At 72.2% G+C, this 115,343-nt stretch carries 68 protein-coding genes, 2 tRNA genes and 2 pseudogenes (1 of these 72 running past the window's edge); 41 read left to right on the forward strand and 31 right to left on the reverse strand.

Features of this window, described 5'->3' with window-relative positions; translation table 11 throughout:
• The 4 genes from BIV25_RS36115 to BIV25_RS36130 form a co-directional block, all read left to right on the forward strand.
• On the forward strand, positions 1-2,317 hold a 2,317-nt coding region (locus BIV25_RS36115), incomplete at its 5' end, for a thioesterase domain-containing protein (RefSeq protein WP_143076749.1).
• The gene (locus tag BIV25_RS36120; RefSeq protein WP_071376752.1) at positions 2,310-3,068 is read left to right on the forward strand and encodes a thioesterase II family protein; all 759 of its coding nucleotides are present in this window, start codon (positions 2,310-2,312) and stop codon (positions 3,066-3,068) included. The genes BIV25_RS36115 and BIV25_RS36120, both read left to right, overlap by 8 nt.
• Before the next feature lie 164 nt (positions 3,069-3,232).
• On the forward strand, positions 3,233-4,192 hold the full coding sequence (locus BIV25_RS36125; protein ID WP_071376753.1) for an ATP-binding cassette domain-containing protein: 960 nt from the start codon (positions 3,233-3,235) through the stop codon (positions 4,190-4,192).
• A complete protein-coding gene (locus BIV25_RS36130) occupies positions 4,189-4,950 on the forward strand; it encodes an ABC transporter permease (protein ID WP_071376754.1) in 762 nt (253 codons plus the stop codon). Before BIV25_RS36125 ends, BIV25_RS36130 begins: the two co-directional genes overlap by 4 nt.
• Before the next feature lie 756 nt (positions 4,951-5,706).
• On the opposite strand, the gene BIV25_RS36135 is transcribed toward BIV25_RS36130, so the two are convergent.
• Positions 5,707-7,053 carry a PLP-dependent aminotransferase family protein gene (locus tag BIV25_RS36135; RefSeq protein ID WP_071376755.1) on the reverse strand — a complete coding sequence of 449 codons (1,347 nt, stop codon included), beginning with the start codon at positions 7,051-7,053 and terminating at the stop codon, positions 5,707-5,709.
• Positions 7,054-7,487: 434 nt separating this feature from the next.
• On the opposite strand from BIV25_RS36135, the gene BIV25_RS36140 reads away from it, so the two are divergent.
• A complete protein-coding gene (locus BIV25_RS36140) occupies positions 7,488-8,420 on the forward strand; it encodes a phytanoyl-CoA dioxygenase family protein (protein ID WP_256256845.1) in 933 nt (310 codons plus the stop codon).
• A gap of 162 nt (positions 8,421-8,582) precedes the next feature.
• Here the strand turns inward: BIV25_RS36140 and BIV25_RS36145 are convergent, their stop codons facing one another.
• Positions 8,583-9,416 (reverse strand): putative nonproteinogenic amino acid hydroxylase, encoded by an 834-nt coding sequence (locus tag BIV25_RS36145; protein WP_071376756.1) that lies wholly within the window; start codon positions 9,414-9,416, stop codon positions 8,583-8,585.
• Positions 9,417-9,801: 385 nt separating this feature from the next.
• Here BIV25_RS36145 and BIV25_RS36150 point away from each other — a divergent pair, with 385 nt between their 5' ends.
• The 11 genes from BIV25_RS36150 to BIV25_RS36200 all read left to right on the forward strand — a co-directional run bounded on the left by BIV25_RS36150 (position 9,802) and on the right by BIV25_RS36200 (position 37,255).
• Positions 9,802-10,083 (forward strand): phosphopantetheine-binding protein, encoded by a 282-nt coding sequence (locus tag BIV25_RS36150; protein WP_071376757.1) that lies wholly within the window; start codon positions 9,802-9,804, stop codon positions 10,081-10,083.
• Positions 10,080-11,330 (forward strand): cytochrome P450, encoded by a 1,251-nt coding sequence (locus BIV25_RS36155; RefSeq protein WP_071376758.1) that lies wholly within the window; start codon positions 10,080-10,082, stop codon positions 11,328-11,330. Before BIV25_RS36150 ends, BIV25_RS36155 begins: the two co-directional genes overlap by 4 nt.
• The gene (locus BIV25_RS36160) at positions 11,327-12,064 is read left to right on the forward strand and encodes a thioesterase II family protein (RefSeq protein ID WP_071376759.1); all 738 of its coding nucleotides are present in this window, start codon (positions 11,327-11,329) and stop codon (positions 12,062-12,064) included. Before BIV25_RS36155 ends, BIV25_RS36160 begins: the two co-directional genes overlap by 4 nt.
• 55 nt (positions 12,065-12,119) lie before the next feature.
• Positions 12,120-15,209 (forward strand): type I polyketide synthase, encoded by a 3,090-nt coding sequence (locus BIV25_RS36165; protein WP_079177089.1) that lies wholly within the window; start codon positions 12,120-12,122, stop codon positions 15,207-15,209.
• A 58-nt stretch (positions 15,210-15,267) separates the two neighbouring features.
• A complete protein-coding gene (locus BIV25_RS36170) occupies positions 15,268-20,847 on the forward strand; it encodes a type I polyketide synthase (RefSeq protein ID WP_256256849.1) in 5,580 nt (1,859 codons plus the stop codon).
• 9 nt (positions 20,848-20,856) lie between these two features.
• Positions 20,857-27,438, forward strand: a complete 6,582-nt coding sequence (locus BIV25_RS36175) for a type I polyketide synthase (RefSeq protein WP_071376762.1) — start codon at positions 20,857-20,859, stop codon at positions 27,436-27,438.
• Between the two features lie 5 nt (positions 27,439-27,443).
• Positions 27,444-30,563 carry a type I polyketide synthase gene (locus BIV25_RS36180; RefSeq protein WP_071376763.1) on the forward strand — a complete coding sequence of 1,040 codons (3,120 nt, stop codon included), beginning with the start codon at positions 27,444-27,446 and terminating at the stop codon, positions 30,561-30,563.
• A gap of 171 nt (positions 30,564-30,734) precedes the next feature.
• Complete coding sequence (locus tag BIV25_RS36185) at positions 30,735-33,947, forward strand: amino acid adenylation domain-containing protein (RefSeq protein WP_305729339.1); 3,213 nt, start codon at positions 30,735-30,737, stop codon at positions 33,945-33,947.
• Between the two features lie 77 nt (positions 33,948-34,024).
• Positions 34,025-35,383 carry a crotonyl-CoA carboxylase/reductase gene (gene ccrA / locus BIV25_RS36190; protein WP_071376765.1) on the forward strand — a complete coding sequence of 453 codons (1,359 nt, stop codon included), beginning with the start codon at positions 34,025-34,027 and terminating at the stop codon, positions 35,381-35,383.
• Position 35,384: 1 nt separating this feature from the next.
• Positions 35,385-36,374, forward strand: a complete 990-nt coding sequence (locus BIV25_RS36195) for a 3-oxoacyl-ACP synthase III family protein (protein ID WP_071376766.1) — start codon at positions 35,385-35,387, stop codon at positions 36,372-36,374.
• On the forward strand, positions 36,371-37,255 hold the full coding sequence (locus BIV25_RS36200) for a 3-hydroxybutyryl-CoA dehydrogenase (protein ID WP_071376767.1): 885 nt from the start codon (positions 36,371-36,373) through the stop codon (positions 37,253-37,255). Before BIV25_RS36195 ends, BIV25_RS36200 begins: the two co-directional genes overlap by 4 nt.
• Before the next feature lie 64 nt (positions 37,256-37,319).
• Here the strand turns inward: BIV25_RS36200 and BIV25_RS36205 are convergent, their stop codons facing one another.
• The 3 genes from BIV25_RS36205 to BIV25_RS36215 all read right to left on the reverse strand — a co-directional run bounded on the left by BIV25_RS36205 (position 37,320) and on the right by BIV25_RS36215 (position 40,325).
• Positions 37,320-38,075, reverse strand: a complete 756-nt coding sequence (locus BIV25_RS36205; protein WP_071376768.1) for a thioesterase II family protein — start codon at positions 38,073-38,075, stop codon at positions 37,320-37,322.
• Positions 38,076-38,160: 85 nt separating this feature from the next.
• On the reverse strand, positions 38,161-39,672 hold the full coding sequence (locus BIV25_RS36210; RefSeq protein WP_256256862.1) for an FAD-dependent monooxygenase: 1,512 nt from the start codon (positions 39,670-39,672) through the stop codon (positions 38,161-38,163).
• 242 nt (positions 39,673-39,914) lie between these two features.
• Entirely contained in the window at positions 39,915-40,325 is a 411-nt protein-coding gene (locus BIV25_RS36215; RefSeq protein WP_071376770.1) for a hypothetical protein, read from the reverse strand.
• 413 nt (positions 40,326-40,738) lie between these two features.
• Between BIV25_RS36215 and BIV25_RS36220 the strand changes: the two genes are divergently transcribed.
• Complete coding sequence (locus tag BIV25_RS36220) at positions 40,739-42,316, forward strand: acyl-CoA carboxylase subunit beta (protein WP_071376771.1); 1,578 nt, start codon at positions 40,739-40,741, stop codon at positions 42,314-42,316.
• A gap of 89 nt (positions 42,317-42,405) precedes the next feature.
• Here BIV25_RS36220 and BIV25_RS36225 read toward each other — a convergent pair whose 3' ends face one another.
• From BIV25_RS36225 to BIV25_RS36235, 3 genes are all read right to left on the reverse strand, one after another.
• Positions 42,406-43,632: a cytochrome P450 gene (locus BIV25_RS36225; RefSeq protein ID WP_071376772.1), complete on the reverse strand. Its 1,227-nt coding sequence runs from the start codon at positions 43,630-43,632 to the stop codon at positions 42,406-42,408.
• A gap of 163 nt (positions 43,633-43,795) precedes the next feature.
• A complete protein-coding gene (locus tag BIV25_RS36230) occupies positions 43,796-44,641 on the reverse strand; it encodes a DUF4097 family beta strand repeat-containing protein (RefSeq protein WP_071376773.1) in 846 nt (281 codons plus the stop codon).
• Positions 44,642-44,724: 83 nt separating this feature from the next.
• The gene (locus BIV25_RS36235; RefSeq protein WP_071376774.1) at positions 44,725-45,243 is read right to left on the reverse strand and encodes a toxin-antitoxin system HicB family antitoxin; all 519 of its coding nucleotides are present in this window, start codon (positions 45,241-45,243) and stop codon (positions 44,725-44,727) included.
• A 185-nt stretch (positions 45,244-45,428) separates the two neighbouring features.
• On the opposite strand from BIV25_RS36235, the gene cimA reads away from it, so the two are divergent.
• On the forward strand, positions 45,429-47,063 hold the full coding sequence (gene cimA, locus BIV25_RS36240) for a citramalate synthase (protein WP_071376775.1): 1,635 nt from the start codon (positions 45,429-45,431) through the stop codon (positions 47,061-47,063).
• Between the two features lie 59 nt (positions 47,064-47,122).
• Here the strand turns inward: cimA and BIV25_RS36245 are convergent, their stop codons facing one another.
• Genes BIV25_RS36245 through BIV25_RS36290 form a run of 10 tightly spaced genes read right to left on the reverse strand, consistent with a single transcriptional unit; the run spans position 47,123 to position 62,054 of the window.
• Positions 47,123-48,559 (reverse strand): MFS transporter, encoded by a 1,437-nt coding sequence (locus tag BIV25_RS36245; RefSeq protein WP_079177091.1) that lies wholly within the window; start codon positions 48,557-48,559, stop codon positions 47,123-47,125.
• Between the two features lie 46 nt (positions 48,560-48,605).
• Positions 48,606-49,370: a TauD/TfdA family dioxygenase gene (locus tag BIV25_RS36250; RefSeq protein ID WP_071376776.1), complete on the reverse strand. Its 765-nt coding sequence runs from the start codon at positions 49,368-49,370 to the stop codon at positions 48,606-48,608.
• A gap of 44 nt (positions 49,371-49,414) precedes the next feature.
• Positions 49,415-50,548, reverse strand: a complete 1,134-nt coding sequence (locus tag BIV25_RS36255; protein WP_071376777.1) for a hypothetical protein — start codon at positions 50,546-50,548, stop codon at positions 49,415-49,417.
• Entirely contained in the window at positions 50,545-50,802 is a 258-nt protein-coding gene (locus BIV25_RS51565) for an acyl carrier protein (protein WP_177235532.1), read from the reverse strand. Before BIV25_RS51565 ends, BIV25_RS36255 begins: the two co-directional genes overlap by 4 nt.
• On the reverse strand, positions 50,799-54,593 hold the full coding sequence (locus BIV25_RS36265) for a non-ribosomal peptide synthetase (RefSeq protein ID WP_071376779.1): 3,795 nt from the start codon (positions 54,591-54,593) through the stop codon (positions 50,799-50,801). Before BIV25_RS36265 ends, BIV25_RS51565 begins: the two co-directional genes overlap by 4 nt.
• Positions 54,586-57,633 carry an AMP-binding protein gene (locus BIV25_RS36270; protein ID WP_071376780.1) on the reverse strand — a complete coding sequence of 1,016 codons (3,048 nt, stop codon included), beginning with the start codon at positions 57,631-57,633 and terminating at the stop codon, positions 54,586-54,588. The genes BIV25_RS36265 and BIV25_RS36270 overlap by 8 nt, the downstream gene beginning before the upstream one ends.
• A complete protein-coding gene (locus tag BIV25_RS36275; protein ID WP_071376781.1) occupies positions 57,630-59,117 on the reverse strand; it encodes a class I adenylate-forming enzyme family protein in 1,488 nt (495 codons plus the stop codon). Before BIV25_RS36275 ends, BIV25_RS36270 begins: the two co-directional genes overlap by 4 nt.
• Positions 59,114-59,896 (reverse strand): enoyl-CoA hydratase/isomerase family protein, encoded by a 783-nt coding sequence (locus BIV25_RS36280; RefSeq protein ID WP_079177092.1) that lies wholly within the window; start codon positions 59,894-59,896, stop codon positions 59,114-59,116. Before BIV25_RS36280 ends, BIV25_RS36275 begins: the two co-directional genes overlap by 4 nt.
• Before the next feature lie 15 nt (positions 59,897-59,911).
• Positions 59,912-61,273: an asparagine synthase C-terminal domain-containing protein gene (locus BIV25_RS36285; RefSeq protein WP_071376782.1), complete on the reverse strand. Its 1,362-nt coding sequence runs from the start codon at positions 61,271-61,273 to the stop codon at positions 59,912-59,914.
• A gap of 13 nt (positions 61,274-61,286) precedes the next feature.
• Positions 61,287-62,054 (reverse strand): TauD/TfdA family dioxygenase, encoded by a 768-nt coding sequence (locus BIV25_RS36290; protein ID WP_071376783.1) that lies wholly within the window; start codon positions 62,052-62,054, stop codon positions 61,287-61,289.
• Between the two features lie 318 nt (positions 62,055-62,372).
• On the opposite strand from BIV25_RS36290, the gene BIV25_RS36295 reads away from it, so the two are divergent.
• The 7 genes from BIV25_RS36295 (at position 62,373) to BIV25_RS36325 (ending at position 85,363) form a co-directional block, all read left to right on the forward strand.
• Complete coding sequence (locus tag BIV25_RS36295) at positions 62,373-63,578, forward strand: NAD(P)/FAD-dependent oxidoreductase (protein ID WP_071376784.1); 1,206 nt, start codon at positions 62,373-62,375, stop codon at positions 63,576-63,578.
• On the forward strand, positions 63,575-64,498 hold the full coding sequence (locus tag BIV25_RS36300) for an RNA polymerase sigma-70 factor (RefSeq protein ID WP_071376785.1): 924 nt from the start codon (positions 63,575-63,577) through the stop codon (positions 64,496-64,498). The genes BIV25_RS36295 and BIV25_RS36300 overlap by 4 nt, the downstream gene beginning before the upstream one ends.
• A gap of 430 nt (positions 64,499-64,928) precedes the next feature.
• Positions 64,929-66,191, forward strand: a complete 1,263-nt coding sequence (locus tag BIV25_RS36305; protein ID WP_071376786.1) for an FAD-dependent monooxygenase — start codon at positions 64,929-64,931, stop codon at positions 66,189-66,191.
• A gap of 81 nt (positions 66,192-66,272) precedes the next feature.
• A complete protein-coding gene (locus BIV25_RS36310) occupies positions 66,273-67,976 on the forward strand; it encodes a cytochrome bc complex cytochrome b subunit (RefSeq protein WP_079177095.1) in 1,704 nt (567 codons plus the stop codon).
• Between the two features lie 225 nt (positions 67,977-68,201).
• Positions 68,202-77,396, forward strand: coding sequence for a type I polyketide synthase (locus BIV25_RS36315; protein ID WP_071376787.1), 9,195 nt, complete (start codon positions 68,202-68,204; stop codon positions 77,394-77,396).
• Positions 77,397-77,421: 25 nt separating this feature from the next.
• Positions 77,422-84,186 (forward strand): hybrid non-ribosomal peptide synthetase/type I polyketide synthase, encoded by a 6,765-nt coding sequence (locus BIV25_RS36320; RefSeq protein ID WP_071376788.1) that lies wholly within the window; start codon positions 77,422-77,424, stop codon positions 84,184-84,186.
• 46 nt (positions 84,187-84,232) lie between these two features.
• Entirely contained in the window at positions 84,233-85,363 is a 1,131-nt protein-coding gene (locus tag BIV25_RS36325) for an acyl-CoA dehydrogenase family protein (RefSeq protein ID WP_071376789.1), read from the forward strand.
• Positions 85,364-85,391: 28 nt separating this feature from the next.
• On the opposite strand, the gene BIV25_RS36330 is transcribed toward BIV25_RS36325, so the two are convergent.
• Positions 85,392-86,015, reverse strand: a complete 624-nt coding sequence (locus tag BIV25_RS36330) for a TetR/AcrR family transcriptional regulator (protein ID WP_071376790.1) — start codon at positions 86,013-86,015, stop codon at positions 85,392-85,394.
• Between the two features lie 248 nt (positions 86,016-86,263).
• Positions 86,264-90,187, reverse strand: a complete 3,924-nt coding sequence (locus BIV25_RS36335) for a type I polyketide synthase (protein WP_071376791.1) — start codon at positions 90,185-90,187, stop codon at positions 86,264-86,266.
• 232 nt (positions 90,188-90,419) lie between these two features.
• Between BIV25_RS36335 and BIV25_RS36340 the strand changes: the two genes are divergently transcribed.
• Together BIV25_RS36340 and BIV25_RS36345 are read left to right on the forward strand one after the other, a co-directional pair.
• Positions 90,420-91,631, forward strand: coding sequence for an AMP-binding protein (locus BIV25_RS36340; protein WP_071376792.1), 1,212 nt, complete (start codon positions 90,420-90,422; stop codon positions 91,629-91,631).
• 56 nt (positions 91,632-91,687) lie between these two features.
• Positions 91,688-92,524 (forward strand): zinc-binding dehydrogenase, encoded by an 837-nt coding sequence (locus tag BIV25_RS36345; protein ID WP_071376793.1) that lies wholly within the window; start codon positions 91,688-91,690, stop codon positions 92,522-92,524.
• Between the two features lie 65 nt (positions 92,525-92,589).
• On the opposite strand, the gene BIV25_RS36350 is transcribed toward BIV25_RS36345, so the two are convergent.
• A complete protein-coding gene (locus BIV25_RS36350; protein WP_071376794.1) occupies positions 92,590-94,212 on the reverse strand; it encodes an FAD-dependent monooxygenase in 1,623 nt (540 codons plus the stop codon).
• 132 nt (positions 94,213-94,344) lie between these two features.
• Here BIV25_RS36350 and BIV25_RS36355 point away from each other — a divergent pair, with 132 nt between their 5' ends.
• From BIV25_RS36355 to BIV25_RS48165, 8 genes are all read left to right on the forward strand, one after another.
• Positions 94,345-95,898, forward strand: a complete 1,554-nt coding sequence (locus BIV25_RS36355) for an MFS transporter (RefSeq protein ID WP_079177097.1) — start codon at positions 94,345-94,347, stop codon at positions 95,896-95,898.
• Positions 95,899-96,051: 153 nt separating this feature from the next.
• On the forward strand, positions 96,052-97,119 hold the full coding sequence (locus tag BIV25_RS36360; RefSeq protein ID WP_071376795.1) for an aldo/keto reductase: 1,068 nt from the start codon (positions 96,052-96,054) through the stop codon (positions 97,117-97,119).
• Between the two features lie 121 nt (positions 97,120-97,240).
• A complete protein-coding gene (locus tag BIV25_RS36365; RefSeq protein ID WP_071376796.1) occupies positions 97,241-98,302 on the forward strand; it encodes a ScbA/BarX family gamma-butyrolactone biosynthesis protein in 1,062 nt (353 codons plus the stop codon).
• Entirely contained in the window at positions 98,299-98,985 is a 687-nt protein-coding gene (locus tag BIV25_RS36370; protein WP_071376797.1) for an HAD family phosphatase, read from the forward strand. The genes BIV25_RS36365 and BIV25_RS36370 overlap by 4 nt, the downstream gene beginning before the upstream one ends.
• A 157-nt stretch (positions 98,986-99,142) precedes the next feature.
• Positions 99,143-100,177: a 3-oxoacyl-ACP synthase III family protein gene (locus tag BIV25_RS36375; RefSeq protein WP_071376798.1), complete on the forward strand. Its 1,035-nt coding sequence runs from the start codon at positions 99,143-99,145 to the stop codon at positions 100,175-100,177.
• A complete protein-coding gene (locus tag BIV25_RS36380; protein WP_071376799.1) occupies positions 100,174-100,368 on the forward strand; it encodes a hypothetical protein in 195 nt (64 codons plus the stop codon). Before BIV25_RS36375 ends, BIV25_RS36380 begins: the two co-directional genes overlap by 4 nt.
• Before the next feature lie 273 nt (positions 100,369-100,641).
• Positions 100,642-100,929 carry a divalent metal cation transporter gene (locus tag BIV25_RS36385; protein ID WP_071376800.1) on the forward strand — a complete coding sequence of 96 codons (288 nt, stop codon included), beginning with the start codon at positions 100,642-100,644 and terminating at the stop codon, positions 100,927-100,929.
• Between the two features lie 59 nt (positions 100,930-100,988).
• Positions 100,989-101,399: an ankyrin repeat domain-containing protein gene (locus BIV25_RS48165; RefSeq protein ID WP_079177098.1), complete on the forward strand. Its 411-nt coding sequence runs from the start codon at positions 100,989-100,991 to the stop codon at positions 101,397-101,399.
• Here BIV25_RS48165 and BIV25_RS36395 read toward each other — a convergent pair.
• The 5 genes and pseudogenes from BIV25_RS36395 to BIV25_RS36415 all read right to left on the reverse strand — a co-directional run bounded on the left by BIV25_RS36395 (position 101,396) and on the right by BIV25_RS36415 (position 106,968).
• A pseudogene (locus BIV25_RS36395) lies at positions 101,396-102,604 on the reverse strand (IS110 family transposase). The gene BIV25_RS48165 and the pseudogene BIV25_RS36395 overlap by 4 nt on opposite strands.
• Positions 102,605-102,981: 377 nt before the next feature.
• Positions 102,982-103,287, reverse strand: coding sequence for a putative quinol monooxygenase (locus tag BIV25_RS36400; RefSeq protein ID WP_071376802.1), 306 nt, complete (start codon positions 103,285-103,287; stop codon positions 102,982-102,984).
• Between the two features lie 329 nt (positions 103,288-103,616).
• Positions 103,617-104,771: an NADP-dependent malic enzyme gene (locus BIV25_RS36405; RefSeq protein WP_256256896.1), complete on the reverse strand. Its 1,155-nt coding sequence runs from the start codon at positions 104,769-104,771 to the stop codon at positions 103,617-103,619.
• A gap of 144 nt (positions 104,772-104,915) precedes the next feature.
• Positions 104,916-105,887: a MarR family winged helix-turn-helix transcriptional regulator gene (locus BIV25_RS52120; RefSeq protein WP_218158499.1), complete on the reverse strand. Its 972-nt coding sequence runs from the start codon at positions 105,885-105,887 to the stop codon at positions 104,916-104,918.
• Positions 105,888-105,936: 49 nt separating this feature from the next.
• The gene (locus BIV25_RS36415) at positions 105,937-106,968 is read right to left on the reverse strand and encodes an aldo/keto reductase (protein ID WP_071376804.1); all 1,032 of its coding nucleotides are present in this window, start codon (positions 106,966-106,968) and stop codon (positions 105,937-105,939) included.
• Between the two features lie 212 nt (positions 106,969-107,180).
• Here BIV25_RS36415 and BIV25_RS36420 point away from each other — a divergent pair, with 212 nt between their 5' ends.
• Positions 107,181-108,089: a helix-turn-helix domain-containing protein gene (locus BIV25_RS36420; RefSeq protein ID WP_071376805.1), complete on the forward strand. Its 909-nt coding sequence runs from the start codon at positions 107,181-107,183 to the stop codon at positions 108,087-108,089.
• A gap of 5 nt (positions 108,090-108,094) precedes the next feature.
• On the opposite strand, the gene BIV25_RS36425 is transcribed toward BIV25_RS36420, so the two are convergent.
• Positions 108,095-108,277 (reverse strand): hypothetical protein, encoded by a 183-nt coding sequence (locus BIV25_RS36425; RefSeq protein WP_071376806.1) that lies wholly within the window; start codon positions 108,275-108,277, stop codon positions 108,095-108,097.
• 34 nt (positions 108,278-108,311) lie between these two features.
• Here BIV25_RS36425 and tpx point away from each other — a divergent pair, with 34 nt between their 5' ends.
• Entirely contained in the window at positions 108,312-108,812 is a 501-nt protein-coding gene (tpx, locus tag BIV25_RS36430; protein ID WP_071376807.1) for a thiol peroxidase, read from the forward strand.
• A 58-nt stretch (positions 108,813-108,870) separates the two neighbouring features.
• Here tpx and BIV25_RS51570 read toward each other — a convergent pair.
• Together BIV25_RS51570 and BIV25_RS36435 are read right to left on the reverse strand one after the other, a co-directional pair.
• A tRNA-OTHER gene (locus tag BIV25_RS51570) sits at positions 108,871-108,963 on the reverse strand.
• Between the two features lie 478 nt (positions 108,964-109,441).
• Positions 109,442-110,727 (reverse strand): annotated as a pseudogene (locus BIV25_RS36435) (MFS transporter).
• A 194-nt stretch (positions 110,728-110,921) separates the two neighbouring features.
• Between BIV25_RS36435 and BIV25_RS49775 the strand changes: the two are divergent.
• Complete coding sequence (locus BIV25_RS49775; RefSeq protein ID WP_143076752.1) at positions 110,922-111,191, forward strand: hypothetical protein; 270 nt, start codon at positions 110,922-110,924, stop codon at positions 111,189-111,191.
• Between the two features lie 102 nt (positions 111,192-111,293).
• Positions 111,294-112,028, forward strand: a complete 735-nt coding sequence (locus tag BIV25_RS36445; RefSeq protein ID WP_177235533.1) for a carbonic anhydrase — start codon at positions 111,294-111,296, stop codon at positions 112,026-112,028.
• A gap of 14 nt (positions 112,029-112,042) precedes the next feature.
• Here BIV25_RS36445 and BIV25_RS51575 read toward each other — a convergent pair.
• Both BIV25_RS51575 and BIV25_RS36450 read right to left on the reverse strand, forming a co-directional pair.
• A tRNA-Val gene (locus BIV25_RS51575) sits at positions 112,043-112,137 on the reverse strand.
• A 107-nt stretch (positions 112,138-112,244) separates the two neighbouring features.
• A complete protein-coding gene (locus BIV25_RS36450) occupies positions 112,245-113,054 on the reverse strand; it encodes a TetR/AcrR family transcriptional regulator C-terminal domain-containing protein (protein ID WP_071376809.1) in 810 nt (269 codons plus the stop codon).
• 233 nt (positions 113,055-113,287) lie between these two features.
• Between BIV25_RS36450 and BIV25_RS36455 the strand changes: the two genes are divergently transcribed.
• Complete coding sequence (locus BIV25_RS36455) at positions 113,288-115,000, forward strand: MFS transporter (protein WP_071376810.1); 1,713 nt, start codon at positions 113,288-113,290, stop codon at positions 114,998-115,000.
• An 80-nt stretch (positions 115,001-115,080) separates the two neighbouring features.
• A protein-coding gene (locus BIV25_RS36460) for a Type-2Aa cytolytic delta-endotoxin (protein ID WP_071376811.1) crosses the window boundary here: on the forward strand, positions 115,081-115,343 show its start. The gene runs 316 nt beyond the window's last position; only the first 263 of its 579 coding nucleotides appear in the window; the start codon lies at positions 115,081-115,083; its stop codon lies beyond the right edge, outside the window.

Genomic DNA, 115,343 nt, shown 5'->3' on the forward strand with positions numbered 1-115,343 from the left:
CGCCGCCCAGGTGGAGGAATGGCGCCAGGTCCACGACGACGACTACGCCGACTCCGCCGAGGAGGCATGGGGCGAGGGCTTCCAGCAGTGGAAGTCGGTGTACGACGGCGAGCCGGTCCCGCTGGAGCAGTTGCGGGAGTGGCAGGACGCGGCGGCGGCACAGGTGCTGCGGTTCGCACCGCGCCGGGTCCTGGAGATCGGTGTCGGTACCGGCCTGCTGCTCGCGAAGACCGTCGGCGAGGTCGACGAGTACTGGGGCACCGACATCTCCGCCACCGCGGTCGAGCGACTGCGGGCCCAGGCCGAACAGGCCGGCCACGGCGACCGCGTCCGGCTGAGCGTCCAGGCGGCCGACGACGTCACCGGGCTGCCCCAGGGCCACTTCGACACCGTCGTACTCAACTCGGTCGCGCAGTACTTCCCCGGCGTCGCATACCTGGACCAGGTGCTGGACCAGGCCATGGAACTCCTCGCGCCGGGCGGCCGGCTGATCGTCGGTGACGTCCGCAACGCCGCGACCCAGCGGATTCTGGCGACCGCGGAGCAGCGCGCGGCGCAGCCCTACGCCGCGCACGACGAGATCCGGGCGTCGGTCGAGCAGGCGCTGCTCGACCAGCGGGAACTGCTGGTCGCACCGGAGTGGTTCGCCCAGTGGGCGGCGGACCGGGCCGTCGGGGTCGACATCCGGCTGAAGGCGGGCCGCGCCCACAACGCGCTGACCCGGCACCGCTACGAGGTCGTTCTGCACAAGGAGCCGGCCGACGTCCTCGACCTGGCCGGTGTCCCCGCGGTCCCGTGGGGCGGCGAGACGTCCGACCTGGCCGGTCTCGGCGCCGTCGTGGACCGGGCGAACGGCCCGGTGCGATGCACCGGGATACCGAACGCACGGCTGGCGGAGGAGGCCGCCGCGGCGACCTTCGCCGGTGTGCTGAGCCTGGGCGCCCCCACCGGCAGGCCGGTCGATCCGGAGGACCTCGCCGCATGGGCGCGGCAGCGGGGCATGGAAGCGGTCCTCACCTGGTCGGGCGAGGCCGTCCACAGCTTCGACGCGGTGCTGCTGCCCGAACGGCGGACCGTGTCCGGGGGGTTCGTGCCCAGCGGCGTGGCCGGGCTGGTCCGGGCCAACACCCCGGCTCTGGCCAAGGCGATCGGCCCGCTGGTGGCCGAGCTGCCCGAGTACCTGCGCGGGCGTCTTCCGGACTACATGGTCCCGGCCGCGGTCGTGCCGCTGGCGCAGCTTCCGCTGAACCCGGCCGGCAAGATCGACCGGAACGCGCTGCCGTCGGAGCACACGAGCAGCGTGAGCAACGGAGCGCCGCGCAACTCGCACGAAGAGACGCTGTGCTCCTTCTTCGGCGAGCTGCTCAACCTGGAACGGGTCGGCATCGACGACGACTTCTTCGCGCTCGGCGGGCACTCGCTGCTGGCCACCCGGCTCAGCGCCCGCATCCGCAAGACGTTCGGCGTCGACATGCCCCTCAGGACGATCATCCAGTACCCCACGGTCGCCGAGCTGGCCGCGCTGCTGCTCATCGGCAGCATCCCCGGCGACCACGCCGACTCCTTCGGGGTCGTGCTGCCGCTGAACAGGGACCCCGGCACGGGCAAGGAGCCGGTGTGGTTCTTCCACGGCGGCGGCGGCCTCGGCTGGGCGTTCTTCACCTTCGCGCCGCACGTGCCGGACCGGCCGGCCTACGCCCTGCAGTCCCGCGGCTCCAACGGCGTGGACCCGATGGCGGGTTCGGTGGAGGAGATGGTCGAGGACTACATCGACCAGATCCTCAAGACCCAGCCGGAAGGGCCGTACTACCTCGTCGGCTGGTCCTTCGGCGGCCCGATCGCGCACGCCGCCGCGGAGGCGCTGGACCGGCGCGGGCACGAGATCGGCCTCGTGGCCGTCCTGGACTCCCAGCCGGCCAACTCCCGCCCGGAGAACGGGTTCCGGGAGGTGTCCGGCCGCACGAAGGAGCTCTACCGTGCGGATGTCGAGGAAGTCTTCGGCAAGTTCATGAACACCAACAACATGGACAGCTTCCTGGACACCATGTCCCAGGTGGGCGCCAACAACCTGCAGAAGATGGGCGTCTTCGAGTCGCCGGTCTACCGCGGTGATCTGCTGTACTTCAACGCGAAGCTGGACAAGGTCGACGGCGTGACGTCGTACGGCCCCGACTGGCGGCCGCACGTGCTCGGTTCCATCGAGGAGTACGACGTGGACGCCACGCACCACGACCTGCACATGCCGAGGCCCGCGGGCCAGATCATGCAGGTCATCGCCCGCAAGCTGGCCGAGGCCGGGGAGAAGACCCATGCATGACGAGAGGCCGGTCACGGAGACACGGCCCGGCGGATCCGAGGCGCACGGGGACCGGACCACGCTGCTGTGCGTGCCGTTCGCCGGAGCGGGACCTTCGTTCTTCCATCCGTGGCGGGACCTTGCCGCCGGCCGGTGGCACGTGGCCACCGTCGATCTGCCCGGCCGGGAGCGGCGGATCCTGGAGACGCCGTACCGGAACGTGGTGGAAGCGGCCAAGAACGAGATCGACGACGTCGCCCGGGAACTCGGCGCGGGAGCCCGGGTCGTGCTCTTCGGGCACAGCCTGGGCGCCGTGCTCGCGTACGAGCTCGTACACCTGCTGAGCACGCGCGACGTGCACGTCGAGCGGCTGATCGTCAGTGGTTCACCGGGGCCGTGGACCCAGCGCGAGCGGCGGGCGGCGGGCCTCCCGGACGAGGAGTTCCTCGCCAGGGTCGAGGAGTTCGCGGGGTTCCGGCACGAGGCCCTCGACCACCCGGAGATGCGGGAACTGATTCTCCCCGCGCTGCAGGCCGACTGCGAGATGCACGAGGCGTACGTCCCGAGCACCGACGAACCCGTGTCGGTGCCGATCTGCTCCCTGCGGGGCGACCACGACGGCCTGGTCACCCAGGAGGAGGCCCGGCAGTGGCGGGACGCGACCACGGCCGGGTTCAGCTATGCGGAGTTCCCGGGCGACCACATGTACCTGGTCGACCACGGCCGGGAGGTGCTGGACGTGATCGAGGCGGAGTCCGCCCGCGGTCGCTAGCGTGGTGACCGGGCCGTCCGGGCCGAGGTTCCGAGGAGGGCGTCCGCCGCGGCGGACGCCCTCCTCGCGTCGGTCGCGGGCACGCCGGGCCGCTCCAGAGAGACTCAAGGGCCGTGTCACGGGTGTGACAGGTCATTGTCAGACGGGGTGCGGACAGTGGGGGCATGAAGAGTTCCGCGATCGCAGTATCAGGGCTGCGCAAGGCATATGGCGACAAGGCCGTGCTCGACGGCATCGACTTCGAAGTCGCCGCGGGATCGGTCTTCTCCCTGCTCGGTCCGAACGGGGCGGGCAAGACGACTACGGTGAACGTCCTGACGACGCTGCTCACAGCCGACTCCGGGACGGTGCACGTCGCCGGGCACGACGTGATGACCGCGACCAAGAAGGTGCGCGCGGCCATCGGCGTGACCGGCCAGTTCGCCGCTGTGGACGATCTGCTGTCGGGCCGGGAGAACCTGCAGCTGGTGGCGGACCTGAAGCGCGTGCGCTCCGGCGACCAGGTGGTCACGCGGCTGCTGGAGCGGTTCGACCTGGTGGAGTCGGCGGACAAGATGGCGTCGACCTACTCGGGCGGCATGCGCCGAAAGCTCGACCTGGCCATGACGCTGGTCGGCAACCCGCAGATCATCTTCCTCGACGAGCCGACGACGGGTCTCGACCCGCGCAGCCGGCGCACGATGTGGGGGATCGTCCGCGAGCTGGTGGCCGACGGCACCACCATCTTCCTCACCACCCAGTACCTCGAAGAGGCCGACCAACTCGCCGACCAGATCGCGGTGCTGAACCAGGGCCACCTGGTCGCCCAGGGCACGGCGGACGAGCTCAAGCGCCAGATCCCCGGCACCCACGTGAGGCTCCGGTTCACCGACGCCTTCGAACTCGACTCGGCGGCGCGCATCTTCGCCGACTCCACGCAGGACGAGGAGGAGCTGACCCTGCGGGTGCCCAGCGACGGTGAGTCGAGGTCGCTGCGGGCCCTGCTGGACCGGCTCGACGAGCACATGCTCAACGCCAAGGAATTCTCCGTGCACACACCCGACCTGGACGACGTCTTCCTCGCCCTCACCGGCGACGCGACCGAGCACACGAGCGAGGAGAAGAAGGAGGCGATCGCGCGATGAGCAGCGTCTCGACGGCGTTTGCCGACTCGGGAATCATGTTGCGCCGCAACGTGAAGCACACCCTGCGGAACCCGACCACGGTGTTCAACGCGGTCCTGTTCCCGATCGTCATCATGCTGATGTTCGTCAAGGTGTTCGGCGGTGCCTTCAGCGTCGGCCAGCACTACATCGACTACGCGACCCCGGGCCTGCTCGTGATGGCCGTCAGCTACGGTCTCGGCGCCACCGCCACGGCCGTGAACGACGACATGACGAAGGGCATCATCAACCGGTTCAAGACCATGGACGTCTCCCGCGGCGCCATGCTCAGCGGACACGTCGTCGTCACCACCGTGCGCTGCCTGGTGGCCAGCGCGGCCATCGTCGGGGTGGCCTTCGCGATGGGCTTCGACCCGCACGCGAGCGCCCTCGACTGGCTCGGCGTGCTCGGCCTCTTCGTGCTGCTCGCCGTCGGGGCCAGCTGGCTCACCGTCGCCATGGGCCTGGCCGCGAAGACCACGGAGTCGGCGGGCCTGGCCACCGTGCCGCTGATCATGCTGCCGTTCCTGAGCAGCGCGTTCGTCCCCGCGGACTCGATGGGCGCCGGCGTGAAGCAGTTCGCGGAGTACCAGCCCTTCACCCCGATCATCGAGACGCTGCGCGGGCTGCTGGCGGGCCATGTGTCGAGCGGCCACGCGATCGCCGCCCTCGCCTGGTGCGTCGGGTTCGCCGTCGTGGGGTACGCCTGGGCGCTGTCCACCTTCAAGAAGCGAGCGTGACCCCGGCCGGCTCCGACCGGCTGCCCCCCTCCCCGAGCCGCCCCGGCGCACTTCGTGTCGCCGGGGCGGCGCTACGTTCCCTTGTTCTCGCTTGCCAACCCCCCATGGATGTTGATCAAGGAGACGGCGATCACGGCCGAGCCGATCGTCAGCCTGATGAACCCCCGGATCCACGGATGACCCCATCGGCGCCTACGGGCGCCTGCGGGAGCAGCCCCGGCTCGTCCGCATCGGGTTTCCCGGAGGGCCGCCGGTCTGGCTGATCACGCGGAACGAGGACGTCAAGGCCGCGTTGAGCGACCCGCGCCTCGTCGTGGACTACAGCAACGTGCCGGGCCGCCAAGGGCCCAGCGTGGCGGACCAGACGGTCGCGGCCCTCGATCTGCCGGACGAGTTCGTGCCCTACGTCGCGGCCAACATGATGCTCAAGGACGGCAAGGACCACGCCCGGCAGCGCCGCCTCGTGACGCCGGCGTTCACCGTCCGGCGCATGAAGGCACTGCGGCCCCGCATCGAGGAGATCTCCGCCGAGCTCATCGACGCCTTGGCCCAGAAGGGCTCGGGCGACCTCATCAAGGACTACTCCTCGCCGCTGACCGCCACCGTCATCTGCGAACTCATCGGCATCGACAAGGCCGATCAGCCGCAGGTACGGCAGTGGATGAACGAGTACACCGCGCCGGTGACCCATGAGGGCGGCCCCCGAACACATCGTGTTCGGGGGCCGCCCTCATGGCCGGTTCTCGCGGCCGTGCCTCAGGCCGCTGCCGCCGGCCTGTGTGCGCGCTGGTCCTGGACGAGTTTGCCCAGCCGCTCGACGCCCAGGGTGATCTGGTCGGGAGTGAGCACGCTGAAGGACAGCCGGGCCTGGTGGAATCCGGCAGTGCCCCCGTAGAAGTGATGCATGGGGGTCCACAGGACGCCGAACTTCGAGGCCGAGTATTCGAGCATGTCGTCGTCCGCCGGGAACGGCAGCGTGACGACGACGAACATCCCGCCCTGGGGCGTGTTCCACGAGACCTCTCGCGGCAGGCCCGGCATCGGTCCGAAGACCGCGTGCAGGCTGTCCAGCACGGTGGCCAGGTTCCGGCGGTAGACGTCGGCCTCGCGAGCGGTGGCGCGTCTGAGACTGCACCCGTTCTCGATGAGATACCCGCCGATGACCGCCTGGGCGACGGTCGAGGTGTTGAGCGTCACCATGCTCTTCAGCTTGGCGAGGTGGTCGGCGAGGAGCATGGGGTCCCCGGCGGAGGATCCGGCCGGCGTCACCGGCTGGTCCGCGATGATGTAGCCCACGCGGGCACCGGCGAAGGCGGACTTCGCGAAGGAGCCGAGGTGGATGACCTGATGCCGGTCGTCCAGCGCCTTGAGCATGGGCAGCGGGGAACCGCCGGCCCGGAAGAGGGAGTAGGGGTTGTCCTCGATGACGAGGATCCGCTCCCGCCTCGCCAGCTCCAGCAGGGCGATCCGGTCCGCCAGGGACATGCTCGCGCCGCTCGGGTTGGCGAAGTCCGGGACGACGTAACAGGCACGCGGCCGAAGCCCCTCGCGCCGTGCCGCCCGCACCTGCCGCTCCAGGTCCTCCAGATCGATGCCGCCGTCGTTCTCCCGGACGTCGCGCAGCGGGGCGCCGGCCACCCGGGCCGCGCCGATGAACCCGACGTAGTTGGGCGTCGCGGCCAGGACGACGTCGCGCTCGTCCCGGACGAGCGCACGCAGCAGGAGCACCATCGCCTCCTGGCAGCCGGTGGTCACCACGATGCTCTCCGGGTCGACGGTGACACCCTCGTCGACCTCGAGCTGGCGCGCTATGAGCTCGTGGATGAAGCCTTTTGTGCGGCCGTACTGGAAAAAGGTGCGCCGCACCTGCTCCTGGGGAAGGCCCTTCTCGTCCTCGAGATAGCCTCGGAACGTCGTGAGGTGACGTGACAGGTCCGCGACGTCGTAGAAGCCTTCGAACGGGCGGCCGGCCGAGAACGAGACCGCATCCGGGTACCGTCCCGCGAGCTCGTTGAGCAGCGTCATGGAAGTGAGTGCGGGATCGTCGACCGACGCGTGCAGGTCGGTGACGCTCAGCCGAATCGGCCCTGGTTCTATGGACATAGTCACGTCATCCTCATCCGCCGGACAACTCAGCCCTGAGCTGGTGTGGGTTATGTGGGCAATGCTCCGTGAGGGTCCTCAAGAACATATGTCCCCCGGCTCGAAGCCTGAAAGACCGTGGCTATAGGAGAAGTCGAGTCGCCGAATCTGTCCCGTCGGCGGGACGGCCACCCTCGCGGCCCTTCGGACATTGACACCCTCACGGCCGGCGGACAGAGTATTTGAGTGCTGGGGAACGCGATATACCCAGACGAGCCACTGGAATCGTGTGTGCCGGGCGAAGAACCGGGTCGCGGGCCGTCTGCCCGGCCAACAGCGGCTGCGTATCAGGGCGATGCCGCGTCGACACTCTGGTTCGACCACCTCTCCATATCCGGGGCTGAACTTCGTTCCGCGCGGCCAGCGGTATCTGACACCTGAGAAGGAGCTGACGCATGACCATGACCGCACTTCGCGATGGCGTGCTGGAGAAGGCTGCGGCGGAATACGCCGAGCAGGGCTACTCCATCATCCGCAACGTCGTGCCACGAGATCTCCTGGAGGAGGTGGCCGCCCACGTCGAGTGGCTCACCCGTAAGTACCCGGATCTGCGTCCCGAGCATTTCCACCACCCGCTGATCCGCAACGACGCCTTCTGGGCACGTGTGGTCTCGGACTCCCGTCTGGTGGACGTCGCGGAGTTCTTCCTCGGCCCGGATCTGGCGTGCTTCACCGCCCACTACATCTGCAAGCCCCCGTACGACGGACAGCCCGTGCTGTGGCACCAGGACGGCGCGTACTGGACGCTGAGCCCCATGGAGGCGCTGACGGTGTGGCTGGCCGTCGACGAGAGCACCACGGAGAACGGCTGCCTGCGGATGATCCCCGGCAGCCACGAACTGCCCCTGCACAAGCCGACGCGCCGCACCGACACGGACAACATGCTGTTCTCCGCGTCCGACGAGGACCTGGTGCAGGAGTGGGTGGACAAGCGCGGGGTCGTGGACATCGAACTCCAGCCGGGCGACGTCTCGATCCACCATCCCCACCTGCTGCACTACTCGGAGGGAAACAGCTCCGCCAAGCGGCGCTGCGGTCTCGACATCGGCTACATCGCGACGACCACCCGGATCCACAGTGAGGGGATCTACCTCGACCCGCTGCTCGTCCGCGGCACCGACGTCAACGGTCTCAACAGCTACCGGCCGTTCCCCGCGTACCAGGAGGGCGAGACGATTCCCTTCGCCGGGCAGGACGAGTGGGACGCGAAGGTGGCCACGGTCAACGCGGCGCTGCCGCAGCGTACCCGGGACCTTCCCGACGAGAGCCCGATCGAGACGACCCGCCACATGATCGACCGTCTGCGCGCCGGCACCGCCAAGCGCTGACCGCAGCCGACCGAGCCGACGGCCCGCCGCACACATGCGGCGGGCCGTCGGCGTGCGTCCACCCCACCCTGCCCGGCCCTCAACGCCCCGTCCGGACACGGGAGAAGAGAAGAAGCCGGCCGCGCACCAGGGCGCGACCGGCTCCGTGCGGGCCGAGCCTCCTCACCAGTCGAACACCTCGCCGTCGCCCCGCTTCTCGATGCAGTACGTGCGGTACGCCTGGGCCTTGGCGACGATGTCCTCGTCCCCGGTGCGCCGCGCGGCCTCGATGTACCAGTCGAACGCCTCGGTGGCGTGCGCACGCCGCTCGAAGTGGAGCTCGGCGAAGCGGCGGAAGCCCGACCGCATGGTCGCCGGGGTCAGGTTCGCGGAGCCGATGAGCTCTTCGAGTTCCGCCTCGGTCGCCTCGGGCCGCTGCACGACGCGGATCGGCTGGGTCGCGGAAACGGTGCCGCGGATCGCCAGGGGCCCCTCGGACTCCGTGAAGTCGAGGCAGAGGGAGAGCCGGGCGGCCTTGGACGTGCTGCGCGCGGAGTGCGGGTCGGTCGAGTGGATCTTCCACACCTCACCGCGGCGGATGCCGTAGACGATGTCGTTCTCGGAGTGCAGGGCCTCGTCGCTGGTGCGCAGGGGAACCTGCACCCGCAGGCCCGGCTTGGCCCATTCGAGGAAGTCGACGTGCGGGGCGATGATTCCGTCGCGCAGGCTGAAGATGCGCACCCACTGCAGCCGGTCCAGGGGAAAGTGCTCGGTCACCATGGACATGATGTTCGGCAGCTGCTTGCCGAGTTCGGTGAGGGCCGGACCGCCTTCGTGCGGGCGGAACGTGGTGTCGGAATCGGCTCCGCTGCCGTTGGCCAGCACGTGGGACGACCACGAACCGAAGGTGAAGGCATCGTATTTGCCGTCGTACTCGTGACTGTCCACGACGGACAGTTCGGATTCCAGGTCGTACGAATCGATGGGTAGCACCGCAAGCCGTTCCGACTTCAGCAAGGAAATCCCCTCCAGTACATGATTGTTTGACGCACGCGGAAGCTACTGGGCATTCCACCCGATCGTCACCATAATTCTCCGCAGATGCGGATGGCAATGACGCGACTGCGTATGCTCGGACGGGTGGCCGGTGCCGGAGCGGGCGGCGCCCGGCTGTCCCGTCGGCAGGACAACCGGTGCCCGGCAGAGCGTCCGGACGGCTCATCTCTTGCATGAGTGCCCGGCGGAGCAGCAGGCTGCCGTGGACGACCATGCACGTGCGGACGTTCTTTCCGGAACAGCACGATTCCGATGATCTGTCTCGCCGGCGGGACAGCGGAAAGGGCCCAGTGGCAAATGGCGTGGGCGGGCATTCCCGTTCGACAGAGGAAGGAAAAGGCTGACTATGGAATCGTCGCCGCAGGTGATCCAGGGACAGGCCGCACCTTCGGGTGCGCCGGCTTCGCTCGTACAGGAGGTTTCGGCGCTGTGGGCGGAACACTTCGGTTGCGAAGTCGGTGCGGGTGACGATTTCTTCGCACTCGGCGGAAATTCGATGGCCGGCATCAAAATCATCGAGCGGGTGGAGCAGGACTACGGCGTCAGGCTGTCCGTGCGCGACTTCTACCTGGCGCAGACTCCGACCCGGGTCGCCGAGCTGATCGAGCAGGGGAGGTCGGGGACGTGAGGCTGACGCCGGGTCCCGCGCGAGACATCGACCTCGCCGGCGTCGACCTGTTCGACCTGGACCTGTACACGTCGGGCGACCCGCACCCGATCTGGGACGTGATGCGGGAGAAGGCACCCGTGCACCACCAAGTCCTGCCGGACGGGCGGGAGTTCTGGTCGGTGACCCGGCACGAGGACGTCTGCCGGGTGCTCGGCGACCACCGGGAGTTCACCTCGGAGCGCGGCACGGTCCCCACCCACCTCGGGACGGACGACGCCGCGGCCGGCGTGCTGATGACGTCCACCGACCCGCCGCGGCACACCGAGGTCCGCCGGCCACTCGGCTCCAAGCTCACCGCGCGGGCGGTGAAGTCCTGGGAGGACAAGATCCGCGGCACGATCGTGCGCTTCCTGGAACCGGCGCTCGACGGCGAGACCTTCGACCTGGCCGAGCGGGCACTGCTCCTCCCGGCGCTGGTCACGGGCCCGCTCCTCGGCATCCCGGAGAAGGACTGGGCGGAACTCGTCCAGCTGACCGCGATGGTGACGGCTCCCTCGGACCCGCACTTCCTGGTGGGCAACGAGGCGGCGACCCTGGCCATCTCCCACCACGAACTGCTCGACTACGTCAGGCAATGGGCCAGGACGCGGCGGGCGGACGGAGCCGAGGACGACAGCCTGCTCCACCACCTCATGAGCGTCCGCCCGGGAGGCGTGCCGCTGACCGACGAGGAGATCGCCCTCGACGGCTACAGCATTCTCCTGGGCGCCAACGTGACGACACCACACACCGTCTCGGGTACGGTGCAGGCGCTCATCGAACGGCCCGAGCAGTTCGCCAAGGCGCAGGCCGACCCCTCGCTGATCCCGAACCTCGTTGAGGAAGGGCTGCGCTGGTCGTCGGCCGCGTGCAACTTCATGCGGTACGCGGTGGACGACGTCCGGATCGGCGGGAGCACCATCCCGGCCCGTGGGGCGGTCGTCGCGTGGATCGGATCGGCCAACCGGGACGCGTCCCGGTTCACGGATCCGCACACGTTCGACATCACGCGGAGCAACGCGAAGCGCCATGTCGCCTTCGGGTTCGGGCCGCACTTCTGCATCGGCGCACCGCTGGCCCGGCTGACCCTGCGCGTCTTCTTCGAGGAACTGCTCCAGCGATTCGGATCGATCGAACTCGCCGGCGAACCGCAGCACCTGCGGTCGTACTTCATCGCCGGGATGACCCACTTCCCCATCGTCGCCCAGAAACGAATGACGCCATGACAACCGGCTCCACCATCGCCATGTCGCCGTGGTTCGTCCGGCCGCCGTCCACCGACCATCCCGCCCGGATCTTCTGCTTCCCCTTCTCCGGGTCCGGGGCGTCGGCCTTCAGCGCCTGGCCGGCCGTGATCGACGACGTCGAGGTCTGCCCGGTGCAGTTCCCCGGCCGCGAGAACCGGCTCGGCCATCCGCACTACGGCACCTACGAGAACCTCGCCGTCGGCCTGGCCGAATCCCTGGAGCCGCTGCTCGACCGGCCGTTCGCGTTCTTCGCGCACTGCGCGGGCGCCGTGGCCGCGTACGAGACCGTGCTCAGGCTCGCCGAACTCGGCCTGCCCACACCGGACTGCCTGTTCGTGTCGGGCCAGCCGGCCCCGCACGACGCCGCGCGCGACCGGATGCTCGCCATGTCCGAGGACGAACTGCGCGCCGAGGTGGAGTCGTTCGTCCGCAGCCGGGGTATCGAGCCGCGGCCGGACATGGTCGACCTGGGCCTCATGGTGCTGCTGCGCGACACCGCGGCCGCGGCCGCGTACCGCCGCGAGGAACCGGTCGCGGTGGACTGCCCCGTCGTCGTACTGCACTGGCGGGACGACCCGGACGTGGGCCTCGCCGACCTCCAGGGGTGGCGCCGCTACACGGACTCGGTCGAGTTCCGGGTGGTCGACGGAGGCCACTACGACTTCATGGACGCGCCGGACGAGCTGCGCACGTTGCTGACCCGTTGGCTGTGAGAAGGGTGCGGCGGCCCGTGGGAGCCGTACGCCGAGGGAACCGGAAGGAACACGCATGAGTGGCGCAGCCACCGATATTGCCGTCATCGGGATGTCGTGCCGCTTTCCCGGAGTGCAGCACCCGGCCGAGTTCTGGCGGCTGCTGCTCGACGGGAGGTCGACCATCGGAACGTTCCCCGAGCAGCGGGCCGCCGACGCGAACACGACGCACATGTCCCACCCGGACGCCGCCACCCTGAACTCGGGTTCGTTCCTCGACTCCGTCGACGGGTTCGACGCCGGGTTCTTCGGTACGAGTCCGGCGGAGGCCGCCGCCATGGACCCCGTGCAGCGCCTCGGGCTGGAACTCGCCTGGGAGGCCGTGGAGGACGCCCGCATCCCGGCGGCCGCACTCGCCGGCCGAGAGGTCGACGTCGTGGTAGGCGCCGCGCCCTCCGGGTACGACCTGCTGCGCAGGCTGTCCGGCAGCGACCAGGACGACCACTACGCCGCGCTCGGCTCCAGCGGTGCCCTGATCGCGAACCGGATCTCCAGCCTGTTCGACGTCCGTGGCATGAGCTTCTGCGCGGACTCGGGCCAGTCCTCCTCCCTCGTGTCGCTGGCGCTGACGTGCGAGCGCATACGCGGCGGCGCGGTCGACATGGCGATCGCCGGCGGCGTGCATCTGATCGCCGATCCGGAAGCGGGCAGCGGCCTCGCGAACCTGGGCGCCCTGTCGCCCGACGGCCGCTGCTACCCCTTCGACGAACGGGCCAACGGCTTCATCCGGGCCGAGGGCGGGGCGTTCGTCCTGCTGAAGCGGCTCGACCTCGCCGTCGCCGACGGCGATCACATCTACGCGGTGGTGCGCGGCTGGGGCGTCGGCAGCGGCGGCGCGTCCTCCCGGATGCCGGACCCCAGTCCCACGGGGCAGGCGGCTGCCGTGCTGTCCGCCCTGCGGCGCGCCGGCGTCCCGTTCGACGGCGTCGACTACGTCGAGGCCCACGGCACCGGCACCCGGCTCGGCGATCCGGCCGAGATCGCCGGTCTGCGCGAGGTGTTCCGGGAGACCGGGCGCAGCCGCACCCTGACGATCGGCTCGGTGAAGGCGAACGTCGGGCACCTGGAGCCGGCCGCGGGGATCGTCGGCTTCGTGAAGGCCGCGCTCTGCGTGGACCGCGCCCAGCTGGTGCCGAACGCGGACTTCGGCTCGCCGAACCCCGCCATCCCGGACTTCCAGGAGGACTTCGAGGTCCTCACGGCCGCGCGGCCCTGGCCGGGCGAGCCGGGCCGGCCGCGCAGGGCGGGGGTGTCGTCGATCGGGATGGGCGGCACCAACGCGCACGTGATCCTGGAGCAGGCCCCCGAACGTCCCCTGGCGGACGAGGACGTGGACTCCACAGACGTTTCCGGGCTGGTGCCGTGGGTGCTGTCGGCGCGCTCGGAGCTGGCCCTGCGGGAACAGGCGGCGCGGCTGCGTGAACTCGTGGCCGCCGACGCGTCCTTGACGGCGGCCGACGTGGGGCACTCGCTGGTGTCGACACGGACGCTGTTCGAGCACCGGGCGGTGGTGCTCGCCGGTGACCGTGCGGAGGGGCTGGCCGGCCTCGGCCTGGTGGCGGAGGGCGGCGGCGCGGCGCGGGCGGTGCGCGGCGTGGCCGCGCAGCCGGCCGGACCGGTCGTCTTCGTGTTCCCCGGCCAGGGCTCGCAGTGGCTCGGCATGGGCAGGCAGTTGTACGCCGAGTCGGAGGTCTTCGCACGCGCGATCGACGCGTGCGCGCACGCTCTGGAGCCGTGGCTGGACTGGTCCCTGCTGGACCTGGTGACCGGTGCGGAGTCGGCGCCGTCGCTGGAGCGCGGGGACGCCGTGGTGCAGCCCGCGCTGTTCGCGATGATGGTGTCCCTGGCACGGCTGTGGCAGTCGCTGGGCGTCGTCCCCGACGCGGTGGTCGGGCACTCGCAGGGCGAGATCGCCGCGGCGTGCGTGTCCGGTGCGCTCAGCCTGGAGGACGCGGCACGGATCGTCGCCCTGCGCAGCCGGGCACTGACCGAGCTGGCCGCCCTGGGCGGGATGAACGCGGTGGCCGCGCCCCTGACCTGGGTCGAGGAACGGCTGGGCCGGTGGCCCGGGCGGCTGTCCGTGGGCGCCGTGAACGGGCCCGCCTCCGTGGTGATCTCCGGGGACCTGGCGGCACTGGAGGAGTTCGCCGAGATGGCCGCCGCCGACGGCGTCCGGGTGCGCCGGGTCAGGATCGAGTACGCGTCCCACTCCCACCAGGTCGAACGCATCCGTGACCGGGTACTCGACGCCGCGGCGGGTGTCGCGCCGAGGGAGACGGCGGTGGAGTTCCACTCCACGGTCACCGGAGGACTGCTCGACACCCGCGCGCTCGACGCCTCGTACTGGTACGACAACCTGCGTTCCACGGTGCGTTTCGGCGAGGTCGTCGGGAACCTGATGCGCGAGCGCGGTGGCGTGTTCGTGGAGGTCAGCCCGCACCCCGTGCTCCAGGTGGCGATGGAGGAGACCGCCGACACGCTGGCGAGTCCGCCCACGGTGGTGGGCACCCTGAGCAAGCACGACGGGAGCGTCGGCAAGGTCCTGGCGTCGCTGGCCGAGCTGCACGTGCGCGGTGTGCCGGTGAACTGGCGGACGGCGTTCGCCGGCCGGCCGCGCCGGATCGCCCTGCCGACGTACCCGTTCCAGCGGCAGCGGTACTGGCTGACGGCGCCCGTCGGCACCGGCACCGCGAACAGCCCCGCGGCGCGGGCGAACGGAGCGGTCGCCCGCACCGGGGCAGCGGCCCTGGACTCGCCGTCGGCGGTCCTCACGCTCGTGTGCGCCGAAGCGGCGGCGCTGCTGGGCACGGCGGCCGAGGGCCCGACGGCCACCGATCTCACGGCACGGTCGACGGAGACCTTCAAGGCACTGGGCTTCGACTCCTCGATGGCGGTGGAGCTGCGCAACCGGCTCAACGCGGCGGCCTCGGTACGGCTCCCGGCCACCGTCGCGTTCTCCTGCCCCACTCCGCACAGGCTCGCTCTCCACCTCTTCTCCCTCCTCGAACCACAGGAGCCGAAGGCTCCGGACACGGGGGAGGAAACGAGCCTGGAAGGCCGCAGCGACGACGATCTCTACGCCTTGATCGACCGCGGATACGTATAGCCGCACCCGTTTTTCCAGCCGCACCCGTTTTTCGAATCAACCGTTGAGGGAGGCCCTGGTGGAGGAAGACGACAAGCTCCGTTCCTACTTGCGACGCGCCGTCGGTGACGCGCAGGAGCTGCGCGAGCGGGTGCGCGTGCTGGAGGAGTCCGCGCGCGAGCCCATCGCGATCGTGGGTGTGGGGTGTCGCTTCCCGGGCGGGGTCGCGTCCCCCGAAGGGCTGTGGGGAGTCGTGTCCGACGAGGTGGACGCGATGGGCGACTTCCCGGCGGACCGCGGCTGGGACACGGACGCCCTCTACGACCCGGATCCCGAGGCGCACGGAAAGACGTACACGCGCACCGGTGGATTCCTGGCCGATCTCGCGGAGTTCGACGCGCCGTTCTTCGGCATCAGCCCGCGCGAGGCGCTGGCGATGGACCCGCAGCAGCGACTGATGCTGGAGACGTCGTGGGAGGCGCTGGAACGGGCGGGCATCGACCCGACCGCCCTGCGGGGCTCGGCGACCAGCGTGTTCACCGGCATCTACGACGTCGACTACGGCCCGCGGATGGGGGGCGGGGCGGGCGCCGAGGTCGAGGGCTTCGCGATGACGGGGACCTACCTCAGCGTGGCCTCCGGCCGGGTGGCGTACGTGCTGGGCCTGGAGGGTCCGGCGGTGTCGACCGACACCGCGTGCTCGTCGTCGCTCGTCGCCGTCCACCAGGCCGTACGGTCCCTGCGCTCCGGGGAGTCCACGCTGGCGCTGGCCGGCGGGGTGGCGGCGCTGCCGAGTCCGGGGATGTTCGTGGAACTCGCCCGGCAGCGGGCGCTGTCGGCCGACGGGCGGTGCAAGGCGTTCGCGGAGGCGGCCGACGGCACCGGTTTCTCCGAGGGCGCGGGCGTGCTGGTTCTTGAGCGGCTGTCGGACGCCCGGCGCAACGGGCGCCGGATCTGGGCGGTGATCCGCGGTTCGGCGATCAACCAGGACGGGGCGTCCAACGGACTGAGCGCGCCGAACCCCCTGGCGCAACAGCGGGTCATCCGGGCGGCCGTGGCCGATGCCGGGCTGTCGCTCGGCGACGTGGACGCGGTGGAGGCGCACGGGACCGGCACCCGGCTGGGCGACCCCATGGAGGCGGAGGCCCTGCTGGCCACCTACGGGCACGAGAAGGACCGCGAACATCCGCTGTGGCTCGGGTCGTTGAAGTCGAACATAGGCCACACGCAGGCGGCCGCGGGGGTCGGCGGCATCATCAAGATGGTCATGGCGATGCGGCACGGTGTGCTGCCGAGGACGCTGCACGTGGACCGTCCCTCGACGCACGTGGACTGGTCGGCCGGGGCGGTGGAACTGCTGACCGAGGCCCGCGAGTGGACCACGCCGGAGGACCGGCCCCGCCGGGCGGGCGTGTCGTCCTTCGGCATCAGCGGCACCAACGCGCACGTGATCCTTGAGCAGGCGCCCGACGCCCGCGCGCCGGAGCGGTCCCCGGCCGGTGCCCCGGGGGCGGTGCCGTGGGTGCTGTCGGCACGGTCGGAGCAGGCGCTCGGGGAGCAGGCGCTGCGGCTGCGGGACCGCGTGGCCGCGGACGCGGAGCTGTCGCTCGCGGGCGTGGGACACGCGCTGGTGACGACGCGCTCGCTGTTCGAGCACCGCCAGGTGGTGATCGGAACCGACCGGGCCGAACTGCTCGCCGGCCTGGCCGCCGTCGCCGCGGGTGACGGGCCCGGCCGTGCCGGTGCGGTGTCCGGAGTCGCGAAGCCGGTGGGCAAGACCGTGTTCGTCTTCCCGGGCCAGGGGGCGCAGTGGCTCGCCATGGGCCGGGAGCTGTGGGAGACCTCCCCGGTCTTCGCCGACGAGCTGCGCGCGTGCGCGCGGGCGCTGGAGCCGTGGGTGCCCTGGTCGCTGGTCGACACCGTGCGCGGAGGTCCGGACGCGGCGGACCTGGAGGACATCGACGTCGTCCAGCCGGTGCTGTTCGCGGTCATGGCGGCGCTGGCGAAGGTGTGGCGTTCGCTCGGGGTGACGCCGGACGCGGTGATCGGCCACTCCCAGGGCGAGATCGCCGCGGCCTACGTCGCGGGCGCCCTGACCCTGGACGACGCGGCCAGGATCGTGGCCCTGCGCTCCCGCCTTCTGGCCACGGTCACCGGGCAGGGCAGCATGGCCGGCATCCTGCTGCCCGAACACCGGGTACGGAAGCTGATGGAGCGGTGGGAGCCGTCCCGGCTCGGGATCGCCGCGGTGAACGGAGCGAACTCGACGACGGTCTCTGGTGAGACCGAGGCGGTCGAGGAACTGGTCGCGGCCTGCCAGGCCGAGGGCGCCCGCGCACGGCTGATCAAGTCCAGCGTTCCCGGGCACTCGCCGCTCATGGACCGGTTCGACGGCCGGCTCCAGGAAGAGCTGGGCCGGATCACCCCCCTGCCCTCGCCGGTGGCCATCTACTCGACGGTGACCGGTGGCCTGATCGACCCCATGGCGCTCGACACGGCCTACTGGTACCGCAACCTGCGCGAACCGGTCCAGTTCGCGGCCGCCATGCGGCAGTTGATCGAGCAGGAGCCGGGCAGCGCGGTCGTCGAGCTCAGCCCGCACCCGCTGCTCGTGATGAACATCCAGGAGATGTTCGACACCACACCCGGTGCCACCGGGTTCGTGGTGGGTTCGCTGCACCGCGACGAGGGAGGCCTCGCGCGGCTGTACCAGTCGGCGGCCGAGGCCTTCGTGGCAGGCCTCGACGTGTCGTGGGAGACCGTGTTCCCGGGCGAGGACGGCCGGTGGGCCGAGCTGCCCACGTACGCCTTCCAGCGGCAGCGCTACTGGCTGAACACACCCGCCGAGACCACCACCGCGACCACGTCGGACCACCCGCTCCTCGACGCCGTGATCGATCTGCCCGACGACGGCGCGCACGGCGGAGTCGCGGGCAGCGGGCGCCTGTCGCTGGAGCGCCACCCGTGGCTCGCCGACCATGTGGTGCACGGCGCCGTCCTGGTGCCGCCGGCCGTGCTGGCGGAGCTGGCGGTGTGGGCGGCGCACAAGGCGGGAGGCGACGGCGTCGACGAACTCACCCTGGAGACACCGCTGGTGCTGTCCCGGACGGCCGAGCGCGAGATCCGCGTCGTGGTCGACGGTAAACGGGTCATCAGCGTGCACTCACGGGGCGAGGGCGAGGGCGAGTGGACGCGCAACGCCGTCGGGACCGTCGGCACCGGCACCGCGGGAACCCGCCGCGAGGAGAGTCTCGCCTCGTGGCCGCCCGCGGGCGCGCACGCCGTGCCCGTCGAGGACGAGTACACCAGGCTCGCCGCCCTCGGGTTCACCCACGGGCCCCTGCTGCGCGGCCTGAAGCAGGTGTGGCGCCAGGGCGACACCCTGTTCGCCGAGGTGGAGATGCCCGCCTCCGACGGCGCGGACCAGGGCCGGTTCCGGATCCACCCGGCGCTGCTCCACGCCGCGCTGCTCCCGGTCGGCCTCGGGCACTTCGTCGACAACTCCCGGCCCGAAGGCTGGCTGCCGTTCCGGTGCACGGGCATCCGTATCGGCTCCGGCCGGCCGACCGCGCTGCGCGTACGCCTCGCCCCCGCGGGCGAGAACACGCTGTCCGTGACCCTTGCGGACCAGGGCGGAGCACCTGTCGGCGCCGTCGCGTCGCTGACCCTGCGGCCCGCGGACGTCGAGCAGCTGGCCGAGCTGAGCTTCGACCACCAGGACGCGCTGTTCCAGGTGGACTGGGTCCCTGTCCAGGTCCCGTCCGGCCGGACCACGAGTCCGTACGCCGTGCTGGGGGCATCCGACGCGCACGCCGCGTCCCTCGGACAGGGCGCGGCGGTCTTCGCCGGTCTCGACGAACTCGCCGCCGCCGACGGGGAGATACCCCCGGTCGTCATCGCGTGCGTCGACCGTGCGGGCGCGGACGGCGGTGACACACCCGACGCCGTCGAGCGCACCCTGCACCGTGTGCTGCGGTGGACGCGGCGCTGGCTCGCCGACGAGCGGTTCGCCGCCTCACGCCTGGTCGTCGTGACCCGGGACGCGTTCCACGACGACCAGGTCTGCCACGCCGATCCCGCGGCGGCGGCGGTCTGGGGATTCGTGCGCACCGCGCAGACGGAGAACCCGGGCCGGTTCACGCTCGTGGACACGGACGGCCAGCCCGGTTCGTGGACCCTCGTCCCGGCGGCGGCCACGACCGCGGAAGCCCAGCTCAAGATCCGTGCCGGCCACGTGACCACCCCTCAGCTGGCCCGTGCCACCGGCGCGTCCGCCGGTCGGGGACCCGGGGCAGGAGCCGATGACGTCTCCGCCCTCGGGTCCGGTACGGTGCTGATCACGGGCGGTACCAGTGGCCTGGGCGCGATGCTGGCCCGCCATCTCGTCGAGCGGCACGGGGTGCGCCGGCTGGTGCTGACCAGCAGGCGCGGGGCGGCCGCCGCGGCGGCGGGAGCGCTGCGAGAGGAGCTCACCGGGGCCGGTGCCGAGGTCGCGATCGTGGCCTGCGACGTCACCGACCGTGACTCCGTCGCCGAACTGGTCTCCGCGGTGCCCGCGGAACACCCGCTGACGGCGGTGATCCACTGCGCGGGCGTGCGGGACGACGGCGTCGTCGAGGCCCTGACCGAGGAGCGCGTGGACGCGGTCCTCGCGCCCAAGGTGCGCGGCGCCTGGCACCTGCACGAGCTGACCCGGCATCTGGACCTGTCCGCGTTCGTGCTGTTCTCATCGATCGCGAGTGTGCTCGGCACGGCCGGACAGGCCAACTACGCGGCGGCCAACGCGTTCCTCAACGGCCTCGCGGAAACCCGCCGGGCCCAGGGACTGGCCGCCGCCGCGCTGTGCTGGGGATTCTGGGCGGAGCGCACCGAGATGGCCGCCGACATCACCGACGCGGACGTCGTACGCATGCAACGCCAGGGTGTGCAGCCGATGGCGTCGCAGGAGGGGCTCGCGCTCTTCGACGCCGCGGTCTCGGTGAGCGAGCCCGTACTGGTGCCGGTGCGATTGAACCTCGCGGCCCTGGGCACCCCGCAGCCCGGCGAGATGGCCTCGCCGCTGCTGCGCACCCTGGCCGGGACGCCCGCCGGACCCGGCGGCCGGACGGGCGGGGAGTCCGCCTCCGCCGCACTCGCGCAAACGCTGAGGTCGCTGCCGCCGGCCGAGGCGCAGGCGGCGCTGGTGGATGCCGTACGGGCGCAGACCGCGCTCGTCCTCGGCCACGAGGACACCCGGAGGATCGGGCCCACCGCGACGTTCAAGGAACTCGGGATCGACTCGCTCACGGCGCTTGAGCTGCGCAACAAACTGGCGGCGGTGACCGGCCTGAAGCTGCCCGCCACGCTCGTGTTCGACCACCCGAACCCAGCCGCCGTCGCTCAGTTCCTGGGCGAGCGCGTCACCCCCGACTCCGCGGCCGAGCCGCGGTCCCCGGCCGATCACCTGGTCAAGGAGATCGAGGGACTGGGCGCCCGGCTTCAGGATGAGTTCCTCGCGCTCGGAGAGGACGACAGGACCACCGTTTCCACGCTGCTCGGCGAGCTGCAGGGCCGAGTCCGCTCGATGGCGAACGCCGGAGCACCGTCCGGCATCGCCGACCAGATCGGTTCGGCCTCGGCGGGAGAGCTTCTCGCGCTGCTGGACAAAGAGCTCGGCTAGGGGAAAGCGATGACACAGGACAACAACGCCGAGGTTCTCGACTACCTCAAGCGGACGTCGATCGAGCTGATCGAGACGCGCAAGCGCCTGCAGGAGCTGACGGACGCCGCCGCCGAGCCCATCGCGATCGTGGGTGCCGCCTGCCGCTACCCGGGCGGGGTGGCGTCCCCCGAGGACCTGTGGGAGCTGGTGCGGTCGGGCGGGGACGCCGTGTCGGACTTCCCCGAGGACCGCAACTGGGACCTGCCGTACGACCCGGACCCGGACCAGCCCGGCACCTGCTACACGCGCAAGGGCGGATTCCTGTACGACGCCGGCGACTTCGACGCCGACTTCTTCGGGATCAGCCCGCGCGAGGCGCTGTCCGCCGACCCGCAGCAGCGGCTGCTCCTGGAGACCTCGTGGGAGTCCGTGGAACGGGCCGGGATCGACCCGGAGACCCTGCGCGGCACCGACACCGGCGTGTTCGCCGGCCTCGCGTACTTCGGATACGGCAACCACTTCGCCACCCCCGAGGCCATCGCGGGCTACGCGCAGATCGGTTCCCTGCTGAGCGTGGCGTCCGGGCGCGTGGCGTACGCGCTCGGTCTGGAGGGTCCGGCGGTGTCGACCGAGACCGCGTGCTCGTCGTCGCTGGTGGCGGTGCACCAGGCGGTGCAGTCGCTGCGGCAGGGCGAGTGCGGTCTCGCCCTGGCCGGTGGCGTCACCGTGGTGGGGATGCCGCAGGTGTTCCGGGAGATGTCGCGGCAGCGCGGCCTGTCGGCGGACGGCCGGTGCAGGGCGTTCGCGGACGCGGCGGACGGCACCGGTTTCTCCGAGGGCGTCGGCGTGCTGGTTCTCGAGCGGCTGTCGGACGCCCGGCGCAACGGGCGCCGGATCTGGGCGGTGATCCGCGGTTCGGCGATCAACCAGGACGGGGCGTCCAACGGCCTGACCGCGCCGAGCGGACCGGCTCAGCAGCGGGTCATCCGGGCGGCGCTGGCGAACGCCCGGCTGCAGGCGGGCGACGTGGACGCGGTGGAGGCGCACGGCACCGGCACGACGCTGGGCGACCCCATCGAGGCAGGTGCCCTGCTGGCCACCTACGGGCACGAGAAGGACCCCGAAAACCCGCTGTGGCTCGGGTCGTTGAAGTCGAACACCGGCCACACACAGGCGGCCGCGGGGGTCGGCGGCATCATCAAGATGGTCATGGCGATGCGGCACGGTGTGCTGCCGAGGACGCTGCACGTCGACCGTCCCTCGACGCACGTGGACTGGTCGGCCGGGGCGGTGGAACTGCTGACCGAGGCCCGCGAGTGGACCACGCCGGAGGACCGGCCCCGCCGGGCGGGCGTGTCCGCCTTCGGGGTCAGCGGCACCAACGCGCACGTGATCCTGGAGGAGGCCCCGCCGCAGGAGCAGACGGAGCCGGCGGACGAGCACGGTCCGGCGGCGGACGGCATTGTCGGTCCGGTGCCGTGGGTGGTGTCGGGCAAGAGCGCGAAGGCCCTGGAGCAACAGGCCGGCAGACTGCGCGACTTCGTCGCCGCCGACGCGGACCTGGACCTCGCCGACACCGGCTGGTCGCTGGCGACGAGCCGTACGCGATTCGAGCACCGGGCGGTGGTCCTCGGGCAGAACCGGGACGAACTGCTGAGCGCGCTGGCGGCACTGAGCGAGGGCGAGGAGTCCGCCGCGGTGGTCCGCGGCACCGTCGGGGAACCGGGCGCGACCGTCTTCATGTTCCCGGGCCAGGGCGCTCGATGGGCCGGTGTGGCACGGCAGTTGTACGACACCTTCCCGGTCTTCGCGCAGAGCCTCGACGAGATCTGCGCACGCTTCGACGCGCACCTCCCCTTCGCGCTCAAGCCGCTGCTGCTCGCCGACGAACCCGCGGAGAGCGAGCGCACCGACATCGCCCAGCCGGCGCTGTTCAGCCTCCAGGTCAGCCTGTACCGGCTGCTGGCGCGGTACTGCCCGCGGCCGGACCGGCTGATCGGCCACTCCGTCGGCGAGATCGCCGCGGCCCACGTGTCCGGAGTCTTCGACCTGGACACCGCCACCCGGCTCGTGGCCGCGCGCGGGCGGACCATGCGGTCGGTCACCGAACCCGGCGCCATGCTGGCCGTGCGCGCCTCGGAAGCCGAGGTGAGCGCGCTGCTCGCCGAGTACGACCGCGTCGGCGTCGCCGCCGTCAACGGCCCGGAGTCGGTCGTCGTCTCGGGCCTGCGCGACCAGGTCCACGCGCTCCGCGACCGGCTCGTCGCCGCCGGCACCTCGGCGAAGCTGCTCGCCGTCGACCACGCCTTCCACTCCCCGCTCATGGACCCGATCCTCGACGCGTTCGCGGGAGAGCTCGACGCGTTCCCCACGGGCGAGATGTCGATCCCGATCGTCTCGACCCGGCTGGGCCGCGAGGCCACCCTCCAGGAGCTGACGTCCGTCGAGTACTGGGTGGACCACGTCCGCGAGCCCGTGCGCTTCTACGACGCGGTGGTGTGCGCCCGTGCGGCCGGTGCGGCCGTGTTCCTCGAAGTGGGGCCGGGAGCGACGCTCGCCGGCATCACCAAGGAGGCCTTCGCCGCCGAGGGCGTGGACGACGCGGTGGTCCTGTCGGCGTCCCGGAAGGACCGTGAGGCGGACCGGGCGCTGCTCGGCGCGCTGGCCGAACTCCACGTCCGTGGCCGGTCCGTGGACTGGGACGCCCTGTTCGGGACGCGCCGGCGGGTGGACCTGCCGACGTACGCGTTCCAGCGGCAGCGGTACTGGCTGGACCTCCGGGCCGGGACGCGGTCGACGGACGTCGCCTCCGCAGGTCTGGCGGCGCCCGAGCACCCGCTGCTCGGCGCCGTGGTGGAGCACCCCGGCACCGACGAGGTGGTCTTCACCGGTCTGTGGTCCCTGCGGACCCACGGCTGGCTGGGCGATCACGCCGTGTTCGGCGCGGTCGTCGTACCGGCGACGGCCTACCTGGACCTGGCGCTGTCGGTGAGCGACCACGTCGGGTGCGGCGCGGTCGAGGAACTCACCCTGGAAGTCCCGCTGATCCTCCCCGACGCGGGCGCCGTGCAGGTACGGATCGTCGTCGGCGCGGCGGACGAGACGGGCCGCCGCTCGCTGGACGTCTACTCGCGCCCCGGCGAGGACGGCCCGGCGGCGGGCGGCTGGACCCGGCACGCGAGGGGAAACCTCGCACCGGGCACCGCGCCGGCCGCCACCCGGGCGGACGACACGCGGGCGCTCGCCGTATGGCCGCCGGCCGGGGCCCGGCAGCTCGACATCGACCGTCTCTACGACGACTTCGCGGACGCCGGTTTCGACTACGGCCCGACGTTCCGCGGACTGCGCGAGGTCTGGCGGCAGGGCGACGACCTCTTCGCCCTCGCCACCCTGCCGGACACCGAGGGCCCGGCCGCGGGCGACTTCCTGCTGCACCCCGCACTGATGGACACCGTCCTGCACGCGGTGGTGGTCGGCGGTGTCATCGAGGTGACGGGCGAGCAGGGCTGGATGCCCTTCTCGTGGTCCGGCGTGGACCTGGCCGGGCAGGGCGGCGCGACCGTGAAGGTCCGCCTCTCCCCGGCCGGCGAGGGCGTCGTGTCCGTGGCGGTCGCCGACGAACACGGCGGGAAGATCGCGCACATCGGGGCGCTGACGTTCCGGCCGGCCAGTGCCCAGCAGGTGCGCTCGGCGCGCGGCGGGCAGGAGCAGTCGCTGTACGAGCTGAAGTGGCGAGCGGTCGAGGAGGCCGAGCCGGGCACCCACCGCGGGACGTGGGGCGTCCTCGGCGCGCAGGACGGCCTGGCCGCCCGCCTCACGGGCGCGGGCGATGACGGTGCCGTGTGCCACGCGTCCCTGGACGAGGTCCTCTCGGGTGAGGCACCCCGCCACCTCGTCCTGTGCCTGGACGACTTCGTCGCCGAGGCCCCCGATCCGCTCACCGCGGTCGGCGACACGGACAAGCGTGTCCTGGAGTGGGCTCAGCGGTTCCTCACCGAGACGGCCCTCGCCGGGTCCACGCTGGTGGTGCTCACCCGCCTGGCCCTCGACACCGGTGCGGGCGAGCGCGTCGAGAGCCTTCCCGGCGCGTCCGTGTGGGGGCTGATCCGGTCCGCCAGGACCGAGCACCCCGGCAGGTTCCGGCTGGTGGACATCGACGACGCGGATGCGTCCTGGGCACGCGTCCCGGACGTGTTCGCCCTCGACGAGGACCAACTGGCGCTGCGCGACGGCCTGTGCCTCGCCCCCCGCCTGGCCGCGGCCGCACCCGAGGACCACCGGATCGAGCCGCCGGCGGCCGGAGCGTACCGTCTCGGCATCCCGAGCAAGGGGACGCTGGAGAACCTGACCTGGGTCCCGTGCCCCGAGGTGGAGGCGCCCCTGACCAGTGGTCAGGTCCGCATCGCCGTGCAGGCGGCCGGGCTCAACTTCCGTGACGTCACGATCGCGTTGGGGCTGGTGGAGCGTACGGCCATCGACGCCGGGCTCGGCAGCGAGGGCTCCGGAGTCGTCGTCGAGGTGGCGGACGACGTGACCCGGCTGGCGCCCGGTGACCGGGTGACCGGCGTCTTCAGCGGCGCCTTCGGCCGCACGGCCGTGGCGGACCACCGCATGCTCGTGCCGGTCCCCGACGGGTGGAGCCACGCCGAGGCGGCGTCCGTGCCGTGCACCTTCCTCACCGCCTACTACGGCCTCCTCCGCGTGGCGGGCCTCAAGAAGGGACAGCGGATCCTCATCCACGCCGCGGCAGGCGGCGTCGGCATGGCCGCCGTCCAACTCGCCCGGCACGTCGGTGCCGAGATCTACGCCACCGCGAGCCCGGCCAAGTGGCCCGTGCTGCGGGCCCTGGGACTGGACGACGCGCACCTGGCGTCGTCGCGGGACCTGGAGTTCGCCGAGAAGTTCCTGCGCACCTCGGGCGGCCGCGGTGTGGACGTCGTACTGAACTCCCTCGCCGGGACGTTCGTGGACGCCTCGCTGAGGCTGCTTCCCGACGGCGGACGCTTCGTCGAGATGGGCAAGACGGACATCCGCGACCCCCGGCAGGTGGCGGCCGACCACCCCGGAGTCGACTACGAGGCGTTCGACCTCTACGAGGCGGGCCCGGACGCGATCCACGAGATGTTCCGGGCCGTCATGGAGCTGTTCGGCGACGGGCGGGTGGAGCTGAACCCGATCTCCCTGCGCGACATCCGCGACGCCCGCCGGACGTTCCGGGAGATGAGCCAGGGCCGGCACATCGGCAAGCTGGTCCTTGAGGTGGGCGACGGCTTCGGCGGCGGCACCGTGCTGGTCACCGGCGGCACCGGGGGCGTGGGCTCGCTCGTGGCACGGCACCTCGTCGCCGAACGCGGCGTACGGAGTCTGCTGCTGGCGAGCCGGAGCGGAACGGCGGCCGCCGGGGTGTCCGAGCTGGTCGCGGACCTCCAGGGCGCGGGCGCCGCGGTACGGGTCGTGGCGTGCGATGTCGCGGACCGGGCCGCCGTGGCGGACCTGCTCGCGGACCTGCCCGGCCGGTACCCGCTGACCGCGGTCGTGCACGCGGCGGGCGTCCTCGCGGACGGCACCCTCGAGTCGCTGACCGCGCAGAGCGTCGACGACGTGCTGCGCGCCAAGGTGGGCGGCGCGGTCACCCTGCACGAGCTGACCCGGGACCGCACCCTGTCGGCGTTCGTCCAGTTCTCCGCCCTCGCCGGCACGCTCGGCAACGGAGGGCAGGCCAACTACGCCGCGGCGAACGCCTTCCTCGACGGTCTGGCGGCGCAGCGCAGGGCCGCCGGCCTGCCCGGCACCTCGCTGTGCTGGGGCTGGTGGGAGGAGAGCAGCGGCATGACCGGGGAGCTGGACCAGGCCGATCTCTCCCGGCTGCGCCGGATGGGCATCGCCGCGATGCCGACCCCCGAGGCCCTGGCCCTGTTCGACGCGGCGTGCGCGAGCGACAAGCCGGTCCTCGTCCCGGCCCGGGTGGACGTCGCAGCGCTGCGCGACAGGCGCGGCGACGAGGTGCCGCCGCTCCTGCGCGGACTCGTCGAGGGCGGCCGCCCGCGCCGCACCAGGGCGGCCACCGCCAAGGACGCCGGCTCGGCCGCACTGCCCGCCAGGCTGGCCGGCCTGCCGGCGGACGAGGCGCGGGCGGCCCTCCTGGACTGGGTCCGCGAGCAGGTCGCCGTCGTGCTCGGACACACGTCCGGCGCGGGTGTCGACGTCGACGAGGCGTTCGCCCGGTTCGGATTCGACTCGCTGACCGCGGTCGAACTCTGCAACCGCCTGAACGCCGCGACCGGGCTGCGGCTGCCGTCCACCATCGTCTTCAGCTACCCGACGCCACGCGAACTGAGCGAGCACATCCGCGACCTGCTGCGTCCGGCACAGGACACGGGCTCGGCCGAGGACGCAGAGGACGCCGAGGACGCACGGATCCGCGAGGTGCTGCGGACCGTCCCGATCGACAGCCTGCGCGGCGCGGGCGTCCTGGAACTGGTCCTCGCGTGCGCCAACCCGCCCGAGCCGGACGGCGACGGGCAGGCGGACGCGGACACCGGTGCGGACGACCTGTCGGACCTGGACCTGGAAGCACTGGTCGACCTGGCTCTGGATGAGAAGAGGTAAGTGACATGACCGACTCCGCGGAACGCACGGCGGACGGCGCGGACCGGGTCCAGCGGGCGCTCCGCACGCTGCTGGAGGAGCGCGACCGCCTCCGGCAGGAGAACGACGCCCTGAAGGCCGGCCGCGGCGAGCCGATCGCCGTGGTGGCCATGGCCTGCCGCTACCCGGGGGGCGTCGAGACGCCCGAGGACCTGTGGGACGTGGTCCGCGAAGGCCGGGACGTCGTCGGCGACTTCCCGCAGGACCGCGGTTGGCGGGACGTGTACGACCCGGATCCCGCCGCCGCGGGCAAGGCGTACACCCGTCAGGGCGGGTTCCTGACCGACGCGGCCGGTTTCGACGCGGACTTCTTCCGGCTCAGCCCGCGTGAGGCGCTGGCCGTCGACCCGCACCACCGCCTGCTGCTGGAGACGTCCTGGGAGGTCTTCGAGCGGGCCGGCATCGTCCCCGCCGACGTACGCGGCTGCGAGGTCGGCGTCTTCTCCGGGATCAGCTCGTCCGAGTACGGCTGGCGCTTCCTGGAGGGCGGCCAGAAGGAGCTGGAGGGCTACTTCCTGTACGGCAGCGCGCTGAGCGTCGCGTCCGGCCGGGTGTCGTACGAGATGGGGCTGACCGGGCCGTCGGTGTCGGTGGACACCGCGTGCTCGTCGTCGCTGGTGGCTCTGCACATGGCGGCGCAGTCGCTGCGTTCGGGGGAGTGCTCGCTCGCGCTGGCGGGCGGGGCGCTGGTGATGGCGACGCCCGCGATGTTCGTGGAGTTCTCCCGGCAGGAGGCGCTGTCGGCCGACGGCCGGTGCAAGGCCTTCGCGGACGCGGCCGACGGGACCGGCTGGGCCGAGGGGGTGGGCGTGCTGCTCCTCGAACGGCTGTCCGACGCCCGGCGCAACGGTCACCCGGTGCTGGCCGTCGTGCGCGGCAGCGCGGTGAACCAGGACGGGGCCAGCAACGGGCTGACCGCCCCCAATGGCCGCGCCCAGGAGAAGGTGATCCTGAGGGCACTGGCGAACGCGGGGGTCGCGGCCCGTGACGTGGACCTGGTCGAGGCCCATGGCACCGGCACGTCCCTGGGCGACCCCATCGAGGCGGACGCGCTGCTGGCGACCTACGGCAGGGACCGGGCCGAGGGCAGGCCGCTCTGGCTGGGTTCCCTGAAGTCGAACGTGGGCCACGCCCAGGCCGCCGCCGGCGTCGGCGGGATCATCAAGGCCGTGATGGCCCTGCGCCACGGCTACCTGCCGAAGACCCTGCACGTGGACGCGCCCTCGCACCACGTGGACTGGTCCTCGGGCGCGGTGGAACTGCTGACGGAGGGGCGCGAGTGGCCCCGGACGGACGGCCCCCGGCGGGCCGGGGTGTCGTCGTTCGGGGTCAGCGGAACCAACGCGCACGTGATCCTGGAGGAGGCCCCGCCGCAGGAGCAGACGGAGCGGACGGACGAGGGCGGGACGGGCGCGGGCGTCGTCGGCGGCCTGGTGCCGTGGGTGGTGTCGGGCAAGAGCGCGAAGGCTCTGGAGCAGCAGGCCGGCAAACTGCGCGACCTCCTCGCCGCCGACGCGGACCTGGACCTCGCCGCTGCCGGCTGGTCGCTGGTGGCCGGCCGGTCGCGGTTCGAGCACCGCGCGGTGGTGCTGGGCCGCGGCCGGGACGAACTGCTGGGCGGCCTCGCGGCGTTGAGCGACGGCGCGGAGTCCGCCTCGGTGGTGCGCGCCGCCGCCGGGAACCTCGGTGGCGTCGCCTTCGTGTTCCCCGGGCAGGGCTCGCAGTGGGTCGGCATGGGCCGGGAACTGTACGACGCCTTCCCGGTCTTCGCGCAGAGCCTCGACGCGTGCGCGGACGCACTGGCCGAGTGGGTCGACTGGTCGCTGCTCGACGTGGTGCGCGGCGCGGCGGGGGCACCGACCCTGGACCGGGTGGACGTGGTGCAGCCGGCGCTGTTCTCGGTGATGGTGTCCCTGGCTGCCCTGTGGCGGTCCTGGGGCGTGGAACCGGCCGCGGTGGTGGGCCACAGCCAGGGCGAGATAGCCGCCGCCCACGTCTGCGGCGCGCTGTCGCTGAGGGATGCCGCCAAGACCGTGGCGCTGCGCAGCAAGGCCCTGGTGGAACTGATCGGCCACGGCACGATGGCATCGGTCGCGGAGTCCGCGGACGTCGTGGCGGAACGTCTCGCTCCGTGGAGCGACCGGGTGAGCGTCGCGGTGGTCAACGGACCCCGCTCCGTGGTGGTGTCCGGGGAACCGGACGCGATCGACGAATTCGTCGAGAAGATGAAGGCCGAAGGCTCCCAGGCCCGGCGGATAAAGGTCGAATACGCCTCCCATTCGCACCAGGTGGCCCGGGTCCGGGAGCAGGTGCTGGACGCGCTCTCCGACGTGCGTCCGAAATCGTCGGAGCTGCCCTTCTACTCGACCCTGTACGGCGAAATCATCGACACCGCGCAGCTGGACTCCGATTACTGGTACAACAACCTGCGGGAGAAAGTCCTCTTCGAAACCGGCGTACGGCGCCTGGCCGAGGACGGATTCCGGGTGTTCATCGAGATGAGCCCGCACCCCGTGCTGACCGTCCCGGTGCAGGAGATCGTCGAGGACGTGGACGACGCCCTGGTCCTGTCGTCCTCGCGGCGGGGCAGGGGCGAGGTGGAGGCCGTGCTCGGCTCGCTGGCCGCACTGCACGTCCGGGGCGGGTCCGTGGACTGGGACGCCCTGTTCGGGACGCGCCGGCGGGTGGACCTGCCGACGTACGCGTTCCAGCGGCAGCGGTACTGGCTGACCTCCACGCACACGGTGGTGGCGGCGGAAGTGCCCGCGACGGAGCCCCCCTCCGACGACGAGCGCCTCGTCCCCCTGCCGGACAGGATCTCCGCCCTCTCCGCCGACGACGCGGAGGCACTCGTTCTCGACCACGTCCGCGAGAAGGTCGCCGTCGTGCTCGGACACCCCTCCCTCGACTCCATCGACCCCGACCGGGAGTTCATGGTCTTCGGATTCGACTCGCTGCTGTCGTCGGACCTGAGCAAGCGCCTGACCGCGTCGACCGGACTCAAGCTGCGGGCGAACCTGGTACTGAAGTTCCCGACCTCGCGACTGGTCGCCGAGCACATCACGTCCTCGCTGGCCAGGTGCTAGCGGTGGGCTCACGCTTGTCCCGCCGGCGGGACAAGCGTGAGCCCGGCAGCGGCTTGTCCCGCCGATGCCGAGTTGTATTGACCGGCTGAATCACCTTCTGTGAAGGTGGGGGTGATCTGCGAATTCCATCCCCCGTTTCCTGGACCTGTTTTTTCTGAGGGGTTGATCTCTGTGCGTTCGTTCGGTGCGTCGTCTGCGCATAAAGGCATGTGGCGGGCGCAGGAAATGGCTCCCGACACGCCGAACCATGCGCTGACCATGTGGGACGTGGACGGTGAGCTGGATTCGGCGGTCATGGAATCCGCTTTCCTGCACGTGATGGGCGAGGCGGAAGTACTCCGCGTCAACTTCGTCGACGACGCCGGCGGACTGCGCCTCGTACCCCGCGAACTGGGGGACTGGCGGCCCTTCTTCCTCGACCTCGGCGCCGAGGCGGATCCCGAGCAGGCGGCGCGCGAAGCACTGGCCGACCTGGTGCGCGAGCCGTTCGACCTGGGGTCGGACCTGCTGTTCCGGCTGGGGGTGGTCAGACTCGCGGCGAACCGCTCCCTCCTCGTGATCGCCTACCACCACCTCATATCCGACGGGTTCGGCGCGGGCGGCCTGCTGTCGCGGCGCCTCGCGGAGGTGTACACGGCGCTGAAGCGGGGTGAGCCGGTGCCGGAGCTGCCGCACCCCTGGGACACCGGGTCGTTCGCGGCCGAGGCCACGGAGTACCTCGCCTCCCCGAAGTTCACCGAGGACACGGAGTTCTGGCGCGACTACCTGAAGGACGCGCCGGCGCCCGCGCAGATTCCGCGCGTCGCCCTATCCGAATCGATGCGCTCCGCGCTCTCCGAGCCGCTGAGCAGCGCCGACCGCTGGTCGGAGGTGGCCGAGACCATCGGCATGGTGAGCCGGACGCTGACCGTTCCGCGCGCCGAGGCGGACGTGTGGACCGCCACCGCGAAGTCCATGGGCGTCTGGATGTCCACGATGCTGACCGCGGCCGCGTCGGTGTTCTTCCGGCACCGCTGCGACCGCCCGGAGTTCGTCCTGTCGCTGGCCGTGGGCAACCGGGTCGGTGTGGCGCGCAGGACGCCCGGCCTGGCGGTGAACGTGGTGCCGGTGCGGGTGCGGGTCCCGCTCGGCGCGACCTTCGGCGAGATCGCCGAGGCGCTGGACGACGAGATGTACGAGATCTCCGGGCACACCGCCTGCCACTACTCGGAGATCCAGCGCGCGAGCGGAACCGTCCTGAGCGGCCGCGGCAGTTACGGCGCCGTCATGAACGTCGTCGAGTTCGCGGAGCAGCTCCACTTCGGCGACAGCCCGGCGCGCTACTCCGGCGCGACGACCGGGACCTTCGAGGAACTGTCGATCGGCGTCTACTCCGACGGCAGCCCCGACAGCGACCTGTTCATCCGGCTCGACTCCCCCGCGAGCCTTTACCACCGTGCGGAGCTCCGCTTCATCGGCGAGGAGCTGATCGCGTACATACGCGCCGTGGTGGCCGCCGGCGAGCGGCCGGTCGGCGCGCTCGACGTGGTGAGCGGCGCCGGGCGGGACCAGGTGCTGACGGCGCCGAACGGCACGGAAGCGCCCGTCCCGGATCTGACGGTCAGTCAGTTGTTCGCCCGGCAGGTGGAGCGGGACCCCGACGCCGCCGCGCTCGTGGCCGGCGACGTCACGGTGTCGTACCGGGAGCTGGACGAGCGGTCGGGCCGCCTGGCCGCGGCGCTGCGCCGGCGCCAGGTCGGACCCGAGACGGTCGTCGCGGTGGCGATGCCCCGCTCGGTGGACCTGGCCGTCGCCCTGCTGGGCGTGGTGAAGGCGGGCGGAGCCTACCTGCCGGTCGACCCGGCGCTCCCGGCGGAGCGGATCAGGGCGGTCGTCGGCGACTCCTCGGCGCGCGCCCTGCTCACCGAAGCGGCGAACGCCGAAGCACTCTCCTGTGGCCTGGACATGCCGGCGATGCTGTTCGACGACCTCGCGTCGGACACCGCCGGCGGCGGCCACGACAGCGACGCCGCGGCGCGTCCGGACAACCTGCTGGCCGTGCTGTACGACTCCGGAACGACCGGCGCGGCCACCGCGGTCGGGGTGACGCACCGGAACATGGCGCGGCTCGTCCTGGACCGGCAGGGGAAGGACACCGGCCGCGGCACCGTGCTGTGGCACGCGCCGCACACCTCCGACGCCCTCGCCCTCGAAGTCTGGCTGCCCCTGCTCAACGGCGGCCGGGTCGTCGTGGCTCCCCCCGGGGAACTCGGCATCGACACGCCGGCCGAGGTGCGCGCGGCGCACGAGATCTCCACGGTGTGGCTGCCCGCGGCCCTGTTCTCGGCGATCGCGGCACAGCGCCCCGAGTCCCTCGCCGGGCTGCGTGAGGTGTGGACCGGCGGCGATCGCGTGCCCGCGGCCGCGCTGCGCCGGGTCCGGGCGGCCTGCCCCGAGCTGACGATCGTCAACGGCCACGGTCCCACCGAGACGACCGGGTTCGCCGCATGCCACCGGCTGGCCAAGGACGAGCCGGTGCGCCACGCGGGCACGGTCGGCCGCCCGATGGACAACACCGCCCTCTACGTGCTGGGCCCCGGTCTGGCACCGGTCCCCGTCGGCGTGACCGGAGAGCTGTACGTGGCCGGTGCCGGCGTGGCGCGCGGATACCTCGGGCGCCCCGGACCGAGCGCGGAGCGCTTCGTGCCCTGCCCGTTCGGCCCGGCCGGCGGGCTCATGTACCGGACCGGGGACCGGGTGCGATGGGGCACCGACGGCCGGCTGGAGTACGTGGCCCGGGCCGACGGCCAGACCGATGTGCGCGGTGTCCGCGTCGAACTGGCCGAGGTCGAGGAGGTGCTGTCCGAGTACACCGGGCTGGCCCAGTCGGCCGTGGCCGTCAGGCAGGACAGCGCCGGGCAGCAGCGCCTGGTGGCCTATGTCGTCCCGGTGGGCGGCCGGACCGTCTCGGGTGACGAACTGCGCCGGTTCGCTGCCGGGTTGCTGCCGGAGTCCATGGTGCCGTCGGTGTTCACCGTGCTGGAACGCCTGCCGGTGACCGCGAACGGGAGGGTGGACCGGGCGGCCCTGCCGGAGCCCCGGTTCGACGACGGGACGTACCGGGCGCCGCGCAACGACACCGAGCGGATCCTCGCCGCCTCCTTCGCCGAGGTCCTCGAACTGGACCGGGTCGGCATCGACGAGGACTTCTTCGACCTCGGCGGCAACTCCCTGCGGGCCATCCGGCTGGTCGGCCTGATCCGCGCGGAGCTGAAGCAGGAGGTCTCCATCCGCCGTCTGTTCGCGGCGCGCACCGTCATCGGCCTGTCGGACATGTGGAAGGACCTCGGCCGGTCCAGCAGGCCGAGTCTGCGCAGGCGCACCAAGGAGGGCGCGGTTCTCTGAGCGCCGTCCGCCGCTCAGCCGCACTCCGACCAGCGGGTCCCGGGTCCAGCCAGGCACTGCAAAGGAGAAAGGGAATCATGGATTCTTTGACAGAGGCCCTGCTGTCCGGGGCCGGCCCGCAGGAGATCGGGCGACACGAACTTCCCGCGGAGTACGAGGCCGCGCATCTGCTCGCCTCGGACGTCGGCATGTTCGACGGCGTGGCGGACAAGGACGTCCGTAAGTCGCTGCACGTCGGGCGGGTTCCGATGCCGGACATAGCTCCGGACGAGGTGGTCGTCGCCGTCATGGCGAGCTCCATCAACTACAACACGGTGTGGTCGGCGACGTTCGAGCCGGTGCCCACGTTCGAGTTCCTCAAGCGCTCTGCCCGCCAGGGCGGGTACGCCGCCCGGCACGATCTGCCGCATCAGGTGGTGGGGTCGGACGCGGCCGGCGTCGTCGTACGGGTCGGGGCCGGGGTACGGCACTGGAAGGCGGGCGACCACGTGGTCGCCAGCTGTGTCCAGGTCGACGAGCAGGAACCGGCGACGCACGCCGACGCGATGCTCGGCTCGGGACAGCGGATCTGGGGTTACGAGACGAACTTCGGCGGGCTCGCCCACTACTCGGTGGTGCGCGCGAGCCAGCTGCTGCCCAAGCCGGCACATCTGACCTGGGAGGAGTCGGCGGGTGTGCTGCTGACCGCGGCGACTTCGTACCGGATGCTGGTCGGTGACAACGGCGCCCGGATCAAGCAGGGCGACATCGTGCTCATCTGGGGTGCGACGGGCGGACTCGGCGCGTTCGCGGTGCAGATGGTGAAGAACGCGGGCGGTATCGCCGTCGGCGTGGTCAGCTCCGGGCGCAAGGCCGACGTGCTGCGCCGGCTCGGATGTGACGTGGTGATCAACCGCAACGAGATCGGCATGGCAGGGGACGACGCGCTCACCCCGGAGCGGACGATCGAGCTCGGCAAGCGGCTCGGGCGGGAGATCCGGCGGCAGGTCGGCGAGGACCCGCATGTCGTGTTCGACTACGTCGGGCGGGCGACGTTCGGGATCTCGGTGTTCGTCGTGCGCAAGGGCGGGGTGGTCGTCACCTGCGGGTCGAGCACGGGCTACGACCACCATTTCGACAACCGGTACCTCTGGATGAACCTCAAGCGCGTCGTGGGCAGTCACGCGGCGAATCTCCAGGAGCAGGCGGAGTGCAACCGGCTCTTCCGGCTGGGGCATCTCTCCCCGGTTCTCTCCGAGGTGTTCCCGCTGAGGGAAGTGGGCGAGGCCGCGCGGCTGGTCCAGACGAACAGGCACACCGGGAAGGTCGGCGTGCTCTGCCTCGCGCCCGAGGAGGGCCTCGGTGTCACCGATCCCGTACTGCGGGAGAAGATCGGCACGGCCCGGCTCAACCCGTTGCGCGACATGGGCGCGCCCGATCTCGTCGAGGTGGCCTGACGTGGGGATCGGAATTCTGTCGACGGGCTCGTACCTGCCCAAGCACGAGGTGGGCAACGAGGAGGTCGCCGAGCGCGTCGGCGTCACCGCGGAGTGGATCGAGCGCAAGACCCAGATCCGCTCGCGACGTTACGCGGCCCCGCACGAGGCGACGTCCGACCTGGCGGTCAGGGCCGCCGAACGCGCCCTGACCCAGGCTGAACTGACGGCTGATCAGATCGACTACATCATCGTCTCGACCTCCACCGGTGACTTCCCGCAGCCGCCCACCTCGTATCTGGTGCAGCACGGACTGGGTGCCTACGGCGCGGCCTGCTTCGACGTCAACGTCGTGTGCAGCGGCTTCGTCTACGCGCTGTCGCTGGCCCACGCCCTGGTGACCGCGCGCCCGGACACCCGGGTGCTGGTGATCGGGGCGGACGTGTACTCGCGGATCCTGGACTTCACCGACCGCAGGACGGCGGTCCTGTTCGCGGACGGCGCCGGGGCCGCGGTCGTCGGGGCGGTGCCGGAGCCGTACGGGATCATCGCGAGCGACCTGTCCAGCCGCGGCGACGCGCACCATCTGATCCGCGTCGAGGCGGGCGGCAGCCGCAGGCCGGCGTCGGCGGCGACCGTCGCGGAGGGCGGCCACTTCTTCCGGATGGACGGCCGTGGAGTACGGGACTTCGTCGCCGAGCATGTGCCGCCGGCCCTGCTCGCGCTGGCGCGCACGGCGGGCGTGGACATCGGCGCGGTCGACCACTTCATCCCGCACCAGGCCAACGGTGTGATGCTCGGCGAGGTCGTCGAGCGCACCGGGCTGGGCGCCGCGCGGACCCACCGCACCCTCGTCAGGTACGGGAACGTCGGCAGCGCCTCGGTGCCGGTCGCACTCGACGAGGCCCACCGCACGGGCGCGCTGTCCCCGGGCGACCTGGTGCTGCTCGCCGGGTTCGGCGGCGGCATGTCGATCGGCGCAACACTTCTGACCTGGGGGACCCACACATGACCACGTCCACACAGAGCGCCGGGACCGGCATCGACCGGGTCGGTGTCGCCGGCAGCGGCATCATGGGCACCGGCATCGCCGAACTCTGCGCGAAAGCCGGGCTGAACGTCACGGTCGCGGTGTTCTCCGAGTCCTCGCTCATGACCGCGCCGCAGCGGCTGGCCGCGTCCCTCGACCGGGGCGTGGCCAAGGGAAAACTGACCGAACAGCAGCGCGACGCGGCGCTGGACCGGGTGTCGTACACCCGTGATCTCGCCGAACTGGCGGACCGCCAGCTGGTGATCGAGGCGGTCAAGGAGGACGAGCAGCTCAAGCTGGACCTGTTCGCCACCCTCGACAAGATCGTCGAGGACCCGGACGCGATCCTGGCGACCAACACCTCCTCGATCCCGGTCGTACGGCTCTCCGCCGCGACCCGGCGTCCGGGCCAGGTGCTCGGCATGCACTTCTTCAACCCGGTGCCGGCGCTGCCGCTCGTCGAGCTCGTCCCCTCCGTGCTGACGGAGGAGGCGGTGAGCGAGCGGGCGCTGGTCTTCGTCCGCGACGTCCTGGGCAAGAAGCCGATCGCCTCGCCGGACCGGGCGGGCTTCCTCGTCAACGCGCTGCTGTTCCCGTATCTGCTGTCCGCCGTCCGGATGGTCGAGTCGGGCCTGGCCACGGCGGAGGTCGTCGACCAGGGCATGGTGCAGGGCTGCTCGCATCCGATGGGACCGCTGCGGCTCGCCGACCTCATCGGCCTGGACACCACCGTGTCGATCGCGCGGGCCATGTACGAGGAGTTCAAGGAGCCGCTGTACGCGCCTCCGCCGCTGCTGCTGCGCATGGTCGAGGGCGGCCTGCTGGGCAAGAAGTCCGGCCGCGGCTTCTACACGTACGCGTGAGGCATGCGCGAGGGCCCTGCCGACCGTCCACGGCCGGCAGGGCCCTCGCGCTGTTGGCGGCCGGTCAGGAAGCGGCGGCCTGCGTGAGCAGTCCCTCGGTGACGGCCGCGGCGACCGCGTCGAGCTGGCCGAAGAGGTAGAAGTGGTCGCCGGGGAAGACCTTCAGAGCGAAGTCGCCGGTGGTGTGCGCCCGCCAGGTCCCGGCGTCCTCGACCGTCGTCATCGGGTCGCTGTCCCCGGTCAGCGCGGTCACCGCAGCGGTGAGCGGCTCGCCCCCGCCCCAGCTGTACAGGCCGAGGGCCCGGTAGTCGGCCCGCAGCGCCGGCAGCACCAGCTCCAGGAGGTCGGGGTCGTCGAGCATGGACTGGTCGGTGCCGCCCAGCCTGCGCACATCGGCCAGCACATCGTCGTCGTCCCACAGGTGGTAGGGGACGTGGTCGGTCTCCGGCCCGCCCCGGCCGGACAGGAACAGCCGCTGCGGGCCGGGCAGTTCGCCCCTGGCCAGCACCCGGGCCGTCTCGAACGCGACGAGCGCGCCCATGCTGTGGCCGAACAGGGCGTACGGCCGTCCGTCCGCGGTCAGTTCGCGGGCCAGCTCCCCGGCCACCGCCTCGACGAGCGAGGGCAGCTCCGTGAACGGCTCCTCGCGCCAGCGGTCCTGGCGCCCCGGGTACTGCACGGACACCACGTCGAAGTCCCCGGGCAGCGCGTACGCCAGCTCCTTGAAGGCCGTAGCGGAGCCTCCCGCGTGCGGGAAGCACACGAGCCGCGGCCCGTTCCCCGCGGCCGTGGTGAAGCGGCGGAACCACGTGCTGTTCACTGTCGGTGTGTCCCTTCGTCTGTGTGGCAGGGCCGGTGCCCGCTCGTGATCGGGGACCGGCCCTCCGTTCGTCTCGGGCGGTGTCTCAGCCGCGCAGTGCCGGGCCGAACCAGGTGGCGAGGGCGGCCCTGAGCGCGGAGGTGTCGGACGCGTCGGCGGTGGCCCAGGCGACATGGCCGTCGGGGCGGATGAGGAGCGCGGCGGGAGCGGGGACATCACCGATGGCCGGAACGGGCCAGAGCTCGTCCTCGCTGCGCGCCTCGACGAGGTCGACGCGATCGGCCCAGCCCTTGGCGGCCGCCGCCACCTCGGCGCTGCCGCACAGGTCGAGCAGGACCGGGCGGGCGGTGTGCAGCAGCTCGTAGACACAGGCGACGCCGTCGGACGCGTCGAGGTCGGCGTCCGGGACCCGGCGGCCCGCCAGCGGGTGGTCGCCGTCGACCGGGTACGTGATGTCCAGCGCCGTCAGCAGGTGGCGCAGGTACTGGTTGACGTCGTCGAACACCATGAGGGAGCTGAACACCTCACGCAGCGCGTCCGTCTGGGGGCCGGGACGGACCAGGGCCGACTGCGCCCGGGTGTTCTGCAGCACGCGCTCCCCGACCGGGTGGCGCTCGGCGTGGTAGGTGTCCAGCAGGCTCTCCGGTGCCTGGCCGCGCACCACCGAGGCGAGCTTCCAGCCGAGGTTGACCGCGTCCTGCACACCCATGTTCAGCCCCTGCCCGCCGGCCGGGAAGTGGATGTGCGCCGCGTCCCCCGCGAGCAGCACCCGGCCCTTGCGGTACTGGGCGGCCTGGCGTGCCGCGTCGTTGAACCGGGAGACCCACCGCGGGTTGCGCATGCCGAAGTCGGTGCCCGCGACCCGGATCATCGACTCCCGCAGCCGCTCGAAGGTGACCTCTTCGTCACGGTCCACGACACGGTCGAACTCGGACGTGATCACCCGGTGCCAGCCCGGCTCGAAGGCGATCGCCGAGTAGTCGCCGCCCGGCGTACGGCGCACCCAGACGTAGTCCTCGGGCAGATCGGGGAGTTCGACGTCGCCGATCAGCGCGGTCATCGTCGCCTCGGTGCCGGGGAAGTCGATGCCCGCCAGCTTGCGTACCGTGCTGCGCCCGCCGTCGCAGCCCACGAGATAGCGGGCGCGCAGCGTCGCGGGTGCGCCCGCCGCCGCGGTCACTCCGACGGTCACGCCGTCCTCGTCCTGCTCGATCCCGATCACCTCGGACGACCTGCGCACCCGTACGCCGAGCTCGGCGGCCCACTCCTCGAGCAGCCGCTCGATGGCGGACTGCAGGATCATCAGCGGGTAGGGGTGCCGGGACTCGGACTCGTCGAAGTCGAGATAGAGGCCGGAGAAGTGGCCCACCGGCTGCAGTTCGCCCTCCGCCAGGAAGCGCTCCAGGACGCCGCGCTGGTCCAGCACCTCCAGGGTGCGGGAGTGGATCCCGCCGGCGCGGGACTCGCCCGACCGCTGCGCCAGCCGCTCGACCACCATCACGTCGGCGCCCGCCAGCCGCAGTTCGCAGGCGAGCATCAGGCCCGTGGGCCCGGCGCCCGCGATCACCACGTCCGTGTCCATGCCGGTGTCTCCCACGTCGGTCCCCTCTTTCCCCTGCGCCTGTGACGACGTCGAACCACCTCCACGGTCACTCACGTGGAGCGGTGGTTCAAGACAACTCGGCCCCGGGACGGGGTACTTCGCCGACTTCGCCGTCGGACTCGCCTGTCCCGCCGGCGGGACAGGACTACGGGACGGGGCACGGGGGTTCGGGGCGGGAACGGCCTCGACCCCGTCGGGGAACTCTCCGACGGGGTGAGGGCGGCGTCGTGCGGCCGTCAGGCGGCGTCGAGGGCCTGGGTGATCTTGTCGGTCATCGCGGCCAGGGTGGGGTTGATCTCGCCCTTGCGGGACCGGGTGGCGGTTTCGATGGCGACGAGGACGGTGCTGCGGAAGTTGTCGGCCTCTTCCGGCGCCTTCTTCCTGAGCAGCTGCACGGCCGTCGTCAGGGCGGGCAGGACGCGGTCGGCGATCTCGGCGGTGGACGCGCCGCTCATGTCCCCGACCGAGGACTTCTCGGCGAGCACGTGCCCGATCAGGCCGGTCCCGGAAGTGAGGGCGATGCTGCCCTGGGCGGCCACCTTGTGGGGCGAGTCGATGCCGGCGGCAGCGGCGGCCATCAGCGCGACGGCGCCGTACGCGGCATTGCGCAGGGTGAGCTTGTCCTGGTCGCTGAGGGTGACGGACATGGTGGGGGGCTCCTTCGCGTCGTACGCCGTGCCCGGCGTCGCTCCGTTTCCGTGGCTCCAGTGTGGCACATTCATGGTGCCACTGCGAGTAAAAATGGCGCCATTGATGTGCCGTTTGGCGTCGTCGGCGGTCCCGAGGTGGGGCGCACGCGAGGCCCGCCGGCGCCCACGGGGGATGGTGGGGGCGCCGACGGGCGGTGCGGCGCTCCGTGAGGGCTCATGACCGTCCGTACCGGAGCTCACGACCCCGAAGCCTCCCACCCCGCACTTGACGCGGACTCGCGCGGCGCTGGAGCGCCGTCACGGCCGGCGCCGTCGTCGTCCGGCGCTCCAACCGGCTTCGAGCGACGTGGCAGAAGCTGGCCGTTGTTCACACGACGGACGGTTCATCACAACGGCCGGAAGGGACACTCATGACCGCCCTGGACGACAAGCCGGTCGGGCAGCGGTGCGGCACGGCCGCCGAACTCGCGGCCGTACGTGACGCCATGCGCCGGGGGCCCAGCGACAAGGCCACCGAGGCGCAGCACGCCAAGGGCAAGCTCACGGCCCGCGAGCGGCTCCGGCTCCTCTTCGACGACGGCCTGTTCACCGAGGTCGAAGGGTTGCGCAGACACCGGGCGACGGGTTTCGGCCTGGAGGACAAGCGCCCCTACACCGACGGCGTGGTCACCGGCTGGGGCCGGGTGTTCGGCCGGACCGTCTTCGCGTACGCCCATGACTTCAGGATCTTCGGCGGCTCCCTCGGTGAGGCGCACGCCGAGAAGATCCACAAGATCATGGACATGGCCGCCACGGCCGGCGCCCCGATCGTGGGCCTGTGCGACGGCGCCGGGGCGCGCATCCAGGAAGGCGTGACCGCGCTCGCCGGGTACGGCGGGATCTTCCAGCGCAACGTCCGCAACTCCGGGGTTATCCCGCAGATCAGCGTCATGATGGGCCCCTGCGCGGGCGGGGCGGCCTACTCTCCGGCGCTGACCGACTTCGTGTTCATGGTGCGCGGCACCTCACAGATGTTCATCACGGGGCCGGACGTGGTCCAGGCCGTCACCGGAGAGCGGATCAGTCACGACGAACTGGGCGGCGCCGACGCCCACACCACTCTCTCCGGAGTCGCCGGATTCGCCTACGACGACGAGGAGAGCTGCCTCGACGACGTCCGCTACCTGCTGTCCTTCCTGCCCGCCAACAACCGTGAGCAGCCGCCGTCGGAACCCAGCGCCGACCGGCCCGACCGGCTCACCCCGGCCCTGCTCGACCTGGTGCCGTCCGACGAGAAACGCGCGTACGACGTGCGCGAGGTCATCGCGGAGTGCGCCGACGCCGGCGACTTCTTCGAGGTGCACGAGGCATGGGCGCCCAACGTGGTGTGCGCCCTCTCCCGGCTGGACGGGCATGTCGTCGGCATCGTCGCCAACCAGCCGGCCGCGCTCGCCGGGGTCCTCGACATCAAGGGCAGCGAGAAAGCGGCCCGCTTCGTGCAGATGTGCGACTCCTTCAACATCCCGCTCGTGACGCTCGTGGACGTGCCCGGCTTCCTGCCCGGCGTCGACCAGGAGCACGGCGGCATCATCCGGCACGGCGCGAAACTCCTCTACGCCTACTGCAACGCCACGGTCCCCCGGATCCAGCTGATCCTGCGCAAGGCGTACGGCGGCGCGTACATCGTCATGGACTCGCGCTCCATCGGCTCCGACGTGTCGCTGGCCTGGCCCGGCAACGAGATCGCGGTGATGGGGGCGGAGGGCGCCGCAGGCGTCGTCTTCCGGCGCGAGATCGCGGCCGCCGCCGATCCCGAGTCCGCTCGCCGGCAGCACATCAAGGAGTACCGGGAACAGCTCATGCACCCCTACTACGCCGCCGAACGCGGACTGGTGGACGACGTCATCGACCCCGCGGAGACCCGCATCAGGCTGATCGACGCACTCGCCATGCTGCGCACCAAGTACGCGGCGATGCCCTCCCGCAAGCACGGGAACCAGCCCCAGTGACCGTGCCCGCGCCGTGAGCGCGGGCACGGACCGACGGTGCGGACCGGAGCACCTGACGGCCCCGGTCGACGCGCCCGTCGCCTACGGTCCTACCGGGCCGTCTCCGTCCAGGTGACCGGCAGTCCGTGGACGCCGTAGATGTTCATGTCGGTCCTGAGCTTCACCTCGCCGGCGGGGACGGCGAGCCGGAGGGTCGGGAAGCGGCGCAGCAGTCCGCCGAAGGCGGCGCGCATCTCGATGCGGGCCAGCTGCTGGCCGAGGCACTGGTGGACGCCGTGGCCGAAGGACACGTGCCCGCGGGCCTTGCGGCGGATGTCCAGGGTGCCGGGCTTCTCGAAGCGCTCGGGGTCGTGGTTGGCGGCCAGCAGGGAGACGACGACGGTCGATCCCTCGGGGATGGTCTCGCCGCAGAGCTCGATGTCCTCCGTGGCGTAGCGGAAGAAGATGTCGGCCACGGACAGGTAGCGCATGAGTTCTTCGACGGCGTCGGGCATCAGCTCCGGGTCCGCCCGGAGTTCGTCCGCCTGCTCGGGGTTCTCCAGGAGCGCGAACGTGCCCAGCCCCAGCATGTTGGCGGTGGTCTCGTGGCCCGCGAGCAGCAGGAGGAAGGCGATCCCGGTCAGTTCCTCGATGGTGAGGTCGTCACGGCGGGCCAGGTCGGACAGGATGTCCTCACCGGGGTCGGCGCGCTTGCGCGTGACCAGTTCGGCGAGGTACGTGGTCAGGCCGGTGTACGCGGCCATCTTCTCTTCGAGTGCCACGTCCTTCTCCATGAACGTGGCCGAGTTGGTCTGGAAGCTCTCCCGGTCCGCGTAGGGGATGCCGAGCAGTTCGCAGATCACCAGCACGGGAATCGGCAGCGCGAACTCCTTCACCAGGTCGACCGGCGGGGTCAGGCGCGCCATCTCGTCGAGCTGCCGCTCGGCGATCTCGGTGATGTGTTCTTCGAGCTGCTTCATGCGTTTGACGGTGAAGGCACCGGTGAGCATGCGCCGCAGCCGGGTGTGGTCCGGCGGGTCCATGCTGATGAACAGACCCGGAATCTGCGGGGAGGGTTCGGTGGGGGCGGGCATCCCGGGGACGTCGTACGGGACGTGCAGAACACCGAGGTCCTGGCGGGAGCTGAACCGGGTGTCGGCCATGAGCCGGCGGACCGCTTCGTAGCCGGTGACGAGCCAGCCCTCGTGACCGTCGGGGAAGACCATGGGGCTGACCGGGCGGGCCGCGCGCAGCTGGGTTATCCGGCGGGGCGGGTCGAAGGGGCCGGCGTCGCGCTCGGTCGGGAGGCCGTGCAGGACAGGAGCTGTCTCACTCATGGGATTGCCTTTCGTAACGGTTGGCGCGGCGGGTGCGGCTGGACGGCTGCGGGCGGCTGCGGAACGGTCCGTCTTCGTGCGGGCATGGCGGAGAAGGTCATGATTCCCTCCCTGTCGAAGGATCAAGTAGCAGGGGAACGGGGTGAGTTGAGGGGGCGGGCCGTCAGGGCTTGGCGCGGAGGATATCGATGTTCCCGTGCCGGGTGCGGGCGCGGACCTCGACGGTGTCCTCGGTCTTCTCCGGGCCCTTGGCGGCGCTGAGCATGTTGCGCACCTGACCGGAGCCCGAGCTGACGTCGAGCCAGGCGGCCGTGCCCTCCCGGATGCCGATCTCGATGGCGCCGTAGGAGGTCTCCAACTGGACGGTTCCGCGGGCCACGTCGGCCGCGCGCAGGGTGCCGTGGGCGGTGGTCGCGGCGACCGAGCTCTCGGCGCGCGCGATGTCGATGTCCCCGTGGCCGCCGCTCACCCGCAGCTCGCCGAGCACGGCGCCGACGGAGGTCGTGCCGTGCGAGTTCTTCAGGACGGCGGAGCCGTCGACGGTGCCGACGCGCAGGCTGCCGGTGCTGGTGGTGATCTCGGCCTTGCCCTCGACCCGGTCCACGGTGATCGAGCCGTGCGACGCGGTCAGCTGCAGTGGTCCGGTCGTGTCGAGGCGGACGTCGCCGGACGAGGTCTTCATACGGACCTCGCCGAGCCGGCCGTCGCCGAGCACCTGGGCCCAGCCGCCGGTCATGTCGACGCGTGAGCCCGTGGGCAGTTCGACCGTCACGTCGACGGTGCCGGGACGGCGGAGCGAGTTGCGCTGCTTGGGCGTTCTGACGGTCAGGGTGCCGCTCGCGTACATGACCTCGGTCTGCTCGGCGGCCCGCACGTCCCGGTCGGTCTTCGTGTCGCGGGGCAGCACCTCGACGACGGTGTCGACGCGGTCGCCCGCGGTGAAGCGGATGGAGCCGGCCTCCACATGGGCGGTCACGGAGATCGGTTCGGGAGTGTCGAAAGCAGGCATGGCTGTCTCGTCCTCGTGGGTCTCATGGTCGTCCCCGCTGGTGAGGACGTGGTGGGGGTGAAGCCGGGCGGGCGTGGGCGCGGCTAGCGCACCCATCCCGTGAAGCCCTGACCGACGGTGTGGATCTTGCCCGTCGCACGGGGTCTGGTGCCGCCGTCGACCGCGGCCGACACGGCGCGCACCAGCCACGCGTTGACCGACAGCCCCTCGCGGGCCGCGGCCTCCTCGGCGCGGGCCTTGAGGTGCGCCGGCAGTCGCAGGTTGACGCGGGCGGTGCCACCGTCGTCGCCTTCGGTGAGGGGCGGTGCCACGAGTGGTTCGGTGGGTGCGGCCGGTGCTTCCGCGTGGACGCTGTCGCCGGGCGGCAGCGTCACCACGAAGTCGGGGTCCAGTCCGCGCAGTCGTACGTCGACCGAACCCGGGGCGAGCTCGCGGGTGATCTCGTCCATGGCGGCGGAGAGCACATTCAGCATGGTCAGGCGGGTCGCCGACTCCAGAGGAGTGATGAGCCGCTCGGCCACCTCACGGGCATCCTCCCCGCCGGCTTCGGCGGCCACCGCGAGCTCACGGTGGAGGGTTTCGACATACGGGGCGAGGTCCATGACGTCATGATGGCACCACTGTGGCGTCATGCGCAAGCGTTCATGGCGTCAGGCGGCGTCAGACGGTGCGAGAGGTTCTGTCTTCTCGGCCCATCCTCGACCGGGAAACGAGCGCCAGGGCGCATAGATGGACGGTGGAGCCGGTTCTACCGGGTAGACCGAGATCCCATACAGGAGCCATCAGCATGAGCAGCAGCCTGCGCGAACGCACTGGGGAACCCACCGGCGAACTCGACGACTCGTTCCACGTCTTCGACACGACGCTGCGCGACGGCGCGCAGCGCGAGGGCATCAACCTCACCGTCGCGGACAAGCTCGCCATCGCACGGCACCTGGACGACTTCGGCGTCGGTTTCATCGAGGGCGGCTGGCCCGGCGCCAACCCCCGCGACACCGAGTTCTTCGCCCGCGCGCGGGAGGACGTCGACTTCCGGCACGCGCAGCTCGTGGCCTTCGGCGCCACCCGCCGGGCCGGTGCCAAGGCCGCCGACGACCTGCAGGTCAGGGCCCTGCTGGCAGCCGGCGCCCCGGTGATCACGCTGGTCGCCAAGTCCCACGACCGGCATGTGGAACTGGCGCTGCGCACCACCCTGGAGGAGAACCTGGAGATGGTGCGGGACACCGTGTCGTACCTGGTCGCCCAGGGCCGCCGGGTCTTCGTGGACTGCGAGCACTTCTTCGACGGCTACCGCGCCAACCCGCGCTACGCCGAGGCGGTCGTCCGCACGGCGTCGGAGGCCGGCGCGGACGTGGTCGTGCTGTGCGACACCAACGGGGGCACGCTCCCCGCCCAGGTCCAGGCGATCGTGCGCACGGTCCTCGCCGACACCGGCGCCCGGCTCGGCATCCACGCCCAGGACGACTCGGGTTGCGCGGTCGCGAACACCCTCGCCGCCGTGGACGCGGGCGCGACCCACGTGCAGTGCACGGCGAACGGCTACGGCGAGCGGGTGGGCAACGCCAACCTGTTCCCGGTGGTGGCGGCCCTGGAGCTGAAGTACGGCAAGAAGGTCCTGCCCGAGGGCAGACTCCGCGAGATGACCCGGATCTCCCACGCCGTCGCCGACATCGTGAACCTCACCCCGTCGACACACCAGCCGTACGTGGGAGTGTCGGCCTTCGCCCACAAGGCGGGCCTGCACGCTTCCGCGATCAAGGTCGACCCGGACCTGTACCAGCACATCGACCCCGAGCTGGTCGGCAACCGGCTGCGCATGCTCGTCTCCGACATGGCGGGCCGCGCCTCGATCGAGCTGAAGGGCAAGGAGCTCGGCATCGACATCAGCGGCGACCGCGACCTGGTCGGCCGGGTCGTCGCGCGCGTCAAGGAGCGCGAGCTCAACGGCTACACGTACGAGGCCGCCGACGCCTCCTTCGAACTCCTGCTGCGCGAGGAGGCCGAGGGCCGCACCCGCCGCTACTTCCGCATCGAGTCCAGGCGCGCCATCGTCGAGGACCGTCCCGACGGCAGCCACGCCAACGAGGCCACGGTGAAGCTGTGGGCCAAGGGCGAGCGCATCGTCGCCACGGCGGAGGGCAACGGCCCGGTCAACGCCCTCGACCGCGCTCTGCGCGTCGCGCTGGAGCGCATCTATCCGCAGCTCGCCGAGCTCGAACTGGTCGACTACAAGGTCCGCCGCATCCTGGAGGGCAAACAAGGCACGGAGTGCACGACCCGGGTCCTGATCTCCATGTCGGACGGCCAGGACGAGTGGTCCACCGTGGGCGTCGCCGAGAACGTGATCGCCGCCTCCTGGCAGGCCCTGGAGGACGCGTACACCTACGGGCTGCTGCGGGCGGGCGTCGAACCGGCCGAGTAGCGCCGTGACGGCAGGCGAGTCGAGCAGGGCGGCCGGTGGACGGGTTCGCGTCCGGGGTGCTACTCGCTCTCTCCCGCTTTCGAGGAGCGGAAGGCCAACGTCCCCACGAACGCCAGCGCGGCCATGACGGCGGCGCCGGCGAACGCGGCGGTGATGCCGTGGGCCAGGGCTGCCCTCGGCGTCGTACCCGTCACGTCCCGGGAGTACGCCCCGAACACCGTGGTCAGGATCGCCAGGCCGAGCGTGACACCCGTCTGCTGAATCGTCTGCAACGCCCCGCCGGCGGCCCCGGCCGCGCTGGGCGGCACCTTCGCCATGATGATCACGCTCAGCGGCATCAGCCCCAGCCCGGTGCCGCACCCCATCAGCACGGTCGCTGCGAACACGACGGGGAAGTAGCCGGTATCGGGCGTCAGCCGGGTCAGCAGTACCAGTCCGGCGACCAGCAGCGCGGTGCCGGTCATGGTCACCGGCTTGGGCCCGAACCGCCGCAACAGCCGCGGCACCAGGCGGATCATCGCGAACATCAGGACGGCCGTCGGCAGGAACGCGCAGCCCGTCGACAGCGGGCCTGCCCGGCGTACGTCCTGCAGGAACAGGGACAGGAAGAAGAACATCGACATGCTCGCCATGTAGCCGACGAACACATTGGCGTACGCGGCCGCGCGATCGCGGTCGGCGAACAGCACCGGCGGCAGCAGGGGCTGCGCCGCCCGCTTCTCGACGAGGAGGAAGACCGCGATCAGCGCGGTACCCACAAGGAGCGAGAGATCGATCCTCACATCGCCCCAGCCGTGCGTCGCGGCCCGGATGAAGCCGAACACCAGGGCGGTGACCCCGCCCGTCGCGGTCACCGCACCCAGCAGATCCAACCTGGCCTCCCGCTTGGGCACGAGCGGCAGGTACCGCCCGGCCAGCACGACCGCCGGCACGCCCAGGGGGACGTTGATGAACAGGACCGCCCGCCAGCCGAGCCACTGGGCCAGCAGACCACCGAGGATCAGGCCGCCCGCGAATCCGGCACTCGCCATCCCCGAGTACAGCGCCAGCGCGCGCACCCGGGCCTTCGGCTCGGTGAAGACCGTGTTCAGCAGCGCCAGCGCGTTCGGTCCGGCCATGGCGGCGCCGGCGCCCTGCGCGACCCGGGCGGCCAGCAGCCAGTCGGCCGACTGCGCCAGGCCCCCGGCCAACGACGCCGCGGTGAACAGGGCGACGCCCGCGACGAACAACCGCCGCCGGCCGAACAGATCGCCCGCGCGGCCGCTGAGCGGCAACAGCCCGCCGAACGCCAGGGTGTACGCGTCGAGGACCCAGGGCAGACCGGTGGCGCTGAAGTCCAGGTCGGTCCGAATGCGGGGCAGCACCACGTTCATGACCGTGACGTCAAGGACGATCAACAACTGGCAGCTGAGCAGGATGGCCAGCACGATGCCAGGGCGAAGAGGACGACCGTCCGCGCCGGCCTCGACATCCGGGAGCGCTGCGACATCAGACATGGGGACTCCAGGTGGGGGAGGGAAACAGCGGCCGGGAGGATCGGCGTCAGCCGACCGAGATGCGGCGCAGCTTTCTCGGGGCGTCGGCGGAGTAGGCCGCGCGCGCGTGCACGACGCGCCGGTTGTCCATGACCAGGACCTGGCCGACCTGCCACCGGTGTGCGTACATCACCTCGGGAACGCTCAACCACCGCGCCAGTTCGGCGAAGAGCGCGGAACTCTGCTCCTTGGTGCAGCCGACCACGGCCGCGCCGTAGTTGCGTTGCGGATCCTCCGGGTGGTCGAGCCCGACCCAGAGCGTGTCCCCGCCCGTGACCGGGTCCACCTGCACCGGTGCCACGACCGGGTTGCCCTCGGGCCGCTCCACGTAGAAACCCGACACCCTGGACCAGTACTCGATCCGGATGCCGCGCAGTGTCTCCACCAGGGCGGCGGGAGCCGTCGCGAAGAACGCGCGGCTGCCGGCGATCAGCGTCTCGCCCCCCTCGTCCGGGGCTTGCAGACACTCCAGCCCGATGTAGCTGACCCTGTTCGCGTTCAGGAGCGCGTCGACGTGCATCGGTATGGCGCCGGTCCGGAACTGCGAATTGTCGGTCCCGGGCCGCTGCTCCTGGATGAGCTGCGTTCCGAACCGGTACGCCGCCGCCGTGCCGAGCGGCGCCATGATGTCCTCCAGGGACATCGGGTCCGGGCCCTCGGGCTCCAGGACGACGAAGCCGTGGCGCTCCAGCTTCTCCAGGTACGGCGCGGACGCCCCGCGGCCGCAGCGAGCGTCGGCGGCCGAGCGCCGCATGTCATGAGTGAAGACCATGGTTGCGTCTCTTCGCTGATCGGTGATGTGGCATCGGGTACGGCTCAGCCGGCGCGGGTGAGTTCCGACCGGGCGTAGCCGGCCGCGGCAGGTCCGAACTGGAGCGCCGCGTGGGAGCCCGCGGTGTGGATGTCGCGCCACAGCCGCTGGAGGACCGAGCCGGTGCTGTGCCCGCCGGTGCCGGACGCCCTCATGAGGCGGTCCACCGCGCGGACCAGCAGTTCGGCCGCGAAGGCGCAGTCCCGCTGGTTGCGCGCCACGTCCGAGCGGGTGACCACCGGCGCGGTGTCGACGACCTGCGCGACGCGGTCGAGGAGCAGTCCGGCCGCGTCGGTCTCACCGGAACTGCGCGCGAACACATCCGCGTAGTGCGCGACCATCGGATCGTACGCACCCGGGCGCGCCCGCAGTTTCGCCCCGGTCAGCCGCTTCCAGTGCCGCAGTGCGCCGCGGGCTGCGCCGAGCATCGGCAGACAGAACAGGAACGTGTTCACGGCCGGCAGCGGCACCGCGCGACCGTCCGGGCCCGCTGCCGGGGCGTCCAACTCGGTGAGGAGGCCGGCGGGAAAGGTCAGTGTGTCCGGGACGAAGACCCGCTCGACGACCGCCGTATGGCTGCCGGTCGCCTGCATCCCGACGTCGTCCCAGGTCCGATCGACGCACACCTCGGCGCGCGGCACCAGGCACACCCGCTGCTCGGACCCGTCGGTCCCGTCCACGGCGGCGGTCAGCAGGATCCAGTGGGCCCGCTCCGACGAGGACACCGCCGGCCAGGATCCCGAGAGCGACCAGCCGCCCCGCACCGGAGCCGCGACGCCCCGGGGCGTCACACCACCGGCGATGAGGGTGTCCGGCCCGCCCGCCCACAGCCGTTGCCGTCCCGCCGCCGGCAGACAGGCGGCCGCGCGGGTCATCAGCCCGGCCACCACCGTGCACCAGGCGGTCGCCGGGCACTGCTCACCGATGACGACGGCCGCCTGCTTCAGCTCCGCGAACGTCCCGCCGGAGCCGCCGAGCGACATCGGTACGAAGTGACGTGCGGCCCCGGCGGCGACGAGTGCGTCGATGACATCGAGGTCCGGTGTGCGGGCGGCCTCGGCCTTCTCGGCCCGCCGGCCCGCCAACTCGGCTATGTCCCGGGCCTGTTCCACGAGCGACGGGGATCCGGTCGCCGTCATGGCAGCGTCACCGCCCGACCGTGCTGCGAAACGATCTCCGCGGCGAGGCGTGCGACGGTCACCGGCTCGCGGAAGAGCCGGGCGACGGCGAACTCGACGTCGAACTCCTCCTCCAGGACGGACAGCAGCCGGACCATGGTCACCGAGTTGAGACCGGCGCCGATGAGATCCGCCTCGTACTCGTCGGGGCCGATCCCGCAGCCCTGTTGCCGCAGCTGATCGACGATCGTGTTGATCACCGTTGGTTCGTTCACTGCCACCCGCCCTCGATCTCGTCCTGCACGTGCCGCAGGTTCTCCGCCTCGAACACGTCGAAATGCCCACCGGCCAGCACGCGGGTGCGCAGCGCCGGCGCCCGTCCCCGCCAGGCGTCCGGGTCCGGTTCGGCCGGCCGTTCGCCGGCGCGGAACTGGACGACCGGAACCCGTACGGGGCCCGGCTGCCAGTCGCGCAGCAGCAGCCTGTTCTGCCGGTACACCTCGAACCTTCGGTGCAGTACCGGATCGGTGCTCACGGCGTGCGCCGAGACCACCACACCGCCCGCCCGCCGGATGTCGTGGACGAACTCGGACACCAACACCGCGTCGGAGTCCGCACAGTGGCGCGCCGCCGCCGACAGGGGAGTGTCGAGCATGACGACCCTGGTGATCGGGTACGCCGCCGCCCGCGCGGCCTCCGCGGCGAGCGCGCCACCGAACGACCAGCCGACGAGGACGCACGGCACGTCCGGGTCGTCGATCCGCCCGGCCAGGCGGCGCAGGCAGGCGTCCGCGGCGGCGGCCAGCGTCGGGGCCGTGGGCCCGGCCGTGTCGAAGGGCCGGTCGAAGCCGATCACGTGCACGTCGAGGTCGGCCGGCAGGTTCCGGATCAGCCCGGCGTAGACGGCGACACCGCCGCCGACGGGCGGGAAGAAGATCACCCTGCCGCGCGGACGCGCCACCGAGCGCGGGGTGAAGCTCCACACCGCCTCGCTCGCCGGCCCGCGTCCGGCCTTGCACAGCTGTGCAAGGCCGGTCACCGTCGGGTCGGCGAGGAAGCGCCCGAGCGCGATGTCGTACCCGAACCTGCTGCGCACCATCGACAACAGCCGGATCGCGTCGAGGGAACTGCCGCCGGACTCGAAGAACCCTTCCGTTCCGGGCGCCCTGCCCAGAAGCTCGGTCCAGCAGGCCGCGACCTCCTGGACGTGTGGTCCCCGGTCGGGCAGCGCGGCTGCATCCGCCGGCCCGGCGGGCGGCGTCGCCGCCGTGCTCAGCCGGCGGTGGTCCACCTTGCCGTTGGAGGTCAGCGGGATCTCGTCGAGGGCGACGAGCGCGTAGGGGACCATGTACGAGGGCAGTTCGTCGCGCAGCGCGGCCATGCTGCGCTCACGCCAGTCGGGGGCGGCGTCGGCGGACAGCGTGACGTAGGCGAGGACACCGCCGCCGCCCCGTGGGGCGCACGCGGCGCTCCGGCGCACGTGGCCCATGGCGTTGAGCAGCGATTCGATCTCGCCCAGCTCGACCCGGTAGCCGTTGACCTTGACCTGGGTGTCGACGCGGCCGAGCAGCTCGACGACGCCGTCCGGGCCGCGGCGGCCGCGGTCGCCGGTGCGGTAGATCCAGCCGTGCACCGGGTCGTCGACGAAGGCCTGCGAGGTCCGCTCCGGGTCGTTCAGGTACCCGTCGGCGACTCCACGGCCCGCGATGTGGATCTCGCCGATGTGCCAGTCCGGGCACACGTTGCGCCGGGCGTCCAGCACCAGGATGTCCTGGCCGGCCAGCGGCCTCCCGTACGGGATCGACCGGCCGGTGCGGTCGGCCGGCGTGATCCGGTGGTGGATCGACCAGATCGCCCCCTCGGTCGCACCGCCCAGGCTGAACACCTCCGCCCCGGGGGACAACCGCTCCAGCCCGGCGGGAAGGTGCAGCGGGATCCAGTCGCCGCTGAGCAGGAAGGAACGGATCGAAGGAAGGGCGCCGCCCTCCTCCGCGAGTAGGGCGGCCAGCGCCGGAGCCGAGTTCCAGACGGTCACCGAGTGCTCCGTGGCGATCCTCGTCCAGGCCGACGGGGTGCGCGCGGTGTCCTCCGGCGGCATGACGACCGCGGCGCCGACGAGCAGCGGACCGAAGACGTCGTACACCGACAGGTCGAAGCCGATCGAGGACACCGACAGCACACTGTCGGACGGCTCCAGCCCGATCAGGTCGTTGACCGCCTCGATGGTGTTCAGCACCGCGCGGTGGCGGACGACCACGCCCTTCGGCTCGCCCGTCGACCCGGACGTGAAGATCACGTAGGCGACGTCGGGCGCGCCGCGGTCCGGCAGCCGGCGCTTGCCCGGGGCCGCCGTCGGCACGGCGACCGTGCGCACCTCGCGCCGGTGCCACGCGTCGGCGACGCTGCCCTCGTCCCCTGTCACCGCGAAGCGCAGCCGGGCCTGACGGGTGATCCGGTCGAGCCGTCCCTGGGGCAGCCCCCAGTCCAGCGGGACGTACACGCAGCCGGCGAGCAGCGCGCCGAGGATCGCCACGACCTGGCCGCGGCCGCGCGGCAGATGGATCGCGACGTGATCGCCGACGACGGCGCCCGCGCTCACGAGCCGCTGCGCGACCTCGGCGGCGGCGTCGGCCAGAGCCGCGTACGTCAGCACCCCGTCACGGTCCCGGACCGCCGGTGCGCCGGGCATCCGCTCGACGGTCTCCAGCACCCGCTGCTGCAGCGTCGCTCCGCCGTGTTCCGCGGGGCGGACGCCGCCGGCCGCGGGGAGCGTGCGTCCGGCCGGGCCGGTCCAGTCGGCGCCGTCGGCCGCCAGGCGGTCGACCGCGTGGGCGTACTGCCCGATGAAGTCGTCGAGGAAGCCTTCGTCGAACGCGTCGGTGCGCCAGTCGAAGCCCAGGCGGATGGTGCCGTCGCCGTCCACGACGACCTGATGGTCCAACAGGACCTGTGGCACGCGCAGTTGCGCGGTGTCCCAGTCCCGCCGCAGGCCGAGCGCCGCTTCCCGCGGCGTGTCGAGTTCGGTCGCGGTGAACGCGAACGGGTACAGCAGCCGGCGCCGGTCGGCGGCCGGGGCGGCCAGGCGGACGATCTCGGGACCGCTGAGCGACGAGTGCAGCGACTGTTCCAGGACGCGGCCCTGCACCTCACGCGCCAGCGAGACGAAGTCGCGCCCTCCGGCCGCCGGTATCGCCACCGGGAGGGGGGTGCCGTGGTTGCCGAGCTGCCCGGCGCCGGCGTACGGGTCCTGCCGCGAGAGCACGAGGGTGATGGTGTGCGGCTGGTCGCCGCCGACGCCGCCGAGGAGCGCCCCGTACACCGCGAGGAACACCATCGGCACGGTCAGGCCGTGCCGGCCGGCCCGCTGGGTGATCGCCTCCGCCACAGGCCGGTCGAGGTGCAGCATCCGGTGCGTCACGGCCGGGCCCGCGTGCCGCCAGTCGGGCCGCAGCGGTACCTCGGCGGACTCCGGCAGCGTGGGCGCCACCTCGCGCCAGTAGCGTTCGTCACGCTCCCGCCGCCGGCCGGACGGCGGGGCCGGCTCGGGGCCGGCTGCCACGCCGTCGACGTCGCGGACCAGCCCTTCCAGGAACCGGGCGAGCGACGCGGCGTCCATCAGCCACAGCGTGTAGACGAGGTGGATCCGTGCCCGCCGTGCCGAGCGCACCACGGTGACCCGCAGCTGGGGCCAGGCGCCGAACGCGAGCGCGTCCGAGCGGAACTCGTCGCGGACACCGCTGTCGACGGAGTCGAAGGTGGCCTCCGTCGCGTCCAGTACGGCGACCGGGACGACCGCTTCCCCCGCGACCGGCGTCGGGGTCAGGTCGTCCCCGACGCGCGTGCGCAGGATCAGGTTCTCCCGCACCAGACGGTCCAGGCGCCGTCGGACGGCGTCCACGGCGGATACCCGCAGCTCGCAGGCGACGTAGTACCGGGCCGGACCGCGCAGTTCGAGCCCGTCCTGGTCGCCGACCAGATAGGCGCGCTGGAGCGGTCCGAGCAGGTGGTCCGGTGCCTGCGGTCCCCGCGAGGCCGGCACGGTGATCGTCTCGACGGGTTCAGTCATGGGTCGCCTCCCGGCCCGCGCGGATCGCCCGCAGCAGCCCGCGGTGCACGCGCCCGATCACATCGGCGCCGGAGATTCCCCTGCGGTAGTAGTACGTCATGACCATCTCGGGCCCGGACATCTGAAGTTCCCCCTGCAGTTGGTAGCGCAGCGCACGGCCGAGCGACCTCGGGCTCCAGGCGCCGAGGTCGCGGGCACGCAGATCTCGCGGCATCGGCCGCTGGTTGAACAGGACCGTGGACACCGGAAAGCGGTCCGTCTCGCCCAGCCCCAGATCGGCGGCCCGCTGGTCGAACTCCCAGTCGGCGTACCGCGTGCCGTCGGCCAGCTGACGCGCCATGGCGCCGATGCCGTCCCGCAGGGACGGTGCGCCCGGTCCGCGGACGATCAGACTCGTGGTGAAGTTGCCGACGACGGCGGCATCGGTCTCGCCGCGGTGCTGGCTCATGACGATGACAGGAGGACGGTCGAGCCCGAACGTGGCGGCGACCGCCTGCTCGAAGGCGGCCAGGACGACGGTGAACGCGGAGACGCCCGACTCCTCGGCGATCATGTGGACCTGGCGTGTGCACACGGTGCCCAGGGGCAGCGAGAGCAGCTCGCCCCGAGCCCCGTCGGGCCCGGTGGCTTCGGGCAGTTCGACCTGGGTGACCCCCTCCAGCAGGCTCCGCCAGTACGCGGCCGCCGGGCCCGGCTCCCGCCGCCTCGCCGTCGCGAGGCAGAACGCCCGGTAACCGCCGTGGTCCTGATCCGGGACGGGGTCCGGGCTCCGGCCGGACAGCGCGGCCCGCAGCTCGCCGGCCAGTGCGTCCAGGCCCAGTCCGTCCACGAACAGGTGATGTGCCACCAGGAGGACCGAACTGCCGGTGGTTCCCCTGACGAGCGCCGCCCGGACCGGCGGCGCGGCCTCCGGGTCGATCAGCTCGGACACCAGCGCGGTACGCGCGGCGTGTACGCCCTCGCGGAAGGCCGACGAGTCCGGCTCGGCGTCGATGTCCACGACGCGCACCGCACAGGACAGTTCCGCCGGCTCGGTCCAGGTCTGTTCCTGCCAGTCGGCGGTGAGGGCCAGCCCCAGCACGTCGTGCCGTACGAACAGGGACCGGAGCGCCTCGGTGAGCGCCGTCTCGGACAACCGCCGCGCGACGGGGATCTCGCGGGAGATGTTGCACCAGTTCGCGTTGCCGCCCGACATGCAGATCCACATGTAGGCCAGCTGACGGGACGACAGCGGACAGCGGTCCGGCGCCGTCGGCGCGGGCGGGCAGGGGGTGTCGGCGGCGCCGGAGCCGGCCGGGCGGCGCCTGCGCTCGATCTCGCGGGCCAGGGACGGCACGTCGCGCAGGCCGAAGGCCTCCGTGACGGTCAGCCGCACCCCGTGGACGCGGTTGATGCTCGCCATCGCCGCGAGCATCTCCAGTGACGAGACGCCGGCGTCGACCAGGCCGGAGCTGTCCTCGTCGATGCCCAGCAGGGTGCGCAGGTGCCGCTCGACCCCGGGCCCGGCGGCACCGTGGGGATCGGCGGACGGCGGGACGGTGAGCGGCTCCAGGGACGCGAGCAGGGCCTGCCGGTCCACCTTGCCGCTGCGCAGCATCGGCAGGGCGGACCGCACGTGCAGGGCGAACCGTGGCAGCCGCCGGCCGCGGCCGAGGCCGAGGACCGCGCTGCGCAGCGGCTCCTCGGCGGGAACCGCGCCCGGCGCGGTGGCGAGGAAGAGCTGCGGGCCCCCGTGGTCGAGGACCACGCACTGCCGTACCCCGGGCAACGCCTCGATGTCGTCGATCAGGGGCTGGAAGGACACCCGCCGGCCGCCGAACTTGATGTCGTTGCCGCTCCGGCCGACGATCACCAGGGCGCCGTCGTCGGTGCGGCGGCCGAGATCGCCGGTCGGCAGGGGCACGGGGAACGGAGCCGTCCGGTGCCGGTCACCGGTGCCGGTGCGCAGGATGCCGAGCGCCGGTGCCCGCGAGGTGACGAGCACCTCACCGACTCCGGTGTCGTCGAGGTCGCGGAGGGCCACTTCGACGCCGGGGCGCGGCACCCCGACGGGTATCGGCCGCGCGGCACCGTGGTCGAGGCACTGCACGTCACGTCGGTACAACTGCGCGAGCGTCGCCTCGGTCTGGCCGTACAGGTTGACGATCTCGGCGCCGGGTGCGAGGGCGGCCCACTGCTCCACCACGCGCCGGCCGAGGACCTCGCCGGCGAAGAAGACCAGCCGCAGCCTGGGCAGTCCGGCCGCCGTGAGCCGCGGTTCCTCGGCCAGCCGGGTCGCGATGGACGGGACGAGGAACGCCGTCGTCGGGTCGCTGCCGACCAGATGGTCGGCCAGTGCCGGCAGATCGAGCTGCACGTCGACGGGGGGCAGCGACAGCACGCCGCCCGCGCCGAGCACGCCGAGCAGTTCCCGCAGCGAGGGGTCGAAGTTCACCCGGGTGACGGCGGCGCACCGGTCCGACTCGGCGAGACCGAACTCGTCGCGGAACCAGTCGAGGAAGAGGCCCAGGCCGCGACGGCTGCCGACGACGGCCTTCGGCTCCCCGGTCGAGCCGGACGTGGGGATCACATAGCCGGCGTCCGGGTCCTGGAACCTCGGCGCCCGCCACTCGGTGTGCGGGACGGATTCGAGGAGGACCGTGCCGCTGCCGGAGTCCAGGACGATCTCGGTCACTCCTCGGACCGTCCCTCGGTACTGGTCGGCCGGGGTGGCATCGTGACTGATCACCGCGGCGGGGCGGGTGCGCTGTTCGAGCCAGGCGTACTGCGGCGGAGTCAGTCCGGCGTCCACCGGCACGGGCACCGCGCCGGCGCGCCACGCGGCCAGCAACCCGACCAGGTACGCGGGTGACAGCGGCCCCATGACCAGGACGCTCGCGCGGGCCACGTCGGCCACGGAGAGCCGCTCGGCCAGGGTGCTGACCGCGGCCTCCAGCTGCGCGTACGTCATCGACCGGCCGCACCACCGCACGGCGACCCGCGCCGGGTGCCCGGTCCCGGCGAGCGGGTGTCGCAGGCCGATGTCTGCCACGAGAGTCATGGCGTGCGTGCTTCCGCGAGTGCCTCCGTGCGTGCGTCCTCGTCCCGGACGATGCGCTTGACCGCCTCGTAGTCGGTCTTTCCGACCGGGGTCCGCGGCAGCGCGGCGGCGAACCGGTACGTCTGGGGCAGCTGATACGGGAGCAGATGTGCGGCGACCTGCCGGCGGACCGACGCCGGATCGCATCCGGAGTCGGTCACGACCAGCGCGGCGACCTGTTCGCCGCCCTCCCCGTCGGGCACCCCGACGACCCCGCAGTCGATGACACCGTCGCACCTGCGCAGTGCCGTCTCGACATCGATCGGCGCGACCTTGTTGCCCGTGACGTTGATGAACGTGGATGTGCGGCCGCGGACGAACCAGCCTTCCGGCCGTGCGACGACGAGATCGTGGGTGCGCAGCCAGCCGTCCACGAACATCGCCGACTCCGCTGCCGGGTCCCGGTAGTACCCGCGGGCCAGGGCCGGTCCGCGCACCAGGAGTTCGCAGATCTGTTCCTCGCCGTCGAACGCGTCGACCGGCTCCAGCCGCCACTCGATCCCCGGGAGCGGCAGCCCGATCGTGCCCGGTCCCGCGTTGTCGGCGTCGTACGTGATGATGCCGATCTCGCCCAGCCCGTAGCCCTGGCGCAGCGGCAGGCCGAACCGCTCGCCGAAGCGCGCCTGGGTGTCGACGGTGACGGGGGCGCTTCCGGTGAGGGCGAACCGCAGGGAGCCGAGCATGGAAGGGTCGACCCGGTCGGCCGCGACGAGCATCTGGTACATCACCGGCAGACCGCTGACGAAGGTCACCGCGTGATCGGCGATGACGCGTGCCAGGCCGCGGCCCGTCAGATGCGAGCCGCGGGTGAAGACGACCTTCGCCCCCCTCAGCAGGCCGGGCAGTGTCAGCACGTCGATGCCGTGGCCGTGCCAGAGCGGCAGCGCGCACAGCACCACGTCCGAGGGTCCCAGGCCGGCCTCGCCCGCCCAGGAGTTCACCCGCTCCATGACGGCCGCCTGGCTCATCACGATGCCCTTCGGCTCACCGGTCGAGCCCGAGGTGCAGTGCACGACGAAGTCCGTGGGCAGGTACGAGTGGAGCGCCTGCGCGGCGTGGGCGGACCTCTCGGGGACCCCCTCGCCACCTCGTGCGGTCGGCTCCACCACGATGGAGCCGATGCCGGCGGGGCCGTCGCGCAGCACCATGTCCAGGTCGAACCTGGCCGAGAGGCGCGCCGTCTCCTCAGGTGTCGCCCTGCTGTCCAGGAGCACGATGACCAACTGCAGCCTGGCGGCGGCGAAGTAGGCGCAGACGAAGGTGACGGGATCGTCCAGCGCCAGGCCGACGACGGAGCCGGGCGGGGCGGCGTCGAGCCGGCCGGCGATGGCGTCGGTGGTCTCGACGAACCGGTCGTAGGAGACCGCGGTGCCGTCGTAGGACACCATGGCCGTCGAGTCCGGCAGACGCCGGGCGATGCCGCACAGTTCCTGGTACAGCGTCACGACGTCGCGCTCGCCGCGGTTTCGACGTCCCTGCCCAGGATGTTGTGGAAGTGCTTGTGCATCGCCTTCGCCGCGAAGGCCTTGCGGTGCACGGCCTTCGAATCCTCGCGGGTCTGCTCCAGGGTCGCCCGCAGCCTTCCGGTGAGCACGTGTTTGGTGGCCGAGAACGCGACCTCGGGGAAGCGTGCCATCCGCCATGCCCGCTGCACCGCCCGGTCGAGCAGGAACTCCGGCTCACAGGACTCGTCCGCCATTCCCCAGCGAAGAGCGGTGTCGGCGCCGATCGGGCGGCAGGACATGATGGCGTGCCGGGCGATGTCGTAACTGCTGATGGTGGAGAGGATGGCGGCCCCCATGGAGGCTCCGATGCCGTGCTCCAGCTCCGGCATGATCAGGTTCGCCCGGGTCGACATGATCTTCCAGTCGAACATCATGGCCAACTGGAAGCCCAGGCCGATGGCGTAGCGGTCGATCGCCGCGATCGTCGGCTTGCCCGTGTTCAGGACCGTCAGGTAGAGGTCGGTGATCCAGTCGATGAGCTCGTCGACCGACTCGTCCGTCGCCAGCAGCAGGACCTCGTTGAAGTCCCCGCCCGCGCTGAAGCTCCGGTCAGGTCCGCCGCTCACGACGATCGCTCCCACGCTGTCGTCGCGGTCCGCTGCGCGCAGAGCGGTCACGAAGGCCTCGGCCATCTCCTTGCCGAACGGATTCGTCGGCTTCTCGTGGGCCAGGGTCAGGACCCGAATACCCTCGACGTCCTCGATGGTGATCAGTGCCACGGCTTTCCCCTGTTCTCAGCGGTACTCATGGACGTAGGCGGACATCGCCGCCCGCAGGCACTTGTCCGGGTCGATCGGCTCGTAAGGCGACTCGACCAGCGCACCGGCCTGTTCAGTGGCGAGCAGTTCGTAGAAGCGCTCCACGTCGACGCTCTCCAGGCCGATCAGACGGGCGACGGCGCCGTCGAGATTGCGCTGGACACCGCTGCCGTGGTGCATGGCCTGCTTCGGCCGCCACGCGATCTCCGGCGGCAGGAGCGCCTCCGCCGCGGCCCGCATGTGCCCCTTCTCCCGGTCCCGATGGCGCATGACCTCTGGGGCGGTGTCCAGGGCCGCCTGGATGACGGGCGTGTTCCAGTACATGTGGCGCAGGGCGTAGCCGTACGCCGCGGCACCCGCACCGGTCCACTCGCCGCCCAGGGCTCCGTCGGCCAGGCACTGGGCGACGGCACGCCGGAGATCGGGCACGGTGCCCGCCTCGACCCGGAGCCCGGAGTTGATGTAGTCGGCGCCGATGCCGGTCAGGATGGTGCCGGCGGGAATCCTGCCCTCCCGGTAGACCGCGACGAGGTTGACGCCTCCGGCGACCATCTCCCGGTTGGGAACGCCGAGCATCCGGACGGTTTCCGGGATCGCCCGCAGGACGTCCTCCTCGGAGAGCGCGACGTGCCGGACCGGCATGCCGAGGTGGGCTCCGAGCTCGTCGGCCGCGGCGTACTCGTCACCCCACGGGGTGCCCAGCGTGGCGAGGTGATCGAGGATCCCGGCCTGCTTCGCGAGCGCCGCGACGAGCCCGGAGTCCACTCCGCCGGAGACGACGACGGTCACGGGCCGCGGCGTGCCGGAGGCGATGATCTCCCGGCGCAGCACCTCGATCTGCCGGGCCCCGGCCTCGACGGCGCTCTCGCCGGTCGGGGGAGAGGCCTGCCAGCCCATCGACACGGTCTCGGTGACCTCCGTCGACTCGCCGTCCGCGGAGCGGGAGAAGACGACGGTACGACCACCGCCGATCGTGCGGACCGAGGCGCGGACGGCGCGGATCTGCGCGACGCGATCGGATTCCGCGCCCACGCACGCGATGGCTCGTGCGGTGAGCTCGGCCAGGTCGGTTCCGATCAGGAGGCGGCTTGTGCCCGGCTGCCGCCAGTAGCGCAGGAGCGTGAGGTTCTGCCGGCTCGTGCGGACGGTGACACGGTCACCGGTCCACTCGATCGTGTTGCAGTCGTCCGGGCCGCCGGAGGGCAGCGGCAACCCGCGGCCGAACTCCTCCACCACGAGCCGCCCGGTGTCGCCGGGTTCCCCGGCGCCGTCGAGCCGTGTCACGAGGCCGGTGCGCCGGCCGCGTACGTCCAGGAGCAGCGAGGGATACGTGTTCATCGGGCCGCCCCTCTCACGCGACCGACAGGCGGACCAGCTTGCGCGGCTGGTCCGGGAAGGCGGCACGGCCATGGACGACCTGCCGGTTGTCCTGGACGATCACTTCGCCGACCCGCCACTTGTGGGCGTAGAGCACGCTCGGCCGGTGCAGCACCGCCGTGATCCGGTCGAGCAGCTCGGCGCTCTCTTCGGCCGTGCGGCCCACGACCGTCGCGTCATGGGTGCGCGACGGGTCGTCGGGGTCGGTGAGGCCGATGACCAGCCGCGTCTTGCCGGTGACCGGATCCTCCTGGATCGGGGCCACCCGGAGCGGGCGCTCCTCCGCCTGGTCGCGGTAGTAGCCGGAGATCCGGTTGCGGTACTCGATGGTGACACCGCGTAGGACCTCGAGCAGATCGGGCGGCGCCTGGGCGAAGAACGCGGCATTGCTCGCGATCAGTGTCTCGCCGCCGGTTTCGGGCGCCGTCACGCAGTGCATGCCGATGTACCTGACCTCCGGTCCGGCGTTGAAGAGGCCGTCGGTGTGCAGCGGCATCCCGCGGGTGGTGAACTGCAGGTTGTCGGAGCCCTCCTTCGGCTGGAGGTCGAGCTTGGTGCCGAAGCCGTACTCGACCGGTTCGCCCAGCTCCGACATGAGGTCGTCGAGGCTGTGGTCGTCGGCTCCGCCGGGCTGGAGGACGGCGAATCCGTAGTCGTCCAGCGTCTTTTGGACGTTCTGGTGCTGTCCGGGGGGACAGACCGCGCGTCGGGCTATTTCCTGCATGTCGAGCGAGTTGATCATTTCCACCCCAGAGCGATCTGAACGCGACCCGTGAATTCATCGGAACGCGTGAGGAAACCTGTCTCAGGCCGGAGTGAGGAATTGCTGGCTGGAATTCCGTACGGGGCCGTTCGCGGACTCTCCCAACACACGGACATATCCGCGAACTTACACGCGGACAGCGACAGCGAAGCCGGCGATAAAGGCCACTTGGACAAATGCTCCAGCGATACTCCATGTCCGCATGTGTCATGCATCACACCTCGCTCATGTCACGTCCGAGCCGCCTGCTCCCGTCTGGTGGTTGTCGGCAAGCGCGACGAGGAGGCGGATGAGGCGATGGGCGCACGACAGGAGACCGGTACGGCGACCGCGCACCGCGTGGTCGTCCTGGGGGCGGGATACGCGGGCATGTCGGCGGCCGTCCAGCTCGCGGCCCGGGTCAAGGGGCGTGCCGGGGTGGAGGTGACCGTGGTCGACGCCCAGGAGCGGTTCACCGAGCGCATGCGGCTGCACATGACGGCGACCGCGCAGCGGCTCGCCGAACTGAGCATCCCGGAGCTGCTCCAGGGAACGGGGGCGCGGTTCGTGCGGGGCTGGGTGACGGCGGTGGACGCGGCGGCGAAGAGCGTGCGGATCGACGACGACCGGGTCCTGCGCTACGACACGCTGGTGTACGGGCTGGGCAGCGCCGCGGACACGTCGGCGGTACCGGGAGCCGAGGACCACGCGTACACCCTGAGCAGCGCCCAGGACGCCGAGTTGCTCGCCGACCGGCTGGGACGGCTCGGCGGCGGCACGGTGGCGGTCGTCGGCAGCGGCCTGACCGGCATCGAGTCGGCCGCCGAGATCGCCGAGCGGCACCCGGAACTGGAGGTCGTCCTGCTGGGCCGGACCGAGCCCGGTGCCGCCATGAACCCGAGGGCCAGGGCCCATCTGCGCGCCGCGCTCGACCGGTTGGGCGTGCGGGTGCGCGCCGGGGCCGAGGTGGTGAAGGTGCTGCCGGGCGCGGTGGAACTGGCGGGCGGGGAGCACATCGACGCCGACGCGGTCCTGTGGACGAGCGGGACCCGGGTGTCGCCGCTCGCGGCCGCCGCCGGACTGGACGTCGACGAGCGCGGCCGCATCGTCACCGACACCACGCTGCGCTCGGTGTCCCACCCCGAGGTGTACGCGATCGGCGACGCGGCCGCGATCCGCCAGGGCTACGGCGTCATGCACGGCACCTGCCAGGGCGGCATGCCGACCGGAGTGCACGCCGCGCTCTGCATCGACCGCACGCTGCGGGGCAGGCGGCCGAGGCCGTTCCGGTTCGGCTACTACCACACGCCGGTCAGCCTGGGCCGCGGTGACGCCGTCGTGCAGTTCACCCGCCCCGACGACAGCCCCCGGAAGATCTGCCTGACCGGTGCCCTGGCGGTCAGATACAAGGAGACGGTGACGGCCTCGCCCTGGCCGACGTACGGCCGTATGAAGAAGATGCCGGCCTCCGGCGCGTTCTGGCCCCGCGGCGGCCGCTTCACCCGCATCCGGGGGACCAGGTGACCGGCCTGTCCGCCACCGACCCCGACCAGCAGGTCTTCGACGAGCACCGCAACCTGCTGTTCTCCGTGGCCTACCGCCTCCTCGGCAGCGCGGCCGACGCCGAGGACGCCGTCCAGGACGCCTGGTTCAAGTGGTCCGCCGCGGACCGCTCCCAAGTGGCCGATCCCAAGGCGTACTTGACGCGGATCGTGTCGAACCTGGCGCTGGAACGGCTGCGCTCCACCCGGCGCAAGCGGGAGACCTATGTGGGGCCGTGGCTGCCCGAGCCCATCGTCACCGACGGGGGGCCCGCCGAGGCCGCCGTGGACGCCGAGTCGGTGTCGATGGGCATGCTGGTGGTGCTGGAGACACTCAGCCCGCTGGAGCGCGCGGTGTTCGTGCTCAAGGAGGTCTTCGACTTCAGCCACGCCGAGATCGCCGAGGCGGTGGAACGATCAGAGGCAGCGGTGCGCCAGGCCGCACACCGGGCCCGCGAACACGTGCGGGCCAGACGGCCGCGCTTCGCCGCCGACCGGTCCCGGCAACGCGAGGTCACCGAGCGGTTCTTCGCCGCCACGACCGGCGGTGACGTCAACGCCCTGATGGAACTGCTCTCGCCGGACGTCACCCTGTGGACCGACGGCGGCGGCAAGGTCCGCCAGGCCCTGCGCCCGGTCGTGGGCGCCGCCACGGTGGCCGGCTGGTTCGCGGCCATCGGCACCGTCACCTACCAGGACGTCGAGCCCGCCGACATGCAGGCCGAACTCGTCCAGATCAACGGCGGGGCGGGCATCGTGTTCCGCGGTCCGGAGCGCGTCATCGCCACCGTCACCTTCGACTTCGACGCCGACGGCCGGATCACCGCCCTGCACAACGTGGCCAACCCGGACAAACTCCAGGCCGTCACGGACGGCACCACCTACGCCATCGGAACCCGGTGAGCGCCGTTGGTGTGGTGTGCCGCCGCTGTGCAGGGGCCGGGTGCGGCAGCGTGGTCTGGTGGGGTCGGGGGTGTTCGTCGGGAACTGTTCATGGGAGGGGCGTGGCAGATGAGCGTGCGGGCGGGGGTCGTCGGTCTGGCCGTGGTGATCGGTTCTGGTGAGCGCCGTTGGTGTGGTGTGCCGCCGCTGTGCAGGGGCCGGGTGCGGCAGCGTGGTCTGGTGGGGTCGGGGGTGTTCGTCGGGAACTGTTCATGGGAGGGGCGTGGCAGATGAGCGTGCGGGCGGGGGTCGTCGGTCTGGCCGTGGTGATCGGTTCTGGTGAACGCCGTTGGTGTGGTGTGCCGCCGCTGTGCAGGGGCCGGGTGCGGCAGCGCGGCCTGGTGACACCGCGGGTGTTCGTCGGGAGCTGTTCATGAGAGGGGCACTGCAGATGAGCGTGCGGGCAGCGGCCGTCGGCCGGGGTGGGGGCCATGGTCACGCCGTGGTGATCGGCTCCGGCCCGGCCGGGCTGACCGCGGCCGGGGCCCTGGCCGGCTTCATGGACCGGGTCACCGTCATCGAGCGTGACCCGGCGGCCCATGGGCCGTTCCGGCGCCGGGGTGTACCCCAGGCCCGCCATACCCACACCCTCACGGCCGCCGCCCAGCACGGCCTGGACGAGCTGTTCCCCGGCATCGCCCGGGACCTCACCGCCGCCGGAGCGGTCCGGCTGCGGATGCCCGAGGACCTGCTGGTGCTCGGCCCGGCCGGCCCGCTGCCCCGGTCCGGCGGGGGTCCGGCCCTGCTGAGCGCGGGCCGGGACCTGATCGACGCGGTCCTGCGCGACCGGGTGCGCGCCGATCCGAAGGTGACCTTCCTCCAGGAGCACGAGGTCGTCTCCCTGGAGCCCGGTCGGCACGACACCGTCGAAGGCGTGTGGGTCCGCGCCCGGGACCACAGCGCCGCCCAGGGCTTCGGCCCCCGCCGCCCGATCCCCGCCGACTTCGTGGTGGACGCCTCCGGGCGCACCTCGCGAGCCCCCCGATGGCTGGCCGGGATCGGCTACCAGCCGCCGTGGGAAACCGCGTTCGCCACCCGGACGACGTACGCCTCCACGGTCTACGCGCCCCCCGTCGGACACGTCGCCGACTGGAGCGCCCTGCTGCTCACGGGCGCACCCGGCGATCCCCGTCAGGGGATGCTCCACCCCGTCGAGGGCGGACGCTGGTCGGTGACCCTGAGCGCCGCCGACGGCGCCCCGCCGCCGGCCGGCCACGCGGAACTCCTGCGCGCCGCGGCCGCCCTGTGCCACCCGCTGCTGCACGAGGTCATCCACGCCGCGACGCCCCTCGGCCCGGTCTACGGCTGCCGCCGGCCGGAGCACCGCTGGCGTCACTACGAGAAGCTGCGCCGCTGGCCCGACCGGTTCCTCGTCGTCGGCGACGCCTTCGTCACCCTCGATCCCGCGCACGGCCACGGCATGACATCGGCCGTGGAGTCGGCCCTCGTCCTGGGCCGGCTGCTGGCCGCGCACGGCACCACCGCCGGCCTGAGCCACCGGCTGCGCCGGGCACTCGCCCAGCAGCTGGCCCCCGCCTGGGCAGGCGGTACGCGGCCCGGCCGGCGGCCGCCGCGACCGTCGGTCCGCACCCGGCGACCGTCCTGCCCGATCGCCTCCGACGGGAGCAACGAGCCTTCAGAACCGGCGACTTGAGGTGCACGGAGCGGTCGCCCGCACACCGGCGGGACCACTGAAGCGGATGCTTCCGAGCACGCGAGGGGAGAGCGCGCGAAGATGAGCACCACCGAAAGAGCACCACACAGCGAGCGCGGCACGGCGCCACAGGGCGAGCGCATGGCCGACTGGATGGACGGCCGGCTCGGGATCTACAGCTTCCGGTTCCTGATCCGGAAGGTGTTTCCCGAGCACTGGTCGTTCATGTTCGGCGAGATCGCGCTCTACAGTTTCGTCGTCCTGCTGCTGACCGGAGTCTGGCTGACACTCTTCTTCGACCCGGGCATGTCGGAGACCGTCTACCACGGCTCCTACGTTCCGCTTCAGGGCATACCGATGTCGCAGGCCTATTCCTCCACCGTCCACATCAGTTTCGACGTGCGCGGCGGTCTGTTCGTCCGCCAGCTGCACCACTGGTCGGCCCTCACCATGATCGCCGCGCTGTGCGCCCACACGCTGCGGCACCTGCTCACCGGCTCGTTCCGCAAGCCGCGCGAGATCAACTGGCTGATCGGTTTCGTACTCCTGGTCCTGGTGACCCTGGAGGGCTTCGTCGGCTACTCGCTCCCCGACGACCTGCTCTCCGGCACCGGCCTGCGCATCGCCGAGGGCGTCACGCTCGCCGTCCCGCTGGTCGGCACGTATCTGACGATGTTCCTCTTCGGCGGCGAGTTCCCCGGACACCACGTGATCGGCCGCTTCTACAGCTTCCACATCCTGCTCGTCCCGGGCATCATCGTGGCGCTGCTGACCGTGCACCTGATCCTGGTCTTCTACCACAAGCACACCCAGTTCCGGGGGCCGGCCCGCACCGAGAAGAACGTCGTCGGCCAGCCCCTGTTCCCGCACTACACGGCCAAGGCCGGCGGCTTCTTCTTCCTCATCGCCGGTGTGCTCTGCCTGCTCGCGGGCATCGCCCAGATCAACCCGGTGTGGACGTACGGCCCCTACCGGCCCGACCAGATCTCCCAGGGCTCCCAGCCCGACTGGTACATGGGCTTCCTCGAAGGCGCCCTGCGGGCCATGCCCGCCTGGGAGTTCAGCGTCGCCGGCCACACCGTGAACATGGCCGTCCTGGTCCCCGCCGTCATCCTGCCCACGCTGATGATGGCCGTGATCGCCCTGTGGCCGTTCCTGGAGTCCTGGGTCACCGGGGACAAGCGCGAGCACCACCTCCTGGACAAGCCGCGCGACCACCCCACACGGACCGCGTTCGTCACCTCGTTCGTCGCCCTGTACCTGGTGCTGTTCTTCGGCGGTGCCAACGACGTCCTGGCCGAGCGGTTCCACCTGAATTTGAACCAGATCACCTGGTCGGTGTGCATCGGCGTCTTCGTCGTCCCGGCGCTGGCGTACGTCATCACCCGCCGGGTCTGCCTGGGTCTGGCCCGGCGCGACCGCGACACGCTCCTGCACGGCCGCGAGACCGGCCGCCTCAGGAGGCTGCCGCACGGCGAGTTCGTCGAGGTCCACGAACGGCTGGACCGCGGGCGCGAGTACGCCCTGCTGGCCCGCAGGGACTACCGGCCCCTCCCGGTACCCACGGCCGAGGCCGACGGCATCCCCAACCCGAACCTGCGCAAGGAGATGCTCCGTTACCGGCTCAGCCGCTGGCTCTACGGCAACCAGATCGCCAAGCCGACCGAGCAGGAGATGCGGCAGGCCCTGGAGCACTTCGCCCACGCCGCGGGCGGCCACCGGGCGCTGCCGCCCGCCGGGCACGATGCGGCCGAGCCCGGCGAGGAGGCCGACGAACGTCACTGAGCAGACCGATCCGCCAAGGGCGGCGCGGGTGATCGGCGAACGGTCACCCGCGCCGCCGTGTTTCCGGAACGAAGGCCCAAGACCTGCGCGGCCGTCATCCCGTACGTCGCCGTGGTCCCCGCATCTGGCATGCCGCTGATCCAGCCGCCCTGTTGAACGGGACCATAAGATGTCTTATATTCATGCGTCATCTGATTGTCTGGGTGTGCGGCGGGGGCATCAACGATGGACATTGCTGGTCACGGAGTGCGTGAACTGCCTTCACACGCCGTCGCGGTCGTCGGGATCGGCTGCCGGTTCCCGCAGGCGGACGGGCCGGACGCGTTCTGGCGGCTGTTGCGCGGCGGCGGTGACGCGATCACCGATCGGCGCGGCGGCCGGGGCCCGGCGCGCGGCGGGTTCCTCGACCGGGTCGACGAGTTCGATCCCGGGTTCTTCGGCATCTCGCAGCGCGAGGCCGTGGCCATGGACCCGCAACAACGGCTGGCCCTCGAACTGGCCTGGGAGGCCCTCGAGGACGCCAGGACCCGGCCCGCCGCGTTGGCGGGCAGCCGGACGGGTGTGTTCCTCGGGGCGATCGCCGACGACTTCGCGACGCTGCTGCACGGCCTGGGTCCCGACGCGGTGACCGGGCACACGCTGACCGGGGTGCAGCGTGGCGTGATCGCCAACCGGATCTCCTACACGCTGGGCCTGACCGGCCCGAGCCTGGTGGTGGACACAGGGCAGTCCTCGTCGCTCGCCGCCGTGCACCTGGCGTGCGCGAGCCTGCGGGGCGGCGAGTCCAGCCTGGCTCTGGCCGGCGGTGTGAACCTGATCCTCGCGCCGCAGAGCACGCTGGCCCTGGAGCGGGCCGGCACGCTGTCGGCGGACGGGCGCTGCTTCACCTTCGACGCCCGCGCGAACGGCTACGTCCGGGGCGAGGGCGGTGGGATCGTCGTCCTCAAACTCCTGGAAGCCGCCGTCCGGGACGGCGACCGTATCCATGCCGTCATCCGCGGCAGTGCCCTGAACAACGACGGTGCGACCGAGACGCTGCCGACACCGGGCCGTGCGTCGCAGGAGCGGGTGATCCTCGCGGCCTGTGCCGACGCGGGCGTCGAGCCGGGCGAGGTCCAGTACGTCGAGCTGCACGGGTCGGGGACGCGGGTCGGCGACCCGATCGAGGCCGTCGCGCTCGGGGCGACGCTGGGCGCGGCCCGCGCGACGGACACCCCGCTGCTGGTCGGGTCGGTGAAGACGAACATCGGTCACCTGGAGGGGGCGGCCGGGATCGCCGGGTTCGTCAAGACCGTCCTGTGCGTCGGCGCACGCGAACTCGTTCCCGGCCTGAACCACTCCGCGTCCGGTGAGCGGATCCCGCTCGACGAGCTGCGATTGCGCGTGAACACCGAGACCCGGTGCTGGCCGTCGCCCGAGAGCCCGCTCGTTGCGGGCGTCAGCTCGTTCGGGATCGGCGGCACCAACTGCCACCTGATCCTCTCGGACTGGCAAGGTGCGCAGCACGGTGCGGCGCGGGCCGACGGCGAAGGCGATGGCGGGGCGCTGCCCTGGGTCCTGTCCGGGCGTGGCGAAGCCGCGCTGCGCGACCAGGCCGCACGGCTACGCGCTCATGTCCGGGCGCGTCCGGAGCTCGGCGTGGCCTCCGTGGGCCGCGCGCTGGCCGTCACGCGCACCACGTTCGAACACCGTGCCGTCGTCGTCGCGGACGGCCGGGACGGCTTCCTCGCCGAACTGGAGGCACGGTCGGCCGGTCGGCCGTCAGCGGCCGTGGTGACGGGCCGGCACGAGGGGCCGCCGGTCCGGCCTGTGTTCGTCTTCCCGGGCCAGGGCTCGCAATGGGCGGGCATGGCAGCGGAGTTGATCGAGACCTCCGCGGTCTTCGCCGACCGGATCGGCGCGTGCGCCGACGCTCTGTCCCCGTATGTCAACTGGTCGCTGACCGACGTCCTGCGCGGCGTCCCCGGTGCGCCGCCGCTGGAGGGCGACGAGGTGATCCAGCCCGCGCTGTGGGCGGTGATGGTGTCGCTGGCCGCGCTGTGGCGCTCGGCCGGGGTGGAGCCCGCAGCCGTGGTGGCCCACTCGCAGGGCGAGATCGCCGCCGCCACAGCCCTGGGCGCCCTGTCGCTCCAGGACGGCGCGCGGATCGTGGCCCTGCGCAGCCGGCTGCTGAACCGGATCGCGGGCCGCGGCGGCCTGCTGTCGGTGGAACTCCCGGCCGGACAGGTGCGACAGGACCGCGCGGCGGTGGACGCCGCGCTGTCGATCGCGGCAGTCAACGGCCCCAGGCACACGGTGGTTGCGGGTCCCCTCGCCGCGCTCGCCGCGCTGACCGCCCACTACGGGCCGGACGTGCGGACCCGACGGGTTCCGATCGACTACGCCTCGCACAGCGCTGACGTCGAGGAACTGCGGGAGGAACTGCTCACCGCCCTCGCCGGGATCACCCCGCGCTCCACCGGCGTGCCGTTCTGTTCGACCGTCACCGCCGAACCGCTCGACACCGCCGACCTGGACCCCGGCTACTGGTTCCGCAACCTGCGCGAGCCGGTGCGGTTCGGACCTGCCGTCGAGAAACTGCTGGACTCGGGCCACTCGACGTTCCTGGAGGTCAGTCCGCATCCGGTGCTGGCGATGGGCATCCGGCAGACGATCGACACGTACGGCGGGGACGGCGTCGTGCTGAGCACGCTCCGGCGCGGGCACGGGGACCGCCGCCGGTTCCTCACGGCGGCGGCCGAGGCCTTCGTGCACGGCGTCGCGGTGGACTGGGCCGCGCTGCTGCCCGGTTCGGCGCCCCTGGCCGACCTGCCGACCTACCCGTTCCAGCGCCGCTCCTGCTGGCCCTCCGGCATGCCCGGGGCCGCCGAGCAGGCGCCCGACGCGACCTCGGCACCGGCCGTGGTCGTGGACCGGCGATCGGCGCTGGAGCTGGTCCGGAGCCTCACCGCACTCGTGCTGGGCGCCGGGTCGGCCGACGACGTCCGGCCCGGCCGGACGTTCCGGGAGATGGGCCTGGACTCGGCCATGACGCTCGAACTGCGCGACCGGCTGTCGGCCGCGACGGGGCTGAGGCTGGAGAGCACCGTCGTGTACGACCACCCGAGCCCGGCCGCCCTGGCCGCCGCGCTCGGCGAGCTGAACGCCGGCGACTCCGCCGGCGGTTCATCGGCCGTCGTACGGGAACAGGCGGACGATCGGGAGCGGGCCGACGCCGACGACCCCGTGGTCGTCGTCGGCATGGCCTGCCGGTTCCCCGGCGGGGTGCGCTCGCCCGAGGACCTGTGGAACCTGGTCGACACGGGAACCGACGCCATCGGCGACTTCCCCGGCGACCGCGGCTGGGACCTGGCGACGCTCCATCACCCGGATCCGGAACGGACCGGGACGTCGTACGTCCGCCAGGGCGGCTTCGTACGGGACGTGACGGACTTCGACGCGGAGTTCTTCGGGATCAGCCCCCGCGAAGCTCTCGCGATGGACCCCCAGCAACGGCTCCTCCTGGAAGTCACGTGGGAGGCGCTGGAGCGCGCCGGGATCGACCCCACGACGCTGAAGGGCAGCCGGACCGGCGTGTTCGCCGGCGCGATGCACTCCGACTACGGGCCGCGCATGGAGACGGCCGGGCCCGGCGTCGCGGGTCACCTGCTGACCGGCACCTGTACGAGCGTGATCTCCGGGCGGATCGCCTACGTCCTCGGCCTGAACGGGCCCGCGCTGACCATGGACACCGCGTGCTCGGCGTCGTTGGTCGCGCTGCACCATGCGGTGCGGGCGGTGCGGGCCGGCGAATGCTCGCTGGCCCTGGCCGGAGGTGTGACGGTCATGGCGACCCCCGGCATGTTCGTGGAGCTCTCGCGCCAGCGGGTGCTGGCCGCCGACGGCCGCTGCAAGGCCTTCTCCGCCCGGGCGGACGGCACCGGGTGGGGCGAGGGCGCGGGCATGCTCGTGGTCGAACGGCTCTCGGACGCCCGCCGCCACGGCCACCCCGTGCTGGCGGTCGTCGCCGGAAGCGCCGTCAACTCCGACGGCGCCTCCAACGGCCTGTCCGCGCCGAGCGGATCCGCCCAGCGGCGCGTCATCGAGGACGCCCTCGCCGACGCCGGGCTCGCGCCGCGTCAGGTCGACGCCGTGGAGGCGCATGGGACCGGCACCGCCCTCGGCGACCCGATCGAGGCGGGCGCCCTGCTGGCCGCGTACGGGCGGGACCGGGAGCGGCCGTTGTGGCTGGGGTCCCTCAAGTCCAACATCGGACATGCGCAGGCGGCGGCGGGTGTCGGCGGCGTCATCAAGATGGTCCAGGCCATCCGGAACGCGTCCCTGCCCGCCACGCTCCACGCCGACGAACCGTCCCCGCACGTGGACTGGGCGGCCGGGTCGGTGGCCCTGCTCGACCAGGCCCGTCCCTGGCCGGACACCGGCGAACCCCGGCGCGGCGGCGTCTCCTCGTTCGGGATCAGCGGCACCAACGCGCACGTGATCCTCGCGCAGCCGCCCGCCGAGGCCGCACCCGCCGAGGAGCCGGCACGGCCGCCCGTGGTCCCGCTCGTCCTGTCGGCCCGGACCCCGGACGCGCTGCGCGAGCAGGCCCGGACGCTCGCCGTCGCACCGCTCGACCCCCTCGCCGCGGCACCGGCCCTGACCGCCCGGACCTCTTTCGACGAGCGCGCCGTGGTGATCGCCCGCGACCGGCGGGAGGCCGACCGGGCCCTGGCCGCACTGGCCCGCGGCGAACAGGCCCCCGGCATCGTCACCGGCCGCGCGGGCGAGCCCGGCCGGACCGTGCTGGTCTTCCCCGGACAGGGCGGACAGTGGCGGGGCATGGCGGCGCGGCTCGCCGCCGAGAGCCCCGTCTTCGCCGCCCGCCTGGCCGAGTGCGAGCGGGCGCTCGCGCCGTACACCGACTGGTCGCTGGCCGACGTCCTGGCCGGCGCGCCCCTGCTCGACCGGATCGACGTCGTACAGCCCGCGCTGTGGGCCGTGATGGTGTCGCTGGCCGAGCTGTGGCAGTCGGCCGGGGTCGTCCCGGACGCCGTGGTCGGCCACTCCCAGGGCGAGATCGCGGCGGCCGTCGTCGCCGGGGCGCTCTCCCTCGACGACGGCGCCCGCGCCATCGCCCTGCGCAGCGGTGTCGCCGTCGACCTGATGGGCAAGGGGGCGATGGCCGTGCTCCCGCTGCCCTCTGAGCGGGTGCGGGAACGACTCGGCAGGCTCAGCATCGCCGCGGTCAACGGACCGGCCACCACCGCCGTGGCCGGAGCCGCGGACGCCATCGCCGAACTGGTCGAAACCTACCGGGCCGAGGGTGTCAACGCCCGCGTGATCCCGGCGGCCTTCGCCTCGCACTGCCCGGCCGTCGAACCGATCCGCGAGAAGATCCTGGCCGGACTGGCACCGCTGACGCCACGCACCGGTGAGATTGCGCTGATGTCCTCGGTCACCGCCGACTGGCAGGAGGGCAGCGAGCTCGACGCGTCCTACTGGTACCGCAACCTGCGGCACACCGTGCGCTTCCAGGAGGCGGTCGAAGCGCTCATCGCGTCCGGCCACACCACGTTCGTCGAGGTCGGCCCGCACCCGGTGCTGGTCGGCAGCATCAGCCAGATCCTGGAGCAGGCCGGAGCCGACGGGATCGTGACCGGCTCGCTGCGCCGAGACGACGGCGGCCTGCGCCGGTTCCTCACCTCCGCCGCCGAGGCCCACGTCCAGGGCCTGCCCCTCGTGTGGGAACGGCTCACCGGAGCGGCCGCCGGACCCGCCGACCTGCCCACCTACCCCTTCCGCCGCCGCCGCTACTGGCTCACGGGCACGGCCGGGCCGTCCGGCACGGCCGACCTCGGCCAGGCCCCGGCCGGCCATCCCCTGCTCGGGGCGGCCGTCGAACTCGGTGACGGTGAGACGGTGTTCACCGGACGGCTGTCGACCCGCGCCCATCCCTGGCTGGCCGACCACGTCCTGGCGGGGACGATCGTCGTGCCGGGCGCCGTGTTCCTGGAACTGGCCCTGCACGCGGGCGCGCAGGCCGGGACGGCACGCATCGAGGAACTGACGGTCTCCACGCCCCTGGAGCTCCCGGCGGACGGCGCCGTCGACCTGCGCGTCCGGGTGTCGGGCGCGGACGGCGACGGGCTGCGGAGCTGCCGGATATCGGGCCGGGCGACCGGCGGGGAATGGATCGAGCACGCCACCGGCACCCTCGGCCCCGCCGCGGCCACGGCACCGGACCGGGCCCCCACGGACTGGCCGCCGGCCGACGCGACGCCCGTACCGACGGCGCGCGTGTACGAGGACCTCGCCCTGCGCGGCTACGAACACGGGCCGGTGTTCCAGGGGTTGCGGGCCGCCTGGCGGCGCGACGGCGAGCAGTTCGCCGAGACCGTCCTGCCCGAGCCGGAGGCCGCGCACGCCGGGGCCCACCACCTGCACCCCGCCCTGCTCGACGCGGCCCTGCACGGCCTGATCGCCGACATGCCGGGCCGCGAGGGGCAGCGTGTGCAGCCGCTGCGCTGGCGCGGAGTGTCCCTGTCCGGTCCGAGGGGCCGCGCTTCCCTGCGGATGCACGCGGCGCCCGCTGAGGGCGCAGGCCTCGCCCTGACCCTGTTCGACGCCTCGGGAGACCCGGCGGGGCGGGTCGAGTCGGTGGAACTGTGTCCGGTTGCGACGGGCGGCCCGGCCGATCCCGCCACCGTGGCGCTCCGCTGCCTGTTCGCGCCGGGCTGGCAACCGCTGCCCGGACCGGCGACCGGATCGACGGCCGGACGGGTGCCCGTCCCGTGGGACGGCCGCTGCCTGGACGGGCTGCTCACGGCGGTCGAGCCGGCCGAGCACGCCGTCGTGTCCTGCCCGGCCGGCGAGGACGGAACCGACGCGGCCGCGGCGGCCAGGAACGCGGTCCACCGGACGCGGGACCTGCTCGGCCGATGGCTCGCCGAGGACCGGCTCGCCGGGACCCGCCTGGTGCTGGTCACCCGTGGGGCCGTCGCCGTCCGGCCCGGCGAGAGCGTCCAGGACCTCGCGCAGGCGGCGGTCTGGGGCCTGGTGCGGACCGCGCAGGTCGAGCACCCGGGCCGGTTCGCCCTGGTCGACCTCGGCCCCGACGACGCCGGGGTACCGGCCGAGGCACTGGCGCCGGACGAGAACCAGTCGGCGGTGCGCGGCGGTGCCGTCCTGGTGCCCCGGCTCGTGTCCGCAGCGGGCGACCCCGCGCTCCGGACCCCCGACGAGGCGCCCGCCTGGCGGCTGGACATCCCCGAGCGCGGCACCCTCACCGCCCTGGAGCTGCGGCCCTGCCCCGAGGCCGCCGCCGAACCCGGCCCCGGGCAGGTCCGGATCGCGGTCCGTGCCGCCGGGCTCACCTTCCACGACGTCCTGGGCGCGCTGGACCTGTACCCCGGGGACCCCGGCCCACTCGGCCTGGAAGGCGCCGGCGTGGTCACCGCGACCGGACCCGGTGTCACCGAACTGGCCGTCGGCGACCGGGTGATGGGCCTGTTCTCCGCCGCGTTCGCCACGGTGGCCCACGCCGAGCACCGCACCCTCGTCAAGATCCCCGACGGCTGGTCGTTCACCCGGGCCGCCGCCGTACCGGTCGCGCACATGACAGCCCTGCACGCACTGACCGAGCTGGCAGGCGTGCGCGCGGGCGACCCCGTCCTGATCCACGCCGGGGCCGGCGGCGTCGGCATGGCCGCCGTCCAGCTGGCCCGGCACCTGGGCGCGGAGGTCTACGCGACCGCGCATCCCGCCAAGTGGCCCGCACTGCGTGCCCTCGGCGTCGACGACGACCACCTCGCCTCGTCCCGCGAGCCCGGATTCGGCGAACGCCTCGGCGGGGGCGGCCGGCGCATGGCGGTCGTCCTGAACTCGCTGACCGGCGAACTCCTCGACGAATCCATGCAGTTGCTGCGGCCCGGCGGGATCCTCGTCGAACTGGGCAGGACCGATCCGCGCGATCTCGCCGAGGTGTCCGCCCCGCATCCCGGCGTGCGCCACCAGGCGTTCAACCTGCTCCGGCTGCCGCCCGAGCACCTCGCCCGCCTCCTGAACCGAGCGGTAGCGCTGTTCGCCGAGGGCGCGTTCACCTGGCCCGCCGTCACCGACATGGACGTCCGGCGCGCACCCGAGGCCTTCGCACTGCTGCACCGGGGCACCCACGTCGGCAAGGTCGTGCTCACCTTCCCGCCGCTCCTCGACCCGGACGGAACCGTCCTGATCACCGGCGGAACCGGCGCCGTCGGCCGGGTCATCGCCCGGCACCTGGTCACCGAGCACGGCGTACGACGGCTCCTGCTGGCCGGACGGCGCGGCGCCGACGCGCCGGGCGCGGCCGAGCTGGCGTCCGACCTGAACGGGCTCGGCGCCGAGGTGAGGTTCGCGGCCGTGGACGTCGCCGACCGGGACGCCGTCGCCGCGATGATCGAAGCCGTCCCCGGCCGGCACCCGCTGACCGCCGTGATCCACGCCGCGGGCGTGGTGGACGACGCGCCGATCACCTCGCTCACCCCCGAACAGATCGACCGGGTGATGCGGGTCAAGGCCGACGGGGCCTGGCATCTGCACGAGCTGACCGCGGGCCAACCCCTCACGGCGTTCGTCCTGGTCTCCTCGATCATGGGGACGCTCGGCGGCGCCGGCCAGGGCGGCTACACCGCCGCCAACGCGTTCCTCGACGCGCTCGCCCGGCACCGCCGCGCGCAGGGCCTGCCCGCCCTCGCGCTGGCCTGGGGCCTGTGGGACGACCCGGACGGCATGATGGGCGCCCTCAGCGCCGCCGACCGCGCCCGTTTCGCCCGGGCCGGGCTCGTGGAGATGACGCCCGGCCACGGCCTGGCCCTGCTGGAGGCGGCACTGCCGTCACCGCACGCCGTCCTCGTGCCCGCGCGGCTCGACCGTGAGAGCCTGCGCGACCTGGGAACGGACCTGCCGCCGGTCCTGCGCGAGGTCGTGGCGGCCGCGGAGGCGGAACGGCCCGGGAACGGGCGCGCACCCCGGCGGCACCGGCCGCTGCGGGAGGAGCTGACCGGCCTGGGCGCCGGTGAACGCGCCGGGATCCTGGCTGACATGGTCCGGTCCCACATGGCCGCCGTGCTGGGTCTGCCGCCCGCGGCGATCCCGGACGACCGGCCGTTCGGCGAGCTCGGGTTCGACTCACTCACCTCGGTCGAGTTCCGCAACCGCCTGGGCGCGGCGACGGACCTCAGGCTCCCCCTCACCCTGCTGTTCGAGACGCCGACGCTCCCCGAGCTCGTCGCCGTCCTGGACAGCGGACTCGTACCGCCGCGGGAGAAGGCCCCGACCGCCCCCGAGGAACCCTCCGGGGAGGCCTCGGGGGACATCGAGGCGGACGTGACGGCGCTCGTCGAAGCCGCGACCGCCGAGGAACTGCTCGACTTCATCGACCGCGAGCTCTCCGGCTCCTGACCCGTCTGCGGAGGACCGATCCGTCATGGGATCAGAATCGAACGAGAAGCTGCTCGGATACCTCAAGCGGCTCACCCTCGACCTGCACCGGGCGCGCGAGCGCGTGCGCGAGCTGGAGGAGGAAGAGCGGGAGCCGATCGCGATCGTCGGCATGGCGTGCCGGTATCCCGGCGGGATCGACTCGCCGGCCGCCCTGTGGCGGCTGCTCACCGCCGGCGGGGAGACCGTCGGCGCGTTCCCTCGTGACCGGGGCTGGGACGAGGACCTGCACGACCCCCGGAACGGCGGCCGGAGTCTGACCGGATCCGGCGGCTTCCTCCACGACGCGGCGGACTTCGACGCGGGCTTCTTCGGCATCAGCCCGCGTGAGGCCCTGGCCATGGACCCGCAGCAACGGCTGCTGCTGGAGACCTCCTGGCGGGCCTTCGAGGACGCCGGGATAGATCCGGAATCGGTGCGCGACACCGACACCGGCGTGTTCGTCGGGCTGTCCTGCCACGACTACGAGCTGGGGCGCGGCGACGTGCCCGCAGAGGCCGAGGGCTTCCTGACGACCGGGTCGGCGGGCGGCGCCGCGTCCGGCCGGATCTCCTACACGCTGGGCCTGCGCGGCCCGGCGATCACCGTGTCGACGGCCTGCTCGTCCTCGCTGGTCGCGCTGCACCTGGCCGTCCAGTCACTGCGCCGCGGTGAGTGCGCGACGGCACTGGCCGGCGGCGCGACGATCATGGCCACACCGCAGCTGTTCACCGAGTTCACCCGCATGCAGGGCCTGTCGCCCGACGGCCGGTGCCGCCCGTTCTCGGCCGCCGCCGACGGCAGCGGGCTCTCCGAGGGCGTGGGCGTGCTCCTGCTGGAACGGCTGTCGGACGCGAGGCGGCTCGGCCACCGGGTGCTGGCCGTGGTGCGCGGCAGCGCGGTGAACCAGGACGGCGCCAGCAACGGCTTCACCGCACCGAACGGGTCCGCGCAACAGCAGGTCGTCCGACAGGCGTTGAAGGACGCGCGGCTGTCCCCCGGTGAGGTCCAGGTGGTGGAGGCGAGCAGCACCGGCACCCCGCTCGGCGACCCGATCGAGGCGCGCGCCCTGCTGGCCGCTTACGGGCGCGACCGGGACCAGCCACTGCGGCTCGGCTCGCTGAAGCCCAACATCGGACACTCCCAGGCGGCGGCGGGCGTCGCCGGGGTCATGAAGACGGTGCTGTCGATGCGGCACGGCAGGCTCCCCGCCACCCTGCACGTGGCCGATCCCACCCCGCACGTTGACTGGTCGGCCGGCGCGGTCGAGCTCGTCGCCGAGGAGACCGCGTGGCCCGAGACGTCCGGCCCGAAACGCGCGGCCGTGTCCTCGCAGGGCATCAGCGGCACCAACGCACACGTGATCCTCGAAGAGGCTCCTGCCGACCCCGGCGAGGCACCGCCCGCCGAGGAGGTCCGGCCGGCCGGGCAGGACGGACCGAGCCTGCTGACCCTGTCGGCCAGGACTCCGGCCGCGCTCGCCGAGCTCTCCGCGCGCTACGCCGACCTGCTCGCCGACGACGGCCGCGACGCCGCTCCGCTCGCGTCGATCTGCCGGACCACGAGCCTTGGGCGGGCGCACTTCACGCACCGGCTCACGGCTGTCGCGTCCTCCCGCGCCGAGCTGCGGGACCTGCTCGCCCGGACGCGCCCGGACGAGACGCCGCCGCCCGGCGTCCGCGTCGGCACGCGGTCCCCCGAGACCGGCCGGGGCCCGGTGTTCCTCTTCACCGGCCGCCCGGACGCGCACGCCGCCGCCCTCGCCGAGCTGGCCGAGGCCGAGCCGGTCGTCCGCCGCGCCCTGGCCCGGTGCGCTGCGGCGCCCGGCGACCGGCCCTCCCCGTTCGCCGTCGCGTACGCGCTGGCCGAGCTGTGGCGGTCGTGGGGCGTCGAGCCCGTCGCCGTCCTCGGCCACGGCGTGGGCGAGTCGGTGGCCGCGTGTGTCACGGGCGCGATGAGCCTCGACGACGCGCTGCGGGCGGCGGCCCGGACTCCGGCGGACGCCGCCGACCCGCAGGGGTTCACCGACGCGGTCGCCGCGCTGCTGCGCGACGGACACCGGACCTTCGTGGAGATCGGGCCCGCCTCGCCGCTCCTCGACCGGCTCCGGACGGCCGGAGAGGCCGTGTTCCTGCCGTCGCTGTGCGAGGGACAGGACGCCCGGCGCTCCCTCCTCGACAGCCTCGGCGCGCTCTACACCCGAGGTGTCCGGATCGACTGGGCGCGCGTGCACGGCGAGCCCGCCGGGCCGCCGGCTGCGCTGCCCGGATACCCGTTCCAGCGCGAGCGCTACTGGCTCTGGACGACCGACCCCCGCAGGCAACAGCCACCGGCCCACACCGCGCCGCTCGTCGCACAGGCACGACGCGTCGGTGCCGACGGCGTACACGCGGAAGTGGCGTCCGGTGCGGGTGAGCCCGCCGTTGCCGAAGCGTGGCGCTTGGGTGTGTCGGCGGCCGGGAAGGTCGTTTCGGACGCGGTGAGCGTCGGTGCCGACGGTGTACACCCGGAAGCGGCGTCCGGCGCGGAGCGCCCCGTGCCCGAGTTCGAGAACGCCGCCGAGCTGGTGGCGCGCATCGTCGGCCGGGCGCGCGGCGCGGCCGTCACCGGCGACGACCTGCACCTGCCGCTGCGGATCCTGGGCATCGACTCGCTGATCGCGATGGACATCCGGCAAACCCTCGCCCGGCGGCTCGGCGTCGATCTTCCGCTGCCCGAGCTGCTGGACGGCCGGAGCGTCACCGGGATCGTGGGGGCCGTCCGGGCGGCCCGCGCCACAGGCGCGGACCGGACCGCGGCATCCGGGGTGACGCTGGTCGCCGACGGGGCGGCCCGCCACGAGCCGTTCCCGCTCACGGACCTTCAGCAGGCCTACCTGGTCGGCCGGACCGACGCCTTCGAGCTCGGCAACGTCTCCACCTCCTTCCTCGTCGAGGTCGACCTCGACGAGACCGACCTCGACCGGCTCGCCGCCTCCTTCCGGCATCTCGTCGACCGGCACGACATGCTCCGCGCGGTCGTGTCCGGGGACAGGCACCAGCGGGTGCTCGCCGAGGTCCCGGACTACTCGATCGCCACGGTCGACCTGCGCACGTGCCACGACGCCGAACGGGTCCGCCGCCTGGCGGAGATCCGCGAGGAGATGCGCGACCAGGTCTTCGACACCGAGGTCTGGCCGCTGTTCGACGTGCGGGCGAGCCTGCTCGACGCCCGCACGACCCGGCTGCACGTCCATTTCGACGCGCTGATCATCGACGGCCGCAGCGCCGGGGTGCTGTTCCGGGAGTGGGCGCAGGCCTACCGCTCCGGCACGCCCGCCACGCCGGTCCCGGCCGTCACCTACCGCGACTACGTTCTCGCCGCCGCCGAGACGGATGCCGCATCGCGCGAGAAGTCGCTCGCCTACTGGCGCGCACGCGTCTCCTCCCTCCCGCCGGCTCCCCGCCTGCCGCTGCGGCCGGGACCCGCGCCGCGGCGGCCGGTGTTCACGCACCGTACGGCCCGGATCGAGTCCGGGGCGTGGCAGCGCTTCAAGGACAACGCCGCCGCGGCGGGCCTCTCGCCCTCGGCCGCCCTGTGCGCCGCGTACGCGCGGGTGTTGGGCGCCTGGAGCGCCTCGCCGCGCTTCACGCTCAACCTGCTGGCGTTCAACCGGCGGCCGCTGCACGACGACGTCGGCAGGATCGTCGGAAACCTCAGCGCGACCACCCTGCTGGAGGTCGACGCGGCCCCCGCCGAGGACTTCACCTCGGGCGCCACACGGTTGCAGAACCGGCTGCTGGCCGACCTCGAACACGGGCACGTCAGCGGCGTCGAGGTACTGCGCGAGCTCAACCGCACCCGGGGCGGGACCGGCCTGGCGAGCATGCCCGTGGTCTTCACCAGCACGATCGGCTTCTCCGGGCAGGGCGACGGCGAACGCGGCGCGCTCACGGCACTGACCGAACTCGGCGCCTGCGGCAGGCCGGTGTCCAGCTCGGTGCGGACGCCGCAGGTGTGGCTCGACCACCAGGCCCTGGAGGAGGCCGGGGAACTGGTCCTCAACTGGGACGTGGTGGAGGAGGTGTTCCCCGACTGCGTCGTCGACGGGATGTGGGACGCCTACCTGGACCTGGTGCGGGACCTGTGCGGTGCGCAGGCGTGGCGCCGTCCGCCGTCCGTCCCTGCGCCGGTGGCGGACCTGGAGGTCCGCAGAGCGGTCAACGCCACGGACGGCCCCGTACCCGCCGAACTGCTGCATGACGCGTTCCTGCGGCGGGCCGCCGCCCGGCCCGACGCGCCCGCCGTCATCACCGCCGCCCGGACCCTCAGTTACGGCGAGGTGGACCGCCGCTCCGACCGGATCGCCCGGTGGCTGACCGACCGCGGCGCGGGCCCGGGCGTGCTCGTCGGCATCGTGATGGACAAGGGCTGGGAGCAGGTCGTCGCGGCGCTGGGTGTCCTCAAGGCCGGGGCCGCCTACGTGCCGGTCGACGCCGCGATGCCCGGGCGCCGGCTTCGGACGATCATGGAGAGCGCCGGTGTCGAGCTGGTGCTGACGCGCTCCGCGGTCGCGGACGGGCTCGGCCTGCCGGCGGGCACCCGCGCGCTGCACGTCGACACCGAGCCGGCGGACACCGGTGCGACCGGCTCCCTGCCGCCGTCCCCGGCCGGGCCCCACGATCTCGCCTACGTCATCTTCACCTCCGGTTCCACCGGGGTGCCCAAGGGCGTGATGATCGAGCACACCGGCGCGGTCAACACGATCCAGGACATCAACGACCGGTACGGCGTGAGCGCCCGCGACCGGGTCCTGGCCCTGTCCGCGCTCAACTTCGACCTCTCCGTCTACGACGTGTTCGGTCTGCTCGCGGCCGGCGGTGCCGTGGTCCTGCCCGACGCGTCGGCGCAGCGCGAACCGGCCACCTGGCTGGAGCTGGTGAATCGGCACGGCGTGACGATCTGGAACAGCGTCCCCGCCCTGATGGACATGTTCGTCGCACACGTACGGGCCCTCGGCGGGGCGCCGTCGCTGCGTGTGGTGATGATGAGCGGCGACTGGATCCCCGTCACCCTCCCCGGAGCCATCGCCTCGATCATGCCGAACGCGCGGGTCTGGAGCCTGGGCGGCGCGACCGAGGCGTCCATCTGGTCGATCCTGCACCCGATCGACCGCGTGGAACCGGAGCGGACCAGCATCCCGTACGGCAGGCCGATGCGGAACCAGCGTTTCCATGTGCTGGACGAGGCGTTGCGGCCGCGCCCGGCCTGGGTCCCCGGTGATCTCTACATCGCCGGCGCCGGCCTGGCCCGCGGCTACCTCGGGGACGAGGAGAAGACACGTGCGGCGTTCCTGCGTCACCCGGTGACGGGGGAGCGGCTGTACCGGACCGGTGACCTCGGCCGCTACCTGCCGGGCGGCGACATCGAGTTCCTGGGGCGCGCGGACTCCCAGGTGAAGATCCAGGGGCATCGGATCGAGCTCGGCGAGGTCGAGGCGGCGCTGCTGCGCCGGCCGGACGTCCACGCGGCGGTCGTGGTGGCGGAGGGCGAGCGGGGCGGTCCCGGACGGCTCGTCGGGTACGCCGTGTCGGATGTCTGCGAGGACGAACTGCGCGAGGCGCTCGGCCGGGACCTGCCCGGCTACATGGTGCCCGCCCGCATCGTCCTTCTGGACGAGCTGCCGCTGACCGGCAACGGCAAGGTGGACCGCGGCCTCCTGCCGTCGCCCGAGGGGACGGCCCCGGGGGCGGTCGCACCACGCGATGCGACCGAACGGCTCCTCGCCGGGATCTGGGCCGAGTTCTTCCCGCCCACCGACGGGCCCGTCGACGTCAGCGCGAACTTCTTCGACCTCGGCGGCGACTCACTGCTCGCGGTGCGATTGATGGCCCGGATCCGGCAGCGCACCGGTCGGTCGCTGCCGGTGGCCACACTGCTCGCCCGGCCGACCCCAGCCTCTTTCGCGGAGGTGCTGCGCGATCAGCCAGCAGATGAGGGTAGGGCGGCCCTGGTCACCCTCCGGGACACCGGGACCCGGCCACCACTGGTCCTCGTCCACCCGGTCGGCGGCGACGTGCTCTGCTACGCCGGGCTCGGCGCCCTCCTCGACGACGACCAGCCGGTCCACGCCCTCCAGTACCCCGACCTCGACCCCGTGCCGCGGACCCTGGCCGACCTGGCCGCGCACTACGCCGACGCGATCACCGAACGGTTCCCGGACGGCCCGTACCGGCTCGGCGGCTGGTCCATGGGCGGCGTGCTCGCCCTGGAGACCGCCCGCCTACTTACCGGCCGAGGCAGGACGGTCGAGCTCGTGGCGGCCGTGGATCTGCTCGAACCGCCAGGCCGCGCCGCACCCGCCTCCGACGCGGCGCTGCTGGCCCGGTTCGCCCGCGACCTGGCCGGGCTGGCGGGAAGCGACTGGAACCCCGAGCCGGCCGAGTTCGAGCCCACGGGCGACCGGTCCGGGACGGAGGAACTGCTGATCCGGGCCCGGCTCGCCGGTGTCCTGCCGGACGAGATCGACGCCGTCACCCTGGACCGGCTCGCCCGGCGGTTCCTGCACCTCAGCCGCGCGCTGGCCGAGCACGAGCCCGCCGCGTACCGGGGCCGGGTCCGGCTCCTGCGGGCCATGGACGGGGCCACCGCCCCGACCACCCGGCGGTGGCTGAACCTGCTTGGCGACCGGGCTGAGAGCGTCGACGTCCCCGGCGACCACTACAGCGTCATGCGCCCCCCGAACCTCCAGACGCTGGCAGCCGAACTCGGCAAGACCCTGAGCGACCTGTGATCTGCACCAGCCGTACCCGCCCTACCCGCCGAACCAGGAGAACGGGATGACCGCCATGGAACTGCCGACCCGGGTCGCGCCGGGCCTCACCGCCGCGTCCGTCACGGACCGCGTACGGGCGTACGCCGCGGGCCTTTCGGCGCGCGCGACCGAGATCGAGCGGCTGGGCCGGATTCCCGGTGACGTCCTCGACGGACTGAAGTCCACCGGGCTGCTGCGCGCCGCCCTGCCACCGGCGCTGGGCGGTGTCGAGATGACCGTGCCGGAGATCACGCGGGCCGTCGACCTGCTGGCCGAGGGGGACGCCTCGGTCGCCTGGTGCGTGGCCGTCGCGCTGAACGCCGCGCTGGCCGCGGTCTCGCTGCCCACGGAGGTGTTCACCGAGCTGTTCCCGGACCCCGACCTGATCACCGCGACGGTGCTGCCGCCGGCCGGGCGGGCGGTCCGGCACGTCGGCGGCTATCTTCTGTCGGGCCGCTGGACCCACGGCAGCGGGATCGCCCACGCCGACCGGGTCATGGCCGGGTTCGAGGCCCCGGACGGCACCCCGAGGATCGCCGTCTTCGACGCCACGCACGCGCGGGTGCTCGACAACTGGAACACCACCGGGCTGCGCGGGACCGGCTCCCACGACTTCGAGGTCGCCGACCTGTTCGTCCCGCAGCGGCACACCTTCGCTCTCGTGCCGTCCGCCGCCCGGCAGGAGCCGCTCCACCTGCGCGCGGACAACCTCGCCCTCAAGATGGCGGGCGTGCCGCTGGGCATCGGCAGGTCCGCGCTGAAGGCCGCCACGGAGATGCTCGCCGCCAAGCGCTCGGCGTCGCCCAGGCCGGGCGCCCCGGCCGACCTCGCGTACGCCGAGTCGCTGATCGGCGCGGCGGACGCCTATGTGTACGCCACGCTGGCGGACGCCTGGGCCGCACAGGCGGCGGGCCGTGCGCCAGAACGCGGCACGGCCGCGCTGGCCCGCCGGTTCGCACACCGGGCCTGCCGGGAGGCGGTCCAGCTCCTGTACGACGCCGTGGGATCGGCCGCGGTCCACACCGAGCGCACCCCGCTCGACCGGTGCCTGCGGGACCTCATCACCGCCGGCCGCCATGTCGCGTCCTCGGAGAGGATCCTCGACGAGGTCGGTGATGTGCGGCTCGGCGGCGCCCCCGGCTCGCCTCAGCTGTGATCCGGGCGGGGCGCCGCCGCGCGTCCCGCTACGGCACCAGGACGCCGTCGAGCACGGTCCGGCAGCCCGCGTGGAGTTCGGCCTCCAGGCCGAAGTCGGCCTCGGGGTGGGTCCAGCGGTAGAGGGTGCCGAGGTAGACGTCGCGCAGGACATGGCCGACCAGGGTGGCGTCCACGGTGGCGGGAACCTCGCCGCGTTTTTGTCCCTCCTCCACGAACCGGGCGAACATCCGGCTGACGAAGGGTTCCTCGGTGAGCGGGAAGCCCGCCCTGACCCAGGCGGTCAGCAGGGCCCGGGTCTGGGCGCTGTCGTACAGGCTGATCTGCGCGAGCAGGCTCATGCACAGCAGCAGGGACTGCCGGGTGCCCTCGCTGCCGGCGAGCGCCTCGGTGCTCAGGCCGTGGCGAAGTCGTACGCGACGCTTCTCGCTCCACTCCGCGATGAGGTCTTCCTTGCGCTGGAAGTGGTTGAAGAAGGTGCCGCGCGCCACGTCCGCCGCTTCGGTGATCTCGTCGACGGTGGTCTGGTCGTATCCCTGACGGGTGAACAGTTCGACCGCCGCGTCGTAGATGCGGTTGCGCACGCGCAGCTTGTTGCGTTCACGTCTGCCCTGAACGGGGGGTTCTTCGGTGGTCAGTCGTGTGTCGCCCATGTCCTACTCCTGTCGCCCCGATGCCGAGCATGCCGGTCCCGGACCCTGGTGTCAGCGGCGTTCGACGTCGTGGATCAGGGCCGAGGCCCTGTCGTCCTGGCTGGGCAAAGACAGACCGATGGTCCGGCACTTTATTTAATGTGTATCACGATCCATGAATGAGCGGAAGTCCAGTTTTGCAAGATTCGAGGGTCGGCAGGAGTGGATGCGGAGCGCTCCGTTCCTGCCGACCCTCGCAGGTCAGCAGCTTACGAGGCGGCTGCCAGGGACGCGGCGAGTACCTTCACGCTGTCCCGTCCGAGCAGCCGGGACAGGGGGACGTCCCGGCCCAGCTCGCCCCGGACGCGACCGCGCAGCTGTGCGGCCGAGACGGAGTCGAGCCCGTAGTCGGTCAGCCGCCTGCGTACGTCGACGCGTCCGGCGTCCATGCCCAGCAGTTCGGCCACGATCCCGATGAACCTGCGGGCGAGGACGTCGGTCCCGGCGTCCCCGGTTTCGTCCGTCGCGGGGGTGTGCGCAGCCGTCGCGGGCACCTCCCGCACGGCCGGGGCGGCCGGCGGCTCCATGGCATCGCGCGGCTCACCGAGGAGCCGCCTGGGTATCAGCGGCGCCAGCGGTACGCGCGGCAGGCGGACCGGCGTGCCGAGGCGGGAGACCGCCCGCTGCGGAAGCGCCAGGACCGTACGCAGGTACGAGCCGACGGTGGAGTCCGTGCCGAGGCGGTGCAGCCGGATACCGCGGAACTCGGCCAGCGTGTGGCCCGTCTGATCGATGACGGTGGCATCCGCGCGGACGCGCTCACCGGCCTCCTTGACGCTCAGCGTGGTGTGCAGCCAGAACTCCTCGGTCAGGTCGGCCTGGAACCGTACCCGCTCGAAACTCGTGACCCGGTAGGCCGATTCGGCCGGCAGCGCGGCGGGCAGGGCGGCGAGCAGCGGCAGCAGCGCCGCCTCCCACGCGGCCTGTTCGGGGACGTCCGGGCGGTGCAGCAGCGCGACGGCCTCGCCCTCGCGGCGCCAGATGTGCCGGACGGCGCGCATCGCCGGGCTCGGCTCGTAGCCGCGGCGGGCCAGCCGGGCGTGGAACTCCTTCGGCGTCCGGTGGGTGCGGCAGCGGTCGAGCGCCGCGTCGAGCTGCGCGCGGCCGGACGGGAGGGTCTGTACGGGTGCGGTGGTCACGGTGGCCGTCAGACAGAGGGTGCCGGTCCGGTCCGGCGCGGTGCCCAGGGCGCGGACCTCGGCGGACCGCGCGCCGGGCCGGTCCTCGGTCTCCACACGCAGGGTCACGCGCCCGTCGGCCGGTATCTCGACGAGTTCGTCGCCGAGGCGGATGTCCTCCACGGTCACGATGCCGGCTTCGGCATCGGCCGACCGGACCGCCTCGCGCAGCGCGGCCAGGTGGAGCGCCGGCGGCAGCGGAGTCAGCCCGTGCAGCCGCACCGTCGCCCCGCGCAGGTCGGGAGCGAGCTCCACGGCGGTGCGCCGCAGGGCGGGCCGGGCCGTGGGGACGGCGCGGCGCAGCGTTTCCCTCTCCCACGGGTAGTTGGGCAGCGGGACCTGGCGGGCCGGGCCGCGGAACCACCGCTGCCAGTCGACGCGGCCGCCGAGGGCGAAGAAGCAGCCCAGGGACCGGGCGAGGGCCAGTGCCTCGTCGGTGCCGCCGCGGTGGGTGGAGGCGACGACGGTCGGCGCACTGCCCGCGTCTTCGAGGGTGTCCGCGACCGCGCCCAGCAGGACGGGGTGCGGGCTGATCTCCACGAAGACGTTGTCGCCCTCCTTGGCGAGATGGCGGACGCTGTCGGCGAAGCGGACGGGCTCGCGCAGGTTGTCCATCCAGTAGCGGGCGTCGAGTTCCGGCCCGTCCAGGAAGGTGTTCAGCACGCTGGAGTGAATGGGGACCGTGCCCCGCACCGGCTTCAGACCGGACAGGCGCTCCAGCAGGTCCTCGCGCAGCGGGTCCATGAAGGGGGAGTGCGAGGCGGCGTCGACCCGCACCAGCCGGTGGAAGACGCCCTCGCGCTCCAGGCGCCGTGCGATGCGCCGCAGAGCGTCCGTGCCGCCCGCCAGGACGGTGGAGGTGGGGGCGTTCTGCGCGGCCACGCAGACCTCGCCGCCCTCCGCCGCGGCGAGATCCTCGGCCTGCTCGGCGGAGAGTTCGACCACCATCATCGCGCCCAGTCCGGCGACCCGTTGCATCAGGGCGCTGCGGCGGCAGATCACGGCGGCCGCGTCGGCGGGGGTGAGCCCGCCCGCCACGGCGGCCGCGGCCGTCTCGCCCATGCTGTGGCCCAGACACACCTCAGGGTCGACGCCCATGTCGCGCCACATCGCCGCCAGCGCCATCTCGGTCGCCCACAGTACGGGCTGGACGGTCGCGACCTGCTCGGGGAACGGGCCGGTGGCGGAGGCGAGCACCTCCTCGACGGACCAGCCGGTCTCCTCGTGGACGAGCGCGTCGCACGCGGCCAGTTCGCGGGCGTAGGCGGGGGCGGTCTTCTTCAGGGACTGCCCCATGCCGGACCACTGCGAGCCCTGGCCGGGGAAGACGAACACCGCCCGGCGGGGCCCGTCGAACCCGGCCTCGCCCAGCCCGCCGTCCGCCGTCGGCCGGTCCTCGGCGAGTGCGCGCAGTGTCTCGGCCAGCTCGTCGTGGCCGGCTCCGGTCGCCCACAGACGGTAGGGGTGGGCCTGCCTCTTCTGGGCCGCGGTGGCGCAGACGTCCCACAGCGGCAGCGCGCGGCCGGGGCCGTCCGGGCCGAGGAAGTCCGCGTGGGCGGCCGCCATCCGGCGCAGTGCGGCGGGGCTGTGCGCGCTGAGGACGAGCAGGTGGACGGGGCGGTCCGTGGGGAGTTCGGCCGGGGCGTGCGGCGCCTCGGCGGGCCGGGCCGGGGCCGCGGCGACCACCACGTGCGCGTTGGTGCCCGACAGGCCGAAGGAGCTGACGCCGACCAGGGCGCCCTCCTCGCCGGGCTCCAACTCCTCGTTGCGGGTGACCACTTCGAGGGGGCTGTCCGCCTCGGCCAACAGCGGCTGTGGGTCGGTCAGGTGCAGGGAGGCGGGGATGACGCGGTGCCGGGTGATGAGAACGGCCTTGATGAGACCGGCGATACCGGCCGCCGCCTCGGCGTGGCCGATGTTGGTCTTCACCGAGCCCGTCCGCAGCGGGCCCCGGGTGGGCCGCAGGCCGCGCACCACCTCGGCCAGGGCCTGGAGTTCGACCGCGTCGCCGACCGGGGTGCCGGTGCCGTGGGCCTCGACGTAGTCCAGCTGGTCGGGATGGATCCCGGCGCTGCGCCAGGCCTCGCGGATCATCGCTGTCTGGCCCGCGACGGCCGGCTTGATCAGCGAGCCGCTGCTGCGGCCGTCGTTGGTGACGGAACTGCCGGGTAGTAAGGCGAACACGGTGTTCCCGTCCCGGAGTGCGTCGCCGAGCCGTTTGAGTACGACGACGCCCACGCCCTCGCTGCGCACGAATCCGTTCGCGGACAGGTCGCCGAACGCGCAGCGGCCGTCCGGGGAGAGCATGTCCGCGGAGGAGAAGGCGATGGCGTCCTGCGGTGACAGGATGACGTTGACACCGCCCGCGATGGCCAGGTCCGTCTCTCCCGTCAGCAGGCTCTGCCGGGCCATGTGGACGGCCACCAGCGACGAGGAGCAGGCGGTGTCCACCATCATGCTCGGGCCGCGCAGGTCGAGGTCGTAGGAGATACGGCCCGCCGCCATGGCGCGGAAGTGGCTGCCGGTCGCGTCGCGGAGCGAGTGCGTGTCCAGGTCGGCGCGGCGCGCGTAATCGGCCGTGGCCTGACCGATGAAGACACCCGAGTTGCTGCCAGCGAGGTCCGGCGCCGGGATGCCCGCCGCGTCGAGGGCCTCGCGCACGACCGGCAGTAGCAGCCGGTGCTGCGGGTCGATGCTCTCGGCCTCGGCAGGCGAGATGCCGAAGAAGCCGGTGTCGAAGGCGAAGGCGTCCGGAAGGAAGCCGCCGTGGCGCGATGCCGTACGTCCCGGTGTCCTCGGAGTACGCGCGTAGTGGTGCGTGATGTCGAAGCGCTCGGACGGCACCGGCGTCACCGAGTCGACGTTGGCCACCAGGTTGGACCAGTACGCGTCGACGCTCGCGGCCTGCGGGAATCTGCATCCCATGCCCACGACGGCGATCGACGCGTCGTTCATGTGCCCCGAATTGTCCATGTGTCCAGAACCCATACGAAACAGCCCCCTCTGAAGTCTGGGTCGAGCCGAACACGAGCGAGCCTAGTCTAAAAATAAACTGGAGAACAAGGATGACCTGAAGGCTCAACTCCAAGGGGTAAAATTGGTCTCCGATTTAAAGTCGTACTCTGGACCAAGAACATACTTGAGTACTAGTCTGCTCCCCAGAACGATCTGGAAGAGGTGAGCTCCGATGGTTCCGCACACACTGTGCGCCCCGGCCCTGCCGCTCCAGGAGGCTGATGTGCCGTCCGTGCTGCGCGAGTTGCTGCGCCGCGCCGCGCGCATCCCCTCGCTGGCTGCCAAGTACGCGCCCTACCTCGACGCCGAGGACTTGACGGCGCTGTCCGGCCTTCCGGTCCTGGCCCAGGCGGAACTGGCCCGTGCCACGAACGAGGTTCTCGCCCTGGAACGGGGCGGCGGGTCCGCCCAACTGTGGGCCGCCGGCGGGACGCTGGACGAACCCGCGCTGACGCTGCTGCCCGAGGGGATGTTCGCCGCACAGATCCGCCGGGCGTGGAATCCGCTCGGCCCCGGGGACGTCCTCGCCAATCTGCATCCGCCGGGCAAGCTGCGGCCCGACCACTACTTCTACAACCGGTTCGCCGTTGAGTCGGGCGCCACGACGCTCGCCTTCGGCCGGCTGCCGGACGGCTCGCACGACGACTGGCTGGACTTCTTCGCCCGGCACCACGTCACCGCGCTGGCCGCGCCGCCCGAGATGCTCAGCCGGCTGCTCGGCGGTACGGCGGCGGGCCGCCCGGTCCCCTGGCTGCGCACCCTGCTGCTGGGCGGGGCGGGGCACGACGCCACCCCCGACGCGCGAATCGCGGAGTGCTTCCCCTACACCGAGGTCTGGCGCCTGTACGGGTCGCCCAGCACCTGGGTGACCGGTCATCGCGGGCCGCAGTGTCTGGCGGACGTGTACCACCCGCTGCCGCACCAGCAGGTGGAGATCGTCGACGGGCGGTTGCGGGTGACCACGCTCGACCCGGCCCGCACCCCGCCGCTGATCCGCTACCAGACCCAGGACCGCGGCGAGTTCACCCGCTGCGCCTGCGGGCTGCCCGGACCGGCGGTCCGGGTGATCGGCACCACCTCGCCCTTCTTCCGCTTCCACGGCCGCGTCGTCTCCGCCGGCGAACTGGTCGCCCTGGCCACCTCCCTCGACGAGGTCGCCGGCGCACAGATCGCGGTCAGCGGGGAGCAGCGGGTCCAGCTGAGGGTCCGGCTGGACCCCGGGACGCCCGACGACCACTACACCCACGACTGGATCAGATTCCGGGTGCTGGAGGGCCATCTGGCGCTCGCGGCCTGCGTCATCGAACAGCCGGACCTGTTCGACGTGGTCGTCGTGGACGACCTGGACGCCGACGCCGCCGTCCTGGTGTCCGAGACGTTCTGAGTCCGAGTCCTACCGAGTCACCTGAGGAAACAACCGTAGGTACGAGAGGATTTGACATGTCCGAGCAGCTCACTTCCCGTCAGGACGCGGTCACCGCACAGGCCGAGGACGAGATCCTCGTCGCGGTGCGCGCGGTGGCCCCCGAGGTCGACGAGATGATCAGGGCGGAACCCCTCCCGGAAGGCTGGCTGCCGGGGTGGGACGTGGCCGGGGTGGTGCTCCGCGGCGCCCCCGAGGGCTTCAGCCCGCTGCCGGGGGACCGGATCGTGGGGGTGGCGCCGGGCGGGCAGTGGTCCTCGTGCATGGCGCTGCCGTCCGAATACGCGGTCGTCCTGCCCGACCACGTCAGCTTCGAGCAGGCGGCGGCGCTGCGCGTGGCCGTACTGACGGCGCTGCGCCTGGTGCGCGGCGCGGGCCCGATGCCCGGCCGCAAGGTCCTGGTGACCGGCGCCGACCGGGGCATCGGCCGGCTGCTGGTGGAGCTGGCCGCCGCGCTGGGTGCCCGGGTGACCGCGGTGGTGCAGGACGATGCGCACACCGAGCTGGTCGCGGAGCTGGGCGCGGCCCGCGTGGTCCGCGGGCTCGATGCCGCCGTCGACGCAGCCGGCTCGTTCGACGTCCTGTACGAGGCGGCCACTGGGGACCTGATCGCCGCCGGGCGGCGGCTCGTTGCGGACGGCGGGTCGGTGTACCTGTACGAGAGCTTCGCCCCGCACGCCGCCGACATCGGCTTCTTCCGGTTCTTCGGCGGACCGGAGCAGGCCGGTCTGCGGCACTTCGTCTTCCGTACGGCCACGCCCGCGGACCGCGAACTCGCCCAGCTGCTGGACCTGTTGACCACGGGCGAACTCTCGTTGGGTGCCGTCGCGGGGGCGGCGCCGACCACCGTCTGATCCGGAGCCGGAGCGCGAAGAGGGGGTGCGACCCGCGGGTCGCACCCCCTCTTCGCGTCCGCGTCTCACTCGGCGTCGGTCACCGGGCCGAACCACTGCGTCAGTTCGGCGCGCAGCCGGTCCAGGTCGCCCGAGTGGCCGTGGGCCGCGATATGGCCGTCGGGCCGCACGAGGTAGTACCCCTGCTGCCGGCAGCCGGTCTCGGTGCGCACGGACCCGGCGGACACGTACACGTGCCGCAGCTCGCGCCACGGCGTCGTCACGCCCCGCGCCTGCTCGCGCCACGCGGCCGCCTCGCCCCGGCCGGCCAGGACGAGGGTCCAGCCGGGCGGCTCGTCGCGAGGACCGGCGAAGCCGCCCGGCACGGCCAGTTCCCGGGGGAAGACGGCGCCGACGGTCAGTCCGCCGGGCAGCCGGGAGCGGAGCCGGCAGGCGGAGCGGCCGCCAGGCAACTGCGTCTCGCGCACGGCCGGATAGGCGAGGCGGCGACCCGCCATGACCGGGGCGTACAGGCGGAACAGACCGGTGCGTTCGGCGGTCCGGAAGGCGGTGTCCCGGGCCTTGACCGCGAGCGGGCGGCGCACCATCCAGCCGCGCGTCTGGATGTCGCTGTCGCGGACCACGCGCCGGGCGACGGCGGCCCGTTCGGGGCCGTAGGTGAGCAACAGGTCGGAAGGAGCACTGCCATGCAGGACGGCGGCGATTTTCCAGGCCAGGTTGTGGGCGTCCTGCATGCCCGTGTTGAGACCCTGGCCGCCCGCCGGGCTGTGCACGTGCGCGGCGTCCCCGGCTATGAAGACCCGGCCGAGCTGGAACTCGCTGGCGTGCCGGGCGTGGATACGGAACTCCGACTCCCACACCGGGTTGGTGAGGGTGACGCCCTGCGGGCCCCGTTCGTCGACGATCTTCTGCATCTGCTCGACGCTGACCTTCTCGCCCGGGGCCATGCTGGAGAAGAACCGGAAGATGCCGCCGGGCAGCGCCACCACGACCAGCGCGCCCGCGGCCGACTGGTAGTACAGCGCCTGGTCCGGCGGCAGGTACCCCTTGATCTCGGTGTCGACCAGGGCGAACGCGCTTTCGTAGGTGCTGCCGGTGAAACCGCTGCCCAGGAGGCCGCGGACCGCGCTGCCCGCCCCGTCGGTGCCGATGACGAAGGCCGCCCGGGTGCGTTCGACGCGTCCGTCGGAGTGCTCCAGGACGGCGGTCACCCCGTCGACCGCGTCGATGCGCCCGGAGAAGTCCATGCCGTCGAAGGTGAGCAGCCGCACGCCGCGCTCGACCTTGCCGCCGAGCTCGCGCAGCCGGTCGCGCAGGATGCGTTCGGTCTCGTTCTGCGGCAGGCACAGCGGGCTCAGGGGCTGCGGGAAGTCGAACGTGGCCAGCCGGCGCCGCTCGGAGAAGTAGCTGAACGCGTTGATCTGGAGGCCCGTCGTGCGCAGCTCGGACAGGACGCCGAGGTCCTCGAAGAGATCGATGCTGCGAGGCCAGACCAGCAGCGCCTTGGGGAAGGGCGACGGGGCGAGAGCGCGGTCGACGATGCGCACCCGCACGCCGCGCCGCAGCAGTTCGCAGGCCGCCATCATGCCGGTCGGCCCGGCTCCGACGATCAGTACGTCGTACGGGTCCCGGACGTCCTTCGCATCCGCCTGCGCTTTGTCCTGTGCCGGTCGCGCGGTGCTCGGCATGGGGTTCCTCCGTCTCGGTGGCTCATTGACGACAACCATCAGATGTCTTACGGTAATTCGAGATCTTACAGTAGCGCCGCAGACCGGAACAGATGAGAAGACCGGTCGCGAACAGTGAAAGAAAGAGGGGTCATGACCACCCAGACCGAGACCCGGACGGCAGCGCCCCCGGAGCGCCGCGAGGGCGAGGGCTCGCTCAGCGTGATGATCGCGGTCGCCCTTGCCAGCGTGCTGCTTCCCCTGGCCATCACCGCCCCCGCGGTGGCCATGCCCGATCTCACCACCGACCTCGACTCCACGGTGGCCGGCGGCCAGTGGGTGCAGAACGCGTACGGCGTGACGTTCGCGGCCTGCATGCTCGCGGCGGGCACCCTCGCCGACCAGTTCGGCCGGCGCCGCATCCTGGCGATCGGCACCGTCGTCTTCATGACGATGTCGGCCGTGGTCGCGCTGTCCACCGACATCCTGCTGCTGGACATCGCGCGCGCCCTGCAGGGCATCGGTGCGGCCGGCGTGCTCACCAGCGGCGCCGCGATCCTGGCCGCCTCCTTCACCGGACGCCGCCGCACCCAGGCCTTCGGCGTCCTCGGCACCGCCTTCGGCGCCGGTCTCGCGCTCGGGCCGGTGCTCGGCGGAGCCTGCGTCAGCCTGGCCGGATGGCGCGGGGTGTTCTGGCTGAACGTCGTGGTCGGCGCCGCCGCGCTGGCCCTGATGCCACGGATCAGGGAGTCGCGGGACCCGAATGCCACCCGCGTCGACTGGCCCGGACTCGCCACCTTCAGCGGCAGCCTCTTCCTGCTCGCGCTCGGTTTCGTCGAGGGCGGCGAGCGCGGCTGGGGACACCCGGCGACCATCGGCTCGCTGGTCGGCTTCGCCCTGTTCATGACCGCGTTCGTGGTGATCGAACAGCGCGTGGCACGGCCCATGTTCGATCTGTCGCTGTTCCGCAACCCCACCTTCGTGGTCGTGGTCTGTCAGCCGTTCACCATCACCTTCGGCTTCGTGGTGCTGCTGAACTTCCTGCCGCCGTACTTCAAGGGCGTCGGCGGCTACTCCAGCACCGAGTCCGGACTGCTGCTGATGCCGCTGATGGTGCCGATCTTCGTACTCCCGCTGCTGATCGGGCGGCTGGTCGCGGACCGGGTCTCGCCCCGGATGCTGCTGACGGTCAGTTCGCTGCTGATCGCCGTCGGCTCGCTGTGGATGGTCGTCCTGGAGCCGGGCCGGTCCTGGACCACGCTGGTCGCACCGCTGCTGATCTTCGGCCTTGGCGTCGGCTCCGCGTTCGGGGCGATGGACAACGCCGCCGTCAGCGTCGTACCCGTCGAACGGGCGGGCATGGCCTCCGGCATCTTCAACACCATGCGGATCGCGGGCGAGACCGTGGCCATCGCCGCGGCCGGCGGATTCCTGTACTCCTACACCCGCGGCGATCTGATCGACAGCGCACCGAAGTTCGCTTCCCAGGCGCCGCGCCTGGCCGGTGAGGCGACCCAGGGCCGGCTGGACGCCGCCCTGGCCGCGATCTCGCCGGCACGGCGGTCCGAGGCTCTCGACGCGGTGGCCCACAGCCTCACCTCCAGCCTGCACGTGGCGTGCATCGCGCTGGCCGTGCTCGCGGCGGCCGGGGCGATCACCACCTTCCTCGTCGTCAAGGACAAGGAACTCGCGGACGCGTCGAACTGACGCGCCGCCCCCAGGCCGGGGAGCACCCGGTCCATCCCCCGTCCCGGGTGCTCCCCTCCTCCCTCACCCCCATTTCCTCCGACTTACTTCCACTCCCATACCAACCCCCACTTCCTTCCGAAACAGAGCAATCTCAACCGAAAGCAGGAGAAGATGCGTTACCGCTACCTCGGCGACACCGGCCTGTCCGTCTCGGAGCTGTGCTTCGGCGCCATGACGTTCGGCGGCGGGGCCAGGTTCCTCGGGGCCCCGGACCGCAACTGGTCGGAGTTCGGCACCGTCGACGACCAGAGCGTGCTGCGGATGATGGACCAGGCCCTGGACTCCGGCATCAACTTCTTCGACACCGCCGACGTCTACAAGAACGGCATGGGCGAGGAGTTCTTCGGCCGTACCCTGCAGAAGGTCCGCGACCGCGTCATCATCGGGACCAAGGGCCGCTGGCGGATCACGGACGACCCGAACGACATCGGCGCCACCCGCCACCACCTGTACGCGGCCGTCGAGGGCAGCCTGCGCCGACTGAACACCGACTACATCGACATCTACCACATCCACGGCTTCGACCCGCGCACCTCGCTGGACGAGACCCTGCGCGTGCTCGACGACCTGGTCCGGGCCGGGAAGATCCGCTACATCGGTGTCTCCAACTTCGCGGGCTGGCAGCTGATGAAGGCACTGTCCGTCTCCGACCGGCGCAACTTCAGCCGCTTCGTCTGCTACCAGGGCTACTACAACATCGGCGCGCGCGACCTGGAGCACGAGATCATCCCGCTCGCCGTGGACCAGAAGGTCGGCATCACCGCCTGGTCGCCGCTGGCCGGCGGCTTCCTCACTGGCAAGTACCGCCGTGGCGAGGGCCGTCCGGAGGGCAGCCGCCTCTCTCAGCGCACCCCCGCCGAGTCCGCTCCGCTGACCGACGAGAACCAGGCGTACGACATCGTCGAGGAGATGGCACGGATCGCCGACGAGCGCGGTGCGACGGTCGCGCAGGTCGCGCTGAACTGGGTGCTCGCCAAGCCCGCCCTCACCTCCGCCGTCATCGGCGCGACCAAGCCGCACCAGCTGGAGGACAACCTCAAGGCCATGGAGTGGACGCTGACCGAGGACGAGCTGGCCCGCCTGGACAAGGTCAGCGAGACCGAGGCGCCGTACCCGTACTGGCACATCGGCACCGTCGGCGCCGACCGCAAGCTGCCGGGCGACGTCTACCCCGCCTGACCCGGCCCTGTACGCCTCACGCCGCGGAGGGACGACGTTCCCGCGTCGTCCCTCCGCGCGTCTGTCCGCCTACGACCACGAGCAGGAACCACCACCACCGCGACAGAAAGCCAGGCCATCCATGACCACCGCACCCGATGCCCCTTCCGCGGCGATACCGCCGCTGGACTACTCACGCACCGTGGACCGTCTGCTCGTCCACCGGGACGCCCTGGGCGAAGTGTTCCTGACGGACCTGCGGCGCATCGACGAGGACACCTACGCCGCGGGCGCCCAACTGCCCAGGTCGCACGCCTACTACGGGGACCACCTGCTGCGCCCGGGCTGCTACGACCCCCTGCTCATCCTGGAGGCATGCCGGCAGGCCACCCTGGCCGGCGCGCACCGCTTCTTCGGTGTGCCGTCCGACAACAAGTTCATCCTGACCCACCTCGACCTGCGGCTCGACCACCCCCGGATGGTCGTCGTGGGCACCTCGCCGTTCTCGCTTGCCTTCCGGGTCCGCATCGCCGACCGCAAGGAACGCGAGGGCCGGGTCACCGGCCTCGACTACGAGCTGGACCTGATCGCCGACGGCACCGTGATCGGCCAGGCGGCCATCGGGCTCCGCTTCAAGACGCCGATGGGCTATCTGACCCTGCGGCTCAACAACCGCGACGGCTTCGCCCTCCCGTCGTCCGCGACCTACCCGGTGAGCACCCCCGGCACGCCCGTCGCCCCGCATCTGGTCGGCCGCGCCAACCCGGAGAACGTCGTCCTGGTCGACGCGGCGGTCACCGACAACACCGCGCAGGCGCTGCTGCGCATCCCCGCCCGGCACGCGAGCCTGTTCGACCACCCGCAGGACCATCTGCCCGGCATGGTCATCGCCGAGGGCGCGCGGCAACTGGCGCTGCTCGCCGCGTTCGACGTCGAGGGGCTGTCCACCTTCAAGACCATCGTCACCGAGATGCACGTACGGTTCACGCGCTTCGGCGAGTTGGAGGACGACACGGTGCTGACCGCCTGGGTCGACCACCCGAGGGAGACCGCGGGCGCCGTGACGCTCTACACCCTCGGCGGCACACTCCCGCCGCAGGGCGAGACCGCGCCGCCGTCCCAGCTCCCGGTGCGCGTCGAGGCCACGCAGAAGGGCGAGCCGCTGTGCGTGTTCTCCTTCGTCCTCGCCCGGATGGCGTCGTGACCGGGGCAGCCGAGCGGAGCGCCGTCTTCAGCGACGTGGACGAGACGCTGATCCGCGTCAAGAGCATGTTCCGTTTCCTGGAGTTCTATCTGCGCACCCGGGGCGAACCCCCGGCCACGTACGACCGGCTGACGGGTGAGCTGCGGGCCGCGGCGCTGCGGGGGGTGCCGCGTGCGGAGATCAACCGCCGCTACTACCGGCTGTACCGGGGCGAGCGGACGCAGCGGCTCGCGCAGGCCGGCCGGCGCTGGTTCACCGCCGAATGGCAGGAGCGGACGGAAGGGCTGTACGTGCCCGAGGTCGAGGAGGCCCTCGGCGTGCACCAGAAGTCCGGGCAGCCCCTGATCCTGGTCTCCGGGTCGTTCTTCGCCTGCCTGGACCCCATCGCCGAGGACGTCCGTGCCGACCAGGTGCTCGGCACCCGCCCCGCCGTCCGGCGTGGCGAGCTCACCGGCGAGGTGCTGGCGCCCATGATCGGCGCCACCAAGGGCCGTGCGGTGCGGATCGCCGCGGCCGTCCGCGGCTTCGACCTGGCGGGCTCCTCCGCGTACGGCGACCACCTCAGCGACGTACCGATGCTCGAGGCGGTCGGCCGCCCAGTCGTGGTCGGCGACGACGAGGAGCTGACCGCGCACGCCCTGCGCGCGGGCTGGGCCCGGATGCTGACCGGGGCACCACGGTGAGGACGGCGCCTCGGGCGCCCGCCTCGCGCACGGCGGCCGGCGCGAGGCGACTGCCCGCGAGCCGTGTCGCCGTGCGCGAGGCGCTGCTGCTCGGGTGGCGCCCGGAAACATTCGCGGGTCGCCTCCGGCGGCCCGACCACAAGGGGGAGGTTCTCTCATGACGCGTATCGGAATTCTGGCCACCGGGTCCTACCTGCCCAGCACGGTCGTCACCAACGAGGAGATCGCGCGCGGGGCGGGTGTGACCGACGAGTGGATCCTGCGCAAGACCGGGATACGCGAGCGCCGTCGCGCCGACGACCGGGAGGCCACGTCGGATCTGGCGGCCGGGGCCGCCCGGGCCGCTCTGGAACAGGCCGGGGTCCGGCCGCAGGACGTGGCGTACATCGTGCTCGCCACCTCGACACCGGACCATCCGCAGCCCGCGACGGCCAGCATCGTCCAGCACCTGATCGGCGCGGTGAACGCGGCGGCCTTCGACATCAACGCCGTGTGCAGCGGGTTCGTGTACGCCACCACGGTCGCGGAGCGTCTGCTGCGGGCGGCCGACGAGGGGCGCTACGCGCTGGTCATCGGCGCCGACATCTACTCCCGCATCCTGGACTACTCCGATCCCAAGACGGCCATCCTGTTCGGCGACGGTGCCGGTGCGGTGCTGCTGGGCGGAGTGCCGGACGCCTGCGGGATCCAGGAGACCAGCCTGCTCACCCGGGGCGACCAGTACCGGCTGATCGGCGTTCCGGCGGGCGGCAGCCGCAGGCCCGCCGACCGGCGCACGGTGGAGGAGGGCGCGCACTTCTTCCGGATGGACGGGCGCGGAGTGCGCTCGTTCGTGCAGGAGAACCTCCCCGAGGCGCTGCACGAGTTGCTCGACCGGGCGGGCGTACGCCGTGAGCACGTCCGGCACTTCGTGCCGCACCAGGCCAACGGCGTGATGCTCGGTGAGGTCTGGCCCGCCCTCGGGCTGCCCTCGGCGACGATGCATCTGGCCCTGGAGCAGTACGGGAACACGGGCTCGGCCTCGGTGCCCGTCACGCTCGACATCGCGCACCGGCAGGGCGAGTTCGCGGACGGCGACACCGTGCTCATGGCCGGGTTCGGCGGTGGGATGACGGTGGGCGCGGTGCTGACGCGGTGGGCGCCGACGGCGTTCGCCCGGACCGGCGAGCAGGAACTGGTGGGCACGCGATGAGCGGCTCTGCGAGCGGGTCCGGCGGGTCGACCGTGCGCGATCCGGAACTGGAGGCGCTGATCCGCCGTCATGTGGCGGCCCGGCGGCGCGAGCACCTGCGCCAGGCGACGGAACGTTCACTCATGTCCTGGCTGCTGGGCCCCGCCCCGGCCGAGTCGGCGCCGGCACGGGTCCCCGCGCGGCGCGCCTGACGTCCGACGCACCGAAGCCGGTGTCCCCCCACTGCCTCGGGGGGACACCGGCTTCACGTGCTGTATGTGCTGCGCGGGCCGGTCAGTGGATGCCGAACATCCGGACGGGGCCGGAGAAGCCGCGATGCGGGTACGCGCTGCTGTGGGCGATCATCGAGGCCGGGGCGTCCGCCGGAGTCATCCAGCACCGGTCGGCGGGGCGCTCGTCCTCCAGCTGCTCTTCGGCCTGCGCCCGTGGCTCGGCACGATCGCCACCGCTTTGGCTCGACGTGCATGGTGCGGCAGCGCGCGGCACACGGCGGCATCGCGTTCGCCGTCGCCCTCACCCTCGCACTGATCACCTGCGGATTCATCGGCCGCATGCCGGCCGCGCGCCCCTCCGGCACCGGCACGGTCTCGGGGCCGCGCCAGCAACTCCCGTGCAGCCAGGCCCTGTTGCTCGCCTGCGGCATCCTCGGCGCGACCGTGATGCCGCACGCCGTGTACATGCACTCGGCGCCGATCCGGGACAGCGCCGGGCGCCGGGCGCCGGGCGGCCCGGGCCGGATACGGGGCCGTTGACGGATCACCGCGGGGGGGTGCCCCTATCTCTTTCGTCAAGCCGGGTGAGGATTGTCGGCATGACAGATCGGGATCGGTTGGGGCGGGCCGCGGTGCACTATGCGGCTGGGGGCGGAGACGTGGACGGCCTGAGGGTGCTGTTGGCTGAGGGTGCCGACCCGGGGGCTGTCGATGCCGAGGGTTGGACTCCGCTGCATTTTGCTGCTCAGGCGCAGGTGCCCGCTGCCGTCGAAGTCCTGCTGGCCGCGGGTGCGGCGGTCGATGTCGTGGACCGTCATGGCAATACGCCGTTGTGGAGGGCGGTGTTCTGTTCGCGGGGCGAAGGTGGGACGATTCGGCTTCTTCTGGAAGCAGGTGCTGACCCTGACCGGGACAACGTTCATGGCGTGAGCCCGAGGGTGCTGGCGGGGCGGATCGCCAACTATGACGTGGCTGTTCACCTTCCGGCTGGGGACGACACTTCCTCCTAGACGCCGTCTGCCGTGGCTGGCTGGGGTTCGTAGAAGGTGCCGTCGCGGAGCATGGCGAAGAGGACGTCGGCCCGGCGTCGGGCGAGGCAGAGCAGGGCCTGGGTGTGGTGCTTGCCCTGGGCGATCTTCTTGTCGTAGTAGGCCCGGGAGATCGGGTCGCCCAGAGCGGCGAACGCGGAGAGGAAGAAGGCCCGTTTGAGTTGCTTGTTTCCTCGCCTGGAGGGCTGTTCGCCGCGGATCGAGGAGCCCGAGCTGCGGGTTGCCGGGGCAAGACCCGCATAGGCGGCGAGATGGCCGGCGGTCGGGAAGGTGCTGCCGTCGCCGACCTCGATCAGGATGCGGGCTCCGGTCCTGACGCCGACCCCTGGCATCGACGTCAGGACCTTCGAAAGAGGGTGAGCCTCCAGCAGTTCCTCGATCCGCCCGGCCAGCAGCTTGCGCTGGTCAAGCACGGCCGTCAGTGAGGCGGCCAGGCTCGGGACGATCAGCGCGGCAGCCTCGGTCCCCGGAACGGTCACGGTCTGCTCGTCCAACGCGGCGAAGATCTCGTCGACAAGCCGCTCGGCCATCCTCGGCGCCTTTGGCCGCAGCAGGGTGACGAGCCGTCGACGGCCGGCCTTGCGGATCTGGGCCGGAGATCCGAACCGTTCCAGCAGCGTGAGGACGGCCGGGTGCTGCAACCGCGGCCCCAGCACCCGTTCCAGCGACGGGTGGATCTGGGTCAGCAGGCCGTGCAGCCGGTTGGCGACCCTGGTTGCCTCGCCGGCCAGGTCGTCGTCGAAGCCCACGATCATCTCCAGCTCGGCGATGGTCTCGTCCTCGCCGTCGATCGCCCGCAGCGTGTGAGGCATGGCGCGAGCGGCGTCGGCGATGATGAACGCGTCCCTCGCGTCGGTCTTGGCTTCGCCGGGGTAGAGGTCGGCGATCCGCCTCATCGTCAGCCCGGGCAGATAGGCGACCGGGCAGCCCATGTCCCTCGCCACCGCCAGCGGCAGAGCCCCGATCGAGGCCGGCTGGTCGACCACGACCAGCACCGTTCCGTGCTTTGCCTGAAGTTTCGCGAACTACTCGCGGAGCTTGGGTTCGGTGTTGGGCAGGCGTTTGTCGAATGCCTTCTTCCCGGCCGGGGTGACGGCGGTGGCGTGGTGTTCGCCCTTGCCGACGTCCAGGCCGAGGAAGACGTCGATGTCGCCGGTGTCGATCACGTGCAGGCCCCTCCATCACGCTTTCGTCCGGCCTGCCAGGGCACCGACCTGCCACATCCACGTTACGGAGAGCTCTTCCGGCGTGGGTGAAGCCGGTGCTCAAGCCCCTCATCAGCGGTCCGTCGATGCCTCCGGACCCGGTGACACCACCCCCCGGATCATGAACAACAAGGGGGGGAAGTCATGCCGGACCCGAAGGCCGGAGGCCCCATTGCGGAGCCACGAAGACGGTAACGGGGGGGGGTGGTCTTCGCGACGCCGGTCTCCGGAGCCGAAAACCTCTCCCTCCTGGTCACGGCGGTGACGGCAGGCGAGGCGAGCAGAAGGGGGCGGCGGGCAGATGCCCGCCGCCCCCTTCGGGCTGCCGTGGCCCCGGCTCACACCGTCGCTGTCTCGGTGACCGTATTGCCGCGCAGCAGCCAGGTGGGGCCCTCGGCCCAGCCCCCCACGGCCTCGAAGAACCGCGCGAAGTGCTCGCCCTCGCAGTGCCGGTCGAACGCGGCCTCGTCGTCATAGGCCTCGTACAGGAAGAAGCGGTTGGGGTCCGAGGCGTCGGCGATCAGGTCGAAGGCCCGGGTGCCGGGCTCGTCGGCGGTCGAACGCCGCCCGTCCTCCAGCGCGGCGGCGGCGAACTCGGCACGCCGGTCGGCGGGGACGGTGAAGGAGACGGCGACGGTGTACACGGAAAACCTCACTTCTGGGGCGGTGGCTCAAGCGGACGAGGGGGACCGGCCGTTCGGACCCGTCCTCCTGTGGTTCACACGGATCGTGCGGGGCCCGGGGCCGCGCTCAGGTGGCGGCCGGGCCCTCGACGGCGCCGGTGGCTTCGCGATGGCCGCGCGGATCTCGGCGGAGTCGGCGGAGGTCAGCTCCAGCGTCGAGGCGGCGATCCAGCCGTCCCCCTGCGCGGGGCTGCGGGCGCCGGCGCCGGTGGAGCCGCTGTGCCGCCGGGCGACCGGGAATCGCAGGCCTCTTCTTCTGACTCCGCTGCTGCTTCTGCTTCTTGGGGGGGTCAGGCGCGGGCCACGCCGTCGCGGCGGGCGGCCTCGGCGACGGCCGCCGCCACGGCCGGGGCGACACGGGCGTCGAAGGGGCTCGGCACGACGAGGTCGGGCCGCAGCTCGTCGCCGACGACGCCGGCGATGGCGTCGGCGGCCGCGAGCTTCATCCCTTCGGTGACCGTGGTGGCCCGCACGTCCAGCGCGCCGCGGAAGATGCCCGGGAACGCCAGCACGTTGTTGATCTGGTTGGGGTGGTCGCTGCGCCCGGTGGCCACCACGCGCGCGTGTCGTGCGGCGACCACCGGGTCGACCTCGGGGGTGGGGTTGGAGAGCGCGAAGACGATCGCCTCCGGAGCCATCGCGGCGAGGGCGCGCTCGTCGAGGGTGGCCCCGGACAGACCGATGAACACGTCGGCGCCGCGCAGCGCCTCCTCCACCGAGCCGGTGTGCCCGGCGAGGTTGCTCCGCCGGGCGAGCGCCGCCTTGTAGGGGTTCAGGTCCTCCCGGCCGGGATGCAGCATGCCCTTGCTGTCGGCGATCGCGAGGTCCCCGATGCCGGCCTCCAGCAGGATCCGGCTGACCGCGAGACCGGAGGCGCCCGCGCCGGCCACCACCGCCCGCAGGTCGCCGAGCGTACGCCCCGTCAGCCGGGCCGCGCCCCGCAGGGCGGCCAGCACGACCACGGCGGTGCCGTGCTGGTCGTCGTGGAACACCGGGATGTCCAGCGCGGCCCCGAGCCGGTCCTCGATCTCGAAGCACCGGGGAGCGCTGATGTCCTCCAGGTTGATGCCGCCGAAGCTGGGGGCCAGCCGTACGACGGTGTCCACCAGCTCGTCGACGTCGGTGGTGGCGAGGCAGACCGGTACGGCGTCGACGTCGGCGAACTCCTTGAACAGCAGCGCCTTGCCCTCCATCACTGGCAGGGCGGCCGCCGGCCCGATGTCGCCGAGGCCGAGCACGGCGGTGCCGTCGGAGACCACGGCGACCGTGTGCGACCGCCAGGTGTACAGGTCGGCCAGTTCGGGTTGTTCGGCGATGGCCGTGCAGACGCGGGCGACGCCCGGGGTGTAGGCCAGGGAGAGCTGATCGGCGTTGTCCACCGTGACGGTGGACCGCACGGCCAGCTTCCCGCCGCGGTGGAGCGCGAAGGCCGGGTCCTCGTTCATGGCTACCTCGGATCGGAGGAGAAAGTTCTCTGACATATATTCGATATACGTTCTATATAAGACATCTTATAGTCGGCTCACAAGGCGCCGATGTTTTGACTGCGACGGAACGGACCGACGTGAGCCGGCGGGTGTACGCCGGCGCTACTTCCCCTCCGTCGGCTTCCAGCCCGACAGCACCTTCGAGCAGCGGTCGAGCTGCGTCAGGAAGATCGCCGCCTCGCCCTGCTCGAAGCACGCGGACAGTACTTTCTCGACCTCCGCCACCGCGTCGTCGGCACGCCGGATCAGCGCGCCGCCGGTGCGGGTGAGGCGGGCCTCGAGGATGTGGCTGTGAATCGGGTGCGGCCGGCGTTCGACGAGGCCGCGGCCCTCCAGTGTCGACAGCACCGAGGACATGGTCTGCGGCGTGACCATGCCACGCCTGGCGAGCGCCGCGCCGGACAGTCCTGGCTCCAGCATGAGCGCGAGCAGCACGTTGTACTGCGGGACATTGATCTTGAAGGGGCGCAGCGCGGCGTGTTTGGCAGCGGTCAGCTCCTGCTCCACACGCTTGATGCGATGCCCCATACGCTCTTCCACCGACGACACCATGCCCTGAAGGGTACCCGCATATCTCTTATGGCTGTATGGCCTCTGCTCGTCCCGGCGCCAGGCGAGGAACAGGTCGTCGCCCCGCTTCGGCCGTACGGCCGGGAACAGCACGACGACCAGCACCGCCTCGCGCACCAGCGCCCCGCGTGTCTCGTGGTCGAACTCGTACTGCCACTGACGCAGGGCGTGCTTGAGCGACACGGGCACGCGGTAGCGCACGTCGTACCCCAGCCCGTCGAGCAGTTCCTGCGCCACCGCCATCCGCGCGAGCCTCTCCCGTGTCCACATCCGCTCCATGACGGCCCGCCCGACGCGCAGTTCGAGCGTGTCGGCGGGGACCGGGGGGCGGCAGCCCGACAGGCACGCATAGGCACCGGCCGACGCGGTCGGCGCCGTACGGTGCTCCAGCGGCTGTCCGCACCCGCCGCAGACGACGGTCCCGGCGAGGATCGCGCACGGCTCGACGCGGTCCTCGGCACACGCCTGCAAGAGCGCCGGCTCGTGCGGCTCGTCCGGGGGCATGCCCGCCTCCTTTCGGTCGGACCGGAGCCGGCCCGTGCGGCCGGCCGGGTCAGCTCCGGCGCCGGCGCAGGGACGCGTCCGCCAGGTGTGGGGGCGTGTAGTCGGCGTCCGAGGGGTTGAGGTCGGTGCCCGGCGGGACCAGTTCGTCGATCCGGTCCAGCACCGCGTCGTCCAGCGTGACGTCGGCGGCGGCCAGCAGGTCCGTCAGCTGTTCCTGCGTCCGCGGACCGATGATGGCGCTGTCCACCGCGGGATGGCTGAGGACGAACGCCAGCGCCAGATGGGTCAGGGACAGACCGGCTTCGTCGGCCAGCTTGACGAGTTCCTCGACGACCTCGTACTTGCGGACGTTGCCCGGCAGGGACTGGTCGAACTTGTGCGAGATGAGGTTCTGCCGGAACTCGTTCAGCTCCAGCGGGTTCTGCCTGCGGTACCGGCCCGTCAGCCAGCCGCTGGCCAGGGGGCTCCAGGTGAGGACACCGACGCCGTGGCGTTCGGCGGTGGGCAGGACCCCGCGCTCCACGCCGCGCATGAAGATCGAGTACGGCGGCTGCTCGGTGTGGAAGGGCACGTGCCCGCGCCGGTCGGCGGTCCAGCGGGCCTCGACGATCTGCTCGGCCGCGAAGTCGGAGCTGCCGATGGCCATGACCTTGCCCTCCCGCACCAGGTCCGAGAGGACGGAGAGGGTCTCGTCCAGGTCGGTGGCCGGGTCCGGGCGGTGGATCTGGTAGAGGTCGATGCGGTCGGTGCCGAGGCGGCGCAGGCTGTCCTCGACGGCCCGTCGGATCCAACGGCGGGAGTTTCCGCGCCGGTTGGCGTCCTCTCCCATCGGGAAGTGGACCTTGGTGGCCAGCACGACGTCGTCGCGGCGGTCCTTGAGCGCCTTGCCGACGATCTGCTCGGACTCACCCGCCGAGTACATGTCCGCCGTGTCGATGAAGTTGACGCCCGCGTCGAGCGCGGTGTGGATCAGACGTACGGCGTCCTCGTGGTCCCGGTTGCCCCAGGCTCCGAGCATCATCGTGCCGAGTGCCAGACGGCTGACCGTGATTCCGGTGCGGCCGAGAGTGGTGTGGCGCACGAGGGTTCCTTTCGGTTGGTGCGGTGTGCTTCCGCACCATGATCCGGCAGCAACGGCCGGGCATCCAGGCCCACTTCGACCAGGGGCGGCGTGATCCTGGTACTGCCGGTCCCAGGTTCGGCCGTCCTTGGGACACACCTGCATGGGAACCGACCGAAGGGGTAGGATGCTGATGACTATCCAATCTCTTATAGGCGTGAGGTTCCTGATATATGGCGTCCGACCTGGGAGACTTCCTGCGCAGCCGGCGAGCCGCCCTCGCACCGGCCGACCTCGGCTTCGCGGCGGGCGCACACCGGCGGCGCGTGCCGGGCCTGCGCCGCGAGGAGCTGGCCCTCCTCGCGGGCATCAGCGTCGACTACTACGTACGGCTGGAACAGGGACGCACCTCCAACGTGTCCGACACCGTCCTGGACGCCGTCGCCGACGCGCTGCGGCTGGACTCCGACGAGCGGTCGTACCTCCACCGGCTCGGCCGCCCGCCCCGCACCCGGCCGGGCGGACACGCGCCGCAGCACGTACGGCCGGGCCTGCTGCGGCTGTTGGAGGCCCTCGACCGGGTGCCCGCACTTGTCCTCGGCCGCCGCCTGGACATCCTGGCCTGGAACACACGGGCGGCCTGTGTCCTCGCCGACTTCGCCGCGCTGCCGCCCGACGCCCGCAACTTCGCCAAACTCGTCTTCTGTCCGGGCCCCGACGGCCACTCGTCGCACGCCGGCGGAACGCCACGCTTCGACGAGACGGACGCCGAAGAGGTGGTGGGCGCCCTGCGCGCCTACGCTGCCCGGCAGCCCGGTGACCCGGAGCTGGCCGCGCTGATCGACGAACTAGCCCGCCGCAGCGGCCACTTCCAGCGGCTCTGGGCCGGCCAGGCCGTGCGCAGACGGCCGTACGGCACCAGGACCCTGCACCATCCCGCGAACGGGACGACGGCCCGTTTCAGTCTGGAGACCCTGGTCCTGGCGGACGACCTCGACCAGATGGTGCTCACCTACACACCGGCGGACGCCGAGCGGGCGGTCGGTGCGAGGGGCGGTCCGCCGGTCCCGGGCCGGGTGGACGCTCCACCGGTGCGGCGTGACGACAGCGCGGAGCCGCACCTCGTACGGGGGGTCGACTGAGGCCCTCACGCGGACGGGAGCGGAGCCTGCGGCGGGGCGGGAAGCGTCCGGCCCAGCCGGGCGAGCGGGGACAGGGCCATCAGCGGGTGCAGGTCCCGTGACAGGAACAGCAGATGGACGGTCATGACCGCCGCGAGGAAGAACTGGAAGGCGGCCGACGCGATGGATCCGCCCGTAGGATCGGGCACGTCTGTCAATGGAATCGTTACGAGGAGGCCTCTGATGGCTCAGGTCACTGCCAAGGGAAACCCGGTTCAGGTCAACGGCTCACTGCCGCAGCCGGGCGACAAGGCCCCGGCATTCGCGCTGGTCGACGCGAAGCTGGCCGACACGTCGCTGTCGGACTTCGCCGGGCAGCGCAAGATCCTCAACATCTTCCCGAGCGTGGACACCCCCACGTGCGCGGCCTCCGTACGCACGTTCAACGCCCAGGCCGGCGACCTGGCCAACACCGTGGTGCTGTGCATCTCCGCCGACCTGCCCTTCGCCCAGGCCCGGTTCTGCGGCGCGGAGGGGCTGGAGAACGTGCGCACCCTGTCGACCCTGCGCGGACGTGACTTCCACGAGGACTACGGCGTGTCGATCGCCGACGGCCCGCTGGCCGGCCTGACCGCCCGCGCCGTGGTGGTGCTGGACGAGAACGACACGGTCCTGCACTCGGAGCTCGTCCAGGAGATCGGTGAGGAGCCCAACTACGAGCAGGCGCTCACGGCCCTGAAGTAGGCGCGACGTCATGAACGGTTCGGGCCGGCGGGGCCTTCTTCGGCTTCGCCGGCCTGTGCGGAGAGGGCAGGATTCGAACCTGCGTGGACCACGAGGGTCCGACTTCGGGCTGCTGCCCTGGTCCCCGATAAGCCGCTCCGGGCACCTCTCCTCGCTCCCGGCCTCCGCGGTGTCCCGCGGTGCCGTTCACGAGTACGACGATGCCAGGGCCGGCTGACACGCGTCTGACACGCCGCTGACCAGAACTCGCCGACGCCAGGGACGCCCGGCCGCACGTCCCGCTACCGCGTCAGAACGCCGTCGAGGACGGTCCGCCAGACCGCGCGAGTTCGGCCTCCAGGCCGAAGTCGGCCTCGGCGCGGGTCCAGCGGCAGAGGGAGCCGAGGTACGGCGTACGGCACCAGGACCCTGCGCCATCCCGCGAACGGGACGACGGCCCGCTTCAGTTGGAGACCCTGGTCCTGGCCGACGACCTCGACCAGATGGTGCTCACCTACACACCGGCGGACGCCGAGCGGGCGGTCGGTGCGAGGGGCGGTCCGCCGGTCCCGGGCCCGGTGCCACGCTCCACCGGTGCGGCGCGACGACAGCGCGGAGCCGCACGTCGTACGGGGGGTCGACCGAGGTCCTCACGCGGACGGGACCGGAGCCTGCGGCGGGGCGGGAAGCGTCCGGCCCAGGCGGGCGAGCGGGGACAGGGCCATCAGCGTCGGCGACAGCAGCATGCCCGCGGCCGTCACCAGCAGGCTGGCGCGCGTCCCCCACACGTCCGCGAGAAAGCCGCCGAGCAGCGAGCCGAGCGGGGTCATCCCCATGCCGGCACAGTTGATCGTCGCGGCCACGCGGCCCTGCATCCCGTCCGGAGTGACGGTCTGCCGGACGGCCATGACCGTGACGTTCACCAGCTGGCTGGAGGTCCCGAAGACGACGTTGACCGCGACGAGCGCGGGAACCGTCACCGTGGAGGAGCCGTGCAGTGCGGGCACTATCAGGAACACGCCGTCGCCGAGTGCCGCCGCGGACATGAGCACGGCGCCGTGTCCGAAGCGGCCCGGCAGGCGGGCGGCCAGCAGTGAACCCAGCAGCGCGCCCGGCCCCGTCGCCGCGAGTGCCGACCCGACGGCCGCGCCCGACAGGTGCAGGTCCCGTGGCAGGAACAGCAGATAGACAGTCATGACCGCCGCGAAGAAGAACTGGAAGGCGGCCGACGCGAGGCACACGGTCCGCAGCGAGGTGTCGCCCGCGACGAAGCGGAGGCCCTCATGGATCCGCCGCCGGACCCGAGGCGCGCGTTCCGGGCGCGCCGGGACGGACTCGTGGCGACCCGTCCGTCGCATCGACAGGATCAACACGGACGACAGGACGAAGCACACCGCGCCGGCGGCGGCGGCGATCGGCGCCGACAGCACGGACACCAGCACACCGCCGAGGGTGGGACCGCCGGTCTGCGCGGCGGACCGGCTGCCCTCCAGCGCGCTGTTGCCCCGCACCAGCTGATCGCGTCTCACCAGCCGTACCAGAGACGTCTGGTACGCCACGTCGAAGAACACGGACAGCGCCCCGACGGCGAAGGCCACCACGAGCAGCGCCGGCAGGCCGAGCCCACCGAGGAGGCCGGCCACGGCGGCGGCGCCCAGCGCCAGCGCCCGGCCGGCGTCGGCAGCACCATCAGCGTGCGGGTCCGCCACCGGTCCACCCACACGCCGACGAACAGGGACAGCAGCAGAACCGGCGCCTGCCCCACCGCACGCAGGGCGCCTAGCTGGCCGGCACCGGCCCCGAGCGTCAGGACGGCGAAGAGCGGCAGCACCACCAGACTTGCCTGTTCGCCCAGTTGGGAGGCCGTCTGCCCGATCCAGAGCCGGCGGAAGGCGGCGTCCCGCCACAAGGGTGACGGCGTGCGTCGAACGGCTATGTCCCCGCTCCTCGTGAGTCACTCGCTGCGCGCACGGTAGCTCCCGCTCGGCAGGGCGCGAAAGGCGATTTCCGATGCCCTGCTCGGACCGGGCTCGGGGCGTCGTCACCCTGATGGTCCGCGCCGACCGGCAGAACCGTCCGGGCGCGGTGAAGATGATCAGGACAAGAGGGGGGAAGCGAAAGGAGCTGTCTGTGTTCCGCTCGATTGCCACGGTATTGGCCGCTACTGCCCTCACCGGTTTCCTGAGCGCCGGCATCGCCGGTGCAGTTCCCAACCAGTCCCAGGCCTCGGCGGCCGTAGTCCAGCAAGCGAAGGCCGGCGGCGGCGACGGCGTCGGCGGCCTCGGCTCCGGCGGTAAAGACGTCGGCGTCGGCGTCGGTGGCGTGGACGCCAGCGGCACCGGCGGTGTCGGTGGCCTCGGTTCCAACGGCAACGAAGGCAACGGCGTCGGCGGTCTGTGAGGTCCTCACCGCCGTACCCCCCGGCCCCCGCCTCGTGCGGGGGCCGGGGGTTTGCGGCACGGGGGCAGGCACAGGTTCGTACGGCGCGGAAGGGATCGGCTGATGGGTACAACCGGACGTGTGGACCGCAGGGCCGTGCTGGCCGGCTCGCTCGCGGGCGCCGCGGCCGCCCTCACGGGGTGCGTATCGACGAGCGCCGCCACCCCCGCGGCCGGCGTTTCACCCGGCTCGCGCCCGACCACGCCCGCCGCGGCGTTCGCGAGACTGATGGACGGCAACGGGCGCTGGGTGAGCGGAAAGCTCCAGCACCCCGACCGGGACCCCGACCGGCGTCAGCTCGTGGCTCAGCAGCAGGAGCCCTTCGGCGCGATTCTCTCGTGCATCGATTCCCGGGTGCCGCCCGAGCTCCTCTTCGACACCGGGCTGGGCGACCTCTACGTGATGCGCACGGGAGGGCAGGCGGTCGGTCCCGTGGTCACCGGTTCCGTCGAGTACGGCCCGATGACGAGCGGCACCCCGCTCGTCGTCGTCCTCGGGCATCAACGCTGCGGTGCCGTCAAAGCGGCGTACCAGTCCCTGCGTGACGACGAACCCCTGCCCGGCAACCTCCAGGCGATCGTCGGGGCGCTGCGGCCGGCGTACGAGCAGGCGGTGCGGGAAGGCGGCGCCGACCCGGTCGAGACGATGGCCCGCGCCCAGGTGAAGCTGACCGCGAGCGCGCTCCGCTCCAACGCGGACCTCGCCCCGCTGGCGCGCAAGGGCTCCCTCGCGGTGGTCGGCGCGTACTACTCGCTCGACACCGGAACGGTGGAGGTCCTGTCCGGCAGGCCCTCCTGAACCGTTCGGCGTTGCGGAGAGGGCAGGATTCGAACCTGCGTGGACCTGGTGTGGGTCCGACTCCGGGCTGCTGCCCTGGTCCCCGATGAGCCGCTCCGGGCACCTCTCCTCGCTCCCGGCCTCCGCGGTGTCCCGCGGTGCCGTTCACGGGTACGACGGTGCCAGGGCCAACTGACGCGCCTCTGACCTGCGGCTGACGCGCCGGGCCGCGGTGGTTCAGACGGTGCCCGCGGTGTTGCCTGTGTCCGGGCCGGCGTCGGCCTCCGGCGCCGGCAGATAGCTCGCCAGGCCGCGCAGGATGATCTCCAGTCCGATGTCGAACCTCTCGTCGGAGGTGTCGGCCACCATCAGACCGGACAGCGCGCGCAGGTGGGGGAAGTCCCGCGCGGGCAGGGACGCGAAGTAGTTCTGCATCTCGTCGGCCATCTCGCGCCAGTCGGGACGGGCCGGCGAGGCGGCGCCGCCCTGCTGAGCGGCCCGGTCCTGCCACATGCCCTCCTCCAGGACGAACCCGTCGATGTAGGTGGAGATGAGGTCACCGGCCTCCGCCGCGATGCGGTCCGGCAGCCCGGCGGTGCGGAAGACGGCGAGCAACGCCTCGACATGCGGCAGCAGTTCGGCGGTGAAGGGGACGTGCGCCATGGAGATCCTGGCCATGTCCCGGTGGGACATCAGGCGCCGGCGCCAGGTACGGGCGAAGTCCCGCAGCTGCTCCTGCCAGCGCTCCGGATCGGCCGCGGGCATCGCGTAGCCGTCGAAGAGCCGTGTGTACATGAGCTCCAGGAGGTCGTCCTTGGAGCTGACGTGGGCGTAGAGGGCGGAGACCGCGACCCCCAGTTCGGCTGCCACCTGACGCATCGACAGGCCGTCGAACCCCTGCCGGTCCAGCACGGTGAAGGCGGCCTCGACGACCCGTTCGCGCGAGAGCGGCGCGCGTGGGGGCGTGCCGTGGGGGCGCGCGGGGCGCTCGCGCTGCCACGGGGACGGCGGAGGGGATGCGGGGGTGCCGGCGGCCGCGTCGCTCATGGTGACCAGTCTAAAGACCCGGAGAACAGTGTTCTGCCCAGGGTGAGGGCATCCCCTGTGTCCCTCCTTCTCGGCCAAGACGCGATATATCTTGTCTTGGCGGCGGTGGCGCTATATCGTAATGAACAACGTTCTCTTGATGAGCGCTGTTCTGTTACGGTGAACAGCGTTCTCCCACCCCTGCCATGCCCGCGCCGCCTCGGCGTGACGCGGCCTTCTGCGAGGAGTCTGCGATGTCCACCACCGGTGTCGCGTCCGTCGAGACGCCCACCGACACCCCAGCGCCCTACCGGTGGCGCTGGGCTGCGCTCTTCGTGATCCTGGCGGCCGAGGTGATGGACCTCCTCGACGCCGTCGTCACGAACATCGCCGGCCCCTCCATGCGGGCCGACCTCGGCGGCGGCGCCTCCACCCTCCAGTGGCTCGCCGCCGCGTACACCCTCTCGATGGCCGTGGGACTCGTCACCGGCGGGCGGCTGGGGGACATCCACGGGTGCCGCCGGATGTTCATGGTCGGAGCCGTCGGCTTCACCCTGGGCTCGCTGCTGTGCGCGGTCTCCGCGTCGCCCGAGATGCTGATAGCGGCGCGCGTCGTGCAGGGCCTGTTCGGCGCGGTGATGCTGCCCCAGGGCCTCGGCATGATCAAGGAGATGTTCCCGCCGAAGGAGTCGCAGAAGGCCTTCGGGATGTTCGGCCCGGTCATGGGGCTGTCGGCGGTGTGCGGGCCGATCCTGGCGGGCTGGCTCGTGGACGCCGACTACTTCGGCACCGGCTGGCGGATGATCTTCCTGATCAACCTGCCGCTGGGCGCCGCCGCCTTCCTCGGCGCACTGCGCTACCTGCCCAAGGGGCGGTCCGGCCACCGGCCGCGCCTCGACATCCCCGGCATGCTCCTGGTCTCGCTGGCCGCGCTGCTCATCATCTTCCCGCTGGTCCAGGGCCGTGAGTACGACTGGCCCGGGTGGACGTTCGCGATGATGGCCGCCTCGGTCGCCGTCTTCGCGGCCTTCGCCGTCTACGAGTCCCGGCGCAGCAGGACCGGCCGTGACCCGCTGGTCGTCCCCAGCCTCTTCCGCAAGCGCGGGTTCAGCGGAGGCATGACGCTCGGGCTGGTCTTCTTCTCGACCATGCAGGGCTTCATGCTGGTCTTCAACCTCTACACCCAGATCGGCCTCGGCTACTCGCCGCTGAAGGCGGGCCTGGTGATGGTGCCCTGGTCGGGCGGCATGATCGTCGGCTTCGGGGTCGCCCAGGGCGTCGCCCGCTTCGGCCGGGCCGTGCTCCAGGCGGGCACGGCGGTCATGGCGCTCGGCGTGTTCGGCGTGTGGCTGACCCTCGACACGGTGGGCAGCGGCGTCGGCCCCTGGCAGCTCGTGCCGGCCCTGCTCGTCACCGGCATCGGGATGGGCCTGCTCATGGCCCCCTTCTTCGACATCGTGCTCGCCAGCGTCGAACAGCACGAGACGGGCTCGGCGTCCGGCACGATGACCGCGATGCAGCAGCTCGGCGGCGCCTTCGGCGTGGCGCTCCTCGGCACCGTGTTCTTCGGCCTGCTGGGCGGCGGCATCGCCACCGCCGTCGACCACCATTCGGCCGGACTGCGGGGCGAGTTGAGCGCCGCGCACGTGGCACCGGTCGCCCAGGACCGCGTCGTGGCGGACCTGCGGCGCTGCGCCTCGGACCGTGCCGTCGCCAAGGACCCCGCCGCCACCCCGGCCTCCTGCGCCCGCCTGGACGAGGACACCCGGTCCGCCGTGACGTCGCCCCAGGCCGGCGCCCGCATACCCGGCGCGCTGGAGACCACCGCGAAGTCGGCCTTCCGCACCGGTTTCGGCTCCGTGATGAAGACGGTGCTGTGGATCGTCGACGGCATGCTCGTCCTGACGTTCCTGCTCTCCTTCCTCCTGCCGCGCCACGCGCGCCCCGAGGACTCCGCCGGCCACTGAGCCCCCGGCGGTCCACGAGGAGTTGCGGCTACGGCATACTGACGCCCCACCGATGCAACAAAATGTTGAAGGAGGGGAAGTTGGCAGCCTGTTTCAGGACGGTCACGGAGGTGGGAGAGGTCCATCTCGCCCAGGCGGAGGCCCTGGCGCGCGCCTTCCAGGAGGCGATCGCGCCGGCCACCGTCAACTACGACTTCGGCCACATCCGCGATGCCGCCGCCCGGCTGCCCGACAGCGACATCGTCAGGATGGTCCGCGGCTGGGGGCTCCAGGAGGAGGCGCCGGTCGTCGTGATGGCGCTCTCCCTCAAGGAGGCGGTCCGCCAGGCGCTCCCGCCCGAGGC

It is taken from the genome of Streptomyces sp. MUSC 14 (assembly GCF_001866675.1).
Classification (GTDB): domain Bacteria; phylum Actinomycetota; class Actinomycetes; order Streptomycetales; family Streptomycetaceae; genus Streptomyces.

Excerpts from the sequence above, each read along its gene's own strand:
- BIV25_RS36120 (WP_071376752.1), top strand. The coding sequence starts at position 2,310 with ATGCATGACGAGAGGCCGGTCACGGAGACACGGCCCGGCGGATCCGAG.
- BIV25_RS36125 (WP_071376753.1), top strand. The coding sequence starts at position 3,233 with ATGAAGAGTTCCGCGATCGCAGTATCAGGGCTGCGCAAGGCATATGGC.
- BIV25_RS36130 (WP_071376754.1), top strand. The coding sequence starts at position 4,189 with ATGAGCAGCGTCTCGACGGCGTTTGCCGACTCGGGAATCATGTTGCGC.
- BIV25_RS36135 (WP_071376755.1), bottom strand. The coding sequence starts at position 7,053 with ATGTCCATAGAACCAGGGCCGATTCGGCTGAGCGTCACCGACCTGCAC.
- BIV25_RS36140 (WP_256256845.1), top strand. The coding sequence starts at position 7,488 with ATGACCATGACCGCACTTCGCGATGGCGTGCTGGAGAAGGCTGCGGCG.
- BIV25_RS36150 (WP_071376757.1), top strand. The coding sequence starts at position 9,802 with ATGGAATCGTCGCCGCAGGTGATCCAGGGACAGGCCGCACCTTCGGGT.
- BIV25_RS36160 (WP_071376759.1), top strand. The coding sequence starts at position 11,327 with ATGACAACCGGCTCCACCATCGCCATGTCGCCGTGGTTCGTCCGGCCG.
- BIV25_RS36165 (WP_079177089.1), top strand. The coding sequence starts at position 12,120 with ATGAGTGGCGCAGCCACCGATATTGCCGTCATCGGGATGTCGTGCCGC.
- BIV25_RS36175 (WP_071376762.1), top strand. The coding sequence starts at position 20,857 with ATGACACAGGACAACAACGCCGAGGTTCTCGACTACCTCAAGCGGACG.
- BIV25_RS36180 (WP_071376763.1), top strand. The coding sequence starts at position 27,444 with ATGACCGACTCCGCGGAACGCACGGCGGACGGCGCGGACCGGGTCCAG.
- ccrA (WP_071376765.1), top strand. The coding sequence starts at position 34,025 with ATGGATTCTTTGACAGAGGCCCTGCTGTCCGGGGCCGGCCCGCAGGAG.
- BIV25_RS36200 (WP_071376767.1), top strand. The coding sequence starts at position 36,371 with ATGACCACGTCCACACAGAGCGCCGGGACCGGCATCGACCGGGTCGGT.
- BIV25_RS36215 (WP_071376770.1), bottom strand. The coding sequence starts at position 40,325 with ATGTCCGTCACCCTCAGCGACCAGGACAAGCTCACCCTGCGCAATGCC.
- BIV25_RS36220 (WP_071376771.1), top strand. The coding sequence starts at position 40,739 with ATGACCGCCCTGGACGACAAGCCGGTCGGGCAGCGGTGCGGCACGGCC.
- BIV25_RS36225 (WP_071376772.1), bottom strand. The coding sequence starts at position 43,632 with ATGAGTGAGACAGCTCCTGTCCTGCACGGCCTCCCGACCGAGCGCGAC.
- BIV25_RS36230 (WP_071376773.1), bottom strand. The coding sequence starts at position 44,641 with ATGCCTGCTTTCGACACTCCCGAACCGATCTCCGTGACCGCCCATGTG.
- BIV25_RS36235 (WP_071376774.1), bottom strand. The coding sequence starts at position 45,243 with ATGGACCTCGCCCCGTATGTCGAAACCCTCCACCGTGAGCTCGCGGTG.
- cimA (WP_071376775.1), top strand. The coding sequence starts at position 45,429 with ATGAGCAGCAGCCTGCGCGAACGCACTGGGGAACCCACCGGCGAACTC.
- BIV25_RS36245 (WP_079177091.1), bottom strand. The coding sequence starts at position 48,559 with ATGTCTGATGTCGCAGCGCTCCCGGATGTCGAGGCCGGCGCGGACGGT.
- BIV25_RS36250 (WP_071376776.1), bottom strand. The coding sequence starts at position 49,370 with ATGGTCTTCACTCATGACATGCGGCGCTCGGCCGCCGACGCTCGCTGC.
- BIV25_RS36255 (WP_071376777.1), bottom strand. The coding sequence starts at position 50,548 with ATGACGGCGACCGGATCCCCGTCGCTCGTGGAACAGGCCCGGGACATA.
- BIV25_RS36265 (WP_071376779.1), bottom strand. The coding sequence starts at position 54,593 with ATGACTGAACCCGTCGAGACGATCACCGTGCCGGCCTCGCGGGGACCG.
- BIV25_RS36270 (WP_071376780.1), bottom strand. The coding sequence starts at position 57,633 with ATGACTCTCGTGGCAGACATCGGCCTGCGACACCCGCTCGCCGGGACC.
- BIV25_RS36285 (WP_071376782.1), bottom strand. The coding sequence starts at position 61,273 with ATGAACACGTATCCCTCGCTGCTCCTGGACGTACGCGGCCGGCGCACC.
- BIV25_RS36290 (WP_071376783.1), bottom strand. The coding sequence starts at position 62,054 with ATGATCAACTCGCTCGACATGCAGGAAATAGCCCGACGCGCGGTCTGT.
- BIV25_RS36295 (WP_071376784.1), top strand. The coding sequence starts at position 62,373 with ATGGGCGCACGACAGGAGACCGGTACGGCGACCGCGCACCGCGTGGTC.
- BIV25_RS36305 (WP_071376786.1), top strand. The coding sequence starts at position 64,929 with ATGAGCGTGCGGGCAGCGGCCGTCGGCCGGGGTGGGGGCCATGGTCAC.
- BIV25_RS36310 (WP_079177095.1), top strand. The coding sequence starts at position 66,273 with ATGAGCACCACCGAAAGAGCACCACACAGCGAGCGCGGCACGGCGCCA.
- BIV25_RS36315 (WP_071376787.1), top strand. The coding sequence starts at position 68,202 with ATGGACATTGCTGGTCACGGAGTGCGTGAACTGCCTTCACACGCCGTC.
- BIV25_RS36320 (WP_071376788.1), top strand. The coding sequence starts at position 77,422 with ATGGGATCAGAATCGAACGAGAAGCTGCTCGGATACCTCAAGCGGCTC.
- BIV25_RS36325 (WP_071376789.1), top strand. The coding sequence starts at position 84,233 with ATGACCGCCATGGAACTGCCGACCCGGGTCGCGCCGGGCCTCACCGCC.
- BIV25_RS36330 (WP_071376790.1), bottom strand. The coding sequence starts at position 86,015 with ATGGGCGACACACGACTGACCACCGAAGAACCCCCCGTTCAGGGCAGA.
- BIV25_RS36335 (WP_071376791.1), bottom strand. The coding sequence starts at position 90,187 with ATGAACGACGCGTCGATCGCCGTCGTGGGCATGGGATGCAGATTCCCG.
- BIV25_RS36340 (WP_071376792.1), top strand. The coding sequence starts at position 90,420 with ATGGTTCCGCACACACTGTGCGCCCCGGCCCTGCCGCTCCAGGAGGCT.
- BIV25_RS36345 (WP_071376793.1), top strand. The coding sequence starts at position 91,688 with ATGTCCGAGCAGCTCACTTCCCGTCAGGACGCGGTCACCGCACAGGCC.
- BIV25_RS36350 (WP_071376794.1), bottom strand. The coding sequence starts at position 94,212 with ATGCCGAGCACCGCGCGACCGGCACAGGACAAAGCGCAGGCGGATGCG.
- BIV25_RS36355 (WP_079177097.1), top strand. The coding sequence starts at position 94,345 with ATGACCACCCAGACCGAGACCCGGACGGCAGCGCCCCCGGAGCGCCGC.
- BIV25_RS36360 (WP_071376795.1), top strand. The coding sequence starts at position 96,052 with ATGCGTTACCGCTACCTCGGCGACACCGGCCTGTCCGTCTCGGAGCTG.
- BIV25_RS36365 (WP_071376796.1), top strand. The coding sequence starts at position 97,241 with ATGACCACCGCACCCGATGCCCCTTCCGCGGCGATACCGCCGCTGGAC.
- BIV25_RS36375 (WP_071376798.1), top strand. The coding sequence starts at position 99,143 with ATGACGCGTATCGGAATTCTGGCCACCGGGTCCTACCTGCCCAGCACG.
- BIV25_RS36380 (WP_071376799.1), top strand. The coding sequence starts at position 100,174 with ATGAGCGGCTCTGCGAGCGGGTCCGGCGGGTCGACCGTGCGCGATCCG.
- BIV25_RS36385 (WP_071376800.1), top strand. The coding sequence starts at position 100,642 with ATGGTGCGGCAGCGCGCGGCACACGGCGGCATCGCGTTCGCCGTCGCC.
- BIV25_RS48165 (WP_079177098.1), top strand. The coding sequence starts at position 100,989 with ATGACAGATCGGGATCGGTTGGGGCGGGCCGCGGTGCACTATGCGGCT.
- BIV25_RS36405 (WP_256256896.1), bottom strand. The coding sequence starts at position 104,771 with ATGAACGAGGACCCGGCCTTCGCGCTCCACCGCGGCGGGAAGCTGGCC.
- BIV25_RS52120 (WP_218158499.1), bottom strand. The coding sequence starts at position 105,887 with ATGCCCCCGGACGAGCCGCACGAGCCGGCGCTCTTGCAGGCGTGTGCC.
- BIV25_RS36420 (WP_071376805.1), top strand. The coding sequence starts at position 107,181 with ATGGCGTCCGACCTGGGAGACTTCCTGCGCAGCCGGCGAGCCGCCCTC.
- tpx (WP_071376807.1), top strand. The coding sequence starts at position 108,312 with ATGGCTCAGGTCACTGCCAAGGGAAACCCGGTTCAGGTCAACGGCTCA.
- BIV25_RS36445 (WP_177235533.1), top strand. The coding sequence starts at position 111,294 with ATGGGTACAACCGGACGTGTGGACCGCAGGGCCGTGCTGGCCGGCTCG.
- BIV25_RS36450 (WP_071376809.1), bottom strand. The coding sequence starts at position 113,054 with ATGAGCGACGCGGCCGCCGGCACCCCCGCATCCCCTCCGCCGTCCCCG.
- BIV25_RS36455 (WP_071376810.1), top strand. The coding sequence starts at position 113,288 with ATGTCCACCACCGGTGTCGCGTCCGTCGAGACGCCCACCGACACCCCA.